Source organism: Kosakonia sp. PSU_27 (assembly GCF_039409795.1).
Taxonomy (GTDB): domain Bacteria; phylum Pseudomonadota; class Gammaproteobacteria; order Enterobacterales; family Enterobacteriaceae; genus Kosakonia.
In genome coordinates this window covers 343,920-457,139 of the sequence record NZ_JBCIVK010000006.1, presented here as the reverse complement: position 1 = coordinate 457,139, position 113,220 = coordinate 343,920, and the positions used below count along the sequence as shown (strand labels likewise).

The 113,220-nt window shown below is 53.5% G+C and carries 111 protein-coding genes and 1 other annotated feature (1 of these 112 cut by a window edge); of the genes, 71 read left to right on the top strand and 40 right to left on the bottom strand.

Going from position 1 to position 113,220, the window contains the following annotated elements; all coding sequences use genetic code 11:
• Window positions 1-230 precede the first annotated feature (230 nt).
• Window positions 231-920 (top strand): FadR/GntR family transcriptional regulator, encoded by a 690-nt coding sequence (locus AAIG26_RS17870; RefSeq protein WP_020455877.1) that lies wholly within the window; start codon window positions 231-233, stop codon window positions 918-920.
• A gap of 11 nt (window positions 921-931) precedes the next feature.
• Window positions 932-2,335: a multidrug transporter subunit MdtD gene (mdtD, locus tag AAIG26_RS17865; RefSeq protein WP_020455876.1), complete on the top strand. Its 1,404-nt coding sequence runs from the start codon at window positions 932-934 to the stop codon at window positions 2,333-2,335.
• On the opposite strand, the gene rbsR is transcribed toward mdtD, so the two are convergent.
• The 7 genes from rbsR to kup form a co-directional block, all read right to left on the bottom strand.
• Window positions 2,327-3,319, bottom strand: a complete 993-nt coding sequence (gene rbsR / locus AAIG26_RS17860) for a ribose operon transcriptional repressor RbsR (protein WP_097407231.1) — start codon at window positions 3,317-3,319, stop codon at window positions 2,327-2,329. The two genes, mdtD and rbsR, sit on opposite strands and share 9 nt — an antisense overlap.
• Before the next feature lie 3 nt (window positions 3,320-3,322).
• Window positions 3,323-4,252, bottom strand: coding sequence for a ribokinase (gene rbsK, locus AAIG26_RS17855; RefSeq protein ID WP_343181137.1), 930 nt, complete (start codon window positions 4,250-4,252; stop codon window positions 3,323-3,325).
• A gap of 108 nt (window positions 4,253-4,360) precedes the next feature.
• A complete protein-coding gene (gene rbsB, locus AAIG26_RS17850) occupies window positions 4,361-5,251 on the bottom strand; it encodes a ribose ABC transporter substrate-binding protein RbsB (protein ID WP_025263782.1) in 891 nt (296 codons plus the stop codon).
• A 26-nt stretch (window positions 5,252-5,277) separates the two neighbouring features.
• Complete coding sequence (gene rbsC, locus AAIG26_RS17845; protein ID WP_020455873.1) at window positions 5,278-6,243, bottom strand: ribose ABC transporter permease; 966 nt, start codon at window positions 6,241-6,243, stop codon at window positions 5,278-5,280.
• 5 nt (window positions 6,244-6,248) lie between these two features.
• On the bottom strand, window positions 6,249-7,754 hold the full coding sequence (gene rbsA, locus AAIG26_RS17840) for a ribose ABC transporter ATP-binding protein RbsA (RefSeq protein WP_343181136.1): 1,506 nt from the start codon (window positions 7,752-7,754) through the stop codon (window positions 6,249-6,251).
• 7 nt (window positions 7,755-7,761) lie between these two features.
• Complete coding sequence (rbsD, locus tag AAIG26_RS17835) at window positions 7,762-8,181, bottom strand: D-ribose pyranase (RefSeq protein ID WP_160271446.1); 420 nt, start codon at window positions 8,179-8,181, stop codon at window positions 7,762-7,764.
• A 204-nt stretch (window positions 8,182-8,385) separates the two neighbouring features.
• Window positions 8,386-10,254 carry a low affinity potassium transporter Kup gene (kup, locus tag AAIG26_RS17830; RefSeq protein WP_020455870.1) on the bottom strand — a complete coding sequence of 623 codons (1,869 nt, stop codon included), beginning with the start codon at window positions 10,252-10,254 and terminating at the stop codon, window positions 8,386-8,388.
• 223 nt (window positions 10,255-10,477) lie between these two features.
• On the opposite strand from kup, the gene ravA reads away from it, so the two are divergent.
• Entirely contained in the window at window positions 10,478-11,977 is a 1,500-nt protein-coding gene (ravA, locus tag AAIG26_RS17825; RefSeq protein WP_045514638.1) for an ATPase RavA, read from the top strand.
• A complete protein-coding gene (gene viaA / locus AAIG26_RS17820) occupies window positions 11,971-13,422 on the top strand; it encodes an ATPase RavA stimulator ViaA (protein WP_343181135.1) in 1,452 nt (483 codons plus the stop codon). The genes ravA and viaA overlap by 7 nt, the downstream gene beginning before the upstream one ends.
• Here the strand turns inward: viaA and asnA are convergent.
• The gene (gene asnA / locus AAIG26_RS17815; RefSeq protein ID WP_343181134.1) at window positions 13,419-14,411 is read right to left on the bottom strand and encodes an aspartate--ammonia ligase; all 993 of its coding nucleotides are present in this window, start codon (window positions 14,409-14,411) and stop codon (window positions 13,419-13,421) included. The genes viaA and asnA overlap by 4 nt on opposite strands.
• Window positions 14,412-14,561: 150 nt before the next feature.
• On the opposite strand from asnA, the gene asnC reads away from it, so the two are divergent.
• The 13 genes from asnC to AAIG26_RS17750 all read left to right on the top strand — a co-directional run bounded on the left by asnC (window position 14,562) and on the right by AAIG26_RS17750 (window position 26,033).
• Entirely contained in the window at window positions 14,562-15,020 is a 459-nt protein-coding gene (gene asnC / locus AAIG26_RS17810) for a transcriptional regulator AsnC (RefSeq protein ID WP_007369362.1), read from the top strand.
• A gap of 118 nt (window positions 15,021-15,138) precedes the next feature.
• The gene (gene mioC, locus AAIG26_RS17805) at window positions 15,139-15,588 is read left to right on the top strand and encodes an FMN-binding protein MioC (protein ID WP_045514644.1); all 450 of its coding nucleotides are present in this window, start codon (window positions 15,139-15,141) and stop codon (window positions 15,586-15,588) included.
• Window positions 15,589-15,960: 372 nt separating this feature from the next.
• Entirely contained in the window at window positions 15,961-17,850 is a 1,890-nt protein-coding gene (gene mnmG / locus AAIG26_RS17800) for a tRNA uridine-5-carboxymethylaminomethyl(34) synthesis enzyme MnmG (RefSeq protein WP_045514646.1), read from the top strand.
• Between the two features lie 53 nt (window positions 17,851-17,903).
• Window positions 17,904-18,527 carry a 16S rRNA (guanine(527)-N(7))-methyltransferase RsmG gene (rsmG, locus tag AAIG26_RS17795; protein ID WP_045514648.1) on the top strand — a complete coding sequence of 208 codons (624 nt, stop codon included), beginning with the start codon at window positions 17,904-17,906 and terminating at the stop codon, window positions 18,525-18,527.
• Between the two features lie 617 nt (window positions 18,528-19,144).
• A complete protein-coding gene (gene atpI / locus AAIG26_RS17790) occupies window positions 19,145-19,525 on the top strand; it encodes a F0F1 ATP synthase subunit I (protein WP_343181133.1) in 381 nt (126 codons plus the stop codon).
• 8 nt (window positions 19,526-19,533) lie between these two features.
• Window positions 19,534-20,352, top strand: a complete 819-nt coding sequence (gene atpB, locus AAIG26_RS17785) for a F0F1 ATP synthase subunit A (protein ID WP_020455863.1) — start codon at window positions 19,534-19,536, stop codon at window positions 20,350-20,352.
• 48 nt (window positions 20,353-20,400) lie between these two features.
• Window positions 20,401-20,640 carry a F0F1 ATP synthase subunit C gene (atpE, locus tag AAIG26_RS17780; RefSeq protein ID WP_007369368.1) on the top strand — a complete coding sequence of 80 codons (240 nt, stop codon included), beginning with the start codon at window positions 20,401-20,403 and terminating at the stop codon, window positions 20,638-20,640.
• Between the two features lie 58 nt (window positions 20,641-20,698).
• On the top strand, window positions 20,699-21,169 hold the full coding sequence (gene atpF, locus AAIG26_RS17775; RefSeq protein ID WP_017458044.1) for a F0F1 ATP synthase subunit B: 471 nt from the start codon (window positions 20,699-20,701) through the stop codon (window positions 21,167-21,169).
• A 13-nt stretch (window positions 21,170-21,182) separates the two neighbouring features.
• Complete coding sequence (gene atpH, locus AAIG26_RS17770; RefSeq protein ID WP_017458045.1) at window positions 21,183-21,716, top strand: F0F1 ATP synthase subunit delta; 534 nt, start codon at window positions 21,183-21,185, stop codon at window positions 21,714-21,716.
• Window positions 21,717-21,728: 12 nt separating this feature from the next.
• Window positions 21,729-23,270 carry a F0F1 ATP synthase subunit alpha gene (gene atpA / locus AAIG26_RS17765; RefSeq protein ID WP_017458046.1) on the top strand — a complete coding sequence of 514 codons (1,542 nt, stop codon included), beginning with the start codon at window positions 21,729-21,731 and terminating at the stop codon, window positions 23,268-23,270.
• A 50-nt stretch (window positions 23,271-23,320) separates the two neighbouring features.
• A complete protein-coding gene (atpG, locus tag AAIG26_RS17760; RefSeq protein WP_017458047.1) occupies window positions 23,321-24,184 on the top strand; it encodes a F0F1 ATP synthase subunit gamma in 864 nt (287 codons plus the stop codon).
• Window positions 24,185-24,210: 26 nt separating this feature from the next.
• The gene (gene atpD, locus AAIG26_RS17755) at window positions 24,211-25,593 is read left to right on the top strand and encodes a F0F1 ATP synthase subunit beta (RefSeq protein WP_017458048.1); all 1,383 of its coding nucleotides are present in this window, start codon (window positions 24,211-24,213) and stop codon (window positions 25,591-25,593) included.
• 20 nt (window positions 25,594-25,613) lie between these two features.
• Entirely contained in the window at window positions 25,614-26,033 is a 420-nt protein-coding gene (locus tag AAIG26_RS17750; RefSeq protein WP_017458049.1) for a F0F1 ATP synthase subunit epsilon, read from the top strand.
• A gap of 336 nt (window positions 26,034-26,369) precedes the next feature.
• Here AAIG26_RS17750 and AAIG26_RS17745 read toward each other — a convergent pair whose 3' ends face one another.
• On the bottom strand, window positions 26,370-28,487 hold the full coding sequence (locus AAIG26_RS17745) for a right-handed parallel beta-helix repeat-containing protein (protein WP_343181132.1): 2,118 nt from the start codon (window positions 28,485-28,487) through the stop codon (window positions 26,370-26,372).
• A 343-nt stretch (window positions 28,488-28,830) separates the two neighbouring features.
• Between AAIG26_RS17745 and glmU the strand changes: the two genes are divergently transcribed.
• The 8 genes from glmU (at window position 28,831) to phoU (ending at window position 37,783) form a co-directional block, all read left to right on the top strand.
• Window positions 28,831-30,201 (top strand): bifunctional UDP-N-acetylglucosamine diphosphorylase/glucosamine-1-phosphate N-acetyltransferase GlmU, encoded by a 1,371-nt coding sequence (gene glmU / locus AAIG26_RS17740; RefSeq protein WP_343181130.1) that lies wholly within the window; start codon window positions 28,831-28,833, stop codon window positions 30,199-30,201.
• A 207-nt stretch (window positions 30,202-30,408) separates the two neighbouring features.
• Window positions 30,409-32,238: a glutamine--fructose-6-phosphate transaminase (isomerizing) gene (gene glmS / locus AAIG26_RS17735; protein ID WP_343181128.1), complete on the top strand. Its 1,830-nt coding sequence runs from the start codon at window positions 30,409-30,411 to the stop codon at window positions 32,236-32,238.
• A gap of 66 nt (window positions 32,239-32,304) precedes the next feature.
• A complete protein-coding gene (locus AAIG26_RS17730; RefSeq protein ID WP_343181126.1) occupies window positions 32,305-32,883 on the top strand; it encodes a hypothetical protein in 579 nt (192 codons plus the stop codon).
• A 272-nt stretch (window positions 32,884-33,155) separates the two neighbouring features.
• On the top strand, window positions 33,156-34,196 hold the full coding sequence (gene pstS / locus AAIG26_RS17725) for a phosphate ABC transporter substrate-binding protein PstS (RefSeq protein ID WP_343181124.1): 1,041 nt from the start codon (window positions 33,156-33,158) through the stop codon (window positions 34,194-34,196).
• A 122-nt stretch (window positions 34,197-34,318) separates the two neighbouring features.
• Complete coding sequence (gene pstC / locus AAIG26_RS17720; protein WP_017458058.1) at window positions 34,319-35,278, top strand: phosphate ABC transporter permease PstC; 960 nt, start codon at window positions 34,319-34,321, stop codon at window positions 35,276-35,278.
• Window positions 35,278-36,168, top strand: coding sequence for a phosphate ABC transporter permease PstA (gene pstA, locus AAIG26_RS17715; RefSeq protein ID WP_017458059.1), 891 nt, complete (start codon window positions 35,278-35,280; stop codon window positions 36,166-36,168). Before pstC ends, pstA begins: the two co-directional genes overlap by 1 nt.
• Window positions 36,169-36,214: 46 nt before the next feature.
• A complete protein-coding gene (gene pstB / locus AAIG26_RS17710) occupies window positions 36,215-36,988 on the top strand; it encodes a phosphate ABC transporter ATP-binding protein PstB (protein WP_017458060.1) in 774 nt (257 codons plus the stop codon).
• A gap of 69 nt (window positions 36,989-37,057) precedes the next feature.
• On the top strand, window positions 37,058-37,783 hold the full coding sequence (gene phoU / locus AAIG26_RS17705; RefSeq protein ID WP_017458061.1) for a phosphate signaling complex protein PhoU: 726 nt from the start codon (window positions 37,058-37,060) through the stop codon (window positions 37,781-37,783).
• Window positions 37,784-37,817: 34 nt separating this feature from the next.
• Here phoU and AAIG26_RS17700 read toward each other — a convergent pair whose 3' ends face one another.
• From AAIG26_RS17700 to yieH, 3 genes are read right to left on the bottom strand one after another with little or no spacing between them, the layout of a single operon-like run.
• Window positions 37,818-38,720, bottom strand: coding sequence for an ADP-ribosylglycohydrolase family protein (locus tag AAIG26_RS17700; protein WP_313628226.1), 903 nt, complete (start codon window positions 38,718-38,720; stop codon window positions 37,818-37,820).
• A gap of 24 nt (window positions 38,721-38,744) precedes the next feature.
• Window positions 38,745-39,332, bottom strand: coding sequence for a PF03691 family colicin E2 tolerance protein CbrC (gene cbrC, locus AAIG26_RS17695; protein ID WP_020455854.1), 588 nt, complete (start codon window positions 39,330-39,332; stop codon window positions 38,745-38,747).
• Window positions 39,333-39,358: 26 nt separating this feature from the next.
• Complete coding sequence (yieH, locus tag AAIG26_RS17690) at window positions 39,359-40,024, bottom strand: 6-phosphogluconate phosphatase (protein WP_045507322.1); 666 nt, start codon at window positions 40,022-40,024, stop codon at window positions 39,359-39,361.
• A 169-nt stretch (window positions 40,025-40,193) separates the two neighbouring features.
• Here yieH and AAIG26_RS17685 point away from each other — a divergent pair, with 169 nt between their 5' ends.
• The gene (locus AAIG26_RS17685) at window positions 40,194-41,531 is read left to right on the top strand and encodes an NCS2 family permease (RefSeq protein ID WP_020455852.1); all 1,338 of its coding nucleotides are present in this window, start codon (window positions 40,194-40,196) and stop codon (window positions 41,529-41,531) included.
• A gap of 37 nt (window positions 41,532-41,568) precedes the next feature.
• Here the strand turns inward: AAIG26_RS17685 and AAIG26_RS17680 are convergent, their stop codons facing one another.
• From AAIG26_RS17680 to rpmH, 7 genes are all read right to left on the bottom strand, one after another.
• A complete protein-coding gene (locus AAIG26_RS17680) occupies window positions 41,569-42,135 on the bottom strand; it encodes an NADPH-dependent FMN reductase (RefSeq protein ID WP_343181123.1) in 567 nt (188 codons plus the stop codon).
• 19 nt (window positions 42,136-42,154) lie between these two features.
• On the bottom strand, window positions 42,155-42,898 hold the full coding sequence (locus AAIG26_RS17675) for a hypothetical protein (RefSeq protein ID WP_343181122.1): 744 nt from the start codon (window positions 42,896-42,898) through the stop codon (window positions 42,155-42,157).
• A 197-nt stretch (window positions 42,899-43,095) separates the two neighbouring features.
• Entirely contained in the window at window positions 43,096-44,460 is a 1,365-nt protein-coding gene (gene mnmE / locus AAIG26_RS17670) for a tRNA uridine-5-carboxymethylaminomethyl(34) synthesis GTPase MnmE (protein ID WP_045507326.1), read from the bottom strand.
• A 72-nt stretch (window positions 44,461-44,532) separates the two neighbouring features.
• A complete protein-coding gene (gene yidC / locus AAIG26_RS17665; protein ID WP_020455848.1) occupies window positions 44,533-46,179 on the bottom strand; it encodes a membrane protein insertase YidC in 1,647 nt (548 codons plus the stop codon).
• A 2-nt stretch (window positions 46,180-46,181) separates the two neighbouring features.
• Window positions 46,182-46,439, bottom strand: a complete 258-nt coding sequence (gene yidD, locus AAIG26_RS17660) for a membrane protein insertion efficiency factor YidD (protein ID WP_017458070.1) — start codon at window positions 46,437-46,439, stop codon at window positions 46,182-46,184.
• Window positions 46,403-46,762 (bottom strand): ribonuclease P protein component, encoded by a 360-nt coding sequence (rnpA, locus tag AAIG26_RS17655; protein ID WP_017458071.1) that lies wholly within the window; start codon window positions 46,760-46,762, stop codon window positions 46,403-46,405. The genes yidD and rnpA overlap by 37 nt, the downstream gene beginning before the upstream one ends.
• A gap of 16 nt (window positions 46,763-46,778) precedes the next feature.
• Window positions 46,779-46,919: a 50S ribosomal protein L34 gene (gene rpmH / locus AAIG26_RS17650; protein ID WP_000831330.1), complete on the bottom strand. Its 141-nt coding sequence runs from the start codon at window positions 46,917-46,919 to the stop codon at window positions 46,779-46,781.
• A gap of 605 nt (window positions 46,920-47,524) precedes the next feature.
• Here rpmH and dnaA point away from each other — a divergent pair.
• The 5 genes from dnaA to yidA all read left to right on the top strand — a co-directional run bounded on the left by dnaA (window position 47,525) and on the right by yidA (window position 54,654).
• The gene (dnaA, locus tag AAIG26_RS17645) at window positions 47,525-48,922 is read left to right on the top strand and encodes a chromosomal replication initiator protein DnaA (RefSeq protein WP_343181121.1); all 1,398 of its coding nucleotides are present in this window, start codon (window positions 47,525-47,527) and stop codon (window positions 48,920-48,922) included.
• Window positions 48,923-48,926: 4 nt separating this feature from the next.
• The gene (dnaN, locus tag AAIG26_RS17640; protein ID WP_343181120.1) at window positions 48,927-50,027 is read left to right on the top strand and encodes a DNA polymerase III subunit beta; all 1,101 of its coding nucleotides are present in this window, start codon (window positions 48,927-48,929) and stop codon (window positions 50,025-50,027) included.
• 146 nt (window positions 50,028-50,173) lie between these two features.
• Entirely contained in the window at window positions 50,174-51,247 is a 1,074-nt protein-coding gene (recF, locus tag AAIG26_RS17635; RefSeq protein WP_017458074.1) for a DNA replication/repair protein RecF, read from the top strand.
• Window positions 51,248-51,275: 28 nt separating this feature from the next.
• Window positions 51,276-53,690 carry a DNA topoisomerase (ATP-hydrolyzing) subunit B gene (gene gyrB / locus AAIG26_RS17630; RefSeq protein WP_020455844.1) on the top strand — a complete coding sequence of 805 codons (2,415 nt, stop codon included), beginning with the start codon at window positions 51,276-51,278 and terminating at the stop codon, window positions 53,688-53,690.
• 151 nt (window positions 53,691-53,841) lie between these two features.
• Entirely contained in the window at window positions 53,842-54,654 is an 813-nt protein-coding gene (yidA, locus tag AAIG26_RS17625) for a sugar-phosphatase (protein ID WP_343181119.1), read from the top strand.
• Between the two features lie 21 nt (window positions 54,655-54,675).
• Here the strand turns inward: yidA and AAIG26_RS17620 are convergent, their stop codons facing one another.
• On the bottom strand, window positions 54,676-55,764 hold the full coding sequence (locus tag AAIG26_RS17620; protein WP_343181140.1) for an FAD-binding protein: 1,089 nt from the start codon (window positions 55,762-55,764) through the stop codon (window positions 54,676-54,678).
• Between the two features lie 124 nt (window positions 55,765-55,888).
• On the opposite strand from AAIG26_RS17620, the gene AAIG26_RS17615 reads away from it, so the two are divergent.
• Window positions 55,889-57,115: a DUF3748 domain-containing protein gene (locus AAIG26_RS17615; protein ID WP_343181117.1), complete on the top strand. Its 1,227-nt coding sequence runs from the start codon at window positions 55,889-55,891 to the stop codon at window positions 57,113-57,115.
• 1 nt (window position 57,116) lies between these two features.
• Here AAIG26_RS17615 and AAIG26_RS17610 read toward each other — a convergent pair whose 3' ends face one another.
• A complete protein-coding gene (locus tag AAIG26_RS17610; protein ID WP_044489763.1) occupies window positions 57,117-57,443 on the bottom strand; it encodes a YceK/YidQ family lipoprotein in 327 nt (108 codons plus the stop codon).
• Between the two features lie 242 nt (window positions 57,444-57,685).
• Window positions 57,686-57,761: a sequence feature (ROSE (Repression Of Heat Shock gene Expression) occurs in the 5'-region of heat shock genes and acts as an RNA thermometer to modulate expression.), on the top strand.
• Here AAIG26_RS17610 and ibpA point away from each other — a divergent pair.
• Both ibpA and ibpB read left to right on the top strand, forming a co-directional pair.
• Complete coding sequence (gene ibpA, locus AAIG26_RS17605; protein WP_020455839.1) at window positions 57,755-58,168, top strand: small heat shock chaperone IbpA; 414 nt, start codon at window positions 57,755-57,757, stop codon at window positions 58,166-58,168. (Overlaps the previous feature by 7 nt.)
• A 110-nt stretch (window positions 58,169-58,278) precedes the next feature.
• Complete coding sequence (ibpB, locus tag AAIG26_RS17600) at window positions 58,279-58,707, top strand: small heat shock chaperone IbpB (protein ID WP_017458081.1); 429 nt, start codon at window positions 58,279-58,281, stop codon at window positions 58,705-58,707.
• A gap of 42 nt (window positions 58,708-58,749) precedes the next feature.
• Here ibpB and oxlT read toward each other — a convergent pair whose 3' ends face one another.
• The gene (gene oxlT, locus AAIG26_RS17595; protein WP_097407250.1) at window positions 58,750-60,012 is read right to left on the bottom strand and encodes an oxalate/formate MFS antiporter; all 1,263 of its coding nucleotides are present in this window, start codon (window positions 60,010-60,012) and stop codon (window positions 58,750-58,752) included.
• Between the two features lie 288 nt (window positions 60,013-60,300).
• Here oxlT and AAIG26_RS17590 point away from each other — a divergent pair, with 288 nt between their 5' ends.
• Window positions 60,301-61,962, top strand: coding sequence for a putative transporter (locus AAIG26_RS17590; protein WP_343181115.1), 1,662 nt, complete (start codon window positions 60,301-60,303; stop codon window positions 61,960-61,962).
• Here AAIG26_RS17590 and AAIG26_RS17585 read toward each other — a convergent pair.
• Complete coding sequence (locus tag AAIG26_RS17585) at window positions 61,930-62,676, bottom strand: GntR family transcriptional regulator (protein ID WP_020455836.1); 747 nt, start codon at window positions 62,674-62,676, stop codon at window positions 61,930-61,932. The genes AAIG26_RS17590 and AAIG26_RS17585 overlap by 33 nt on opposite strands.
• A gap of 219 nt (window positions 62,677-62,895) precedes the next feature.
• Between AAIG26_RS17585 and AAIG26_RS17580 the strand changes: the two genes are divergently transcribed.
• From AAIG26_RS17580 to AAIG26_RS17560, 5 genes are all read left to right on the top strand, one after another.
• A complete protein-coding gene (locus AAIG26_RS17580; RefSeq protein WP_045507343.1) occupies window positions 62,896-64,515 on the top strand; it encodes an alpha-glucoside-specific PTS transporter subunit IIBC in 1,620 nt (539 codons plus the stop codon).
• Window positions 64,512-65,834 carry a 6-phospho-alpha-glucosidase gene (locus AAIG26_RS17575; RefSeq protein ID WP_020455834.1) on the top strand — a complete coding sequence of 441 codons (1,323 nt, stop codon included), beginning with the start codon at window positions 64,512-64,514 and terminating at the stop codon, window positions 65,832-65,834. Before AAIG26_RS17580 ends, AAIG26_RS17575 begins: the two co-directional genes overlap by 4 nt.
• 105 nt (window positions 65,835-65,939) lie before the next feature.
• Window positions 65,940-66,287 (top strand): DUF202 domain-containing protein, encoded by a 348-nt coding sequence (locus AAIG26_RS17570; protein ID WP_020455833.1) that lies wholly within the window; start codon window positions 65,940-65,942, stop codon window positions 66,285-66,287.
• The gene (locus AAIG26_RS17565) at window positions 66,277-66,627 is read left to right on the top strand and encodes a DUF202 domain-containing protein (RefSeq protein WP_160268346.1); all 351 of its coding nucleotides are present in this window, start codon (window positions 66,277-66,279) and stop codon (window positions 66,625-66,627) included. The genes AAIG26_RS17570 and AAIG26_RS17565 overlap by 11 nt, the downstream gene beginning before the upstream one ends.
• 88 nt (window positions 66,628-66,715) lie before the next feature.
• Window positions 66,716-67,696 carry a radical SAM protein gene (locus tag AAIG26_RS17560; protein ID WP_343181114.1) on the top strand — a complete coding sequence of 327 codons (981 nt, stop codon included), beginning with the start codon at window positions 66,716-66,718 and terminating at the stop codon, window positions 67,694-67,696.
• Between the two features lies 1 nt (window position 67,697).
• Here AAIG26_RS17560 and dsdA read toward each other — a convergent pair whose 3' ends face one another.
• On the bottom strand, window positions 67,698-69,014 hold the full coding sequence (gene dsdA / locus AAIG26_RS17555; RefSeq protein WP_343181112.1) for a D-serine ammonia-lyase: 1,317 nt from the start codon (window positions 69,012-69,014) through the stop codon (window positions 67,698-67,700).
• 161 nt (window positions 69,015-69,175) lie between these two features.
• Between dsdA and AAIG26_RS17550 the strand changes: the two genes are divergently transcribed.
• Window positions 69,176-70,264 (top strand): cellulase family glycosylhydrolase, encoded by a 1,089-nt coding sequence (locus AAIG26_RS17550; RefSeq protein ID WP_343181110.1) that lies wholly within the window; start codon window positions 69,176-69,178, stop codon window positions 70,262-70,264.
• Here the strand turns inward: AAIG26_RS17550 and emrD are convergent.
• Entirely contained in the window at window positions 70,167-71,351 is a 1,185-nt protein-coding gene (gene emrD, locus AAIG26_RS17545; protein ID WP_343181108.1) for a multidrug efflux MFS transporter EmrD, read from the bottom strand. The genes AAIG26_RS17550 and emrD overlap by 98 nt on opposite strands.
• 177 nt (window positions 71,352-71,528) lie before the next feature.
• Entirely contained in the window at window positions 71,529-72,362 is an 834-nt protein-coding gene (locus AAIG26_RS17540) for a DMT family transporter (protein WP_020455827.1), read from the bottom strand.
• Between the two features lie 211 nt (window positions 72,363-72,573).
• On the opposite strand from AAIG26_RS17540, the gene AAIG26_RS17535 reads away from it, so the two are divergent.
• The 5 genes from AAIG26_RS17535 to AAIG26_RS17515 are packed head-to-tail and all read left to right on the top strand — an operon-like array spanning window position 72,574 to window position 75,323.
• Complete coding sequence (locus AAIG26_RS17535; protein WP_197539469.1) at window positions 72,574-72,762, top strand: ATP-dependent helicase HrpA; 189 nt, start codon at window positions 72,574-72,576, stop codon at window positions 72,760-72,762.
• Window positions 72,763-72,804: 42 nt separating this feature from the next.
• Entirely contained in the window at window positions 72,805-73,377 is a 573-nt protein-coding gene (locus AAIG26_RS17530) for an EscI/YscI/HrpB family type III secretion system inner rod protein (protein WP_020455825.1), read from the top strand.
• A 15-nt stretch (window positions 73,378-73,392) separates the two neighbouring features.
• On the top strand, window positions 73,393-74,097 hold the full coding sequence (gene sctJ / locus AAIG26_RS17525) for a type III secretion inner membrane ring lipoprotein SctJ (protein WP_343181106.1): 705 nt from the start codon (window positions 73,393-73,395) through the stop codon (window positions 74,095-74,097).
• Window positions 74,063-74,704 carry a hypothetical protein gene (locus AAIG26_RS17520; protein ID WP_343181104.1) on the top strand — a complete coding sequence of 214 codons (642 nt, stop codon included), beginning with the start codon at window positions 74,063-74,065 and terminating at the stop codon, window positions 74,702-74,704. The genes sctJ and AAIG26_RS17520 overlap by 35 nt, the downstream gene beginning before the upstream one ends.
• Window positions 74,688-75,323, top strand: a complete 636-nt coding sequence (locus AAIG26_RS17515; RefSeq protein ID WP_343181102.1) for an HrpE/YscL family type III secretion apparatus protein — start codon at window positions 74,688-74,690, stop codon at window positions 75,321-75,323. Before AAIG26_RS17520 ends, AAIG26_RS17515 begins: the two co-directional genes overlap by 17 nt.
• Before the next feature lie 52 nt (window positions 75,324-75,375).
• Here the strand turns inward: AAIG26_RS17515 and AAIG26_RS17510 are convergent, their stop codons facing one another.
• Genes AAIG26_RS17510 through AAIG26_RS17485 form a run of 6 tightly spaced genes read right to left on the bottom strand, consistent with a single transcriptional unit; the run spans window position 75,376 to window position 83,197 of the window.
• Window positions 75,376-77,697 carry a hypothetical protein gene (locus AAIG26_RS17510; protein ID WP_343181100.1) on the bottom strand — a complete coding sequence of 774 codons (2,322 nt, stop codon included), beginning with the start codon at window positions 77,695-77,697 and terminating at the stop codon, window positions 75,376-75,378.
• A 51-nt stretch (window positions 77,698-77,748) separates the two neighbouring features.
• Entirely contained in the window at window positions 77,749-79,860 is a 2,112-nt protein-coding gene (locus AAIG26_RS17505; RefSeq protein WP_343181099.1) for a hypothetical protein, read from the bottom strand.
• Window positions 79,861-79,891: 31 nt separating this feature from the next.
• Window positions 79,892-81,841: a secretin N-terminal domain-containing protein gene (locus AAIG26_RS17500; protein WP_343181097.1), complete on the bottom strand. Its 1,950-nt coding sequence runs from the start codon at window positions 81,839-81,841 to the stop codon at window positions 79,892-79,894.
• A gap of 17 nt (window positions 81,842-81,858) precedes the next feature.
• On the bottom strand, window positions 81,859-82,080 hold the full coding sequence (locus AAIG26_RS17495; protein ID WP_020455818.1) for a hypothetical protein: 222 nt from the start codon (window positions 82,078-82,080) through the stop codon (window positions 81,859-81,861).
• A gap of 16 nt (window positions 82,081-82,096) precedes the next feature.
• Window positions 82,097-82,648 (bottom strand): GNAT family N-acetyltransferase, encoded by a 552-nt coding sequence (locus AAIG26_RS17490; protein WP_020455817.1) that lies wholly within the window; start codon window positions 82,646-82,648, stop codon window positions 82,097-82,099.
• A gap of 3 nt (window positions 82,649-82,651) precedes the next feature.
• Window positions 82,652-83,197, bottom strand: a complete 546-nt coding sequence (locus AAIG26_RS17485) for an RNA polymerase sigma factor (protein ID WP_045507376.1) — start codon at window positions 83,195-83,197, stop codon at window positions 82,652-82,654.
• 375 nt (window positions 83,198-83,572) lie between these two features.
• Here AAIG26_RS17485 and sctV point away from each other — a divergent pair, with 375 nt between their 5' ends.
• The 9 genes from sctV (at window position 83,573) to AAIG26_RS17440 (ending at window position 92,240) form a co-directional block, all read left to right on the top strand.
• On the top strand, window positions 83,573-85,648 hold the full coding sequence (gene sctV / locus AAIG26_RS17480) for a type III secretion system export apparatus subunit SctV (RefSeq protein ID WP_343181096.1): 2,076 nt from the start codon (window positions 83,573-83,575) through the stop codon (window positions 85,646-85,648).
• An 11-nt stretch (window positions 85,649-85,659) separates the two neighbouring features.
• Window positions 85,660-86,562, top strand: coding sequence for an FHA domain-containing protein (locus AAIG26_RS17475; protein WP_343181094.1), 903 nt, complete (start codon window positions 85,660-85,662; stop codon window positions 86,560-86,562).
• Window positions 86,559-87,932, top strand: a complete 1,374-nt coding sequence (locus AAIG26_RS17470) for a FliI/YscN family ATPase (protein WP_343181093.1) — start codon at window positions 86,559-86,561, stop codon at window positions 87,930-87,932. Before AAIG26_RS17475 ends, AAIG26_RS17470 begins: the two co-directional genes overlap by 4 nt.
• Window positions 87,922-88,374, top strand: coding sequence for a hypothetical protein (locus AAIG26_RS17465; protein WP_343181092.1), 453 nt, complete (start codon window positions 87,922-87,924; stop codon window positions 88,372-88,374). Before AAIG26_RS17470 ends, AAIG26_RS17465 begins: the two co-directional genes overlap by 11 nt.
• A 239-nt stretch (window positions 88,375-88,613) precedes the next feature.
• On the top strand, window positions 88,614-89,432 hold the full coding sequence (locus AAIG26_RS17460) for a FliM/FliN family flagellar motor switch protein (protein WP_343181091.1): 819 nt from the start codon (window positions 88,614-88,616) through the stop codon (window positions 89,430-89,432).
• Complete coding sequence (sctR, locus tag AAIG26_RS17455; protein WP_343181089.1) at window positions 89,432-90,085, top strand: type III secretion system export apparatus subunit SctR; 654 nt, start codon at window positions 89,432-89,434, stop codon at window positions 90,083-90,085. The genes AAIG26_RS17460 and sctR overlap by 1 nt, the downstream gene beginning before the upstream one ends.
• A 14-nt stretch (window positions 90,086-90,099) precedes the next feature.
• The gene (locus tag AAIG26_RS17450; RefSeq protein ID WP_045507393.1) at window positions 90,100-90,366 is read left to right on the top strand and encodes a flagellar biosynthetic protein FliQ; all 267 of its coding nucleotides are present in this window, start codon (window positions 90,100-90,102) and stop codon (window positions 90,364-90,366) included.
• Window positions 90,363-91,166, top strand: a complete 804-nt coding sequence (locus tag AAIG26_RS17445; protein ID WP_343181088.1) for a flagellar biosynthetic protein FliR — start codon at window positions 90,363-90,365, stop codon at window positions 91,164-91,166. Before AAIG26_RS17450 ends, AAIG26_RS17445 begins: the two co-directional genes overlap by 4 nt.
• 3 nt (window positions 91,167-91,169) lie before the next feature.
• Entirely contained in the window at window positions 91,170-92,240 is a 1,071-nt protein-coding gene (locus AAIG26_RS17440) for an EscU/YscU/HrcU family type III secretion system export apparatus switch protein (RefSeq protein WP_343181086.1), read from the top strand.
• 55 nt (window positions 92,241-92,295) lie between these two features.
• Here AAIG26_RS17440 and tisB read toward each other — a convergent pair whose 3' ends face one another.
• Window positions 92,296-92,370: a type I toxin-antitoxin system toxin TisB gene (gene tisB / locus AAIG26_RS17435; protein WP_231943035.1), complete on the bottom strand. Its 75-nt coding sequence runs from the start codon at window positions 92,368-92,370 to the stop codon at window positions 92,296-92,298.
• Between the two features lie 525 nt (window positions 92,371-92,895).
• Here tisB and ivbL point away from each other — a divergent pair.
• From ivbL to ilvN, 3 genes are all read left to right on the top strand, one after another.
• Window positions 92,896-92,994, top strand: a complete 99-nt coding sequence (gene ivbL, locus AAIG26_RS17430) for an ilvB operon leader peptide IvbL (RefSeq protein ID WP_110093690.1) — start codon at window positions 92,896-92,898, stop codon at window positions 92,992-92,994.
• Window positions 92,995-93,099: 105 nt separating this feature from the next.
• Entirely contained in the window at window positions 93,100-94,788 is a 1,689-nt protein-coding gene (gene ilvB / locus AAIG26_RS17425) for an acetolactate synthase large subunit (RefSeq protein ID WP_045507399.1), read from the top strand.
• Window positions 94,789-94,791: 3 nt separating this feature from the next.
• On the top strand, window positions 94,792-95,076 hold the full coding sequence (ilvN, locus tag AAIG26_RS17420; RefSeq protein WP_017458118.1) for an acetolactate synthase small subunit: 285 nt from the start codon (window positions 94,792-94,794) through the stop codon (window positions 95,074-95,076).
• A gap of 9 nt (window positions 95,077-95,085) precedes the next feature.
• On the opposite strand, the gene AAIG26_RS17415 is transcribed toward ilvN, so the two are convergent.
• A complete protein-coding gene (locus AAIG26_RS17415; protein WP_020455804.1) occupies window positions 95,086-95,988 on the bottom strand; it encodes a LysR family transcriptional regulator in 903 nt (300 codons plus the stop codon).
• 104 nt (window positions 95,989-96,092) lie between these two features.
• Here AAIG26_RS17415 and AAIG26_RS17410 point away from each other — a divergent pair, with 104 nt between their 5' ends.
• From AAIG26_RS17410 to nepI, 3 genes are all read left to right on the top strand, one after another.
• Window positions 96,093-96,545 (top strand): DUF1198 domain-containing protein, encoded by a 453-nt coding sequence (locus AAIG26_RS17410; protein WP_045507402.1) that lies wholly within the window; start codon window positions 96,093-96,095, stop codon window positions 96,543-96,545.
• A gap of 96 nt (window positions 96,546-96,641) precedes the next feature.
• On the top strand, window positions 96,642-97,178 hold the full coding sequence (locus tag AAIG26_RS17405) for an SRPBCC domain-containing protein (RefSeq protein ID WP_174240553.1): 537 nt from the start codon (window positions 96,642-96,644) through the stop codon (window positions 97,176-97,178).
• Window positions 97,179-97,367: 189 nt separating this feature from the next.
• Window positions 97,368-98,552: a purine ribonucleoside efflux pump NepI gene (gene nepI, locus AAIG26_RS17400; RefSeq protein WP_045507408.1), complete on the top strand. Its 1,185-nt coding sequence runs from the start codon at window positions 97,368-97,370 to the stop codon at window positions 98,550-98,552.
• A gap of 10 nt (window positions 98,553-98,562) precedes the next feature.
• On the opposite strand, the gene AAIG26_RS17395 is transcribed toward nepI, so the two are convergent.
• The 6 genes from AAIG26_RS17395 to AAIG26_RS17370 form a co-directional block, all read right to left on the bottom strand.
• Complete coding sequence (locus tag AAIG26_RS17395; RefSeq protein ID WP_044489528.1) at window positions 98,563-99,465, bottom strand: EamA family transporter; 903 nt, start codon at window positions 99,463-99,465, stop codon at window positions 98,563-98,565.
• A gap of 114 nt (window positions 99,466-99,579) precedes the next feature.
• A complete protein-coding gene (locus tag AAIG26_RS17390; protein ID WP_020455799.1) occupies window positions 99,580-100,959 on the bottom strand; it encodes a carbohydrate porin in 1,380 nt (459 codons plus the stop codon).
• Window positions 100,960-101,106: 147 nt separating this feature from the next.
• Window positions 101,107-101,418, bottom strand: a complete 312-nt coding sequence (locus AAIG26_RS17385; RefSeq protein ID WP_044489757.1) for a PTS lactose/cellobiose transporter subunit IIA — start codon at window positions 101,416-101,418, stop codon at window positions 101,107-101,109.
• 6 nt (window positions 101,419-101,424) lie between these two features.
• A complete protein-coding gene (locus AAIG26_RS17380) occupies window positions 101,425-102,813 on the bottom strand; it encodes a glycoside hydrolase family 1 protein (RefSeq protein ID WP_269232045.1) in 1,389 nt (462 codons plus the stop codon).
• Window positions 102,814-102,850: 37 nt separating this feature from the next.
• The gene (locus AAIG26_RS17375) at window positions 102,851-104,179 is read right to left on the bottom strand and encodes a PTS cellobiose transporter subunit IIC (protein ID WP_020455796.1); all 1,329 of its coding nucleotides are present in this window, start codon (window positions 104,177-104,179) and stop codon (window positions 102,851-102,853) included.
• Window positions 104,180-104,191: 12 nt separating this feature from the next.
• The gene (locus tag AAIG26_RS17370; protein WP_017458127.1) at window positions 104,192-104,506 is read right to left on the bottom strand and encodes a PTS sugar transporter subunit IIB; all 315 of its coding nucleotides are present in this window, start codon (window positions 104,504-104,506) and stop codon (window positions 104,192-104,194) included.
• A gap of 293 nt (window positions 104,507-104,799) precedes the next feature.
• On the opposite strand from AAIG26_RS17370, the gene AAIG26_RS17365 reads away from it, so the two are divergent.
• From AAIG26_RS17365 to AAIG26_RS17320, 10 genes are all read left to right on the top strand, one after another.
• A complete protein-coding gene (locus AAIG26_RS17365) occupies window positions 104,800-105,756 on the top strand; it encodes a LacI family DNA-binding transcriptional regulator (RefSeq protein ID WP_020455794.1) in 957 nt (318 codons plus the stop codon).
• A gap of 190 nt (window positions 105,757-105,946) precedes the next feature.
• Window positions 105,947-106,351, top strand: coding sequence for a hypothetical protein (locus tag AAIG26_RS17360; protein WP_343181085.1), 405 nt, complete (start codon window positions 105,947-105,949; stop codon window positions 106,349-106,351).
• A 3-nt stretch (window positions 106,352-106,354) separates the two neighbouring features.
• Window positions 106,355-106,963 carry a hypothetical protein gene (locus AAIG26_RS17355; protein ID WP_343181084.1) on the top strand — a complete coding sequence of 203 codons (609 nt, stop codon included), beginning with the start codon at window positions 106,355-106,357 and terminating at the stop codon, window positions 106,961-106,963.
• 25 nt (window positions 106,964-106,988) lie between these two features.
• Window positions 106,989-107,369 (top strand): hypothetical protein, encoded by a 381-nt coding sequence (locus AAIG26_RS17350; protein ID WP_249880279.1) that lies wholly within the window; start codon window positions 106,989-106,991, stop codon window positions 107,367-107,369.
• Between the two features lie 28 nt (window positions 107,370-107,397).
• Entirely contained in the window at window positions 107,398-107,724 is a 327-nt protein-coding gene (locus AAIG26_RS17345) for a zinc ABC transporter substrate-binding protein (protein WP_343181083.1), read from the top strand.
• A gap of 274 nt (window positions 107,725-107,998) precedes the next feature.
• Window positions 107,999-109,702 carry an ABC transporter substrate-binding protein gene (locus AAIG26_RS17340; protein WP_097407278.1) on the top strand — a complete coding sequence of 568 codons (1,704 nt, stop codon included), beginning with the start codon at window positions 107,999-108,001 and terminating at the stop codon, window positions 109,700-109,702.
• A gap of 47 nt (window positions 109,703-109,749) precedes the next feature.
• Complete coding sequence (locus AAIG26_RS17335; protein WP_017458132.1) at window positions 109,750-110,709, top strand: ABC transporter permease; 960 nt, start codon at window positions 109,750-109,752, stop codon at window positions 110,707-110,709.
• Window positions 110,709-111,656, top strand: a complete 948-nt coding sequence (gene opp4C, locus AAIG26_RS17330; RefSeq protein WP_065369687.1) for an oligopeptide ABC transporter permease — start codon at window positions 110,709-110,711, stop codon at window positions 111,654-111,656. Before AAIG26_RS17335 ends, opp4C begins: the two co-directional genes overlap by 1 nt.
• Entirely contained in the window at window positions 111,653-112,633 is a 981-nt protein-coding gene (locus AAIG26_RS17325; RefSeq protein WP_097407280.1) for an ABC transporter ATP-binding protein, read from the top strand. The genes opp4C and AAIG26_RS17325 overlap by 4 nt, the downstream gene beginning before the upstream one ends.
• Window positions 112,630-113,220: the 5' portion of an oligopeptide/dipeptide ABC transporter ATP-binding protein gene (locus tag AAIG26_RS17320; protein WP_313626997.1), read on the top strand. 387 nt of this gene lie beyond the right edge of the window; 591 of the gene's 978 nt are visible here — the first part of the coding sequence; the start codon lies at window positions 112,630-112,632; its stop codon lies beyond the right edge, outside the window. The genes AAIG26_RS17325 and AAIG26_RS17320 overlap by 4 nt, the downstream gene beginning before the upstream one ends.

Genomic DNA, 113,220 nt, shown 5'->3' with positions numbered 1-113,220 from the left:
CTTCACCTGACAGGCCGGTGTGTTTGCCGGTGTGCCGTGTCAGTGGAGGCGCATTATAGGGAGTTAATTCCCGCTGACAACCCCTAATTTCAAAAAACTTTTCAACCGTCTCTTTTTTCAACAAAGCGTGGTAAAAAGCGGCATAAATTGCCGATTTCGCTGTTTTTACCACCACTGAAAGGTATCGAATGGCATACTAGCCAGTGAAATAAAGAAATAAGGAAGTAAAAATGCCGCTAAACGCACAACAACTTGCCGCGCAGAAAAACATCTCCTGGGTTCTGGCTGAGAAACTGGCGCAACAAATCCTGAAGGGAGAATATGCTCCAGGAAGTATTCTGCCAGGTGAGATGGAGCTGGGTGAGAAGTTTGGCGTAAGCCGCACCGCGGTCAGAGAAGCGGTAAAGACATTAACCGCAAAAGGGATGGTGCTTCCCCGCCCGCGTATTGGTACTCGCGTCATGCCGCGCGGAAACTGGAACTTCCTTGATAAGGAACTGCTCTCCTGGTGGATGCATGAGGATAACTTCCAGGACGTTGTTCAACACTTTCTCATTATGCGCAGCAGTCTTGAGCCTCAGGCGTGTCTGCTCGCCGCCACGCTGGGTAGCGCGGAACAAAAAGCGTATCTCAATACATTAATGGAAGAGATGGTGTTGTTGAAAAAGAACTTCAACCGCGAACGCTGGGTAGAAGTCGATATGGCATGGCATGAACATATCTATGCGATGAGCGATAATCCGTTTCTTATTTCATTCTCCACACTGTTTCATTCTATCTATCACACCTACTTTACCTCTATTACACAAAATGAAGTGGTCAAGCTCGACCTTCACCAGGCGATTGTGGACGCCATCCAGGAAAGCGATGGCGACAGCGCGTTCCGGGCGTGCCAGCTATTATTGAATACGCCGAATTAACAGGACCAGGTATGACAGAGAAGAAAGCGCGCAGTATGGCCGGCCTGCCGTGGATTGCGGCAATGGCTTTTTTTATGCAGGCACTCGATGCCACGATCCTTAACACCGCACTCCCCGCAATAGCACAAAGCCTTGGGCGTTCCCCTTTAGCAATGCAATCGGCGATTATCAGCTACACACTGACCGTCGCCATGCTTATCCCCATGAGCGGCTGGCTGGCCGATCGCTTCGGCACACGGCGCGTCTTTATGCTGGCAGTTAGCCTGTTTACCCTTGGCTCGCTGGCCTGCGCACTTTCTAATTCATTACCGATGCTGGTCGTGTTCCGCGTGATTCAGGGGATCGGCGGCGCGATGATGATGCCGGTTGCACGCCTGGCTTTGCTTCGGGCTTATCCGCGTAGCGAATTGCTGCCGGTACTGAACTTCGTCACCATGCCAGGGCTGGTCGGGCCGATTCTGGGACCGGTAATGGGCGGCGTGTTAGTTACCTGGGCAAGCTGGCATTGGATCTTCTTAATTAATATTCCGATTGGCCTCGCCGGTCTGTTTTATGCCCGCAAATACATGCCGAACTTCACCACGCCACGACGCAGTTTCGATATGGGCGGTTTTTTCCTGTTCGGTTTGAGCCTGGTGCTGTTCTCAAGCGGAATGGAGTTGTTTGGTGAGAAGCTGGTCGCCAGTTGGATCGCTTTTACTATCATTCTGAGCGGCATTTTGCTGCTACTGGCCTACGTTCGCCACGCGCGCCGCCATCCAACGCCGCTGATCTCACTCAACCTGTTTAACACCCGCACCTTCTCCGTCGGGATCGCCGGGAACATAGCTTCGCGGTTGGGTACCGGCTGCGTTCCTTTCCTGATGCCGCTGATGTTACAGGTGGGGTTCGGGTATCCGGCATTGATCGCCGGTTGCATGATGGCCCCCACCGCGCTGGGTTCTATCCTCGCAAAATCGATGGTAACCCAGATATTGCGCTGGCTTGGTTACCGTAAAACACTGGTGGGAATCACGCTGTTTATTGGTTTGATGATTGCCCAGTTCGCCTTACAAACACCAGCAATGGCAATATGGATGCTGGTATTGCCGCTGTTCATCCTGGGGATGGCAATGTCCACGCAGTTCACCTCAATGAACACTATTACGCTTGCAGACTTAACTGACGAGAACGCCAGCAGCGGTAATAGTGTGCTGGCGGTAACACAGCAACTGTCGATTAGCCTCGGCGTGGCGGTTAGCGCAGCGGTGCTGCGTTTCTATGAAGGGTTTGACAGCACAAACACAGTGGAGCAATTCCACTACACCTTTATCACTATGGGCGCGATCACGCTGATTTCCGCGTTAGTGTTTATGTTGTTGAAAGCAAAAGATGGTCGCAACCTGATTAAAGAACGGCACAAAAAGTCAGGCTGAGCCGCGCTCCATCAATATTGGCGTGAGCTGCAAACGCTGCTGTTGCAGGCCAGGCTCCGCAATGCGGTGAATAAGCACATCAATCGCCAGCTCACCCAGTTCATCTTTCGGCTGATGAATAGTGGTGAGCGGCGGTGTCATGTAGCGCGCCAGTTCAATGTCGTCATAACCGACGATCGCCATATCCTGCGGGATTTTCAGCCCCGCCTGGTACAGCGCCTGATAGGCGCCAACGGCCATCGCATCATTACCAATAAATACCGCCTGCGGGCGTTCGTGCATTGCCAGCAATGCCTGCATCGCGTCGAAACCGCCGCCAAACTCAAAATCGCTCTCGATCTCATCCCCTTCACGGATCACCAACCCGGCGCGGGCCATCGCTTCGCGATACCCTTCCAGCCGCAGACGTGCAGGAGTTTTATCCAGCGGACCGGTAATGCAGGCAATACGCGTATGGCCTTTGTTGATCAAATACTGGGTCGCCATATCGCCGCCGAGCAACGAGTTATCCTGAATCAAATCGCTGTCGCCGTCGAAGGGCGCCCAGTCCATCATTACTGTGGGAATTGAAGGGTAGCGCTGCATAATCTCTTGCGAAGGCTGGTGCGTTTCGGTACACAGCAACAACAACCCATCGACGCGTTTTTGCATCAATGTTTCCAGGTTGCGGTTCATCCGCTGCTCGTCACCCTCGGTGTTGCACAGCACCAGACTGTAACCCCGCTCGAAGCAGCTACGCTCCACGCCGCGTACCAGCTCCGAGTAAAAGGGGTTGGTACTGGCGGTGATCAGCATGCCAATCGTACGCGTCTGGTTGATCTTCAGGCTACGCGCGATAGCAGAAGGCGCGTAGTTCAGCGTCTTGATCGCCGTTTCCACTTTTTCGCGGATAGCCTCACTGACAAAGCGATCTTTGTTAATTACGTGGGAAACGGTTGAAGTGGAAACGCCCGCCAGGCGGGCAACATCCTTCATGGTTGCCAAGCGTCACCTCTGCGAAGAGAGAAAATCGTCAATCTCGTTGCGCCACGGCACAGACGGTTGCGCACCCTTACGCGTGACGGCAATCGCCGCCGCCGCATGAGCAAAACGAATCGCCTCATCCAGAGGTTTATCTTCCAGTAGCGCGGTCAGCAACGCGCCGTTAAACGTATCACCCGCCGCAATGGTATCGATGGCTTTCACTTTAAAGCCCGGTACGCGTTTGCCTTCGCCATTAACGCTGGCCCAGACACCACGGCTACCGAGAGTAATGATCACCGTTTTAATACCTTTGGCGTGCAGCGCCTGTGCAGCCCGCGCGGCGTCTTCGTCGCTGGACACCTTAATTCCGGTAAGTTTTTCCGCTTCGGTCTCATTTGGCGTGATGATATCCACCAGCGCCAGCAGTTCATCGGAAAGCTCGCGCGCCGGTGCCGGGTTCAGCGCCACGGTGGTATTGTTCTGATGCGCAATACGCGCCGCAGCCAGTACGCTTTCAACCGGTGATTCCAGTTGCATTAACAGCGCAGAAGCCTGCGCAATCAGGTCATGCTGCGCGTTGACGCGATCAATTGAGAGCGCCGCATTCGCTCCCGCATGAATACCGATAACATTCTCACCTTCACCGTTGACGAAAATCAGCGCAACACCTGTGGATTCGCCCGCGACAACGCTCACCGGCGCAACATCAATATTGTCGCTCTCAAGCTGTTTACGCACGCGCGCACCGGTATCGTCATCGCCGGTACAGGCGATAAACGCAATATCCGCACCGCTACGCCCGGCAGCTACCGCCTGGTTTGCCCCTTTACCGCCAAAAGCCACCTGATACTGGTTGCCTGTCACGGTTTCGCCCGGAGTAGGGAAAGATTCAAGGTTAAGAATGTGATCGGCATTGATACTGCCAAGGACAACGAGTTTGCCTGCGGTTTTCATGATGAGCTTGTCCGTAAAATGCGCCACCTCTCGGTGGCGCGTGCCATGCTTTTCTTTTTTGTATTGTCCCTCCAGCGGCGGGATTGCGCCCTCCACCAGAATGACGAATTACTGCTTAACCACCAGCTTCAGATCAACCGGGTTTTTGGCGTAGACTTTTTCACCTTTCAGCACTTTGTCTGCGGTATCCACGCCTTTCGCGCCGATCTGCTCCGGCAACTGAGCGATAGTCGCCGCCAGTTTACCGTCGTTAACCGCTTTCACGCCGTCTGGCGTACCGTCAAAGCCGACCACCATCACATCAGTTTTACCGGCAGTTTGCAGTGCGCGCAGCGCACCCAGCGCCATTTCATCGTTCTGTGCGAAAACAGCCTGCACGTCCGGATGCGCGGTCAGCAGGTTCTGCATCACGTTCAGGCCTTTAGTGCGGTCGAAGTCAGCCGGCTGGCTGGCCAGCACGTTGAATTTGTGCGCAGCAACTGCCTGCTGGAAGCCTTCACCACGTTCACGTGCAGCGGACGTCCCGGCAATACCCGCCAGTTCGATCACTTTCGCGCCTTCGCCCGCTTTCTTAGCAATGTAATCACCGGCGATTTTGCCGCCCAGTACGTTATCAGAAGCGATATGGCTTACCACTTCGCCGCTGGAAGCCACACGGTCAAGGGTGATTACCGGGATTTTCGCCTGGTTTGCCATTTTCACAGCGTTACCTACAGCGTCGGAATCGGTCGGGTTGATCAGCAGCAATTTGGTGCCGCGCACGGTCAGGTCCTGCACGTTCGCCAGCTCTTTCGCCGGGTTGTTTTGCGAGTCCAGTACCACCAGGTCATAACCCAGTTTGTCCGCTTCTTTCTGCGCGCCATCCTTCAGGGAAACGAAGAACGGGTTGTTTAGCGTGGAAATCACCAGAGCAATAGAGTCTTTCGCCATCGCGTTTGCGCTTACGGTGGCGCTCAGTGCAACAGCAGAAACCAGAGTGGCCAGTTTTTTCATGTTCATTTTCATGAGTCCTGTTGTGTAGGTAATTACTGCTTTTTGTTGTCTACCAGCACCGCAAGCAGAATCACCACTGCTTTAACGATCATCTGGTAATAGGAGGAAACGCTCAGCAAATTCAATCCATTATTGAGGAAGCCAAGGATCAATGCGCCGATTAGTGTACCGACAATACGTCCTTTGCCACCTGCGAGACTGGTCCCACCCAAAACAACCGCAGCGATAGCATCCAGCTCATAACCTGCTCCCGCAGTAGGTTGCGCCGAGGAAAGACGCGCCACTTCAATAATGCCCGCCAGCGAGGCCAGAAGGCCGCACAGGGAGTAAACGATAACTTTGACTTTATCAACGCTGATACCGGACAAGCGCGTCGCCGCCTCGTTACCGCCTAATGCATAGATATAGCGGCCCAAACGGGTGTGATGCAACAGATACCATGCCGCGATAAAGACGATAGCCATCAACCATACCGGTGTCGGAATACCGAACGGGCGACCAATACCGAACCAGCCAAACACATCCGCGTTATCAGTAAAACCGGTATTCACCGGGCTACCGTTGGTATAAACCAGCGTCACACCACGCAGCAGCAACATCATCACCAGCGTGGCGATAAACGCCTGCACGCGGCCTTTCGCGACAATCGTACCGGTCAGTGCGCCAACAGCCGCACCGAGCGCCAGCGCGCCGACAACCGCCACCAGCGCGTTAACTTCCATTCCCACCAGCGAGGCGGCGACCGCGCCGGTGAGCGCTAACAGGGAACCGACGGACAGATCGATCCCCGAGGTTAAAATAACCAGCGTCATACCGACCGCCATAATGGCGTTGACCGAGGTCTGTTGCAGAATGTTTAACAGGTTATTGACGGTAAAAAAGTTGGGGCTCATGGTCGAGACAATCGCAATCAGCACCAGCAGGGCAATCAACGATTTTTGTTCCATCAACCATGCTTTGGTGAAATAACGGCGACCAGAAACAGCCTGGGTAGTCATCTTTTTTACTCCTGATTCACACGATTAAGCTTGCCCACAGCGGCAGCCATCAACACTTCCTGAGTGGCCTGCTCGCGCGTGAATTCACCGCCGAGATGCCCTTCATGCATCACCATTATGCGATCGCTCATGCCCAGCACTTCCGGCATTTCGGAGGAGACAAGAATGATGCTCAGGCCATCGGCCTTAAACTGGTTAATTAACTGATAAATCTCTTTTTTCGCCCCAACGTCGACACCACGCGTCGGCTCGTCGAGGATCAGCACTTTCGGTCGGGTCATCAGACCGCGAGCAATCGCCACTTTTTGCTGATTCCCGCCGGAGAGCAAACCAATGGCCTGCTCCATAGAAGGCGTTTTCACATTAAACATACGAATAAAATCATTTACCGCCTGCTGCTCATCTTTGTGTTTCAGCGTACCGCCCGCATGACTGAAATAACGCAGCGCAGTCAGCGACATATTCTCTTTCACGGACATGCCGAGCACTAAGCCATCGCGCTTGCGGTCTTCCGAAATATAAACAATACCGTTTGCCAGCCCGTCCTGCGGTGAGCGGGTGATCACTTCATGGCCGTCGAGCGTGACATAACCGCTGGTGCGCGGCAGCGCGCCATACAGCACTTTCATCAGCTCGGTGCGCCCCGCGCCCATCAATCCGGCCACGCCAAGAATTTCGCCTTTACGCAGTGTAAAACTGACGTTTTCCACGCCCGGCCCACAGAGCTTATCAACGGTAAGGCGAATTTCGCCCGGCGCTTTATCCAGCCGCGGATATTGATCTTCCAGTTTGCGGCCTACCATCATTTCAATCAGCGTATCTTCGGTCAGCGTGGCTACTTCGCGTTCGGCAATAAATTGCCCGTCACGAAAGACGGTCACGTCATCGCAAATCTCGAAGATCTCTTTCATGCGGTGAGAAATATAGACGATGCCGCGCCCCTGCGATTTCAGCTCGCGAATGACGCGAAACAGCGATTCGGTTTCGGTATCGGTCAGGGCATCGGTTGGCTCATCCATAATGATGACCTGCGATTCGTAGCTCATCACTTTGGCGATTTCGACCATCTGCTGATCGCCAATCGACAGTTCGCCGACCAGCCGCTCGCTTTTAAAACGCAAATTCAGCTTCGCCAGCAGTTTGTCAGCTTCGGCAAACATCTTTTTCCAGTCGATTTTGCCAAAGCGATTCACAAACTCGCGGCCGAGAAAGATGTTCTCGGCAATGGTGAGTTGCGGGATCAGGTTCAGTTCCTGGTGGATGATGCCAATACCGGCTTCCTGGGAGGATTTCGGCCCGGTGAAGGTGGTTTCTTTGCCTAACCACAGCAGCGAACCAGCGTCACGGGTGTAGATACCCGTCAGCACTTTCATCATCGTTGATTTGCCGGCGCCGTTTTCACCCACCAGCGCCATTACACGGCCTGGGTAAACATTCAGCGCCGCGCCGGAGAGGGCTTTTACGCCGGGAAAGGCTTTGTCGATGCCTTTGAGTTGTAGTAACGCGTCCATGATGGCCTCAGAAGGTCACGCCAGCACAGAGAATGATATTCGCAAACGGGGAACACTCCCCGCTGCGAATCACCGCATGACTGTCCGCGGTGTGTTTTTTAAATTGCTCGTGCGTAACGTACCGCACTTCTATGTTATTTCCCTGGTGTTGCTGCAGCTGCTCAATATGCTTGAGCAACGTTTCATGGAGCTGCGGATTATGCTGCTTAATCTCCGAGGCGATAATCGCGGACTCAACCTGCATTTCCGCCGTCACCACTTCCAGTACTTGCATAAAGGAAGGCACGCCCTGCGTTAATGCCAAATCAATACGTTGCGTGTTACGCGGCACCGGCAACCCGGCATCACACACCACCAGCGAATCGGTATGACCAAGACGAGAGATGACTGACGAGATATCAGCGTTAAGCACACGACCTTTTTTCATTTTTTATGCTCCATCAGCGAAACGTTTCGCTGGATGCAGTGTAGTACGAAGAATGTGCAGAAAACCATCTTGCCGTTACAGAAGTGTGATCGATATCGAAACGTTTCGCTTGTCGAAATGATGAAAAAAACAGCTTTCCTGTTTTAAGTGAAATAGACAGTAATTAATAGCAAAAACCCCTCATGGAGAGGGGTTTTATTAGCATTAAATTTCGACCTGCGTTCCCAGTTCTATCACCCTATTTGGCGGGATCTCAAACTGGTCTGGCGCGCGTAGCGCGTTGCGCTGCAGCACCAGATAGAGCTTACCGCGCAGACGCAAATACCAGGGACGTTTGCCCAGAATCAACGACTCATGCGACATAAAGAACGAGGTTTCCATCATGCGACAGTTCAGCCCTTCCAGCCCGCAACGGTGGAACACCTCTTCCACATTTGGCGTTTCGCGCCAGCCGTAGCTCGCCACCACACGCCAGAAAGTCGGCGACAATTGCTCAATCTGCACCCGGCGTACATTGTGCACATACGGCGCATCTTCAGTACGCAGGGTCAGCAGGATCACACGCTCATGCAGCACCTTGTTGTGCTTCAGGTTATGCATCATCGCGAACGGAATAACGTTCAATGCCCGCGACATATACACCGCTGTGCCCGGTACGCGCACCGGCGGTGATTTCTCCAGCGAGGCAATCATCGCCTCCAGAGAGTTACCGTGTTCATGCATACGGCGCAGCAGGCGGAAACGCTCGCTCTTCCAGGTCGTCATGACCATGAACATCACCAGCCCCAGGGTTAATGGCAACCAACCGCCGGAGACGATTTTATCGAGGTTCGCCGAGAACAGCGGCACATCGATAGAGAGGAATAAAAGCAGAAGCAGCCCCACCAGCACTTTGTTCCAGTGCCAGTTTTTGCGCGCCACCGTGGTGGAGAGAATGGAGGTCAGCACCATCGTACCGGTTACGGCGATACCGTACGCCGCCGCCAGGTTACTGGAGTGCTCAAAGCTGACAATAACCAGCACCACTGCAAAGTAGAGCAGCCAGTTAATGAACGGGATATAGATCTGCCCGGATTCCATCTCCGAGGTATGGATGATGCGCATCGGTGCCAGATACCCCAGACGCACGGCCTGGCGCGTCAGCGAGAACACGCCGGAAATCACCGCCTGCGAGGCAATCACCGTCGCCAGCGTGGCGATAATCAGCATTGGGATCAGCGCCCATTCCGGCGCAAGCAGGAAGAAGGGGTTTTTAATCGCTTCCGGCGTTTTCAGTAGCAGCGCGCCCTGGCCAAAGTAGTTCAGCACCAGCGACGGCAGCACAACGATAAACCACGCCACGCGGATCGGCAGCTTACCGAAGTGGCCCATATCCGCATACAGCGCTTCCACCCCGGTGATCGACAACACCACCGCGCCCAGCGCCACAAAGGAGATAGCTTTATATTGCAGGAAGAAGTTCACCGCCCAAACGGGGTTCAGCGCCTGCAACACCTCAGGATTATCAATAATGCTGCGTGCACCGAGCACCGCGAGAATCAAAAACCACGCCAGCATAATGGGCGCAAACAGCTTACCCACAAGACCAGTACCGTGTTTCTGGATCGCGAACAGCAGGGTTAACACCACAATCGACAGCGGAACAATCCAGGCGTCGAGCGAAGGCGCGATAATTTCCAGCCCCTCTATCGCCGACATCACCGAGATGGCGGGCGTGATGACCACTTCGCCATAGAAGAAGCTGCCGCCAATCAGTCCCATGATCACCAGCACCGAGGTCATCCTTGCGGATGTATTGCGCCCGGCCAGCGACATCAGGGTTAAGATCCCGCCTTCACCGGCGTTATCTGCCCGCATGACAAAGGTCAGGTACTTAATGGAGACAACGAAAATTAGCAGCCAGAAGATGAGCGACAGAAAGCCGAACACAGCATCCCGTTCAACACCAAAGCCGAACTGACCGGACAAACATTCACGAAGTGTATAAAGCGGGCTGGTACCGATATCACCGTAGACAACCCCAATCGCCGCAAGCGTAACCGCGGGCAATGATTGCTTATTATCAGTGCTCATAGACTAATCTTTTAATTGAATGCCACAATGTGTGCTTAGTCCCTTGGCCCACAAAAAGCGCACAGTATGCACGATTATTTGCGAAATCGTACCCCTAAATGCGGCCACATTAATCTGGCGCAAAGAAAATAAAGCCGTTCTTCAGTCTATTACAAGCCCTTTCAGGAACGTCTATACTCGCTTTTGCAAGCCGGATAACACGGCGAAAGGACGCAAATCTATTATGGCTCACTCACATTTATTAGCAGAAAGAATTTCCCGCTTAAGCAGCGCACTGGAAAAAGGACTCTTCGAGCGCAGCCACGCCATTCGCCTGTGTTTGCTGGCGGCACTAAGCGGTGAGAGTGTGTTTCTTCTTGGCCCGCCGGGCATAGCCAAAAGCCTGATTGCTCGCCGTCTGAAGTTTGCCTTCAAACATGCCCGCGCTTTCGAATATTTGATGACCCGTTTCTCCACACCGGAAGAGGTGTTTGGCCCGCTTTCCATTCAGGCGCTGAAAGATGAAGGCCGCTATGAGCGTTTAACCAGCGGCTATTTACCGGAAGCTGAAATTGTCTTTCTGGATGAGATCTGGAAAGCCGGTCCGGCCATTCTCAACACCCTGCTGACCGCAATTAACGAACGGCGTTTTCGCAATGGTGCCAGCGAAGAGAAAATCCCCATGCGCCTGCTGGTGGCCGCCTCAAACGAACTGCCCGAAGCGGACAGCAGCCTTGAAGCGCTGTATGACCGCATGTTGATTCGCCTGTGGCTCGACAAAGTACAGGAGAAGGGCAATTTCCGCTCGATGCTGATTAGCCAGCAGGATGAGAACGACAATCCGGTGCCAGCTGAGTTGCAAATCACCGATGAAGAGTACGCCAGCTGGCAACAGGAGATTGGCAAGGTCAAACTGCCGGATAATGTCTTTGAGCTTATTTATACGTTGCGCCAGCAGCTGGATGCGTTGCCGAGCGCGCCGTATGTTTCCGATCGTCGCTGGAAAAAGGCTATCCGCCTGTTACAGGCCAGCGCCTTTTTCAGCGGTCGCGATGCAGTCGCGCCGATTGATTTAATCCTGCTGAAAGATTGCCTGTGGCACGATGCGGAAGGCATGCGTCTGCTGGAACAGCAACTGGAAGTATTGATGACCGGGCACGCCTGGCAGCAGCAATCGATGATTGCGCAGCTCACCACAATTTCGCAGCGCCACCTGCAACTTCAGCAACAACAAAGCGACAAAACAGCACTCAAAGTGAGCCGTCAGGGCGGGATGTTCAGCCGTAAGCCGCATTATGAGTTACCCGCCGGTTTAACCGAACCGGTGTTGACCCTCCTTCTGCAACAGCCGTTAAAACTGCATGATTTGCAGGTTATCCACGTCACTATTGAACGCGGTGCGCTGGAGCAGTGGCTGGCGAAAGGCGGTGAGATCCGCGGCAAACTCAACGGCATTGGTTTTGCGCAAGTGCTGAATCTGGAAGTGGATACCAGCCTGCATCTGTTGATCCGCGACGTCAGCCTGCAAGGATCGCGTCTTGCCCTGCCCGGTGGCAGTACCACTGAAAATGTGCCGGAAGAGATCAAGCAACAACTGGAAGCACTGGACAATACCTGGCACCAGCAGCACACCCGCTTTAGCGAACAGCAAAAATGCCTGTTTATTGCCGCCGACTGGTTAGGTCGCATTGAAGCCAGCCTGCAGGATGTCAGAGCACAGATCCAACAGGCGCGGCAATGCTAACGCTGGAAACTCTGAATGTAATACTCACCATCAGTGAGGAGGCGTTAGTTGAAGAACTAATTGTCCTCCTGCTGGCTTCACCGCAACTGGCGCTGTTTTTCGAAAAATTTCCCAAACTCAAACATGCGATAACAGAAGATGTGCCGCGCTGGCGCGAGGCACTGAAAAAGCATCTGAAAGAGGCGGAAGTACCGCCGGAGCTGGCGCAAGAGGTGCTTAGCTACCAGCAAAATCAGTTGCTTTCGACTTCGCAATTTACCATTCAGTTGCCACAAATTCTGGCATTGCTGGATAAGCTGCACTCCCCTTTTGCCACCCAGGCGCGACAAATGGTCGCCGATAACCCGGTCTTCACGCCCGCGCTGCATACCCTGTTTTTGCAACGCTGGCGGCTGAACCTGGTGGTGCAAACTACCGCTTTCAACCAGCAGTTACTGGAAGAGGAGCGTGAGCAGCTGCTCAGTGAAGTGCAGGAACGCATGACGCTCAGCGGCCAGCTAGAACCGGTCCTGATCGAAAATGAAAATGCCGCAGGCAGGCTATGGGATATGAGCGCCGGGCAGCTCAAACGCGGTGATTATCAATTGATCGTGAAGTACGGTGATTTTCTCAAAGAGCAACCGGAACTACAGCAACTGGCGGAACAGCTTGGCCGCTCACGGGAAGCCAGGTCGGTGCCGCGTAAAGATGCGCCGATGGAAACCTTCCGCACCATGGTGCGCGAACCGGCAATCGTACCGGAGCAGGTTGACGGACTGCACCAGAGCGACGATATCCTGCGCTTATTGCCGCCGGAGCTGGCAACGCTGGGTATCACCGAACTGGAGTATGAGTTTTACCGGCGGCTGGTGGAAAAACAGTTGCTGACTTATCGCCTGCATGGCGATGCCTGGCGGGAAAAAGTGACGGAACGCCCGGTCGTTCACCAGGATTTTGACCAGCAACCGCGCGGCCCCTTCATTGTCTGTGTCGATACCTCCGGCTCCATGGGCGGTTTCAACGAACAGTGCGCCAAAGCGTTCTGCCTGGCGTTAATGCGCGTGGCGCTGGCGGACAAACGGCGCTGTTTTATTATGCTGTTTTCCAGCGAAGTGGTGCGCTATGAACTTACCAGTGCGCAGGGGCTGGAGCAGGCGATCCGTTTTCTCAGCCAGCGCTTTCGCGGTGGTACCGATCTGGCGAGTTGTTTTCGCGCGATCATCGAACGGATGCAGGGCGGAGAGTGGTATGACGCGGATGCAGTGGTGATTTCGGATTTCATCGCCCAGCGCCTGCCGGACGATGTCGTCAGTAAGGTAAAGGAACTCCAGCATATTCATCAACATCGCTTTCACGCGGTGGCGATGTCGTCCCACGGCAAGCCCGGCATCATGCGTATCTTCGACCATATCTGGCGCTTCGACACCGGGATGCGCAGCCGCCTGTTACGGCGCTGGCGGCGTTAAAGCAGGCCGGAAACCTGCTCGCGGACGTGCGCAGGCCACACGCCGCACTGCACTTGCCCGATGTGCGGTAATTGCAGCAGCAGCATGGTAAGGCGCGATTGACCGATGCCGCCACCGATGGTTTGTGGCATCTCACCGCGCAACAGCGCCTGGTGCCACTCCAGTTGTAAGCGATCTTCATCGCCGGTCAGCTTTAACTGGCGTTTTAAGGTGTCGGCATCGACGCGAATGCCCATCGACGACAGTTCCAGCGCGTCTTCCAGCACCGGGTTCCACACCAGAATATCGCCATTCAAACCGCTGAAACCCGCTTCCGCCGCCGTGCTCCAGTCATCATAATCCGGCGCACGCACATCATGACGCTTGCCGTCGCTAAGTTTGCCGCCAATGCCCATCAGGAACACCGCGCCCAGCTCTTTCGCGATCGCTCTCTCGCGACCTTTGGCGTCGAGATGCGGAAAGCGGCTGAGCAGCGCTTCGCTGTGTACAAAGTGGATCTGCTCTGGCAGGAACGGTGCCAGACCAAATCGCTCGCTGACGGCAGCTTCAGTCTCTTTGATCCCTGACCAGATCGCCTCTACAGTGCTTTTTAACGTGGCCAGCTTGCGTTGATCATCACCGAGTACGCGTTCCCAATCCCACTGATCCACATAGATGGAGTGAATAGAAGAAAGGCGATCTTCATCCGGGCGCAGGGCTTTCATATGCGTGTATAGCCCTTCACCGGCGCTGAAGTCGTGCTGGCCCAGCGTCTGACGTTTCCATTTAGCCAGTGAATGCACCACTTCGAAACGGGCGTCCGGTAACGTTTTCACATTGACCTGTACCGCTTTTTCGCACCCCGACAGGTTATCTTGCGTGCCATCACCCACGCGGCTAAGGATCGGCGCCTGAACTTCAATCAGCCCCAGTTTCTCCTCAAGCTGGCGAGAGAAAAAAGATTTCACGAAAGCAATCTGACGTTGTCTGGCGATGTAAGCGGTTTTCATTATGTTACTCCTGTGTCCTGTTGCTATGCATTAAGCAATAAAACATCGCAATAACTCAATAATGCACAATTAAAAAGCCGGTAACGCTTTTGATTCGTTAATACAGCAAGCTAAAATAGAAAGAATCATTATTCTTCATAAGAAAATTCTATGGAAAATTATCAGATCGATAATCTGGACCGCGGCATCCTGGATGCCTTAATGGCAAATGCGCGTACCGCCTATGCCGAGCTTGCCAAACAGTTCGGCGTCAGCCCCGGCACTATTCACGTACGCGTAGAGAAAATGAAGCAGGCAGGGATCATTACCGGTGCGCGCATTGATGTAAGCCCGAAACAACTGGGATATGACGTCTGCTGTTTTATCGGCATTATTTTGAAAAGCGCCAAAGATTACCCCTCCGCGCTGGCGAAGCTGGAAAGTCTGGAAGAGGTGACCGAGGCTTATTACACCACCGGGCACTACAGCATCTTTATTAAGGTAATGTGTCGATCCATTGACGCCCTGCAGCAGGTACTTATCAACAAGATCCAAACAATTGATGAAATTCAATCCACGGAGACGCTGATCTCCCTGCAAAACCCGATCATGCGCACGATCCGCCCTTAACCGGGCGTTTTCATCCTCAAATAATACCCGTATTGTCCACAGGTAGATCCCAGCCCATTCACAGCGTACAATGCCCCCCTATTTATCGCCGAATGGCGGGTAAAACGGAGCGGGCTTCATGGCAGACATCACTCTTATTAGCGGCAGCACCCTTGGCGGCGCGGAATATGTGGCGGAACATCTGGCGGAAAAGCTGGAAGACGCGGGTTTCAGTACCGAGACGCTGCACGGCCCGCTTTTAGAGGATCTTGCTTTGCAGGGCACCTGGCTGGTGGTGAGTTCGACCCATGGTGCGGGCGATCTGCCCGAAAACCTGCAGCCGCTTTTAGACGATTTGAACGCGCAAAAACCGGATCTCTCCCAGGTACGCTTTGGCGCTATCGGTATCGGTAGCCGCGAATATGACACGTTCTGTCAGGCGATCGAAAAACTGGAAGCTTCATTAACAGCGTGCGGAGCAAAACAGATCGGCGAAACGCTGAAGATCAACATCCTTGATCACGATATTCCGGAAGATCCAGCGGAAGAATGGCTGGGATCCTGGAAAAATTTACTCAATAACGATTAAAGATCGTGCGATCAGATGTGGATAACTATGCTTAAAAGCACTGATCAACCGGTAGTTATCCCATTAGCAACTGCAGTTCAGTTTTTGACTTGTGTATAACTAGCCATTCTGATCCCAGCTTATACGGTTCAGGATCACCGATCATTCACAGCTAATGATCCTGACTAATGACTTGATCTTAAAGTGATGATCAGGGTTATCCACAGCACCTGTCGATCCTAATAAGAGATCACAATAGAACAGATCTCTACATATAAAAGATCTTCTTTTTAATAGCCGGGATCCGATCCTTTCTCACTGGACTAAAGTTGAGTAGAATCCACGGCCCAGGCTTCAATCCAATTTCTAACCGCTCAGGCGAGGCATACCACCATGTTTTATCCGGATCCTTTTGACGTCATTATCATTGGCGGGGGTCATGCAGGCACTGAGGCCGCGATGGCCGCAGCGCGTATGGGTCAGCAGACCCTGCTGTTGACACACAATATCGACACGCTGGGGCAGATGAGCTGCAACCCGGCGATCGGCGGTATTGGGAAAGGACACCTGGTAAAAGAAGTGGATGCGCTCGGCGGGCTGATGGCGAAAGCGATCGATCAGGCGGGTATTCAGTTTAGGATACTAAACGCCAGCAAAGGCCCGGCAGTCCGTGCGACACGAGCGCAGGCAGACCGCGTGCTTTACCGTCAGGCAGTGCGCACAGCGCTTGAAAACCAACCGAACCTGATGATCTTCCAGCAGGCGGTTGAAGATCTGATCGTCGAAAACGATCGCGTTGTGGGTGCCGTGACCCAGATGGGGCTCAAATTCCGTGCGAAAGCGGTGGTGCTGACCGTAGGGACCTTCCTCGACGGTAAAATCCATATTGGTCTTGATAACTACAGCGGTGGTCGTGCGGGCGATCCGCCATCGATTCCGCTGTCGCGCCGTCTGCGCGAACTGCCGCTGCGCGTCAGCCGCTTGAAAACCGGTACACCGCCGCGTATTGACGCGCGCACTATCGATTTCAGCGTTCTGGCCCAGCAGCATGGCGATAACCCGATGCCGGTGTTCTCGTTTATGGGCAACGTCGCGCAGCATCCGCGTCAGGTGCCGTGCTATGTCACGCATACCAATGAAAAAACCCACGATGTGATCCGCAATAACCTCGATCGCAGCCCGATGTATGCCGGTGTTATCGAAGGGATCGGCCCGCGTTACTGCCCGTCGATCGAAGATAAAGTCATGCGCTTTGCCGATCGCAATCAGCACCAGATCTTCCTTGAGCCGGAAGGACTAACCTCCAACGAAATTTACCCGAACGGTATCTCCACCAGCCTGCCGTTTGATGTGCAGATGCAAATTGTGCGTTCCATGCAGGGGATGGAAAACGCGAAGATTGTTCGCCCTGGCTACGCCATTGAGTACGACTTCTTCGATCCGCGCGATCTGAAACCTACGCTTGAAAGTAAATTTATTCAGGGTCTGTTCTTTGCCGGCCAGATTAACGGCACCACCGGGTACGAAGAAGCTGCGGCCCAGGGGCTGCTGGCGGGGCTTAATGCCGCGCGCTTCTCTGCCGAAAAAGAGGGCTGGGCGCCGCGTCGCGATCAGGCTTATCTCGGTGTACTGGTGGACGATCTCTGCACCCTGGGGACAAAAGAGCCGTACCGTATGTTTACCTCCCGCGCGGAGTACCGCCTGATGCTGCGTGAAGACAATGCCGATCTGCGCCTGACGGAAGCGGGTCGTGAGCTGGGTCTGGTGGATGACGAGCGCTGGGCGCGTTTCAACGAAAAACTGGAGACTATCGAGCGTGAACGTCAGCGCCTGAAATCTCAGTGGGTATCGCCAGCCTCTGAACATGCGCCTGCGGTCAACGAACATCTGACTGCACCGTTATCGCGCGAAGCCAGCGGCGAAGATCTGCTGCGTCGTCCTGAGATGACCTACGAGCAACTGGTTCAGTTGGCGCCGTTCGCTCCGGGCCTGGACGATCAACAAGCTGCCGAGCAGGTGGAAATCCAGGTGAAATACGAGGGTTATATTGCGCGTCAGCAGGATGAGATCGAAAAACAGCAGCGCAATGAGAATACGCTGTTACCCGCAACGCTGGATTACCGCCAGGTTAACGGGCTTTCCAACGAAGTGATCGCCAAGCTTAACGATCATAAGCCGTCGTCCATTGGCCAGGCATCACGCATTTCCGGCATTACCCCGGCGGCGATCTCCATTCTGCTGGTGTGGCTGAAAAAACAAGGTATGCTGCGCCGTAGCGCCTAATCTTACTTATCTGCCCGGTTTTACCGGGCATTTTAATTCCACAGGTAACAACCGTGCTTAACAAACTCTCTCGTCTGCTCGATGAAGCAGGTATTTCGTTGTCCGATCACCAGCAACAACAACTGGTGGCTTACGTCGAACTGCTGCACAAATGGAACAAAGCGTACAACCTGACTTCCGTACGCGATCCCAACGAGATGCTGATCCGCCATATCCTCGACAGCGTTGTGGTTGCGCCTTACCTGCAAGGTTCACGCTTTATTGACGTCGGGACCGGCCCCGGATTGCCTGGCATTCCGTTGTCTATCGTATGCCCTGAATCGCATTTCACGTTGCTCGACAGCCTTGGCAAACGGGTACGGTTTTTACGCCAGGTTCAGCATGAATTGAAACTGAGCAATATCGAACCGGTGCAGAGTCGTGTCGAAGATTTCCCGGCAGAACCGCCATTTGACGGCGTTATCAGCCGCGCTTTTGCTTCGCTGAATGACATGGTGAACTGGTGCCGGCATTTGCCTGGCGAAGAAGGGCGTTTCTACGCGCTTAAAGGTTTAGTGCCGGAAGAGGAAATTGCGCTGTTACCCGCTGATTTGTGTGTAGAAACAATTGTTAAACTGCATGTTCCGCACCTGGATGGCGAGCGTCATTTAGTCGTCGTTAAAGCAAATAAAGTTTAATTTTTATCAAAAAATGTATCATTCGTGCGGTTGCCGCGATGTTAAAAAACGACATTAAAAACGGTGATACGTTCAGTTACATTTAACCGTATTTTTACCAGGATTTTTCTGACATTTAACGCTGGGAATTTTATTCACGCTTAAAATAATCAACTGTGAAAATATCAGCCCGCTAAAAATCGGCCTCGATAACCAAATATCGTTGTTAAATAATTATTAAAAATGTCAATAAATCGTTTTCATAGTAGATGTGAGTGTTTTAAAAAGAGTTGTGATAAATCGGCTTAAATATCAGAAAGATGAAAAGTATCAAATTCCTGCTGCGATAAATAAGGCGAGTGCATAAATGTTTATTTTGTGACCGAGTGCACGCTTTACCAGCAGGAATTTCGCGTTATTTGCACTTTTGCTCGAAGGTTCACAGTTTCTGCAAAAGTTTAAAAATAGCGCTTGGGAAAAATATTTAAACATTTATTCACCTTTTCGCTACTTATTGTTTGAAATCACGAGGCCGCACCGTATAATTTGACCGCTTTTTGATGCTTGACTCCGGGCCCCAAAGAACGTTTTATACGACACGCGGCATACCTCAAAGGGAGCAGGAGTTAAGAAACGCAATGTCTGTGTCGCTCTATAGTCGAAACGTTGCTCGCAGGCTTCTGCTTATTCAGTTTCTGGCAGTAATGGCAAGTGGATTGCTGTTTAGCCTCAAAGACCCCTTCTGGGGCATTTCCGCCGTGTGCGGAGGTATGGCAGTCTTACTGCCGAATATGTTGTTTATGATTTTTGCCTGGCGTCATCAGGCGCATACACCCGCTAAAGGCCGCGTGGCCTGGATCTTCGCCTTCGGTGAAGCGCTCAAGGTGTTGATGACATTCGTGTTACTGGTGGTGGCGCTGGCGGTTTTCAAGGTGGCTTTTTTGCCGCTGATAGTCACGTGGGTTTCGGTGCTGGTAGTTCAGATACTGGCACCTGCTGTAATTAACAACAAAGGGTAAGAGGCATCATGTCTGCAGGAGAATACTCAACACCGCAGGAGTACATCGGTCACCATCTGAATAACCTTCAGATTGACCTGCGTACCTTCTCACTGGTGGATCCGCATAACCCCCCGGCCACTTTCTGGACGCTGAATATCGACTCCATGTTTTTCTCAGTGGTTCTGGGTCTGTTGTTCCTGGTGATGTTCCGTAGCGTAGCGAAAAAAGCCACCAGCGGTGTCCCGGGGAAATTCCAGACGGCGATTGAGCTGGTGATTGGTTTTGTTCATGGTAGCGTCAAAGACATGTACCACGGCAAAAGCAAGCTTATCGCACCACTGGCCCTGACGATCTTCGTCTGGGTATTCCTGATGAACCTGATGGATCTTTTGCCTATCGACTTCCTTCCGTGGATTGGCGAGCACGTCCTGGGTCTGCCTGCACTGCGCGTGGTGCCGTCTGCTGACGTCAACATCACCCTGTCGATGGCGCTGGGCGTATTTATCCTGATTCTGTTCTACAGCATCAAAATGAAGGGTATTGGCGGTTTCGCTAAAGAGCTGACTCTCCAGCCGTTCAACCATCCGGTATTTATTCCGGTAAACCTTATCCTTGAGGGCGTGAGCCTGCTGTCCAAACCGGTTTCACTCGGTCTGCGACTGTTCGGCAACATGTACGCGGGTGAGTTGATTTTCATTCTGATCGCGGGTCTTCTGCCGTGGTGGTCACAGTGGGTTCTGAATGTGCCGTGGGCCATTTTCCACATCCTGATTATTACGCTGCAAGCCTTTATCTTCATGGTTCTGACGATTGTCTATCTGTCGATGGCATCCGAAGAGCATTGATTTTTAACAACACTACTACGTTTTAACTGAAACAAACTGGAGACTGTCATGGAAAACCTGAATATGGATCTGCTGTACTTGGCTGCCGCTGTGATGATGGGTCTGGCGGCAATCGGTGCTGCGATCGGTATCGGCATCCTCGGGGGTAAATTCCTGGAAGGCGCTGCGCGTCAGCCGGATCTGATTCCTCTGCTGCGTACTCAGTTCTTTATCGTTATGGGTCTGGTGGATGCTATCCCGATGATCGCTGTGGGTCTGGGTCTGTACGTGATGTTTGCTGTCGCGTAGTAAGGGTTGCTTTTCAAGCAATTGTTTAGAACGTTAACCAGATAAGAGGCATTGTGCTGTGAATCTAAACGCAACAATCCTCGGCCAGGCCATCGCGTTTGTCCTGTTCGTTCTGTTCTGCATGAAGTACGTATGGCCGCCGTTAATGGCTGCCATCGAAAAACGTCAGAAAGAAATTGCTGACGGTCTTGCTTCCGCAGAACGAGCTAAAAAGGACCTTGACCTTGCACAGGCCAATGCGACCGACCAGCTGAAAAAAGCGAAAGCTGAAGCTCAGGTAATCATTGAACAGGCGAACAAACGTCGTTCTCAGATCCTGGACGAAGCGAAAGCAGAAGCCGAGCAGGAACGTACCAAAATCGTGGCGCAGGCGCAGGCGGAAATTGACGCCGAACGCAAACGCGCCCGCGAAGAGCTGCGTAAGCAAGTGGCTCTGCTGGCAGTAGCCGGCGCCGAGAAAATCATCGAGCGTTCCGTGGATGAAGCTGCTAACAGCGACATCGTGAATAAACTGGTCGCTGAACTGTAAGGAGGAGGGGCTGATGTCTGAATTTGTAACGGTAGCTCGCCCCTACGCCAAAGCAGCTTTTGACTTTGCCGTCGAAACTCAGAGCGTTGACCGCTGGCAGGATATGCTGGCGTTCGCCGCCGAGGTGACGAAAAATGAAGACATGGCAGAGCTTATCTCCGGCGCGTTAGCACCGGAAACGCTCGCTAAGTCGTTTATCGCAGTTTGTGGGGAGCAACTTGACGACAAAGGTCAGAACCTGATCCGGGTAATGGCTGAAAATGGTCGAATCAAAGTGCTTCCTGATGTTCTTGAGCAGTTTATTCAGTTACGCGCAGCCAGCGAGGCTATCGCAGAAGTCGAAGTGACTTCCGCGTCCGCACTGAGTGAAGAACAGCTTTCGAAGATCCGCGCCGCGATGGAAAAACGTCTGTCACGCAAAGTGAAGCTGAATTGCAATATCGATAAGTCTGTAATGGCAGGCGTAATCATCCGTGCGGGTGATATGGTCATTGATGGCAGCGTACGCGGCCGTCTTGAACGCCTTGCAGACGTCTTGCAGTCTTAAGGGGACTGGAGCATGCAACTGAATTCCACCGAAATCAGCGAACTGATCAAGCAGCGCATTGCTCAGTTCAGTGTTGTGAGCGAAGCTCACAACGAAGGTACTATTGTTTCTGTAAGTGACGGTGTTATCCGCATCCACGGCCTGGCCGACTGTATGCAGGGCGAGATGATTTCTCTGCCGGGTAACCGTTACGCTATCGCACTGAACCTGGAGCGCGACTCCGTAGGTGCAGTTGTGATGGGTCCGTACGCTGACCTCGCCGAAGGCATGAAGGTGAAGTGTACTGGCCGTATTCTGGAAGTTCCGGTTGGCCGTGGCCTGCTTGGCCGTGTGGTCAACACCCTGGGCGCGCCGATCGACGGGAAAGGTCCGGTTGATAACGATGGCTTCTCGCCAATCGAAGTTATCGCCCCGGGCGTTATCGATCGTCAGTCCGTCGATCAGCCGGTTCAGACGGGTTATAAATCCGTTGACGCCATGATCCCTATCGGTCGTGGTCAGCGTGAATTGATCATCGGTGACCGTCAGACCGGTAAAACCGCGATGGCAATCGATGCGATCATCAACCAGCGCGATTCCGGCATCAAATGCGTATACGTCGCTATCGGCCAGAAAGCCTCTACCATTGCTAACGTGGTACGTAAGCTGGAAGAGCACGGCGCACTGTCCAACACCATCGTTGTTGTGGCAACCGCTTCTGAATCTGCTGCACTGCAATACCTGGCGCCGTATGCCGGTTGCGCAATGGGCGAATACTTCCGCGACCGCGGCGAAGATGCGCTGATCGTATACGATGACCTGTCCAAACAGGCAGTCGCTTACCGCCAGGTTTCCCTGCTGCTCCGTCGTCCGCCAGGACGTGAAGCATTCCCGGGCGACGTATTCTATCTCCACTCTCGTCTGCTGGAGCGCGCATCCCGCGTTAATGCTGAATACGTTGAAAACTTCACCAAAGGTGAAGTGAAAGGTAAAACCGGTTCTCTGACCGCACTGCCGATCATTGAAACCCAGGCGGGTGACGTTTCTGCGTTCGTTCCGACCAACGTAATTTCTATTACCGATGGTCAGATCTTCCTGGAAACCAACCTGTTTAACTCCGGTATTCGTCCGGCGGTTAACCCGGGTATCTCCGTATCTCGTGTGGGTGGTGCAGCTCAGACCAAGATCATCAAGAAACTGTCCGGTGGTATTCGTACCGCACTGGCGCAGTATCGTGAACTGGCGGCGTTCTCGCAGTTTGCGTCCGATCTGGATGAAGCGACCCGTAAACAGCTGAGCCACGGTCAGAAAGTGACCGAGCTGCTGAAACAGAAACAGTATGCCCCTATGTCTGTTGCACAACAGGGCCTGGTGCTGTTCGCAGCTGAGCGCGGTTACCTCGAAGATGTGGAACTGGCGAAAATCGGTAGCTTCGAAGCCGCTCTGTTGGCTTTCGCTGACCGTGATCACGCTCCGCTGATGCAAGAGATCAACCAGTCCGGTGGCTATAACGACGAAATCGAAGGCAAGCTGAAAGGCCTCCTCGATTCCTTCAAAGCAACCCAATCCTGGTAACGTCTGGCGGCTTGTCTTAGGGCAGGCCGCAAGGCATTGAGGAGAAGCTCATGGCCGGCGCAAAAGAGATACGTAGTAAGATCGCAAGCGTCCAGAACACGCAGAAGATCACTAAAGCGATGGAGATGGTCGCCGCTTCCAAAATGCGTAAATCGCAGGATCGCATGGCGTCCAGCCGTCCTTATGCAGATACCATGCGCAAAGTGATTGGTCACCTTGCAAACGGTAATCTGGAATATAAGCACCCCTATCTGGAAGAACGCGACGTTAAACGCGTGGGCTACCTGGTGGTGTCGACCGACCGTGGTCTGTGCGGTGGTTTGAACATTAACCTGTTCAAAAAACTGCTGGCGGATATGAAAGCGTGGTCCGATAAAGGCGTTCAGAGCGAACTCGCGATGATCGGCTCTAAAGGCGTCTCTTTCTTTAATTCCGTAGGTGGCAACGTTGTCGCTCAGGTGACTGGTATGGGTGATAACCCATCCTTGTCAGAGCTGATCGGCCCGGTAAAAGTAATGTTGCAAGCCTACGACGAAGGTCGTCTCGACAAGCTTTATATTGTTAGCAACAAATTTATCAACACCATGTCTCAGGTACCGACCATCACTCAGCTGCTGCCGTTACCGGCTGCAGAAGATGAAGAGTTGAAGCGTAAATCCTGGGATTATCTGTATGAACCTGATCCAAAAGCGCTGCTGGATACTCTCCTGCGTCGTTATGTTGAATCTCAGGTTTACCAGGGTGTTGTGGAAAACCTGGCCAGCGAGCAGGCCGCACGTATGGTGGCGATGAAAGCCGCGACCGACAATGGCGGCAGCCTGATTAAAGAGCTGCAGTTGGTATACAACAAAGCTCGTCAGGCCAGCATTACTCAGGAACTCACCGAAATCGTCGGTGGTGCATCCGCGGTATAACCAGGTTAATTCGTAGAGGATTCATGATGGCTACTGGAAAAATTGTCCAGGTAATCGGCGCCGTAGTTGACGTCGAATTCCCTCAGGATGCCGTACCGCGCGTGTACGATGCTCTTGAGGTTAAAAATGGTAACGAGACGCTGGTGCTGGAAGTTCAGCAGCAGCTCGGCGGCGGTATCGTACGTACCATCGCCATGGGTTCTTCTGACGGTCTGCGTCGTGGTCTGGAAGTTAATGACCTTGCGCACCCGATCGAAGTCCCGGTAGGTAAAGCTACACTGGGTCGTATCATGAACGTGCTCGGTCAGCCGATCGACATGAAAGGCGACATCGGTGAAGAAGAGCGTTGGGCGATTCACCGCGCGGCACCTTCCTATGAAGAGCTCTCCAGCTCTCAGGAACTGCTGGAAACCGGCATCAAAGTTATCGACCTGATGTGTCCGTTCGCCAAGGGCGGTAAAGTCGGTCTGTTTGGTGGTGCGGGCGTAGGTAAAACCGTAAACATGATGGAGCTGATCCGTAACATCGCGATCGAGCACTCCGGTTACTCTGTTTTTGCGGGCGTGGGTGAACGTACTCGTGAGGGTAACGACTTCTACCATGAAATGACCGACTCCAACGTTCTGGATAAAGTATCCCTGGTTTACGGCCAGATGAACGAGCCGCCGGGAAACCGTCTGCGCGTTGCGCTGACCGGCCTGACCATGGCTGAGAAGTTCCGTGACGAAGGTCGTGACGTTCTGTTGTTCGTCGACAACATCTACCGTTATACCCTTGCCGGTACTGAAGTATCCGCACTGCTGGGCCGTATGCCGTCAGCGGTAGGTTACCAGCCGACGCTGGCGGAAGAGATGGGTGTTCTGCAGGAACGTATCACCTCTACCAAAACCGGTTCTATCACCTCCGTTCAGGCGGTATACGTACCTGCGGATGACTTGACTGACCCGTCACCAGCCACGACCTTTGCGCACCTTGACGCAACCGTGGTACTGAGCCGTCAGATCGCGTCTCTGGGTATCTACCCGGCCGTTGACCCGCTGGATTCCACCAGCCGTCAGCTGGATCCGCTGGTTGTTGGTCAGGAACACTACGACACCGCGCGTGGCGTACAGTCTCTGCTGCAACGTTATCAGGAACTGAAAGACATCATCGCCATCCTCGGTATGGATGAGCTGTCTGAAGAAGACAAACTGGTGGTAGCTCGCGCACGTAAGATCCAGCGCTTCCTGTCCCAGCCGTTCTTCGTAGCGGAAGTATTTACCGGTTCTCCGGGCAAATACGTCTCCCTGAAAGACACCATCCGTGGCTTTAAAGGCATTATGGAAGGCGAATACGATCACCTGCCGGAGCAGGCGTTCTACATGGTTGGTTCCATCGAAGAAGCAGTGGAAAAAGCCAAAAAACTTTAACGCCTTAATCGGAGGGTGATATGGCAATGACTTACCACCTGGACGTCGTCAGCGCAGAGCAACAAATGTTCTCTGGTCTGGTCGAAAAAATCCAGGTAACGGGGAGTGAAGGTGAACTGGGTATTTTCCCGGGTCACGCACCGCTGCTCACCGCCATTAAGCCTGGTATGATCCGCATCGTAAAACAGTTCGGTCATGAAGAGTTTATCTATCTGTCCGGCGGCATTCTTGAAGTGCAACCGAGCAGCGTGACCGTTCTGGCTGATACCGCTATTCGTGGCCAGGATCTCGACGAAGCGCGAGCCCTGGAATCGAAGCGTAAAGCAGAAGAGCACATTAATAGCTCTCACGGTGACGTGGATTACGCTCAGGCGTCTGCGGAGCTGGCGAAAGCCATCGCGAAACTGCGTGTTATCGAGTTGACCAAAAAAGCGATGTAACACCGGCTTGAACGTTAAAAAGCCAGTCTGGTTTCCAGGCTGGCTTTTTTTATGGCTGCGTTCCAGTAAATATGAAACTGAAAATGTGTTTTATTATTTTGTGATGCATATCACAAAAATGTTGAACGGTTAAAAAATGAGGCGTAGACTCTTTTTTGTGAAGTTCATCACAGAAAATAACCTTCAGTCAAAGCAGGAAACCATTATGAAACTGATCAACAAAATCATCGCTCTCTTCAGCAACATGAACATCTCTTTCGGTACGTTCAATCATTAATTGCTGATATGCCGAGTGGCGCCACGCTTACCGTTGTGTGATAAGCGAGCGCCATCTGGCTACATCTTCAGTTCCGCCAGCACCGCCCCACTATCCAGCACTTTCCCCTTGTTGTTCACGCTCTGCCCTTTCTCAATAAAATAATTCGTCTCATCAATATTTCCGACCACCGCATCGTCATAGCGGCCCGGCGCACTGCGCACTGATTTGTTGTGGGTAAATTTCCCCTGAGTGGAAGTATCACCATAGGGGCTTGGGCGAAAAATAAAGTTAAAGCGTTGATTATCCGCAGCGATATTGTTCTCTACCACCAGCGCACCAGGATTAAAATTGTCGGTGAAACCGTCCAGATGGTTAGCAATCGCTTTACTGTTCCGCACCTGATGCGCCACTGGCTGCCCTTCTCCCCCCAGTTTGAAACCGTTGCTGGTATTGTTGCTGGCAATAGAATTCTCTATCACCACAACACCGTTGCCGCCGTCCTCAATCTTATTAAACAAATCAAAGCCGTCATCAATATTGTCATGGGAGTAGCATCTCTCCAGGCGGTTACCGTCACCGACGCGCATCTTCACCGCGAAGCCGTCAGCGTTGATTTTACCCGGATCTTCATTCCCCCAGGATTCAGCATCGATCACGCGGTTATGGCTCGCCCACAGTGCGCGGCCAATGTTTTCCGGTGAGGAGATCTGAATGCCGGTATCGTCATTACGCCAGGCTACCACTTTTTCGATCACGTTATGGCTACCCTGCACGCGCAGGCTCTTGTCGGTAACGCCAATACCTTTGATATGCCAGTAACTGGCATCAACCAGTAAACCGTGGATCACCGCTTTGCCATCGGCTTGCAGCGTTTTTGGTTTATCACGCGAGCCGCTGGCGGTGAGCGGGATCTCTGCCCGGGCATAATCTCCGGCTTTCAGGTTAATTGTCCCGCCTGGCGGCAACAGAGATATAGCGGTTGGCAAATCCAGTGGTGATGCAGCGGTACCTTCACCATCCACTTTACCATCGGCTGCGGCATACAGAGTAGAAGCCATGGTTCCGGCAACCCTTTCGACAGCGAACGTCTGCGAAATGGGCGTTATCTCTTTACCGCTTGTTGGTGTAAAGGTCAGTGCAAAGGTGTTTTCTGCCGCCAGGTGAGTTGGCAGGGTATACATTTCACCCGCTTTCACCGGTTTTTCATTACCGATCACCACTTCGTTCTGCCGCACGCTAAACAAGCCATCATAATTAGCGCGTGCCTGCACCGTGTAGGCTTCGCCAATGCTCTGGGCGGGAGAGGCTATTTGTACGACAACCGGCAACGGCTTAGCCTGCCAGGGCTTAGAATCAATAGTCTGGGCTTTGCTGGTGGTTAATGTGGCATCGCTGACCACAATTTTGGCGTTACGCGAGGCAAAAAACCCCACGTAATAGTGGTCTTTATTTTGCACCGAAATCAAATCGGCGCGCGGTACGCTGCGGCTGACCCATTTATCACTCCCCTGCGGCGCCCATGCGCTGATAAAACCGTCGTTGGTACGTTCTAGTTTCAGGCGAAAGGTTGGCGTCTGGCGAAGATCAATCTCTTCCTGATAACTCTGTTTCGAGATAGTGGCACCGGCATTCCCCCACGGCTGGCTAATCCCCTCGCGGGTAATCGCTTGCATCTTCACGCGGAAATTATCTTTTTTATCCTGCGTCATAATGGCGTTCATCACCATATTTGATGCCGCCGGAAACTCTTCATAACCCTCTTTCAGCGGCTGCTGGCGCGGAGTACCAATCATATCTCGTACCAGCAAACCTGCACCTTCCTGCGCGGCGGGTTTTGCTCCGTTTTCAGGACCGAACTGTTCAACGGTAATGGTTGCCTGTAAGACAAAATTTTCGTTACCAGGAAGTCGGGTATAAAAAAACGTCAGGCCGTCGTGAGAATTGGCAATTTTGCCGCCACGGCTTTCAATAGTGATCGGATTTGTTAACGTTGCTTCATCCGCAACAGAGAGCTTTTTACCGGCGATGGTGACATCATTGACGCCTATTTTTTCCGGTAACACATTCGATGAGAAATTCATGTCGGTAGATTGCCCAAAAGCAATTGCTTTCCAGACAGGGGCTGTTGCAGCCAACGCAGGAACGGAAATAAGTGAACTGCAAATCGTGAGGGCCAGAGGTATTTTATAATTCATTTTATTCTCCTGATTGATAATTGCCTGCCATTATCATCAAGATGAAACGGTGTTTCTTTTTTGTACGTCACACTCTTTGATAATTAAAACGCCGTTTTGTTTCTGTGCGATCTTTATTCAGGATGAGAATAATGGCTAACTCATTGTATGAATTAGCACCAGCGGGAAATGGCGCTATTTTTCAGCGGCAAACTGATTTACTCTGCGCACCAAATAGTCTTCAAATGGCCTGAAATAGCGGAACTTGAGCGTTTCGTCGGCAATCCATTTCATGCTACAAAATATGTAGAATTTTCAACACGAAAGAGGTTTACTTCTTTCCCAAAATAGAGTCAGGACGCAAATGTTGAACACAAAAATGAGTGTGGTGATCCTTGCTGCGGGCAAAGGTACACGCATGTATTCCGATCTTCCCAAAGTGCTGCATCCGCTTGCAGGGAAAGCGATGGTTCAGCATGTCATTGATACCGCAACTGTTCTTGGCGCGAACCACGTCCATCTGGTCTATGGTCACGGTGGCGATCTGCTCAAACAACGCCTTTCTGACGATAAACTCAATTGGGTTCTGCAAGCTGAACAGCTGGGTACTGGCCATGCGATGCAACAGGCTGCACCGTTCTTTGCGGATGACGAAGATATTCTCATGCTCTATGGTGATGTGCCGCTGATTTCGGTGGAAACACTGGAACGTCTGCGTGCTGCAAAACCGCAAGGTGGGATCGGTTTGTTAACTGTGGTTCTGGATGACCCTACTGGATATGGCCGCATCACGCGCGAAAACGGCGTTGTGACTGGTATTGTTGAGCAGAAAGATGCCAGTGAAGAGCAGCGTAAGATTAACGAAATCAATACCGGTATTTTGATCGCCAATGGCAGCGATATGAAACGCTGGCTTGGTAAACTCACCAACAATAATGCCCAGGGTGAATACTACATCACCGATATCATTGCTCTGGCTTATCAGGAAGGGCGTGAAATCGTCGCTGTGCACCCGCAGCGTCTGAGCGAAGTGGAAGGCGTTAACAATCGTCTTCAGTTGTCACGCCTGGAACGCGCTTATCAGTCTGAGCAAGCCGAAAAATTGCTGCTGGCAGGTGTTATGCTGCGCGATCCTGCGCGTTTCGATCTGCGCGGTACGCTGGAGCACGGGCGGGATGTCGAGATCGATGCTAACGTCATCATTGAAGGTCACGTTAAGCTTGGCGATCGCGTGAAAATTGGCGCCGGTTGCGTTCTGAAAAACAGCGAAATTGGCGACGATTGTGAAATCAGCCCGTATAGCGTTGTGGAAGATGCTCGTCTGGAAGCGGAATGTACCATCGGGCCTTTTGCGCGTTTGCGCCCGGGCGCTGAACTGTTGGCTGGCGCGCATGTCGGCAACTTTGTGGAAATGAAAAAAGCGCGTCTGGGGAAAGGTTCGAAAGCGGGCCATCTGACTTATCTGGGCGATGCAGAAATTGGCGACAACGTAAATGTCGGTGCAGGCGTTATTACCTGTAACTATGATGGCGCGAACAAGCATAAAACTATTATTGGTGATGATGTCTTCGTTGGTTCTGACACGCAACTGGTGGCACCTGTCACAATCGGTAAAGGTGCGACGATTGCCGCCGGTACCACGGTGACGCGCAACGTTAACGAAAATGAACTGGTTTTAAGCCGCGTGCCGCAGGTCCAAAAACAGGGCTGGCAGCGTCCGGTGAAGAAGAAGTAATGATTTCAGGGATGAGGGGAAAGATAATTCCCCCGCCCGCATGCAGTACCTATAAAAATAACCCCACTCTCTACAAGGCTCGGGGAGTCCGATAATCGGACACTTACACTCAATAATTCGCGTTGTACAAAGGCAGCGTCGAAGAATGACGTGTAAACAGGTTGACCGACAACAAAAGGCACAATGCCAAAATCGGAATCAAAAAATATGTGTGGAATTGTTGGCGCAGTCGCGCAACGTGATGTAGCTGAAATCCTTCTCGAAGGCCTTCGTCGTCTGGAATACCGTGGTTATGACTCTGCTGGTCTGGCGGTGGTTGATGCACAAGGTCATATGACCCGTCTGCGCCGTCTTGGTAAAGTGCAGATGCTCTCTCAGGCGGCGGAAGAACACCCGCTGCATGGTGGCACCGGTATTGCTCATACGCGTTGGGCAACGCATGGTGAACCGTCAGAAGGCAACGCGCATCCGCATGTTTCTGACCATATTGTGGTGGTGCATAACGGTATTATCGAAAACCACGAGCCGCTGCGTGAAGAGTTAAAAGCACGCGGTTATGTGTTTGTTTCTGAAACGGATACCGAAGTTATCGCGCACTTGGTGCACTGGGAACTGGAGCAGGGCGGCACGCTGCGTGAAGCTGTACTGCGTACTATTCCTCAGTTACGCGGGGCATATGGCACTGTCATCATGGATACGCGCGATCCGGGTACGTTGCTGGCAGCGCGCTCTGGCAGTCCGCTGGTTATTGGCCTGGGCATGGGTGAAAACTTTATTGCATCCGATCAGCTGGCCTTGCTGCCGGTTACCCGCCGCTTTATCTTCCTTGAAGAGGGCGATATTGCTGAAGTGACTCGCCGTAGCGTGACTGTTTTCGATAAATCTGGCGCGCAGGTTAAACGCCCTGATATCGAATCTAATCTGCAATACGACGCTGGCGATAAAGGTATTTACCGCCACTACATGCAAAAAGAGATCTACGAGCAGCCGAACGCCATCAAAAACACCCTGACTGGCCGTATCAGCCATGGTGAAGTTGATCTGAGCGAACTGGGGCCGAATGCTAACGAACTGCTGTCGAAAGTTGAACATATTCAGATCGTTGCCTGCGGTACGTCTTATAACTCCGGTATGGTTTCCCGCTACTGGTTTGAAGCGCTGGCGGGTGTTCCGTGCAATGTCGAAATCGCTTCTGAGTTCCGCTATCGCAAATCTGCGGTGCGTCGTAATAGCCTGATGATCACCCTGTCGCAGTCTGGCGAAACGGCGGATACGCTGGCGGCACTGCGCTTGTCAAAAGAGCTGGGTTATCTGGGTTCGCTGGCTATTTGTAACGTTCCGGGTTCCTCGCTGGTGCGCGAATCCGACCTGGCGATGATGACCAAAGCCGGTACGGAAATCGGCGTTGCATCAACCAAAGCGTTTACCACTCAGCTCACTGTGTTGCTGATGCTGGTGGCGAAACTGAGCCGCCTGAAAGGGCTGGATGCGGCTATTGAGCACGATATCGTTCATGGTTTGCAGGCGCTGCCGAGCCGCATTGAGCAGATGCTGTCGCAGGATAAACGCATTGAAGCACTGGCAGAAGATTTCTCCGATAAGCATCATGCGCTGTTCCTTGGCCGCGGCGATCAGTATCCGATCGCACTGGAAGGTGCGCTGAAGCTGAAAGAGATCTCCTATATTCATGCCGAAGCCTATGCCGCAGGTGAACTGAAACATGGCCCATTGGCGCTGATTGATGCCGATATGCCAGTGATTGTTGTTGCGCCAAACAACGAACTGCTGGAAAAACTTAAATCCAACATCGAAGAAGTTCGCGCCCGTGGCGGCGTGCTGTATGTCTTTGCCGATCAGGATGCCGGTTTCACCAGCAACGACAATATGCACATTATCGATATGCCGCATGTAGAAGAGGTGATCGCGCCAATCTTCTATACCGTGCCGCTGCAACTGCTGGCTTACCATGTTGCGTTGATCAAAGGCACCGACGTGGATCAGCCGCGTAACCTGGCGAAATCGGTTACTGTGGAATAAGGTCTTAAGCTTGTCATAGTGTAGAGAGAGGTTGCCTGATGGCAGCCTCTTTTTTTAAGGATAGCCATGAGTTTGTTGGAAAAAATGGCAGGCGCAAGATTGCTTGCACTCATCAATTATTGCCGGAGTGTTGATGCGGGAATAGCGGGTCGCAAGCTGGCACAGTTGAAGCTGGCGGCGGAGGCATTTAAAGGGATGCCAAAGGCTTATCCTGCAGGCAGAGGCGGGATGACATTTTATGGCAGCGTAACGGTGGTGTTTTATGCCTTGTTACTAAGCTATGTTTGCCTTGCGCTGACGGTGAAAACCGCCATTGGTGGCCTGGGTTTCATCGCAGGTGTAGCGGTATTTTTAGTCCTGGTCGTGGCGCTCATCGGCGTAGAAAAAGGGCGCACGCTCTCCTTAAAATTATTCCTGGCTGTCTGGTTGCTGTTATGTGTTTGCAACGTGCCAGTGGCAGGATGGCTTCTCATTGCTCCGTTTTCCGCACTGTCTCTGGTTTTTTGGGGGAGTAGTATGGTTCTTTTATGGCTGACGCGGAAAGTGATGAATGGGCCGGAACTCACGAAATTAGTGCAGTGGCGTGTATCGCTAAAAATAGCCCAATTCCGGCGTCAGGCGCTGACGCAATCCAGGCGTAAATAAAGTGATAAGCGGTGGCTTTTTCTCGCGTTTTGTTAGGACTTCTTGTCAGATTCAGCTACGTTTTTAATGTCATAAAACTAAAATCTTGCTGACATTTTATCGTCATCAACTTTTTTATCTCGCTGATAAATCATCCTGAATTCGTTAAATGTGGCCGTAATCCGTTGCTGTCATCAAACAGTAACAATCTTTGCATATAACTGTCATCAAAGTGTCCTATTTTGCTCATCGTAGCCACTAAACAACGATTTACGATTCTTGCAGGAGACATTATGAACGTTATGCGTACCACTGTCGCAACTGTTGTCGCCGCGACCTTTTCTCTGAGTGCATATGCTGTAAACGCAGCTGCCAGCCTGACAGGCGCGGGCGCAACTTTCCCGGCGCCGGTGTATGCCAAGTGGGCTGATACCTACCAGAAAGAAACAGGTAACAAGATTAACTACCAGGGTATCGGTTCGTCTGGTGGCGTTAAACAAATTACTGCTAAAACTGTTGATTTCGGTGCGTCCGATGCCCCGCTGGCTGACGACAAACTGGCTCAGGAAGGCCTGTTCCAGTTCCCGACTGTGATCGGCGGTATCGTGCTGGCAATCAACGTCCCGGGTGTTAAATCCGGTGAACTGGTGCTGGACGGCAAGACCCTGGGTGATATCTACCTGGGTAATATCAAAAAATGGGATGACGCGGCTATTGCCAAACTCAATCCAGGCCTGAAACTGCCTTCACAGAACATCGCTGTGGTTCGCCGCGCTGATGGTTCCGGTACCTCCTTCGTTTTCACCAGCTACCTGGCGAAAGTGAACGAAGAGTGGAAATCTAAAGTCGGTTCTGGCTCTACCGTTAACTGGCCGACCGGTCTGGGCGGTAAAGGTAACGACGGTATCGCCGCGTTCGTTCAGCGTCTGCCGGGCTCTATCGGTTACGTTGAATATGCTTACGCTAAGCAGAACAACCTGACCTACACCAAGCTGCTCTCTGCCGATGGTAAAGCGGTTAGCCCGACGGAAACCAGTTTTTCCAACGCGGCTAAAGATATCGACTGGAGCAAGTCTTTCGCCCAGGACCTGACTAACCAGAAAGGTGCGGACGTGTGGCCAATCACTTCCACCACGTTCATTCTGGTACATAAAGAGCAGGCTAAACCTGAGCAAGGCGCGGAAGTGCTGAAATTCTTTGACTGGGCCTACAAAAAAGGCGGCAAACAAGCTAACGACCTCGACTACGCAACCCTGCCGGATAGCGTTGTTGAACAAGTTCGCGCTGCCTGGAAAGCCAACGTGAAAGACAGCAGCGGTAAAGCACTGTATTAAGCACACGTTTTGAAGAACATGGCGGATGGCGCTTACACCATCCGCCTTACAGATCTTCTGTAGGCCGGCAAGCGCAAGTGCCTGCGGGCAAATTCGTAAGACGTTAAACTGAAGAGTAATTTATGGCTGCAACCAAGCCGGCATTTAATCCCCCGGGTAAAAAAGGCGACATGTTATTCAGCGCACTGGTAAGACTGGCTGCGCTGATTGTGTTATTGCTGCTCAGCGGCATTATCGTGTCCCTGATTTTCTCCTCATGGCCAAGCATTCAGAAGTTTGGTTTTTCTTTCCTGTGGACCAAAGAGTGGGATGCGCCGAATGACGTCTACGGGGCGCTGGTACCGATTTACGGCACCATTGTTACCTCGGTCATCGCGCTACTTATCGCGGTTCCGGTGAGTTTTGGTATCGCGCTGTTTCTGACGGAGCTGTCGCCAAACTGGCTGAAACGCCCGCTGGGTATTGCTATTGAACTGCTGGCGGCGATCCCGAGTATTGTGTACGGCATGTGGGGGCTGTTTATTTTTGCTCCGCTGTTCGCGACTTACTTTCAGGAGCCGGTGGGCAATGTCCTTTCTAATATTCCATTTGTCGGCGCGCTGTTTTCCGGCCCCGCATTTGGTATCGGCATTCTGGCCGCCGGGGTGATCCTCGCCATTATGATCATTCCGTACATTGCGGCGGTAATGCGCGATGTATTCGAACAAACACCGGTGATGATGAAAGAGTCGGCCTACGGCATTGGCTGCACCACCTGGGAGGTTATCTGGCGTATCGTGTTGCCATTTACCAAAAACGGGGTGATTGGCGGCGTAATGCTGGGGCTGGGGCGCGCACTGGGTGAAACCATGGCGGTGACCTTTATCATCGGTAACACCTACCAGCTCGACAGTGCTTCACTGTTTATGCCTGGTAACAGTATTACCTCTGCGCTGGCGAATGAGTTTGCCGAAGCCGAATCGGGCTTGCATGTCGCGGCATTGATGGAATTAGGGCTTATCCTGTTCGTGATCACCTTTATCGTATTGGCCATTTCTAAATTTATGATCATGCGCCTGGCGAAAAACGAGGGGGCACGCTAATGGCTACGCTTGAAATGCAAAGTACAGCGCAACTGGCTGAATCGCGTCGCAAAATGCAGGCGCGCCGCCGTCTGAAAAACCGCATTGCCCTGACATTGTCGATGGCGACGATGGCCTTTGGTCTGTTCTGGTTGATTTGGATCCTGCTGTCGACGGTTACCCGCGGTTTTGATGGTATGTCGCTGGCGATGTTTACCGAAATGACGCCGCCGCCAAATACGGCGGGCGGTGGTCTGGCTAACGCTCTGGCGGGCAGCGGTCTGTTAATTCTCTGGGCGACGGTTGTCGGTACACCACTGGGCATTATGGCCGGGATTTATCTGGCGGAGTATGGCCGTAAATCACTGTTGGCTGAAATTATTCGGTTTATCAACGACATCCTGCTTTCAGCGCCTTCTATCGTGGTTGGCCTGTTCGTTTACACCATCGTTGTCGCGCAGATGCAGCACTTCTCCGGTTGGGCCGGTGTGATTGCGCTGGCGCTGTTACAGGTGCCGATTGTCATCCGTACTACGGAAAACATGCTGAAACTGGTGCCGGACAGCCTGCGCGAAGCGGCTTACGCGTTGGGAACGCCGAAATGGAAGATGATTTCCGCCATTACCCTGAAAGCCTCGGTTTCCGGGATTATGACCGGCGTGCTGCTGGCTGTTGCGCGTATTGCGGGTGAAACGGCACCGCTGCTGTTTACCGCGCTCTCCAACCAGTTCTGGAGCACCGATATGATGCAGCCTATCGCTAACTTGCCGGTGACGATTTTCAAATTCGCTATGAGCCCGTTTGCCGAGTGGCAGCAGCTGGCCTGGGCCGGGGTGCTGATCATCACTCTCTGCGTACTGTTGTTAAATATTCTGGCGCGCGTCATTTTCGCGAAGAGTAAACACGGTTAATTTTTGCGACGCGGCGAAAGCGGCGTCGAGTTGAGGAAAGAGATAAATGAGTATGGTTGAAACGACGCCGGGCAAGATTCAGGTTCGCGATTTGAACTTCTATTACGGCAAATTCCATGCACTGAAAAACATCAGCCTGGATATTGCCAAAAATCAGGTGACGGCGTTTATCGGGCCGTCGGGCTGCGGTAAGTCCACGCTGCTGCGTACGTTTAATAAAATGTTTGAACTCTATCCTGAGCAGCGCGCGGAAGGCGAGATCCTGCTGGATGGCGACAATATTCTGACTAACACGCAGGATATTGCGCTGCTGCGCGCGAAAGTAGGGATGGTGTTTCAAAAGCCAACGCCGTTCCCGATGTCGATTTACGACAATATCGCTTTCGGTGTGCGCCTGTTTGAGAAGCTTTCACGCCCGGATATGGACGAGCGTGTGCAGTGGGCTTTGACTAAGGCCGCATTATGGAACGAAACCAAGGATAAACTGCACCAGAGCGGGTACTCTCTCTCCGGTGGCCAGCAACAGCGTCTGTGCATTGCCCGCGGGATCGCGATCCGCCCGGAAGTGCTGTTGCTTGATGAACCCTGTTCAGCGCTCGACCCGATCTCAACCGGTCGTATCGAAGAGCTGATTACGGAACTGAAACAGGATTACACCGTTGTTATCGTAACGCACAACATGCAGCAGGCGGCGCGCTGTTCCGATCACACGGCATTTATGTACCTCGGTGAGTTGATTGAGTTCAGCAATACAGATGATCTGTTCACGAAGCCGAAGAAGAAGCAAACGGAAGACTACATTACCGGGCGCTATGGTTGATTTGCCGAGCCGTAAAGGTCTCAGCAACCCTGTTACAACGTGAAATCTGTCGGGCATTTGGAGTGCACCATGGACAATCTCAACCTTAACAAACACATTTCCGGGCAGTTCAACGCTGAGCTGGAAAGCATTCGCACTCAGGTAATGACCATGGGTGGAATGGTGGAGCAGCAGCTTTCTGATGCGATCACCGCCATGCACAACCAGGACAGCGAGCTGGCTAAGCGCGTTGTTGAGGGTGACAAGCAGGTCAATATGATGGAAGTTGCCATCGATGAAGCCTGTGTGCGCATTATTGCTAAGCGTCAGCCGACGGCGAGCGATTTACGCCTGGTGATGGCGATCATCAAAACCATCGCTGAGCTGGAACGTATTGGCGACGTGGCGGATAAAATCTGCCGTACCGCGCTGGAAAAGTTCTCCCAGCAACATCAGCCGCTGCTGGTAAGCCTTGAATCGCTGGGCCGCCACACCGTGCAGATGCTGCATGACGTGCTGGACGCTTTCGCCCGTATGGATCTGGACGAAGCGGTGCGTATCTACCGCGAAGATAAAAAAGTGGATCAGGAATATGAAGGCATTGTGCGTCAGTTAATGACCTACATGATGGAAGATTCCCGCACCATTCCGAGTGTGCTGACCGCGCTGTTCTGCGCCCGTTCCATCGAGCGTATCGGCGACCGTTGCCAGAATATCTGTGAATACATCTTCTACTTCGTGAAGGGGCAGGATTTCCGTCACGTTGGCGGCGATGAACTGGATAAGCTGCTGGCGGGAAAAGATCCCAAAGAGTGATGCGAAAACCCCCTCAGCCACGAGGGGGTTTTTTTCAGGCCGATTTTGCCAGCAGCTTTCTTGCCAGCCTATCGATATCCTCATACTGCCAGAGTTTGTCACGCCACGTTTGCGGAATGCCGTTTACCCCGTAGAACGCGCCAGCCAGTTGTCCGGCAATGGCGGCGGTAGTATCCGCATCATCGCCGAGGTTGGTGGCCAGCAGGATGGTTTCTTCAAAGTCGTTACCTTTGGCGAAACACCACAGCGCCGCTTCCAGGCTCTGCACGCAGTAACCGGTACCAAAAATCTCCGCCCGGTTTTTTTGCAGATAGCAACCCTCAGCGATGTGGCGCAGGTTTTCCTGCTCCGGCAACTGCGCGATATCGGTCAGCGTTTCCTGCTTACTTTTGCCCTGTAAGGCATTCATAAGCTGTTGCGCGAACAGACGGCAGCTGGCGAGTGCTTCCGGCGCTGCGTGCGTCGTGCGTGAAGAGGCTTGTGCATATTCCAGCACTTGCGCTTGATCCGGAAAGAACCACAGCACCACAGGCGCCAGACGCATCAGTGAGCCGTTGCCGGCCGTTCGCGGGTTGCTGGAACCGGCAAACGGCTCGCCATCATTGGCGAACTTCTGCAGCGCGCTGGCAACGGTCATGCCGATATCAAAACAGTGACCTGTAGAGCTTAAATAGCCCCACTTCCACCAGTTCAGATAACGGTTCATCTGATCCTTTGCGTCAAACCCGTTACAGGTGACCAGGCTTTCTGCAAGGCACAGCGCCATTGAGGTATCGTCAGTCCACTGCCCGGCCTGTAAATGAAACGGGCCGCCGCCTTCCATCCCTTTCACGGGTGGAAAGGAGTCCTTCGCGCTGAACTCCACCGTGGTACCAACTGCATCACCTGCGGCCAGTCCGAGCAGGCAACCCTGGTAACGTGCAAGTAATTCAGGCATCTGTTGTGCTCCTGTCGTTTTCCATCAGGATAAATCGGCCCACAAGCGAAGTTTCCCGCAATGCAGGCAACGGAAGAGATAACCCTGGCAATCACCGCCGTCGAGCAGGTATTCGGGGAGCTTCTCGTAATCAATGCCGAAAGCATCGCAGTCGGCCCGCAGATCGGCAAATTGGTCCAGCTTGTCGGCAATCTCTTTCCAGCCAACGTAACCCTCGAAGGCGCAAAAATCATTACAGTGCGCCAGCCAGAACTCCTGCTGCCAGCCACAATATCCCGGCGTTCTTTCGGTTAATTCAATCACGCTGGCTTCCGGCCAGGGATTTTTAAAGCCGGTAAATTCGCCTTCGTCGTCGAACTCGCTTTCTATACCCTCCAGGGAGGATTCATCCTGAAAGCTGCCGCCAAATTTCTCTGCGGCCGCACCGTCTGCAATACACCATGGGCAGAGATAATCGACATCTTGCTGGGTATAGAACGGATTGGTGTAGTAGACATTGGTCGGCTGCTGACAGCAGGCGCAGGTGACCGTTTTGTCTTCAGAGAACACCCCGGTTTCCAGAGGCTGCGGGTGATATTTAAATACCGGTAGAGGGCGATGTGTCTGGGCCATAAAAACATCCTGTTTAGTGGTTTAGATTAACGCGTAACATGCCACCCGCGAGCGCGCCACAGCTCTGGCAATTGCGCCAGGTCAGTGAACATAGTCACTTTTGGGTGGTCGATGGGTTTGTTATGCGGATCGGCGCAGAAGTAAAATACTTCCATCCCTGCCGCGATACCAGATTGCGCCCCGGCGGTGGAATCATCCACCAGAATACAGTTTGCCGGATCGACATTAAGCGCTTTAGCTGCATGGTACATTATCGCCGGATCGGGCTTCCAGCGTTGGATGTCATAGCCGCTAAACAGTTTTTCAGGAAAGTGATGTAGCATTCCAAGTTTGCCCAAAGAGTGTTGCATTTTGCTGACGGGGCCATTAGACACGACGCACATCGGAATCGCTACCGCGTCCAGCAATGCATTCGCTCCGGCAATCACTTCCAGCTCGCTGTCAAACAGACGCGCTACTTCCGCGCGATACACCGGCTCCAGCGCGCTTTTATCCAGCGGTTTACCGTACTCCTCGCCGATAACATCGATGATTTCATACAGTTTCATGCCTTTAAATCGTTTAAAAACCTCGTTCAGATCGAGCGAAATACCAAACGCTTCAAACATATGCACGTAGGCGCGGGAACAAATTACTTCACTGTCGACCAGGGTGCCGTCACAGTCGAAAAATACCGCTTCAATGTGGGACATGCCGTTTCCTGTTTTATTGCAAGTTTAACGTTTACTTAACGCAGATTACGGGACGCAATCGTTGCCGTATAAGCAAATTCAATGAAAAAAAGTGTGTGATAACCGTCAACATTGTCTCATTTTGGTATAGGATAGCGACGAATTTTCCCTCCTATTCCGGAAATTGATAATGAGCCAACAACACACTACCCAGGCTTCAGGCCAGGGGTTGCTTGACCGCGTGTTTAAACTGCGCGAGCACGGCACTTCGGCACGCACTGAGGTGATCGCCGGTTTCACGACGTTTTTGACGATGGTGTATATCGTTTTTGTTAACCCCCAGATTCTGGGCGTCGCCGGAATGGATACCAGCGCAGTATTTGTGACAACCTGCCTGATTGCTGCTTTTGGCAGCATTCTGATGGGGCTGGTGGCGAATTTGCCGGTCGCACTGGCGCCGGCCATGGGCCTGAATGCTTTCTTTGCGTTCGTGGTCGTTGGCGCGATGGGCCTCTCCTGGCAGATTGGCATGGGCGCAATTTTCTGGGGCGCGGTCGGTTTGCTGCTGCTGACTATTTTCCGCGTTCGTTACTGGATGATTGCCAATATCCCGGTGAGCCTGCGTGTTGGTATTACCAGCGGTATCGGTTTGTTTATTGGCATGATGGGGCTGAAAAACGCCGGTGTTATCGTCGCCAACAAAGAGACGCTGGTGAGCATTGGCAACCTGACGTCTCACAGTGTTCTGCTGGGTGTGCTCGGTTTCTTTATCATCGCGATTCTGGCGTCGCGCAACATTCACGCCGCGGTGCTGATCTCTATCGTTGTGACAACGCTGCTGGGCTGGCTGATGGGTGATGTGCAGTACCACGGCATCGTTTCCGCGCCGCCGAGCGTGGCGTCCGTTGTCGGCAACGTTGATCTGGCCGGTTCGTTTAATATCGGTCTGGCGGGTGTGATTTTCTCGTTTATGCTGGTTAACCTGTTCGACTCTTCCGGTACGCTGATTGGCGTGACGGATAAAGCCGGGCTGGTGGATGAGAGCGGCAAATTCCCGCGCATGAAGCAGGCGCTGTTCGTTGACAGTATCTCTTCAGTGACAGGTTCGTTTATCGGCACCTCTTCCGTGACGGCTTATATCGAATCGTCTTCGGGTGTCTCTGTCGGTGGGCGTACCGGCCTGACCGCAGTGGTGGTTGGTCTGCTGTTCTTGCTGGTTATCTTCCTGTCGCCGCTGGCGGGCATGGTTCCGGCTTATGCCGCTGCGGGTGCGCTGATTTACGTTGGTGTGCTGATGACATCCAGCCTGGCGCGCGTGAAATGGGAAGATATGACAGAAGCCGTGCCTGCATTCATCACTGCCGTGATGATGCCGTTTAGCTTCTCAATTACTGAAGGTATTGCGCTCGGCTTTATCTCTTACTGTGTGATGAAGATCGGCACTGGTCGTCTGCGCGATCTGAGCCCGTGTGTTCTGGTGGTTGCGGTGTTGTTCCTGCTGAAAATCATCTTTATTGACGCGCATTAATCTTTCTCCCTCTCCCGCAAGGGAGAGGGATTTACCATTACCGCTTAACGCGCTGAATATAATCACCAAACGCCGTTAGCTGCCCGGTCAAATGGTCGAGCGTACTTTGATCAACCACTTCTCCTGTTTGCTGATCCACCTTGTTCTGGATCACGCCGCCCATAAACTCCGGCTTGTTCATTACCATCGCATCCAGGAATACCAGGATCTGGCGTAAGTGATACTGGCAGCGAGCACCACCAATCGCGCCCATTGAACTGGTCTGGATCAACACTGGTTTTCCTGCCAGCGGTTGCTCAGGCAGACGCGATAACCAGTCGATGGCGTTCTTCAGGCCGCCAGGAACGGAGTAGTTATACTCAGGCGTCACAATGACCACGCCGTCCGCAGCGCGGATTTGTGCCGCGATCGCTTCCACACTTTGCGGGAAACCTTCTTCTTGCTGAATATCAGCGACATACAGCGGAATATCAGCAATAGAAGGCAGCGGCGTTACTTCCATTCCTGCCGGAGCGAGTTTCGGTAACGTGCGTGCAACCATGGCATTGAATGAGCCTCTGCGCAGGCTTCCGAGAAGTGTCACAACCTTAAGTTCAGCAGACATAATGACTCCTGTGTAGGGATCAATTAAGGATCAGCGCTTTTTCCGCAGGCAGGCTGGTGAATCGCATTAAGCGGGATGCGGGATCGTTAGCGCGCGTTTGCACATCAGAAAGATAACGCCACCCTTTTTGACTGTCGAATTCCCAGATCTTCAGGCTTTCGATTGCCGGGCTCACGGCGACCGACCAAATCAATACATCTTCCGCGTCACACATCACTTCCACCTGCGACAGTTGCGCAGTGCGAAGACGCCCGGAGCCTGGCAACAACTGTAGCTGGCCCGGCTCATCCTGCATCTGGTGCAGCAATTTCATTACGCTCTGGCGAATGGTCAAAAGCTGGGTTTGCGCTTCGTTAGCATCGTTTTGGTTGTTGATCCACAACTGTTCATTATTGGTGAACGTGTGTTTATGGCCGTGCGGGCTATGAAAACTCCGCGTTGCGCGCTGTAACTCCATATCCAGCCCGCATTCGCCTTCGGTGGTGATAGCCACACCGACCATGTTCCCGGCATATGCCAGTGAGAAATGCGGCAGGCTGCTGTCGACAAACCTCGGTCTTCCGCTTGGCTCAACATCTATTTCCGGCAGTTCACTCGCGCCGTACAGCATAAACAGCATTTCGGCGAGTAACGCGCGGGAAGCGAGAAAGCGTGAGCGGCGGTGTTCAGGAAGCTGGCGCGCCGTATCGTGGCAGGTTAGTGGTAATCGGGTAGAGATGAGATGCCCTTCTGACAGAATCCCTCTAGCAAAGTGCGTCGCCATTTTTCTCTCCGTGATAATGGTCTGAGTTGATCGAATCGATAATCAATATTATCGCCCATACTGCATAGGTTTTAATGCGGAAATTCGCATCTGAAAAGTCCTAACGGGGATATTTACACTTTCTTTCGCTGATCCGAAACACTTTAGGAAAATCCACCGTAGTAACACAAACGGCCGTTAAAACGGCCGCCATGTCATTACTTACCAATACAGAAACTTGAGAAAATGCGCCCCAGCAAGTCGTCCGAGGTAAACTCGCCGGTGATTTCACTTAAGTTCTGCTGTGCCAGGCGTAGCTCTTCGGCAAGTAATTCACCTGCCCATGCACCTAACAGCTGTGCTTTGCCCTGTTGCAGATGCTCTGCGGCCGTTTCCAGCGCTTGTAAATGACGACGACGCGCCAGGAAGCCGCCCTCCATGTTGGTGTCAAAACCCATGCTCTGTTTAAGATGCTGGCGTAACACCTCCACACCTTCACTGGTTCGCGCTGAAAGGCGAACCAGTGAGTGATTATTCACTTCACTGATGCCAGGCTGTTCTCCGGTCACGTCCGCTTTATTGCGTACCACGGTAATCGGTAGTTTTGCTGGCAAACGGGCAATAAAATCGGGCCAGATCGCCGCCGGGTCAACGGCATCGGTAGTGGTGCCATCCACCATAAACAGCACTCGGTCGGCTTGTTCGATCTCCTGCCAGGCGCGTTCGATGCCAATGCGTTCCACTTCGTCGCTGGCTTCGCGCAATCCGGCGGTATCGATAATATGCAGCGGCATACCATCGATATGAATATGTTCGCGCAGTACGTCGCGAGTGGTGCCGGCGATATCGGTGACGATTGCCGCTTCGCGCCCGGCCAGTGCATTCAGCAGGCTCGATTTTCCGGCATTTGGGCGTCCGGCAATAACGACCTTCATCCCTTCGCGCAGCAGGCTGCCCTGGCGCGCTTCGGCGCGTACGGCGTCCAGATCGGCGATAACGTTATTCAGTTGCGCTTCGATTTTGCCGTCGGAGAGGAAATCGATCTCCTCATCCGGAAAGTCAATTGCCGCTTCGACGTAGATGCGCAGGTGAGTAAGTGCTTCCACCAGGTGATTCACGCGGGCGGAAAACGCGCCCTGCAATGAGTTAACCGCCGAACGTGCCGCCTGCTCAGAACTGGCATCAATCAGGTCGGCAATTGCCTCAGCTTGCGCCAGGTCGAGCTTGTCGTTAAGGAATGCGCGCTCAGAGAACTCGCCAGGATTGGCGATACGCAGTCCTGGCAGCGTCAGGATGCGTTTTAACAGCAGATCGAGGATCACCGGGCCGCCGTGGCCTTGCAGCTCCAGCACGTCTTCACCGGTGAAAGAATTCGGGCCGGGGAACCACAGCGCAATGCCCTGGTCCAGTGCGGTGCCGTCGACATCCATAAACGGCAGATAGTCGGCATAACGCGGTTTCGGTAGCTTGCCCAGCACCGCCTGCGCTACATCGCGTGCTTTGCTGCCTGAAATACGCAGGATGCCCACGCCACCGCGTCCCGGTGGGGTTGCCTGGGCGACAATCGTGTCGTTGTGGTTCATGGTTTATTTTCCGAAATCTCAAAATAAGAAAGGCGGTCAGTTGACCGCCTTCCGTAGAGCTATGACTTACTGTCAGGAGCTTTTCTTCTCGCGGCTATGCAAACCACGTTTCTCCAGACCACGGTAAATCAGCTGCTGCTGAATAATGGTCACCAGGTTGCTGACGATATAGTACAGCACCAGACCTGACGGGAACCACAGGAAGAACACCGTGAAGATGACCGGCATAAAGGTCATGATCTTCTGCTGCATCGGGTCGGTCACGGTGGTCGGCGACATCTTCTGAATGAAGAACATCGTTACGCCCATCAGGATCGGCAGGATGTAGTACGGGTCTTGCGCGGACAAGTCGTGGATCCACAGGGCGAACGGCGCGTGGCGCAGCTCAACGGAACCCATCAGCATGTAGTACAGCGCGAGGAAGATTGGCATCTGAATCAGCAGCGGGAAACAGCCACCCAGTGGGTTCACTTTCTCCGCTTTGTACATCGCCATCATTTCCTGGCTCATACGCTGTTTGTCATCGCCTAAACGCTCACGCATCGCCTGAATTTTCGGCTGCAGCATGCGCATTTTCGCCATGGAGGTGTACTGCGCTTTCGTCAGCGGGTACATGATGCCACGTACGATAAAGGTGATGGCGATGATGGCGAAGCCCCAGTTGCCGAGGAAGCTATGGATCCATTTCAGCAGTTTGAACAGCGGCTGAGAGATGAACCATAACCAGCCGTAATCCACGGTCAGATCCAGGTGCGGTGCCGCAGCAGCCATTTTGTCCTGAATCTCCGGGCCAACCCACAGGGTGCTGTTTAGCGCGGTAGTCTGACCAGGCTGAACAATAACCGGCTGGGATTTATAGCCGATAGCGGCCACGCCATTACCCAGATTGCTGGTGTAGAAGTTATTGGCACTGTTGCTGCTCGGGATCCACGCCGTAGCGAAATACTGTTGCAGCATCGCAACCCAGCCGCCATTGGAGCTGACGTTCAGGTTTTCGTTATCGGCGATGGTGTCGAATTTGTATTTCTCATACTTCGCGTCTGGCGTCGAGTAAGCCGCACCGCGGAAAGTATGCAACGCAAAGTTGCTGCTGCCGGTATCACGGTGAGTCGGTAAATTGATGGATTGCTTCAACTGACCGAAGGCGGCCACTTCCAGCGGTTTTTCGCTGGCGTTCTGCACGTTATAGCCGACGTTCACCGTGTATTCACCGCGTTTCAGGGTGAAGACTTTGGTGAAGGTGTTGCCAGCCGCATCGGTATAGGTCAGCGGGATAGCCAGCTCGTTCTGGCCATCAGCCAGCACAAACGCATCTTTTTCCACGTTATACAGCGGACGTGGGCCGTTCGCCGGGTTATCCGGGCCATCACGACCTGTCAGTCCACTCTGCGCCTGATAGATAAACTGCGGGGTGGTTTCCAACAGCTGGAACGGCTCGCTGGAACCCAGCTCTTTCGGGTAAGCCGGAAGCAGTGCCTGCTCAACATCACCACCACGGGTGTTGATGGTCAGCTCGAGCACATCGGTTTTAACCGTAATCAGTTTCCCCTGGCCACTGGCCGGAACGCCCTGGTCGGCTGCGTTACCCGCTGCGGTGGTCGTAGTCTGCGTGGTCTGCTGCTGCGCCGGAGGAGGATTTTTATCCTTCTCCCACGTTTGCCAGATCATGAAAGACACGAACAACAAAGCGATGATAAAAAGATTGCGTTGCGAATCCATCGTTAGTGTTCTCTGGTTTTAGAAGGTCCTGGCGGGACGGGATCGTCTCCACCCGGGTGTAAAGGGTGGCATTTTAATACGCGTTTCACTGTCAACCAACTGCCTTTTATCACTCCAAACCTGCGCAATGCCTCAATTCCATAGTGAGAGCAGGTTGGGGTGAAACGGCAGTGCGGCCCGAGTAGCGGACTAATCAGGCGTTGATAGACCCGAATGAGGGCTATCAGGACCCTTGAGCCAGGCGACAATGGCGGCGCCATAATTTTTCCAACGCTTCCGAGAGAGCACGGTTATCGAGGTCGGCAACCCCTTTCTTGGCCACCACCACAAAATCCATTGCCGGCAGTTCATGCTGGCGTAAACGGAAACTTTCACGCGTCAGACGTTTAATCCGATTGCGTTCATGGGCGCGTTTGACGTTTTTTTTGGCGACGGTAAGACCGATACGGGGATGCCCCAGCGAATTCAGGCGGCCGAGGATGGTGATTTGCGGCGTGCCAGCCCGTTGTGGCTGCTGGAAGACGAAAGTGAAATGAGTGGGAGTTAACAAACGTAACTCCCTGGGAAAAGCGAGCTTAACCACTCAGGGGTTAGCTTTATTACTTGGAAACGGTCAGACGTGCGCGGCCTTTAGCGCGACGACGAGCCAGAACCTGGCGACCATTTTTAGTAGCCATACGAGCACGGAAGCCGTGAGAACGGTTGCGCTTCAGTACAGACGGTTGAAAAGTGCGTTTCATGGCGGTTTCTACCTAAACTTGAATAAATTCACTGACTTTTGCGTATGCCTGAACGGATATCGAACGACTGGCGCGCAAGCCATGGGTAATTAAAGAGGCCGGATTGTAATAATTGTACACTCCGGAGTCAATTCTCTTTCCTTATTGCGCTCCTATTTTTGCACAGATCCGCACAAAAAATAAGCAGCATTCGACGCCCAACAAGAGCAACACGCGCCGGGGGCAGAATTATACGGAGCCAACAGCAAAGCGCAAGGATCCTCCAGGATCTTCATTAGATCGTTTAAGCAATAAATCGGCGTTACTCATTAAATTTTCCAATATGCGGCGTAAATCGTCTCGCACGTCTGGTTGGATCGTTTACACTTACCCGATTCCGAATCGCCCTGTGGATAAATAGTGAAGAATCTGTGAGAAACACAAGATCTCTGCCGCGGTTTACGCTATGATCCGCGGTCCCGATCGCGATCCAGGATCGTGAGCAGGGCAAAAAACCGTAAATAGCGGTTCGCACGTCACCCGGTTGGGTCTTATCGACGTGTGTCAAAAAACATTAATGTTTCTGTCTTTACTATTTATCGATTTTCGTTCGAGTGGAGTCCGCCGTGTCACTTTCGCTTTGGCAGCAGTGTCTTGCCCGATTGCAGGATGAGTTACCAGCCACAGAATTTAGTATGTGGATACGCCCATTGCAGGCGGAACTGAGCGATAACACGCTGGCTTTGTATGCGCCAAACCGTTTTGTCCTCGACTGGGTTAGGGACAAATACCTTAATAATATCAACGGGCTGCTGAATGACTTCTGCGGCACGGATGTTCCGCAGCTGCGTTTTGAAGTGGGCACCCGCCCGGTTAGCCAGACCCTGAAAGAACCTGCTATTGTCGCTGCGCCCGCGCAGGCGGCGCAAGTAGTTGTGCAGCGTGCGGCACCGGCAGCTCGCCCTGGCTGGGATAATGTCCCGGCACCTGCGGAACCGACCTACCGCTCAAACGTTAACGTGAAACATACCTTTGATAACTTCGTTGAAGGTAAGTCTAACCAGCTTGCTCGTGCGGCGGCTCGTCAGGTAGCGGACAACCCCGGCGGTGCGTATAACCCATTGTTTTTATATGGTGGAACCGGTCTCGGTAAAACGCATTTGTTGCATGCGGTGGGTAACGGCATTGTGGCGCGAAAGCCCAACGCTAAAGTGGTGTATATGCACTCCGAGCGTTTTGTCCAGGACATGGTAAAAGCCCTGCAAAACAATGCGATCGAAGAGTTTAAACGCTACTACCGCTCCGTTGACGCCCTGCTGATCGACGATATTCAATTCTTTGCCAATAAAGAACGATCCCAGGAAGAGTTTTTCCACACCTTTAACGCCTTACTTGAAGGCAATCAGCAGATCATTTTGACGTCGGATCGTTATCCAAAAGAGATCAACGGCGTTGAGGATCGTCTGAAATCCCGCTTCGGCTGGGGGTTAACGGTGGCGATCGAGCCGCCGGAGCTGGAAACTCGCGTCGCGATCCTGATGAAAAAGGCCGACGAAAACGATATTCGTCTGCCGGGTGAAGTGGCCTTCTTTATTGCTAAGCGCCTGCGCTCTAACGTGCGTGAGCTGGAAGGGGCGCTGAACCGCGTTATCGCCAACGCCAACTTTACTGGCCGCGCGATTACTATCGATTTTGTCCGTGAGGCGCTGCGCGATTTGCTGGCGTTGCAGGAAAAACTGGTCACCATCGACAATATTCAGAAGACGGTGGCGGAGTATTACAAGATCAAGGTAGCGGATCTGCTGTCGAAGCGTCGATCCCGTTCGGTAGCCCGCCCGCGTCAGATGGCGATGGCGCTGGCAAAGGAGCTGACCAACCACAGTCTGCCGGAAATCGGCGATGCATTTGGTGGTCGCGACCATACTACCGTGCTGCACGCCTGCCGTAAGATTGAGCAGTTGCGTGAAGAAAGCCATGATATCAAAGAAGATTTTTCCAATTTAATCAGAACATTATCTTCGTGACGCTATGAAATTTACCGTTGAACGTGAACACTTATTAAAGCCGCTGCAACAGGTTAGCGGCCCGCTGGGCGGACGTCCGACGTTGCCTATTCTCGGTAATCTGCTGCTTCAGGTTACTGAAGGCGCGTTGTCGCTGACCGGCACCGATCTCGAAATGGAGATGGTGGCGCGTCTTGCATTAGTCCAGCCGCATGAACAGGGAGCGACCACCGTACCGGCGCGTAAATTCTTCGACATCTGTCGCGGTCTGCCGGAAGGCGCTGAAATCGCTGTGCAGCTGGAAGGCGAGCGTATGTTGATCCGTTCCGGGCGCAGCCGTTTCTCTCTTTCCACTCTGCCTGCTGCTGATTTCCCGAATCTGGACGACTGGCAAAGCGAAGTGGAGTTCACGCTTCCGCAGGCCACCATGAAACGCCTGATCGAAGCGACGCAGTTTTCGATGGCGCATCAGGATGTGCGTTACTACTTAAACGGCATGCTGTTTGAAACCGAAGGCGAAGAGCTGCGTACGGTTGCGACTGATGGTCACCGTCTGGCAGTCTGCTCAATGCCGATTGGTCAGGTGCTGCCGAATCATTCGGTGATCGTGCCGCGTAAAGGGGTGATTGAGCTGATGCGTATGCTCGACGGCGGTGATACGCCGCTGCGCGTGCAGATTGGCAGCAATAACATCCGTGCGCACGTTGGCGATTTCATTTTTACCTCCAAGCTGGTTGATGGCCGTTTCCCGGATTATCGCCGCGTATTGCCGAAAAACCCGGACAAGACCCTCGAAGCGGGTTGCGATTCGCTGAAACAAGCATTTGCCCGCGCGGCGATCCTCTCTAACGAGAAATTCCGCGGCGTGCGTCTGTATGTCAGTGAGAATCAGATCAAAATCACCGCCAACAACCCGGAGCAGGAAGAAGCGGAAGAGTTTCTCGACGTCACCTACGGCGGGAGCGAAATGGAAATCGGCTTTAACGTCAGCTACGTGCTGGACGTACTGAATGCGCTGAAATGCGAAAATGTGCGCATTCTGCTGACCGATTCGGTTTCGAGTGTGCAGATTGAGGATGCGGCGAGTCAAAGCGCAGCCTATGTTGTCATGCCCATGCGTTTGTAGTGATTAAAAGGGGCTGGTTTACTTGCCATTTCGCCTTCCGGCAGTGCTCGAAATGCTCACGTACTTCGTGTACGCTCCGCTTTCTGTGCGCTGACGGTAGACGAACTGGCTGCGACACTCACGCCCTTGGACTGATGCTCTGAACTATGTCACTGACCCGCCTTCTTATTAAAGACTTCCGTAACATCGAGAATGCGGATCTCGCGCTCTCCCCTGGCTTTAATTTCCTGGTCGGTGCGAACGGCAGCGGCAAAACCAGCGTGCTGGAAGCGATCTATACGCTCGGTCATGGGCGGGCGTTTCGCAGTTTGCAAATCGGCCGTGTGATCCGTCATGAGCAGGAATCTTTTGTTCTGCACGGGCGTTTACAGGGCGAAGAGCGGGAAACGGCGATTGGCCTGACCAAAGACAAGCTCGGCGACAGCAAAGTGCGCATTGACGGCACCGACGGGCATAAAGTCGCGGAGCTGGCGCTGCTGATGCCGATGCAGCTGATCACGCCGGAGGGGTTTACTTTACTCAACGGCGGCCCCAAATACCGAAGAGCGTTCCTCGACTGGGGATGCTTTCACAACGAAACCGGTTTTTTCACCGCCTGGAGCAATCTCAAACGTCTGCTGAAACAGCGTAACGCCGCGTTGCGCCAGGTGAGCCACTACGCGCAGCTTCGTCCGTGGGACAAAGAACTTATCCCGCTGGCTGAGCAAATCAGTCGCTGGCGTGCGGAGTACAGCACCGCTATCGCTGAAGATATGGCGGATACCTGCCAACAATTTTTGCCGGAGTTTTCCCTGACGTTCTCTTTTCAGCGCGGCTGGGAGAAAGAGACGGACTACGGCGACGTGCTGGAGCGCAATTTTGAGCGCGACCGCATGCTGACCTACACCGCGCACGGCCCGCACAAGGCGGATTTCCGCATTCGTGCGGACGGCGCGCCGGTAGAAGACACGCTGTCGCGCGGGCAGCTAAAACTCCTGATGTGCGCGCTGCGTCTGGCGCAGGGCGAGTTTTTAACGCGCGAGAGCGGACGACGCTGTTTATACCTGATAGATGATTTTGCCTCAGAACTTGATGACGCGAAGCGCGGGCTGTTAGCCAGCCGCTTAAAAGCTACGCAGTCGCAGGTTTTCGTCAGCGCTATCAGCGCTGATCACGTGATGGACATGTCGGACAAAAATTCGAAGATGTTCACCGTGGAAAAGGGTAAAATAACGGATTAACCCAAGATTAAATGAGCGAGAAACGTTGATGTCGAATTCTTATGACTCCTCCAGTATCAAAGTCCTGAAAGGGCTGGATGCGGTGCGTAAGCGCCCGGGTATGTATATCGGCGATACGGATGACGGCACCGGTCTGCACCACATGGTATTCGAGGTGGTAGATAACGCTATCGACGAAGCGCTCGCAGGGTACTGTAAAGACATTATCGTCACGATTCATAGCGATAACTCTGTCTCCGTACAGGATGATGGCCGTGGTATTCCGACCGGTATTCACCCGGAAGAGGGGGTTTCCGCGGCGGAAGTGATCATGACCGTTCTGCACGCAGGCGGTAAGTTTGACGATAACTCCTATAAAGTTTCCGGCGGCCTGCACGGCGTGGGTGTTTCCGTGGTTAACGCCCTGTCGCAGAAACTAGAGCTGGTTATCCAGCGCGATAACAAAGTTCACCGCCAGATTTATGAGCACGGCGTTCCGCAGGCACCGCTGGCGGTTACCGGTGACACCGAAAAAACCGGGACGATGGTGCGTTTCTGGCCGAGCTATGAAACTTTCACCAACGTTACCGAATTCGAATATGAGATTCTGGCGAAGCGCCTGCGTGAGCTGTCATTCCTGAACTCTGGTGTGTCTATCCGCCTGCGTGACAAGCGCGATGGCAAAGAAGATCACTTCCACTATGAAGGCGGCATTAAGGCGTTTGTTGAATACCTCAACAAGAACAAAACGCCGATCCACCCGAATATCTTCTATTTCTCCACCGAAAAAGACGGTATCGGCGTCGAAGTTGCGCTGCAGTGGAACGATGGTTTCCAGGAAAACATCTACTGCTTTACTAACAACATTCCGCAACGCGATGGCGGTACTCACCTTGCAGGTTTCCGTGCGGCGATGACCCGTACGCTGAACGCCTACATGGATAAAGAGGGCTACAGCAAGAAAGCCAAAGTCAGCGCTACCGGCGATGATGCCCGTGAAGGCCTGATTGCGGTCGTCTCTGTAAAAGTGCCGGACCCGAAATTCTCCTCGCAGACCAAAGATAAACTGGTCTCTTCTGAGGTGAAATCGGCGGTAGAACAGCAGATGAACGAACTACTCAGTGAATATCTGCTGGAAAACCCGTCCGACGCGAAAATCGTGGTCGGTAAAATTATCGATGCGGCGCGTGCGCGTGAAGCGGCGCGTAAAGCGCGTGAAATGACCCGCCGTAAAGGCGCGCTGGATCTTGCCGGTCTGCCGGGCAAACTGGCGGATTGCCAGGAGCGTGACCCGGCGCTGTCCGAACTCTACCTGGTGGAAGGGGACTCCGCGGGCGGTTCTGCGAAGCAGGGCCGTAACCGTAAAAACCAGGCGATTCTGCCGCTGAAAGGCAAAATCCTGAACGTTGAGAAAGCGCGTTTCGACAAGATGCTCTCTTCGCAGGAAGTGGCGACGCTTATCACGGCGCTGGGCTGTGGCATCGGCCGCGATGAGTACAATCCGGATAAATTGCGTTATCACAGCATCATTATCATGACCGATGCGGACGTCGATGGTTCGCACATCCGTACCCTGCTGCTGACCTTCTTCTACCGTCAGATGCCGGAAATCGTTGAGCGCGGCCATGTCTACATTGCGCAGCCGCCGCTGTACAAAGTGAAAAAAGGCAAGCAGGAGCAGTACATCAAAGATGATGAAGCGATGGATCAGTACCAGATCGCAATCGCCCTTGATGGTGCCACCCTGCACACCAACGCCAGCGCACCTGCGTTAGCCGGTGAGCCGCTGGAAAAACTGGTCGCTGAATACAACGCGGTGCAGAAAATGATTGGTCGCATGGAGCGCCGTTTCCCGCGCGCGCTGCTGAAAGAGCTGGTGTATCAGCCGACGCTGGCCGAAGCCGACCTTTCCGACGAACAGAAAGTGACTCGCTGGGTTAATGCCCTGGTCACTGAGCTGAACGAAAAAGAGCAGCACGGTAGCCAGTGGAAGTACGATGTGCGTGTTAATAGCGAGCTGAACCACTTCGAGCCGATTATTCGCGTGCGTACTCACGGCGTCGACACGGATTATCCGCTGGATAATGAGTTTATTATCGGTGGCGAATACCGTCGTCTCTGCGCGTTGGGCGAAAAGCTTCGTGGTCTGATTGAAGAAGACGCCTTTATCGAACGTGGCGAGCGCCGTCAGCCGGTTGCCAGCTTCGAGCAGGCGCTGGACTGGCTGGTGAAAGAGTCCCGCCGTGGTCTCGCTATCCAGCGTTATAAAGGTCTGGGTGAAATGAACCCGGATCAGCTGTGGGAAACCACTATGGATCCGGACAGCCGCCGTATGCTGCGCGTGACCGTCAAAGATGCGATTGCCGCAGACCAGCTGTTCACCACGTTGATGGGCGATGCGGTTGAACCGCGCCGCGCCTTTATCGAAGAAAACGCCCTGAAAGCGGCGAATATCGATATCTGATCCGCTGTTTCCCCTCTCCATCCGGAGAGGGGAAAATCTAAAAGAGGCACTTCCCGCCCCGTTTCCATCCCCCTTTTCCCTTTTTATCCGTGCTGTTTTTTGAGCGGAATCGCGTTAGCATGAGCCTGGAAATATCTCATCAGGGGATCTCATGGCTATCAAACTTATTGCAATCGATATGGACGGCACGCTGCTGCTGCCGGACCACACCATCTCTCCCGCGGTTAAAAACGCGATCGCCGCTGCGCGCGAACACGGTATTAACGTGGTGCTGACCACTGGCCGGCCATATGCGGGCGTACACAGCTACATGAAAGAGCTGCATATGGAACGGGAAGGCGATTATTGCATTACCTATAACGGCGCACTGGTACAGAATGCCAGCGATGGCAGCACCGTCGCGCAAACTGCGCTGAGCTATGATGATTATCGCTATCTGGAAAAACTCTCCCGTGAAGTGGGTTCCCACTTTCACGCGCTGGATCGCAATACGCTCTACACCGCTAACCGTGACATCAGCTACTACACCGTGCATGAATCTTACGTCGCCACCATTCCGCTGGTGTTCTGCGAAGCCGAGAAAATGGATCCGACAATCCAGTTGCTGAAAGTGATGATGATTGATGAGCCAACCATTCTTGATCAGGCCATTGCCCGTATTCCGCAGGAAGTGAAAGAGAAATATACCGTGCTGAAGAGCGCACCGTATTTCCTTGAAATCCTTGATAAACGCGTCAACAAAGGCACCGGCGTCAAATCGCTGGCCGATGCGCTGAATATCAAACAAGAGGAGATCATGGCGATTGGCGATCAGGAAAATGACATCGCGATGATTGAATATGCCGGCGTGGGCGTGGCGATGGATAACGCCATCCCGGCGGTGAAAGAGGCGGCGAATTTCGTCACTAAATCGAACCTGGAAGACGGCGTTGCCTACGCGATCGAGAAATTTGCGCTGAACTAAGCCGTAACATGCGCAAGGGCGCTACGCCCTTGCCGCTGTTGTTGGTTTTTCTGCGGTCAGCGGGATATGCGCAACGCCGCTTTTCATGATCCATTTGCGTAACCACGGTGTGGTAAGAATGCGATTTTTAATGATTTTTCCCAGCAGTTTTATGCGTAATCGCCGCGTTTTTTGACGATAGACGTTATTCGCATTATCCGGCGCATTGCAAAGCACGCCGCTGAGTATTTCGGCGCTATCCAGCGCGTAACTGATGCCTTCGAGCGAGCTGGCGCTGATAAAACCGGCCGCTTCACCAATCAAAAATGCATTATCTTCCCCACAAACAAAATCGCCCCAGCGCGACGGGCACAGAACGGTACATTTTTCGCTTTTCACCACCTCGCCGAAGCGAAAATTGAACGTCTCAAGCCGCGTTTTCAGCGCCTCAAAATTTTCACGGCTGTTTTTCAACACAAACGCACCGCCAAAAATAAAGTAGCCCTCTTTACTGATGCTCCATGCATAACAATCGGTGGTCGCGTTATCGAAAACGCAGGAATAGAACGGCTGCGGGTGCTGGTCTTTAAACCATTGTTGCAGCGCGACATATTTACGAATGTCATGCGCAGGGTAAATAACCCGCCGCACCATTGAGTTTGCGCCGTCTGCGCCCACCAGATAACGGCATGTCACAGTGGATTCCGCGCCTTCGGCGTAAAATGTCAGATGCCAGAGATCGTTTTCGCGCCAGATTTTTCGGCACAGCGCATCGTGGTAAACATTGACCGAGGGGGGAATCAACGATTTCATCCACAAATCAAACGCATGGCGATCGATATTCAGGTAACTGCGCTGGTAGTTGCGCGTAAGGCCACTTTGCACATCGACCGTACGCACGCTAAAAATCTGCGGATCGGCCATCACCTGCACCGGAAGCGTAATACCTGCACGGATAAACGCCCGCTGCGCATCGGGTGCCAGCAGCCCACCGCACGGTTTTTTAAAGCCGCTATTGCCCTGCTGCTGCTTTTTATCCAGCGCGATAACGCTCAGGTTCCCGGCTAACTGCCGCGCCAGTGCCGCACCTGCTGGCCCCAGCCCGATTATTGCCACGTCAAAATGCTGCATCATTTCCTCCTGTGTTAAGGGAGGAAGGCTATACCGAGTCTGTGAAGTGACCGTGAAGTGCAGAGTAGGCGAATCCCGCCCATTGCTATACCCTGAAGCGACATTATGGCTTCAGGGTCTTTTCATGAAACAGCTCACCTTTGCTCCGCACAATCATCAACTTACCAATATCAACACCTGGACAGCGGACAGCCAGTGGCTGGTATTTGATGTTCGGCCCTCTGGCGCATCGTTTACTGGTAAAACCATTGAACGGGTCAATGTGCGCAACGGTGACGTTGAGGTGCTGTATACCGCAACACACGGTGCGCATGTCGGGGTGGTGACGGTGAACCCTCGGGCGCAAGAGTATGTCTTTATCCACGGTCCGGAAAACCCGGACGCCAGCTGGCAGTATGATTTTCACCATCGGCGCGGCGTGGCGTTGGCAAATGGTATCGTCCGTAACCTTGATGCGCTGGACATTACCGCGCCTTACACGCCCGGTGCATTACGCGGCGGCACACATGTGCATGTGTTCAGCCCGAATGGTGAGTTTGTGAGCTTCACGTATAACGACCATGTATTGCACGAGCGCGATCCGGCTCTGGATTTACGCAATGTCGGTGTCGCGGTGCCGTTTGGCCCGGTTACGCCGCCTTGCACGCATCCACGCGAATATGGTGGAAGCCACTGGAGTGTTTTGGTTAGCCGCACGACGCCCGTGCCACAGCCGGGTAGCGATGAGATCAACCGCGCGTATGAAGAGGGGTGGGTGGGCAATCAGCGGCTGGCGTTTATCGGCGATACCTTGTCGCACAGCGGTGAAAAAGTGCCGGAGTTGTTTATTGTTGCGCTTCCCGGCAATGAACAGGGCTGGAAAACGCCGGGCGATGCGCCATTAGCGGGCAGCGAACAAACCCTGCCCGCGCCGCCAAAAGGTGTGATGCAAAAACGCCTGACGTTTACCCATCACCGCCGCTACCCAGGATTAGTGAATGTGCCGCGTCACTGGGTGCGCAGCAATCCGCAAGCCACGGCAATCGCGTTTCTGATGCGCGACGACGATGGCATTGTGCAATTGTGGCTGATAAGCCCGGACGGCGGCGAACCGCGCCAGTTAACGCATACAACTCACGGAATTCAGTCAGCTTTTAACTGGCATCCTTCCGGCAAAGCGCTGGGATTTGTGCTGGAAAACCGTATTGCGATGTGCGACGCACAGCATGGCGATATCACCTTTTTGAGCACCGATCATGCAAACCCGCCGTCGGCAGATGCGGTCGTGTTTTCACCGGATGGTAAGCAGATTGCCTGGATGGAAGAGGTGGACGGTTTCCGCCAGCTATGGATGACGGAAACCGGCAGGTAATTTAATGTGCCGGCATGGGCGCGGGGGGGATCACCGAATCGGTCGCCAGCGAGGCTTTCTCGCTTTGTTCCACCCGCGATTTGAGAGAACTATCGCGGCGGAAAAGATCCCACGGCAGCAATAGCGTATCCAGGATGGCGGTAAAGGGCATATCCAGCACCACCAGTGATTTCGTGCCTATGCCGGTGTCATCATCAGACAGCATCGCCGAACTGGCGCGTGTGCCGGGGTACGTCCCCTCTTTGCCGCCAGTATGCGACATCACGCTTGAACACCCCGACAACACCATCCCGCTGAGCAATGCAGAAACTATAAGAATCGTTTTCATTTTCGATTTGTCATCGTTGTTTATCGTTTGAATGCTATCCAGGGGGTTATAGCCTCCCGAACGAGAAAGCGACAGCATTCGAGCTCCGCTCTGTGGCGGCATTCGCACTTTAACTTTTTGTGCTGCTACCCCAGTCTATGCGTTGTGCCAGAAAGTGCAAAAAAAAGTCCGAATTGCGGGCTTGAAAACCTCTCCTTCAACCACATTTTAGGAATGTAGCCCGGGAACATGCCGGAAGGGTGTTCGGCTACGTTAGTTGCCTGTCCATGGTGGAAGGCATAAAAATCTCGCTGATTTCAGGAGCTTTAACTATGCGTAACTTCGATCTTTCCCCGCTTTATCGTTCAGCCATTGGTTTTGACCGTCTGTTTAACCTGCTGGAAAACAATCAGAACCAGAGCAATGGCGGTTACCCTCCGTACAACGTCGAGTTAGTGGATGAAAACCACTATCGCATCGCTATTGCTGTGGCCGGTTTCGCGGAAAGCGAGCTGGAAATCACCGCGCAGGACAACCTGCTGGTGGTGAAAGGTGCCCATACCGACGAACAAAAAGAGCGCACTTACCTCTATCAGGGCATCGCCGAACGTAACTTCGAGCGTAAATTCCAGCTGGCGGAAAATATCCACGTGAAGGGCGCCAATCTGGTCAACGGCCTGCTGTATGTCGATTTAGAACGCGTGATCCCGGAAGAGAAAAAACCGCGTCGTATCGAAATTAACTAATTATCCAGGGTCGCGGCTGGCGGCCCGTCCCAGACATGCTCGCCGACAGGGAGCATATGTGAGCTTACGCGCTCGCAGGTATTCACTCGCTTCTTAGAAGGAGAAACACAATGCGTAACTACGATTTATCCCCGCTGCTGCGTCAATGGATCGGTTTTGACAAACTGGCCAACGCCCTGCAAAGCACCAGTGAGCAACAGGCGTTTCCGCCCTACAACATTGAGAAGGGCGACGACAATCACTACCGCATTACTCTCGCGCTGGCTGGTTTCCGCCAGGAAGAGCTGGATATCCAGCTGGAAAACGGGCGCTTAACCGTTAAAGGTACGCCGGAAAAACCGGCCAACGAGCCGAAATGGCTGCATCAGGGGCTGGTGATCCAGCCGTTTAGCCTGAGCTTTACGCTGGCCGACTATATGGAGGTCTCCGGTGCGACCTTCACCAACGGCCTGCTGCATATCGATCTGCTGCGTAACGTGCCGGAAAGCGCCGCGCCTCAGCGCATTGCCATCAGCAATCGCCCGGCGTTAAACAGCTAACGGTCAGTAACGAAAAGGCTCCGCATGCGGGGCCTTTTTTGTTTATGCCCGCACGCCCTGCAAGAAGCGGTGGCGCCAGGGTTTCAGCACAAAAAATGCCAACAGCGCACAGAGAATATCCAGCGTAATGGCGCAGCCAAATACCAGATCCCAGCTACCGGTTTGCTGATACAGCAGCGCCGCCAGCGGGCCGCCGAAAATCGAACCAATCCCCTGAGAAATATAGAGCCAGCCGTAATTCGCGGTGGCATGCTGCGTACCGAAGGTGTCGGTGAGCGTGGCGGGAAACAGGGAGAAAATCTCGCCCCAGCCGAAAAATACCACCCCGGAAAGCAGAACAAACAGCAGCGGATCGTCTTTGCATAACAGCCACAGCGCCATTGCGCAGCCTTCCAGGCCAAAAGCGATAAACATCATGTTTTCCCGGCCAATCCGGTCAGAAATATAACCGCACACCGGGCGCGTCAGCCCATTCATAAAACGGTCAATGGTCATTGCCAGCGGCAGCGCCGCCATCCCCATTACCGTTACGGCAGTGATGCCGAAATCCTCAGCGAAAATGGCCATCTGCGACGTCACCATCAGCCCTGAGGTAGACATCATGGTCATCATCGCAAACATCAACCAGAACAGCGGTTTTCGCAGCATCTCTTTCGGCGCGACGCTTTTATCGCTCATCTTCAGGTTGCTGGTAATTTCTTCTGTTCGAATGCTGTGCGGCGCCCGTAGCCCCTGGCTGGCGATAAACCCGATGACCGCCATCAGCAGGCCAAATTGCCACAGCGTATTCTCCAGCCCTTTGGCAGCCAGCGATTGTGTCACCGGGAAAGTTGTCAGGATCGCGCCCATACCGTAGCCCGCCGCCACCATCCCTGTGGCAAATCCGCGTTTTTCCGGGAACCATCGCACCATCAGGCCAACCACGCCGATATAAACAATGCCGGTGCCAAGACCGCCCAGTACGCCGTAATAGAGATAGAGTTCAGTCAGGCTGCTGATGGTGGCGGTCAGCATCCAGCTTACGCCGCTCAACACCGTGCCGATGGCAATCAGCCGCCGCGGGCCAAACTTATCAATTAACCGCCCCTGAAAGGGGGAGAAGAAGGTTTGCAGAATAATCAGCAGCGAAAAAGTGAGCTGGATTTCCGCCAGGGGCACGTGCAATTTTTCCATAAACGGTCGCGTCAGTAGCGCCCAGACATACTGCGGGCTGGAAATAGAAACCATGCACACCAGGCCCAGCGCCAGTTGCATCCACTTTTTCGGGCTTGCTACCACCACGTTGGTCAATGTTGTATTTGTCATTCTGCCACCCTGTTGTTAACAAAAGTGGTCTTTTGCATTAACTATGCCATAACCTATTGTTGCGGCTGGGATTGCATCGATGCTTAGCAGGCATAGGGTTTGAATCAATCCTGAAGCGGTCAGACAGGCGAACAGCACTGCTTTGATTCGGGGCAACCGTCGTTTGCTGGTGCACTTTTCGCCACATCACGAAGCAGAGAAAATCCCTGCACTTTGTGCAGCATCACCCATACAGTTATTACAGCTTCTGCCAATATTCCTGTAGTCATCATGTACAGGGAAACGATCATGAGTGATATCGCATTAACCGTAAGCGTTCTGGCACTCGTTGCTGTCGTCGGGTTATGGATAGGCAACCTGAAGATTCGTGGCGTCGGGTTTGGCATTGGTGGTGTGCTGTTCGGTGGGATAATCGTCGGCCACTTTGTTGATCAACTGGGCATTCCATTGAGTAGCCCAATGTTGTTATTCGTGCAGGAGTTCGGCCTGATCCTGTTTGTGTATACCATCGGCATTCAGGTCGGTCCCGGGTTCTTCGCCTCGTTACGCGTCTCCGGCCTGCGGCTGAATCTGTTCGCTATTCTGATAGTGCTTCTCGGCGGCCTTGTCACCGCCATTCTGTATAAGCTGTTCGCCATTCCGTTGCCGGTGGTGCTGGGGATTTTCTCCGGCGCGGTAACCAACACGCCAGCACTTGGCGCGGGGCAACAAATCCTGCGTGATTTGGGTATTGCAGGCCCGGTGCTGGATCAGATGGGCATGAGCTACGCGATGGCCTATCCGTTCGGTATCTGCGGTATTTTGCTCAGCATGTGGTTATTGCGTGTGCTGTTTCGCGTCAATGTGGATGAGGAAGCGCGTAAGCACGACGCCACGCTCAGTAACGGCACATCGCTGATTCGCACCATCAATATTCGCGTCGAAAACCCGAATCTCAACAAGATGGCGATTCAGGACGTGCCGATCCTCAACAGCGATAAAATCATCTGCTCGCGCTTAAAACGCGGTGAGTTGTTGATGGTGCCCGCGCCCGGTACGCTGATTGAAGCCGGCGATTTGTTGCATCTGGTGGGATTACCTAAAGATCTGCACAACGCTCAACTGGTTATCGGCCAGGAAGTTGATGTCTCGTTATCCACGCGCGGTACGGATTTGCGAGTGGAGCGCGTGGTGGTGACCAACGAAAAAGTGCTGGGGAAAAAGATTCGCGACCTGCACTTTAAAGAGCGCTATGACGTGGTGATTTCACGGCTTAACCGCGCCGGGGTTGAACTGGTGGCGAGCAACGACGCCAGCCTGCAATTCGGCGATATTCTTAATCTGGTCGGGCGACCATCGGCGATTGAAGCCGTCGCCAATGAAGTGGGGAATGCGCAACATAAACTGCAACAGGTGCAGATGCTGCCAGTGTTTATCGGTATTGGTCTCGGCGTATTGTTAGGGTCGATCCCGCTGTTTATTCCCGGTTTTCCTGCGGCGCTAAAATTAGGTCTGGCCGGTGGGCCGCTGATTATGGCGCTGATCCTTGGGCGCATTGGTACCATTGGCAAGTTGTACTGGTTTATGCCGCCCAGCGCCAACCTGGCGCTGCGGGAACTGGGTATCGTGCTGTTTCTGGCGGTGGTCGGGCTGAAATCCGGCGGGGATTTTATCGCCACGCTGACTCACGGCGATGGGGTGAAATGGATGTGTTACGGCATTTTCATTACTGCCGTTCCGCTGATAACCGTCGGCTTGCTGGCGCGGATGGTGGCGAAGATGAACTATCTGACCTTATGCGGCATGTTAGCCGGGTCGATGACCGATCCGCCCGCGCTGGCCTTTGCTAACGCGTTGCACCCCACCAGCGGCGCGGCGGCGCTCGCCTATGCCACCGTCTATCCGCTGGTGATGTTTTTGCGCATTATCACGCCGCAATTACTGGCGGTGATCTTCTGGGGAATGGGCTAATGGCGTTTCCGGGTGGATACGCCGCAAATGGTAATCCACCTGGTAATCGCGGGTGTTACGGAACATCACCGAGTAGTTAAGGAACTCGCCGCTGTCGCTGTAGGAAAGGGAGGTGATGCGCAGCAGCGGCGTTTGCTCCTGGATGTTCAATATTTGCGCCAGTTGCTTATCTGCCAGCACCGGCGTCAGGCTTTCGTAGTTGCCGCTAATTGTTATTCCGCACTCCTTTTCGATGTAATCGAACTTTGACCCTTCAAGGTGCGCCAGCGAGAGCGTACGGAACAGTTTCACCGGCATATAGCTATCTTCCAGCATCAGCGGTTTGCCTTCGACATAACGCACGCGGCGCGAGAAGTAGATGCGCTCATTGATTTGGATGCGCAACTGGCTGGCTATCGCCGGTGGCGCAGGCATCACTTCAAACAGCAGCACTTTGCTGTGTACCTCTTTCCCTTGCTGGCGCAGCACTTCTACCAGCCCCGTCAGGTTGGTAGTTTCATGATGTACATCTTTGCGCGCCACAAAGGTTCCGCTGCCGTGACGGCGCACCACCAGCCCCCACACCACCAGCAGATCAACCGCTTTGCGAATGGTCATTCGCGCCACGCCAAACTCCTGCGCCAGCGTTTTTTCACCCGGTAAGGGACTACCGACGTTGTAATCCGAGGAATTCAGCCGCAGACGTAGCCGCTCGGCTATCGATTTGTAGATCACCTGTATACCTCTTTACACCCCATGTCAGGAATATACGCACCCTACATGTCTATTTTTAACTCAAAAAGTAGACCTGAAGGAGTGAAATAAAACCATGAAAGGGATCACGGAACGCAGCGGCGCGTCCTGCCGGCAGGAAGGTGAATTCTTATGCTCATTTCAGGCCACTAAAACAAAACAAGGCCTCTCCCCTACAGGTTGTTTCATGAGGATTTAACTATGCTCAGTCAAATACAACGTTTCGGCGGCGCAATGTTTACCCCAGTGCTGCTTTTTCCCTTCGCGGGCATGGTGGTGGGTATCGCCATTATGCTGCGCAATCCGCTTTTCGTCGGTGAAGCATTAACCGCACCCGATAACCTTTTCGCGCAGATTGTGCACATTATCGAAGAAGGCGGCTGGACCGTGTTTCGTAATATGCCGCTGCTGTTTGCCGTTGGTTTACCGATTGGCCTGGCAAAACAAGCGCAGGGACGTGCCTGCCTCGCGGTACTGATCAGCTTTTTAACCTGGAACTACTTTATTAACGCGATGGGAATGACCTGGGGTCACTTCTTTGGCGTGGATTTCTCCGCAGAGCCGACGGCCGGTAGCGGTCTGACACTGATCGCCGGGATTAAAACGCTCGATACCAGCATTATTGGCGCGATCGTGATTTCCGGCATTGTGACCGCCATCCATAACCGTTTTTTTGAAAAGCCGTTACCGGTCTTTCTGGGGATTTTTCAGGGCACGTCGTTTGTGGTGATTATCGCCTTTCTGGTGATGATCCCCTGCGCGTGGTTAACCCTGCTCGGCTGGCCGAAAGTGCAGTTGGGCATTGAATCCTTACAGGCTTTTTTACGCTCTGCCGGTGCGCTGGGCGTATGGGTGTATACCTTCCTCGAACGCATTCTGATCCCGACCGGGTTGCACCATTTTGTCTATGGTCCGTTTATCTTCGGCCCGGCGGCAGTGGAAGGTGGCATCCAGGTTTACTGGGCGCAGCACTTACAAGAATTCAGCCAGAGCACCGAGCCGCTGAAAGCTCTGTTCCCGGAAGGCGGATTTGCGCTGCACGGTAACTCGAAAGTCTTCGGTTCTGTCGGTATCGCGCTGGCATTGTGGTACACCGCCGCGCCGGAAAACCGCGTCAAAGTTGCCGGTCTGCTGATCCCCGCCACGCTCACTGCTGTACTGGTAGGGATCACCGAACCGCTGGAATTTACCTTCCTGTTTATCTCGCCGCTGCTGTTCGCTATTCACGCGGTACTCGCCGCCTCCATGGCGACGGTGATGTACAGCTTTGGCGTAGTCGGCAATATGGGGGGCGGGCTGCTTGACCAGTTCCTGCCGCAAAACTGGATCCCGATGTTCCATAACCATGCGGCGATGGTATTCACCCAAATCGCTATTGGCCTGTGCTTTACCGCGCTCTACTTCGTGGTTTTCCGCACATTGATTGTGCGCTTTAACCTGAAAACCCCAGGCCGGGAAGAGAGCGAAATCAAACTCTACAGCAAAGCCGATTACAAAGCCGCGCGCGGGCAAACCACGGCAGCGGCAGCGAATACCCAGCTCGGCCAGGCAGCTGGTTTCCTGCAGGCACTGGGTGGCAGCGCAAATATTGAAAGCGTGAATAACTGTGCCACCCGGCTGCGTATCGCGCTGGTCGATATGGCGAAAACACAAAGCGATGACGTCTTTAAAGCGCTTGGCGCGCACGGCGTGGTCCGGCGCGGCAACGCCATCCAGGTGATTGTCGGGCTGCATGTCCCGCAAGTACGCGACCAAATCGAATCGTTAATGAAAACCCCTTTATCCCCTGAACCATCTACCATGACAGAGGCTGTATCATGAAAAAATTCTCCGTTGTTATTGCCGGTGGCGGCAGCACCTTTACGCCGGGTATCGTTTTAATGCTGCTGGCTAATCGCGATCGCTTTCCGCTGCGGGCGCTGAAGTTTTATGACAACGATGGCGCGCGCCAGGAAACCATCGCCGAGGCCTGCAAAATCATCCTGCGGGAGCAGGCACCGGATATTGAATTCAGTTACACCACCGATCCAAAAACCGCCTTTAGCGATGTCGATTTTGTGATGGCGCATATCCGCGTAGGCAAATATCCGATGCGTGAACAGGATGAAAAAATCCCGTTGCGCCACGGCGTTGTCGGCCAGGAAACCTGTGGCCCAGGCGGTATTGCCTACGGTATGCGCTCGATTGGTGGCGTACTGGAGCTGGTGGACTATATGGAAAAATACTCCCCGAATGCCTGGATGCTGAACTACTCCAACCCGGCGGCAATCGTGGCGGAAGCGACGCGCCGCCTGCGTCCGCAGGCAAAAATCCTTAATATCTGCGATATGCCCATCGGCATTGAAGGGCGCATGGCGCAGATTGTGGGCCTGCAAGATCGTAAACAGATGCGGGTGCGCTATTACGGGCTGAACCACTTTGGCTGGTGGACATCGATTGAAGATTTGGACGGCAACGATTTAATGCCGAAATTACGCGAATATGTGGCGAAAAATGGCTATGTTCCTCCGGCGAAAGATGAGCACACCGAAGCAAGCTGGAACGATACCTTCGCCAAAGCGAAAGATGTGCAGGCGCTTGACCCGGATACGATGCCGAACACCTATCTGAAGTATTACTTGTTCCCGGATTATGTGGTGGCGCACTCCAATCCTGAGCGTACCCGCGCTAATGAAGTGATGGATCACCGTGAAAAACAGGTGTTTGGTTCCTGTCGCGCCATTATCGAAGCGGGAAAATCATCGGCAGGTGAGCTGGAAATCGACGAACATGCGTCGTACATCGTCGATCTGGCAACCGCCATCGCCTTTAACACCCAGGAACGGATGCTGCTGATTGTGCCGAACAACGGCGCGATCCATAACTTTGATGCTGACGCGATGGTGGAGATCCCTTGCCTGGTGGGTAAAAACGGCCCGCAACCGCTCACGGTTGGCGATATCCCCCATTTCCAGAAGGGGCTGATGAGCCAGCAGGTTGCCGTGGAAAAACTGGTAGTCGATGCCTGGGAACAGCGCTCTTATCAGAAGTTGTGGCAGGCGATAACCTTGTCCAAAACAGTTCCGAGCGCTTCTGTCGCCAAAGCCATTCTGGATGATTTAGTCGAAGCCAATAAAGCGTTCTGGCCTGAGTTGCATTAATCCCCGCGACCGGCATCGTCAGGATGCCGGTCCAAATATGAAACGTGTCGAAAAAATTCACCGTATCCGCTACTTTGTTGACCAGTACACCAACAAGGAGCCCTGATGAAAATTTCCCGCGTTGGCCAGGCGCCGGACTATCGTTTCTCGCTGGCGAACGAACGTACTTTTCTTGCGTGGATCCGCACGGCGCTTGGTTTTCTGGCGGCCGGTGTGGGTCTGGATCAGTTAGCGCCGGAATTTGCCACGCCGCTGATTCGCGAAGTGCTGGCGTTGCTGCTGTGTCTCTTCGCAGGCGGGCTGGCGTTGTATGGCTATCTGCGCTGGCTGGGCAATGAAAAAGCGATGCGCCTGAAAGAGGATTTGCCTTACACCCGTGCCCTGCTGGTGATAAGCGTTATTCTGCTGGCGGTTGCGCTGGTGGTGATGGTGCTGGTGTTCTATGGCGGATAACCGCAAAGCGCGCCGCGAAGCGGACCCCGGCCTGCAGCCGGAACGCACGTCGCTGGCGTGGCTGCGCACATTGTTCGGCTACGGTGCGTTGATGGCGCTGGCGGTCAGGCATAACTGGCAGCATTCGGGGCTGCCGTTTTGGATCTCGCTGGGAGTGCTGCTGTGCGTGGCGCTTCTGCTCTGGCGCTACACACATAAACGTATCTTAATGGATGTGAATAAAAGTGATTTCGTCTTATCCGGCGCGGTTCGTGACAAATTGTTGATCTCCCTCGCGGTGCTTTCCCTCGCATTACTGTTTGCTGTAACGCATATCCGACAATTACTCCTGATTTTCTGAGGAACACCGCATGCCAGGCTGCCACGTTATGGCCAGGCCCGCCCGTTGTCGCCGCTGTACTGACATGGGAACACAGCCGCAAAAGAGAATGGATGATGCCGCTTTGCGGACGTTTATTCGCCAGCAGATCGCTACCCACTCCGCTGCTAGTGTGCCTTTTGCCTGGCAAGAGGGCGGTTTGGATTTTTTCCGCCGCATCGTTGCGCTGCAAAAGCGGTACGCTAAAAAACGTATCGAAAACACCTTCCATACGGACGGCAGTTCGCTTGATGATGAGTTGTGCCGTTTCTTTCACGAGCACGGCTGGCGGGTGAGTCTCTCTATGAACGTCCCTGCCGTGGCGCAAGATATCCGTCACGTTAACCGCAGCGATCAGTCCTCACACCAGCACGCGCTAAATGCTGTTCAATGGCTGGCGAAACATAGCGTGGCATTCAGTGTTAACTGTGTCGTCAACCACCGCAACAGCCAGCAGCCGCTGCATCTGTACCTTTCTCTGCGTGCTCTCGGCACGCCCTTTGTGCACTTTGTTCCGCTGGTGGAGCAAGATCCGCAGGGACATTTAACGCCGGAATCAGTGAGCGCAGCGGCGTGGGGCCATTTTCTGACCACCGTATTTGACTACTGGGTGCGTGAAGATATTGGTCGGGTTTATATCCCGCTCTTTGACGAAACACTCGATGTCTGGAGCGGCTATCCGTTACACCTGTGTTCCTGTAGCGAAACCCGCGATCGCACGTTTGCGCCGCATGCGAACGGCGATACCGCGTCGGTTTACTCCGATAACCATTTGGGCAATCCGATTATCACGGTGAATGCCAGCGATGACGCAGCGACGGGCGAGCCGCATCAAACCAGTCTGCTTAGCGAGGCGTGTCGCCGCTGCGATATGCTGCCATTTTGCCAGGGCGATTGCCCGAAACATCGCGTTGTACAGGGCAAAAGCGCGCTGTGTGACGGCTATTACCACTTCTTTAGCTATTCCGGGCCTTATATGCGGGTGATGCGTGACCTGCGCAAACAGCGGCACTCCCCGATGTCGTTATGCGCCTTTTTGCAGCATTGCTAAATTAGCGCGCTTTCGCCAGATAGCGCGCCATCTCCTCTGCGGGCACCATGCCGCCGCCTGTTGCCCACACCAGGTGGGTGGCCTGCGCCAGTTGCGTCTGGCTAAAGCCGTGAAGCTGATGGTAATCGCGCTCTTCACTGATCTGTTTCGGACCCGGCATGCCCGCCAGCGCCGACGGTTCCAGCAAAATGTTCTCTTCCTGCGCCAGTAATCCCAGCAGGTTATAAAGCGTCTGGTCATCGACGGTATAAAAACCGTCCAGCAGGCGTTCCATCGCGCGGCCAACAAAACCCGACGCGCGCCCGACGGCCAGCCCATCGGCGGCGGTCTGGTTATCAATGCCTAAATCCTGCACCGCAATGCCATCATGCAGGCCGGTGTACACGCCAAGCAGCATGCACGGTGAATGCGTCGGTTCGGCAAATATACAGTGGACATCATCGCCAAACGCCAGCTTCAGGCCGAACGCCACACCGCCAGGGCCGCCGCCAACGCCGCAAGGGAGATAGACAAACAGCGGATGGTCTTTATCGACCACTTTACCGATACGGGCGAACTGCTCTTTTAGCCGTTGCCCGGCGACCGCATACCCGAGGAACAGCGTGCGGGAGTTTTCATCATCAATAAAAAAGCAGTTCGCGTCCGCCTGCGCCGCGCGGCGGCCTTGCTCAACGGCAACACCGTAATCTTCGGCATACTCCACCACGTTCACCCCGTGGCTGCGCAGCAGCGCTTTTTTCCAGGCGCGGGCATCGGCAGACATATGTACTGTTACGCGAAAACCGAGGCGCGCACTGATAATGCCAATCGACAGCCCGAGGTTACCGGTCGAACCGACGGCGATACTGTACTGGCTAAAAAAGCGGGTGAATTCAGGCGAGAGCAGGCGGCTGTAATCGTCTTGCGGCGTCAGCAACCCGGCGGCGAAAGCCAGTTTTTCTGCGTGGGTCAGCACCTCATAAATGCCGCCGCGCGCTTTGATTGAGCCAGAAATCGGCAAGTGGCTGTCTTTTTTCAGCCACAGCTCACCGGTGATGCTTTGCCCCAGACGGCGCTGCATTGCCGGGATCGGCACTACGTCGGATTCAATGATGCCGCCGCTGGCCGCGGTTTCTGGAAACGCCCGCGCAATAAAAGGCGCAAAGCGTGTCAGGCGGGCGTGCGCATCGCTCACATCTTGCGGTGTCAGACCAACATGCGGCAAAGCCTCGGCAACCGAGGTAGTATTAGGGTTAAACCAGTGCGTTTCTTGCAAATCAATCAGGCGTTGCACTAGCGGGTCGTGCTGGATGAGCTTCTGGAGGTCGGCGTTTTTCATCGGTTCTTCATCATCGAAAGCGGATGGTTAAAGAAAACAGGAATACGCCGTCGGTGCAAGTGTGCAGACGTGGTGAGAATTTATTACGTTTTGCCGCTACACGTTGTGGCGTAAAGCATGCTAAATACATGTATTCGCCCCCAATTTTCACAAGGTTAACTGTGTTAAAGCCACTGATTGCTGTTGCTATGCTGCTGGCGGGAACCTCTGCGTTTGCCGCTGATACTCCGCTGACAGCGGCGCATTACGCGCAGCAGCTGGGTGTGGGGATGGATGTCGACTGGGCGCGTACCGACAGGGGAATCCGTGAGTTTGACCCGCTGGTAGTGCGTGATTTCTACGAGGCGGGCATCCGCCATGTGCGTATTCGCGTTGCTGATAATATGACCGAAGCACGCCTGATCCATCTGCGAAAACTGGTGGAAGCCTGTGAAGCGTATGGCGTCATTCCGATTATTGCTTATCAGGCCGATAGCTTTAAAGCCGATCCCGACGCAAAAAACGAAGCGCAACTGGTGGTGTGGTGGAAAACCGTCGGCACCTTTTTTGGCACTGACCACCCGACGCTCGGTTTTGATGTAATTTATGAACCGGCCGATAAACTTAACCACGATCTTTCTGCGCTAAATCGCGCCTATGAAAATGTCGTCAGAACGCTGCATGATATCGATCCGCAGCGCATGATTTTTATCGCGCCGCGGATGCGTGCCGCACCTGAAGATCTGCCCTCGCTGAAGCTGCCGCCGCATAGTCAGAACTTCCTGCTCGCCGAATGGCACATCTTTCCCTGGGGGCCGCTAAAAGCGAATGGCAAATACCCGTGGACATCCGGCACGGCGGCGGAGAAAGCCGTCATTCGCGCCCGCATCAACACCGCTGTGCGCTGGCAGCAGAAAACGGGCCATGCCAGTTGGGTTGGCGGTTGGGCAGTCGGCGAGTCAATGAAAAGCGCGCCAACCGAGTCGCAGCTGGCGTTTGCCCGTTTTATGGCTTGCGAACTGAACAAGGTGAAAATCCCGTACGCCATTAACACCGATACGCAATTTTATGACGGTGAAGAGGGCGCATGGCGACCCGCGCCGGAGCCGTTACTGAAGGTGATGATCGCGCCAGATTGTTGCAAGCCCGACGCGAAGTCGGGCCATCATGAGATTAAATCGCCGGTTCGTGGCGAGCAAAACGCGACGCCAACGGCAGCCAGCACAGCAGGATCAAAAGCCCGGCCAGCGTCATCAGCATCCCAAGGCTAAACTGGCTGTTCTGCGGTAGTTGTGACGAAAGCCACGCCAGCCCGCCGGAACCGATATTCTGCAAGCCACCGACCAGCGCCCCCGCCGTTCCGGCGAGAAACGGGAACGGCTCCATCGCACCGCTGGTTGCCAGCGGGAACAACATCCCGGCACCAAAGAAGAACAGCGCAGCGGGAACCACCAGCGTCCAGATGTTCATCACGCCCAGCAAACCGGGGATCCACATCAGAATACCGGCCGCCAGGCAGCTAATCACCGACTGCCACATTAACGTGGTGAAGCGCTTATTCTGCCGTCCGGCAAACCATGCGCCGAAAAACGCTGCCGGAATTGGCAGGATAAACAGCACACTGACCGTCATGCTGTTGAGGCCAAGCACGCCACCCATCAATACGCCGGAACAGGCTTCAAACACCGCAATTCCCGCCAGACCGCCAATCAACATCAGCAGATAGCAGTTAAACGCGCCGCTGCCGAACAGCGTTTTATAGCTGGCGATAAGCCGGATGCGCGGCGCGTCCGTTGGGCGGGTTTCCGGCATCCAGCGCGCCATGCTGTAGGTGACGAAGGCACACAGCGCCAGCAGGAAAATAAAGCAGGCGCGCCAGTTCACCAGCGTGTTCAGCACGCCGCCAATCAGCGGAGCCAGTAACGGGCTGACCAGAATCCCCATGTTCAGCAGGCTGTTGGCGTGGCGCAGCTCTGTACCCGCGTAAAGATCACGCGGCAGGGTTCGCGCCATCACGCCGCCGACGCCGGTACCAATGCCCTGCAAGGCGCTGGCCAGAATTAACACCGCCAGGCTGTGTGTGGAGATAGCAATCAGCGTCGCCAGCATAAAAATGCTCATCCCGGCGAGGATCACCGGCCGACGTCCAATTCTGTCCGCCAGTGGGCCATAAAAAAGCTGCGAGACGCCATAGGTCAGCAAATAGGCGGCCATGACGCTCTGCACCGCGCCTTCACGCACATTAAGATCTCGCGCCATATCAGCGATGGCTGGTATGTAGATTGTCTGTGCCATCTGCCCGACAGCGACCAGCAGTACCAGCATCAACAACAAATTGACGTTTCTTTGCCTTTTCATCTCGATGATTACTTTAAGAAAATGAGGAAATAAAGAATATATGGCTGCAATTCAGCCTTTATGCGGGAGAAATCTAGCACAGTCAGATGACAGAACCACTATGCGGCACAGCAATGGCAATGCTGCGCCAGGCAGGTTTTGTAAACGATTTTCGGCAACTTTTGTTGCCAGTTTGTCTTATGAAAGACGCAGTAAAATTGCCCCGACGGCGATACCGCAGGCCGCGACGATTCGCAGTCCGGCGACCTTCTCATTCAGCAACAAAAAAGCCAGCAGGGCGCCGAAGAGAATCGAGGTTTCACGCAGTGCCGCCACCACCGCCAGCGGCGCTTGTGTCATGGCCCACAGCGCCAGCCCATAGGAACCCATCGTGCCGATACCGCCGGGCAATCCCTTTTTCCAGTTTACCGCCAGATAACGTGTCACCTCTTGTCGGCGCGCCAGCATCGCCCACAGCAGCAGGCAGAAGCCATTCATAAAGAATGTCCACAGTGTGTAGCCGAGCGCCGAACCGGCGAGGCGCACACCGGTGCCATCCACCAGCGTGTAACCGGCGATAAAGCAGGAGTTGAGTAACGCCAGCCAGATACCTTTACGCGACTGACTGCGGCCATTGAACGCCATGCCGAGAATCGACAGACAGATCACCGCAATCCCACCCCAAGCCACACTGGAGAGCGAATCGCCAAGCCACAGCACGCTGATTATCGCCACCAGCAGCGGCGCGGTGCCGCGCATCAGCGGGTAGGTCTGGCTCATATCCGCCACCTGATAGGTTTTGGCGACCAGCACCGTGTAGATCACCTGTAAGGCGCAACTGGCAATGAGATAAGGCGCGCTGGCGAGAGTCGGCTGCGGAGAAAAAGGTAGTAAAACCAGCGCGATTAATGCGGCGGAACCGCTGACGGCAATGGCCGAATAGAGCTTGTCGCTGCCCGCTTTCACTATCGCGTTCCAGCTGGCATGCAGCAGCGCGGCGAACAGCAGGATGCAAAACACAGAGAGGGTCATAGCGGCACACGTGGGTGGAATGTCACCAAAATGTAACACGATGAGCGCAATGGAAGCCAGCTAGCCAGACCTTCGCAAATGGCGCGTTATGCCCATAAAACGTCCCGCGAAAAGTGAACAGTTTTATTAAAAAGCGCCACCAATAAATCGTAGCAACCCCAAAGTCACTACTCATCAATAAGGAGAAAACGTTATGGCCGGAGGAGCTTCAATGGGAGCGTCTTTAGCTTCCATGGGACAACTGGATATGGTTTCCGCTGCAACAACCATGATGAACGCCCAGGCGCAGTCAGCCAAAATGATCACCGATACCATTAACGGTATTACCAGTTCGTTGATCGATTCATCAACGAAAGCGCAAAACTCAATGCAGCAGGCGGGTAAAGCCATTCAATATTAAATGGCATCTCTACAATAGCGCTGTGCGATAAAGGAGTATTCTATGTGTTTTATTACCAGAGCAGCTTTAAATATGGTGAGCAACCCACAGGTTGTTTTTCAGCAAAACAACAACGTGTTAACGCGCTGTGGTTCTGCCCCTAAACCGCCTGAAAATAATAATACCTGCTGTAAACCTGACGATGGCAAAAACTGTAATAAACCCAATAACGACTGGAATCACTGCAATAAACCCAACAACAACTGGAATAATTGTCATAAGCCAAATAATAACTGGGATGGTGGCCACCGCCCTGATAATAACTGGAATAGTTGCAATCGACCTGGCAATAATGGGAATAACTGCTCCGGTGCAAATAATCACCATCGGCCGGGCAATGACCGAAATGATTGCATTACCGATACGAAATCTATCCTGCGTCAGTTATCTGATATGTTAGAAAAGCTCTCCAGACAGGCGGGACGGGATTTAAAAGCGGCTTCCGGTAGCAATAATCCTTATGATCTGCTGAAAGCCAACCGTTCGATGTCAAACTATTATTTAAATAATCAGTTTGTCTCGAAAATGATCAGCAAAATGACCAACAGCGTGGAGCGAATGACAAACCTCCAGTAACGATAAAAACCCATTATGTTAATAAGAGCAATTAACGCCATCGCCCTGTTACTCATGGTTACCTTCCTCTGCGGGTGCCAGGGTGAACTGGCGTTATATCAGGGGCTTGCTGAGCCAGCGGCTAACGCCATCGTTGCCGAACTCAAGGACAAAGGTATTGACGCCGCGAAGCAGTCGGATAAAACGGGTTATTCCGTTTCGATAGCCATGTCCGATCTTCCTGAAGCTGTGAAAATATTACATTCCGCAGGATTGCCCTCCCAGAGCTATGTTAGCCTGGGAGATGTTTTTCGAAAGGAAGGGATGATTTCTTCACCGCTTGAAGAACGCGTTCGTTATATTTATGCCCTGTCTCAGGAACTCGAGTTTACGTTATCACAAATAGATGGCGTCATTATGGCCAGAGTGCATATTGTCCTGCCGGAACGTATCTCAGCGGGTGAGCCAATACAACCCGCCTCAGCAGCGGTGTTTATTAAATATAATCGGGATATTGATGTGGAAAAATTACAGCCTGTTATTAGGCGGATGGCGCTGAGCAGTATTCCGGGAATGGTTGATGCCGATGATAAAAAATTGTCTATTTCTTTTATTCCTACCACAGAATATAAAACGCAAGATGTTGCGCCGGAAAATAAAAAACCAAACACCATGATATTATATCTTCTGGGTTGCCTCTGTTTACTTGCGTCGTTTTATTTCTTTATACAGAAAAAATAAAACCAATTTTATTAAAGGGATTTTCATGCTGCGATGGATTCACTGGTGGCGCGATGGCTGGCGTCATAAACGTCATCACAGTTGGCCGTTGCCGGAAGAGTTGCACCTTATTCATGCGGTTATCGCTCATGCTGAAGCACATCAAAGACACTGGATTGATAGCCTTTTTGGCGTCAAACCTGCGGCCATTCCTGAGCCAACAGAGGCGGTTATTAACGTCATTGAGCTATTACAACACCAGCGCGTTTTATTATTTGAAGCCCTTTTTTGTGTCTGCGTGGATCATCCACAATCGGTCTATCGTGTTATGTCTTCAGGTGCTTTGCAATGGTGTCGCCGGTTGGCTATGGGGTTAAAACCGGGGCTGTGGACGCCGCCTCTCTCTCCCGATCCGGACATTACCGGAATCATCCTGCTTCGCAGTTGGGTGGGTGAGCCTGTCTGGTCGCGAATGCGTTTTTCTCTGCCGAAAGAAAAAGTCGAAGAGGTCGAGCGCCAGCCAGTCATCCCTGTCACAGCGCATAAACTCTCCATGCTGTGGATGGCGGTTATCGCCTGGATACAGCGCGAACGCCCACGGGAAAACGGCCATGTTAACGGTGCATAAAATTAATCTGCTCGCCGGGGCTTCTGTTGTGCAACAACCGGTGCTGCGTAGGGAAGAGATAGCGAACTTTTTTGTCGCGCAGCAGGCGTGCGACATTGCCAATCTGCGCGCCAGAGAGACGATAAAACATGCGCAATTAGCGGCAGAGCGGATTCGCCATCAGGCGTATGAAGAGGTGTCGAAGACGCTATGGAAACAGGCACAGGTGTTACTGAATGACTGGCAAAAAGAGCGGGAAGAGATGCGTAAACAGACGGTCGGGTGTGCAAAACAGTTGCTTACCCAGGCGCTGCGCCTCGCATTTGACAAAGAGCCCGCAAAGGCACGTATACAAGCACTTCTCAAACAGTTGCAAAAGCATCCTGAAGTTAATCGCGCGGCAATGTTAATGGTTAATCCACGGCAATATGAGCAGGCCGAACAATTTTTAAATGCGCACGGCGATACGCCCTGGACGCTGGTAAGTGATCCCCGGCAGGCCAAAGACGAATTGTGCCTGAAAAGCCCTCACGGGAAATATACGATCGGTTGGCAGACCTTCACCGACAGTTTCCTTTCTGCCATAACGGAAAGCGCGGCGACCACCAGGGGAGCAAATGAAACCGAACGGGGAGAGTAAAGTCATTGCGGCGCCATGACGTGGCGGTAATGGCGCCGTTTCTTTGCGGGGGTTAATAGATTTTGGTTATTTTATCCGGCGTGACCTGGTCGTTGGCCAGATGCACCTCATCGAATGACCAGGCGTAATCGCCAAACCTTTCCAGCTGATTGACGCTGCGCAGACCAGCGACATATCCTGGCTGCATGGTGTTTGCTAGCTCCATATATTGTTCATTGTGTTCAATATTTTCCCGAAGTGAGACACCGGGTATGCCCTGCGCATCAATTTCATACAGATGAAAACCATTGTTCAGCTCGCCCCGACCAAAACGTTCTGCTCCCTCCCGGGTTCGTGCAACGAATACCACCGGGCCGGACATCATCTTCTCAACACCGGCAAAGTAATTTCCGTCCCTGAAACCAACATTCTGCGGATCGCCACGCCGGTCGACCCGATCTGCCTGCTCAACACGGTACAATTTATTAAAATCCCTTCTCTCAATGTAGCCGCGATCGTTCAGATAGCTTCCTGGTGGCAGTTGAACGTTATCTGCCCAGGGGTTGAAATTAATCGCATCGTCGGCGTAAGGCGTGTACCCGGCGCCGGAGGTTGCGACGGATGATGGGGTGCTCCTCCCTGAACTGTTTCCTGATCGCATTTCGGTGGCCGATAACTCACTTTCCGCGCCTGGTGTTAACGGCCTGGAAAGGGGTGAACTTCGGTTTTCTGAGCCAAACAGGGAAGCGCCTGGCGTGCGCGGGAGGCCTGTTGCGGAATAACCTTCTGACATGGCTGGTGAGAAGGGGGTAACAGGTGTTGGCGCACGGCTGCTCGCCGGTGTGAATATGGGCGTGCCGGGCGTGGGTGGCAGGCTGTTTTCCGGCGATCGGCCATCCGGTAAGCGGCGGGGCAGGCTCAGATCAAGAGGGTGTTCCGTTTCTGCTGTGTCGAGTGCTGTCGAAGGGCCTGGCTGTGAATCAACGTCCATCGGCGCTGGACGCGATAGTGATGCTGGCCGGGAGATACTGAGGTCGAGCGGCTGTTCGGGAAGATCCGCACGAGGATTACTATACATTTTGCCTGCTGGCGCATTCAATGGCTGGCCGGCTTGCGGCTGTACCCCGCCGGGTAACGCGCTGCGCTGCCACTCGCCGTTGCCCGACTGCACCGTCAGCACCGGCTGTCGGGTCTGCGGGTCGATAATGCGCGCCCGCCCTTCGCCTGGGCGGAAATCCTGCCCGACTTCGTACACCCTGCTGTCACCTGTTCCATCGCGGTAGCGCAGCAGCCAGCGGTCATTTCCGGCCGCGTCCTTCACCTGATGAATGCCACCGGCGCTGGCGCGGCTCCCGTTGAGCAACGCCTCGCCATCCTTCACCGCGTACTGGCTGATATCACCCGCCAGCGAAGGACGCAGCCGGTTCACCGCCGCCGTTCCGGTTTCTCCGGCCGCTGCCGCCGTGGTTTCCCCTGCCAGTGCTCCCTTAGCGGCTCCGGCGGCGGCTGCCCTGGCTTCACCGGCCACTGCCATCTCTGTACCGGTTGCGCCAGCCATTGCCGCACCGGCTTCCCCGGCAGCCGCCTGCTCAGGGGCGTTGCGCAGCGTGGCCAGCGCGCTCCGGCCTTCCGTGGTCACCGCTTTTTCAGTGAAAAACTCCGCCATGGCGCCCGCTTCTGCGACAATGCCGTCGAGCATCAGCAGCGCGCCGATATCTTTCATCACCAGTTCAGTGTTAGTGGGTTCATTCTGTTCGGTGCGCAGCGGCTGCCCGGCAAAATGGCGCAGCGACTGCACTTTATCGCGGTCGCTGTACTGCGCCAGCGGTTTGCCTTCCAGACCCGGAACGTCGTCGTGGGTGTTGGTTTTGTACTGTGCGCCGGTATTGATCTGCTGGTCGAAAAAATCCCGCGCCGCCGCCGCCAGCAGGGACGGTGTACGCGTGTTGCCCTGCGCGTCATAGTGCGTCTGCGGGAAGGCGGCATACTGTTCGCGCACTTTGTCCAGCAGCGCTGTCGTCTGGGTATGCCCGTTATCGGGCAGGCTGGCCGGATCGTGAATGCCCGCCGCCGACAGGCCGTAAGCGAGGAGGGATTTTCTTGCCTCGTAGGGCGCGCCGTAGGAGGCGGTAAAGCCGGATTCGCCAGTCTGCCCTTCGCGCTGGCGGATCATCTGCCCGGCAATCTGTTTCTCAATGGAGGGATACCCTTTGCCGCGCGGGTCGGGAGTAAAGATCAGCGAGCGGGCATCGGGGCGGACAGGGCGGTCATCATTGTTGTTTTGCGGGCCGGTATATAACGAGCCGGTGGGGATTTCACGTTTGTTTTTGGCGGAGGTTTCCTCGCGGATAAACGGCTGGGGAAAAACAGGAACGGATACAGAATCGATTTTCATAACCACCTCTTTTGCACAAATAAAAAAGATGTCGTACTTCAGGCCGTCAAATTAATGACGGAGACCTACTTTTTTCAGGAATGGTACTTCGACGGCGGGTAATTCAATATTTCCGGAAAAAATATTCTTAATATCATGCCTGAAAGGGTGTTCTGCATCTTTCAATCTGACAATAGTGATGGGATCGCGTGATGCATTTCCTTCGATGGCGTGAATCTCTTTAACTTTTAACGGCGTGTTAGGGTTAACTAAAATATGGTCCGGGAGCATTCCTCCGGCAGCCATTTTTTTCGGCGTGGTATGATCTAAAATAAAAAGCACCTTGTCAGTAGATTGCTTTTCAAATTGTCCAGTCCAGGTCTCAAGCCAGTTTATTGAGTTCTGCGGTAATGCGGATGCGGACATAAATCCGGCGTCGGTCACCACATCGTTGACTTTTATTTTATTACCGTACGTCCCCGCGGGCACTGTCGCCGCCCGATATGCCGGTGCATTATAATCCGTCAGTTTAGCTACGGCTGCTTTTAATTCTGTTGCCAGTGTTTCCCCTTCGGCTGAAGGGCTAATATGCCGCAGATGATTATTTATTGTGCGGTAAGTGCCATCTCCCCCTTCTATATATTCCGCAAGAATAGCTGATTCCTGCCTGTTTTTTACCGAATTCAAATCCAGCAGGATTTTTTCATCGGTTGCTTTCTCTTTTGCTGTTCTGGCCCGATATTGCCCCTCATCAGGCCTCATATAAAGTTCGCGAAGCTCTTCGCTGACCGGGGAAAATTTTTCCTGGCGGGCAGAGGAAAGCGTACTGCTGCCGGATGTTCCGGCGGTCGCAGCAAGGCTGGTTTGCGGTTCGGTGTTGGTGCGCGGCTGGACCCCGCCGGGCAATGCGCTGCGCTGCCACTCGCCGTTGCCCGACTGCACTGTCAGCACCGGCTGGCGGGTCTGCGGGTCGATAATGCGCGCCCGCCCTTCGCCTGGGCGGAAATCCTGCCCGACTTCGTACACCCTGCTGTCACCTGTTCCATCGCGGTAGCGCAGCAGCCAGCGGTCATTTCCTGCCGCATCCTTCACCTGATGAATGCCCCCGGCGCTGGCGCGGCTCCCGTTGAGCAGCGCCTCGCCATCCTTCACCGCATACTGGCTGATATCACCCGCCAGCGAAGGACGCAGCCGGTTTACTGCCGCCGTTCCGGTTTCTCCGGCCGCTGCGCTCTCTGCCGCCGTGGTTTCCCCTGCCAGTGCTCCCTTAGCGGCTCCGGCGGCGGCTGCCCTGGCTTCACCGGCCACTGCCATCTCTGTACCGGTTGCGCCGGCCATTGCCGCACCGGCTTCCCCGGCAGCCGCCTGCTCAGGGGCGTTGCGCAGCGTGGCCAGCGCGCTCCGGCCTTCCGTGGTCATCGCTTTTTCAGTGAAAAACTCCGCCATGGCGCCCGCTTCTGCAGCAATGCCGTCGAGCATCAGCAGCGCGCCGATATCTTTCATCACCAGCTCAGTGTTAGTGGGTTCATTCTGTTCGGTGCGCAGCGGCTGTCCGGCAAAATGGCGCAGCGACTGCACTTTATCGCGGTCGCTGTACTGCGCCAGCGGTTTGCCTTCCAGGCCCGGAACATCGTCGTGGGTGTTGGTTTTGTACTGTGCGCCGGTATTGATCTGCTGGTCGAAAAAATCCCGCGCCGCCGCCACCAGCAGGGAAGGCGTGCGTGTGTGGCCCTGCGCGTCATAATGCGCCAGCGGAGAGGCGGCATACTGCCCGCGCACTTCGTCCAGCAGCGCTGTCGTCTGGGTATGCCCGCTATCGGGCAGGCTGGCCGGATCGTGAACGCCCGCCGCCGACAGGCCGTAAGCGAGGAGGGATTTTCTTGCCTCGTAGGGCGCGCCGTAGGAGGCGGTAAAGCCGGATTCGCCGGTCTGCCCTTCGCGCTGGCGGATCATCTGCCCGGCAATCTGTTTCTCAATGGAGGGATATCCTTCGCCGCGCGGGTCGGGAGTAAAGATCAGCGAGCGGGCATCGGGGCGGACAGGGCGGTCGTCGTTATTGTTTTGCGGGCCGGTATATAACGAGCCGGTGGGAATATCCCGGCGGTCCCGTTTCGCAATACCAGGATCTTGTCTGTTTTCCAGCGGCGTATTAATAATGGCAGGGGTTAATGGGTTAATTTTCATTGTAGGGCTCCTTCACGATCTTTGAGCGAGGTTATTTCTGTGCTTCGTTCTTTCTGGCGATATAAACTTCGATATAAGCACCAGGTGATATAGGTGCGTTGGGGTAAGGGACGATCATGAGATTTTCATCGTTATCACAATCGGTATCATGAAATACAATCGACTGCTGACCTGCGTTTTTTATTAATGATGAAGAGATAGTATATTCCTGCGTTGCCAGCGATTTAACGTTTCCAGCCAGCACGGTCAGTGGCCAGTGAATATCGCACACATCTTCGATGGTTATATCATCGATAGCTGGCGATGTAGCGGGTGAAATAGTGCCACTGGATAACCTGGTAATATCATCGAAGATCTGCTTATACATTTTTTTGGAAAACGAACCGCCATATTCTGATGTGGTTTTCTTTGCGCTGGCTTTTCCTTTACTCGCATCTTTTTGAATTATCTTCGGCGTAATGATAATAAACCGTTGCCGATTTTCACTTTCCCGTAAGTTGAAGGTGGTGTTCTTTTTTTCATGGACCGATAAACCGCCAATAATTAACGAATCACCCTCATCGACTGTTACCAGCGTGCTGAGATTGCCCGTCTTGTTATTATCTTCAGGCGCTGGCGTTGTCCCTTTGTTATACATATTGACTTTAATCTGCAACGCTTGCTGTTTGTCACTGGCGATAACACGGGGCGTGATTTGCAACACCGTACCGTTGGACGCAGTAGAGAGCGGATCATCTTTTGTTGCTGGTCGGTTTTGATTACTAAAATTAAAGACTGCGGGAAAATTCTCCATTGTTATCAGTGAAGGGCGAGCGGTTAACGACGCGCCGCCTTGTTCGACAATCCTTTGAATTTCAGCCTGAAATTTTTTCATCTCCTGGGCGTTAAGAACAGATTTGTTGCCGTTAATAACCTCATCGTAAACGCTGCCTCGGCGGCTTAAACGTTTTTCCTGCATGCCGGTGTTAAGAACCTGGCGGTTATCCACGTCGATAACGAGGGTATCGATGGCGACCGATCTCAGCGGAACATCGAGCTTTTCAATGAGCTGCGCATACTCACTCCTTTTGGCGGGGTTGTCCTGAATGAGGATGGCATTGCTGCGTGTACTGACCACGATTTTCGGTTTGTCATCGCTGGATGCAGGCAGTGCAGGTGCCAGTGAAATGCGGTCAGTCAGCGCTGAAAACGAAGCGCCTAAGCGGTTATTAAATGGATTTTTGCTTTCACCCGCCTCAAGCGCAGCCGGGTAATTGTAGCGCTGAAGCTGGGGCGAGGATTTGTTTGCATCTAATAGCTCCGATAATATTGTGCCAACCCCCGGAATGGTGATCAGTTCATTTTGATATTCAACCCGGATATCGGCCGCTTCAGCGAAACGCAAAGGAAAGAACATGGTTTCAAATGCGCCCCCTTTGTTTTTACTGGCATCAGGCTGTTCGGCAAACATTTTTATGAGGTTCACATATTCGGTTGGGCCACTTACCAATATTTCAGCGCTCTCCGGCAGTTCTCCCCAGCCAAATCGCTTATCCAGCAGACCTATATCCGTTAACGCCTTTTTAAGACTATCAATCGACTCGCCAGACACTTTAATCTTTAGCGAGTGCTGATCTGTTTTACTGCTAACGTATAATTTATCCTCGAAAATAAACCACTGTAAATTATATTCAAGCGCCAGGCGTTCAATAAACTGCTGAGCCGTATTAGCGCGTAGTTTATTCTTTACCGCTGCCGAAATTTTTGGATCTATAACCAGGCGTAGCGAAAATGCATGAGCAAAATCCTCCAGCACTTTATTTAACGGCGCTGGGGTGTTTTGATACGAGAATTCACTACTGTTTAATATGGCGGGCACAGCCGCCACGGCGTGTTGATGTATAAAAGCTGTTAATAATATCAGGGTTAGTGTTGCGCAGCGTTTAAATAATCTGGCGCAATGCGAAAGAGGTGAATAAAAAATACGCCAGTAGCATTTCATACATGTCACCTGTTAGCTTATCGACCATCGTTAATAATTGAGCGAGCCAGGTTGTGATTGAGCGTCACTTCCTGGTTTGCAGCCCAGGTGGCAGAAGAATATTGTTTCATATGTTGATGAAACGTGAGCCAGTCGCCCATCGACATACCGTTCATATTTTTGGCAGAGGTCTGAAAATCACTGCTGGCTTGTTTTAATTTACTATCTAACTGGCTACGCACAGAATCCATTTTTAGCATATCGATTATCCCTGTTTTATTTATAAAGACGCAGATCCGGCCGGAAACCAAACAGCATGACGCTGGCGCGTTGTTCACCGAAACGGGCAATTCTGGGTAAGAAAGCCCATTGTTCTCCGCCGAGATATTTGGCAATTCGTTGGCTGGCAAGGTTAGACGCCATAATCCAGGCGACCATGGTTTCAAACCCATATTCACGGCCAAGCAGCAGCGCCGCCAGCCCAAGATGCACGCCAAGCCCGCTGCCGCAGCGATCCGCGCGCACATATAAGGCAATTTCCCCGGTTTGCCGGCAAGCTAACGTTCCCCAGCTAAAGCGGTTGATTGACAGCCAGGCGATGATTTCCCCTTCGCGCTCCAGTACGTACACCGGCAATTTATCTTGTTGATAAAGCTCGATATAAAACCCCAGTTCTTTCTCGGTGATCGGCCTTGTTACGGGAGAATTCGCACCGGTATTCGCTGTCTCATTAAAAATCATGGTCATGGCTTCAATATCGCTTTTTTGCGCCACCCTGAGCCCGCGGGGCAGCCGTTTTAAGATTCGCTCATCTAATTTCATTTCCATTAATTACCCTTCTTCCTGATTATTTTTCAGTATTTTTCGAACTCTGGAGAGCCTGGAACGTATTGTTCCAATCGGAATACCTAATTGCTCGGCGGCGTCGTTATAACTGGTGTCTGAATCCATAATATGGTAGATGACGCTTTGCATTTTGAGCGGCAATTTATCGACCATGGCAATGGTTTCAGAAAGTTGTATTTTATGTTCGTTAATATAGTCAGGATTGAATATCTGATCGGAAATTAAAAAATTAACATCATCCAGCGCCACCATCTCAGGTTTATTAAATGTCTTTTTAAAATGATTTCGCACCAGGTTAGACGCAATGCCAAATAACCAGGTTTCTTTACTGGACGCACCAATAAACTTATGTTGATTGCGAAATGCTTCAAGGTAAGTCATTTGTACCAGATCATCTACATCACTTTGATTGTAAACCCGACGGCTGATGAATTTCCTGAGTCTGGTGGTAGTGTTTGCGACTAACTCATCTATATCGAATGCGTTTTTATCCGCTGATTCATTATTAACATTGATGGGTAACTTCCCCATAAAAATTCCCTTTGTATTATCCAGTTATTCCTTGCTCACTTATGAGTGGCAATGAAGTGAAAATCTGCCTGGTTAATTTGCAGAATATTTCAGGTACGTCTTCAGAGTGGTGGTCTGCTTTTATGTGCGCGGGTGGAGGGAAAATGCACGCTCTACAACACGTGATACGCTTTTAGGTATTTTCTTTTGCGCGCATTACTGTGTTGAGAACACTAATGTAAAGGTGTTGTCTTTTGATTGATTTGAAAAATGTCGATTGTCGACGCGTTAGCTAATACAGAGATGATTATCGATGGTTAATAAAACTTACTTATTCGATCAATGCGAAAATATGTGGCGTTCATGAGACTTTTTTTTACGAAACTGGCCGTTCGAATGGTTAACCAGACTGAACTCATTGGTGCGGTTATTGTCATGACGATTGTCTTTATGATGGTTTTGCCGCTGCCGGTTTTTATTATTGATACCGCACTCTCATTGAATATCTGTATTGCCACCTTACTGGCCATCCAGGCGTTATTTATGCAGCACCCGCTGGCATTTTCTACGTTTCCGGCAGTTTTACTGCTGACAACCATGTTCCGCCTCGCGTTATCCGTTGCCACGACGCGCATGATTTTATTGCAGCATGATGCGGGTCATGTTGTTGAAACTTTTGGTAACTTTGTCGCGGGCGGTAACCTGGCTGTAGGGTTGGTTATCTTTTTGATCCTGACGCTGGTTAACTTTCTGGTCATTACAAAGGGGGCTGAACGCGTCGCGGAGGTTTCCGCCCGTTTTAATCTGGATGCGATGCCGGGTAAACAGATGGCCATTGATAGCGATTTACGCTCGGGCCTGATTGATACGGCAGACGCGAGGGTGCGCCGCGAGCAACTGACCAAAGAGAGCCAGCTTTTTGGCGCCATGGACGGGGCGATGAAATTCGTCAAAGGTGACGCCATTTCCGGAATTATCATCGTTTTTATTAACTTAATCGGCGGTTTTTCCGTCGGCATTTTGCAGCACGGCATGCCCGCCGCCGACGCCATGCATATCTACTCGATTCTCAGCATTGGTGATGGCCTGGTGGCGCAGATCCCGGCGCTGCTGATCTCGCTTGCGGCGGGCATTATTATTACGCGTGTTAATTCCGATAACGCGGCTTCCAGCGTCAATATTGGCGGTGAGATCATCTGGCAATTAACGCGCCACCCCAAAGCCTGGATCTATTGCGGCATCATTATGGCACTGTTTGCGGTGGTGCCTGGCATGCCAGCAATGCTTTTCTCTACCCTCAGTTTGCTCTGCCTGACGTTAGCCTTCCTGCTTACCCGACAGGAAAAGCCCAGGCTGGAAATGGCGGGGCAACCTACTCCATCGATTGTCGGCGCTGAGCCTGATAATTCAACAGAATTAATGGGTTATGAAAATGTTCGCCGCTTTTTCCCGCTGCGCGCCTACCTGCTGCAATTTCATCCACAGCATCAGCAACAACCGGGGTTTGAACAACTACTCCAGCGCATCTATGCCCTACGCAACGACACTGTTTTTGAATATGGCCTCACGCTGCCCTCTTTCGAGCTTGAGGGTAATGCGCAACTGGCGCCCGATGAGTTTCGTTTCTGCGTGTATGAAGTGCCGGTTATTCGCGCAACGTATGATCCTGGTAAGTGTGCCGTCAACGCCAGACTGGTCGCAGAAGATGATGGTACGCCCGGGCTTGAAGAGCGCGAAGAGCAAGGCTTGCGATGGTTTGACGTTGACGATCACCGCTTATCACAGTACGAGACCGAAAAACGCACTTCTGGCGATCTGATCCTCGCCAGAATGCGGCGGGCCATTCTGTCAACGGGGTGGAAATTTGTCGGCTTACAAGAGAGCAAAGCGCTGATTGACTGGCTACGAAGCGAACAGCCTGAGCTGGCCGATGAACTCGAAAGGTGCTTGCCCATCGCGTGGTTTTCGGCGGTTTTGCAGCGGCTGGCCGCAGAACGTATCACCCTGCGACCGCTGCGCCTGATTGCCGAAACATTGATTAAACATAGCCGCCATGAATCCAACCTGATGGTGTTAACCGAGCTGGTTCGCCACGCGCTGAGAGAGCAGATTTGTTACCAGTACAGCCAACATGAAACGCTGAATAGCTGGTTACTGGCACCCGCCACGGAAGCGGTGTTCCGCCAGGCATTAAAAGCGGCGGGCGCGCAGCCGATGACGCTCTCTTCGGTGATGCATGAAGCGTTACTTGCCCGTTTAGCGCAGTGCTTTCCCACTGATGAAGGCACCCCCAGTGTGCTGCTTGTCGAGCCTGAATTGCGCGGCCCGCTTTCTGGTCTGCTACGGGAGTCGTTCACGCTTGTTCCGGTACTCGCCTTTTCGGAGCTTATTCCATCGATAAAAGTCCAGATCCAAGGGCGGATCGATCTTGAAGCAGAAACCCACGAACCCGCAGAACATGCAGCAGATTGAGGAAAAACATCGTGCTCTATGAACTGAGAGTGCTTAGCGGCCTGAATAGCGGCGCACTGTTACCCTTGACCGGTACGCAGTGGTTGATTGGATCATCGCCCGATGCGGACATGGTGTTATACGACGCGGCGATTGCGCAAAACCATTGCCGGCTGCATGCGACGGATAACGGCTGGCAAGTGGAAGCCCTGCAAGGCGCGGTGCTGACGAATGAAGGTCGTCGCGTTGAACACATCGATAACCTCGAACCCGGTACGCCCTTCTCGCTGGCGGGGATTTGGTTATGTGTGGCGCAGTCAGACACGCCGTGGGAAACGGAAAGCGCTCCCGCTGCGCAAGCCGACAGCCAGCCGGGTTCGCATGCGCCGGTGGCTGAAAGACCGCGTGGTCGACTGAATAAAGCCGTGGCTGCGGTTTGTTTAATCCTCGCGATAGCCGCGTTCGGGCTGGGCGGTTTTTCTGGCAAAGACGCGCGGCCGACGGCGATTTCTGCGCCGGTGCCGAAGCCGCAGAAAACGTTTCTTGAAACTGCCGCGCAAACCCGCGAAATGTTGGCTTCACTGCTTCAGCAGGCCGGTTTAGGGCAACGCGTCGATCTGGAGATAACCGGCAATGACGACATTGTTTTGCATCTGGTCGGCGATGATAAGTTACAGGCTGAAACGCAGGCGCTACTGCAACATTTTGCCCAGCGTTACCAGAGTGCTGCGCAAATCTCAGTGGATATTGTCCAGCCGCCGCCACCGCTGCCTTTTCGCATTGCCCTTGTGGTAAAGGGTGAATCCCCGTATATCGTGACCGACAACGGGCTGCGGGTGTTTATCAATGATGAGATTAGTGGCATCAAACTTCTCGCCATTAACGAAGAAAAGCTGATCTTTCAGGGTAAAACGCGGTTTGAGGTGCCCTGGTGAGCGACGGCTGGCAAGAGGAACTTGCCCGCTGGCAGCAGGCCACACAACGCCAGCTTGAGCAGACAGAGCCGGTAAACGTTATCGGCTCGGTAACCGGGATTAGCGGCATCGTTTTACAGTGTTATCTTCCGGGCGCGCGCTTAGGAGACTTATGCCTTTTGCCGCGCACGTCGGGCGACCCGATTATGGCTGAAGTAATTGGCTTTGATTCGCAAGAGGTTTCACTTGCCGCCCTGGATACGCTGGAAGGCATTAAGCCCGGTTCAGAGATCCATCCTTTAGGTTTGCCCCACAGCATACAGGTCTCGCCAGCGCTGAAAGGGTGCGTATTCGATGGGTTTGGTCGTGCTCTTGGCGGGCAGGGTCAGGCCGCTTTTGTCGACACCTTAACCGCGCGATCTGTACCGGTGATGCATAACGCCACGCCGGCGACCGATCGCCTGTGTATTGAGACGCCGCTCTACACCGGGCTCAGCAGTATCGACGGTTTGCTGACGCTGGGTGCAGGCCAGCGGGCGGGGATTTTTGCCGGGGCGGGATGCGGTAAAACAACGCTGCTGGCGGAGCTGGTGCGAAATATACCGTGCGACACCATCGTGTTTTGCCTGACGGGTGAGCGCGGGCGCGAGCTGCGTGAGTTTATGGACAGGGAGCTGGATGAAGCGCTACGTCAGCGCACCGTGCTCGTGTGCGCCACCTCGGATCGCAGCAGCATGGAGCGTGTGCGCGCTGCGTTTACGGCCACCGCCATCGCCGAAGGGTTTCGCCAGCAAGGGGAATCGACTTTGCTCATTGTTGATTCGCTGACCCGTCTTGCCCGCGCACAGCGCGAAATCGGGCTTGCCAACGGCGAACCGCCGGGGCGCAATGGCTTTCCTCCTTCGGTTTACAACCTGCTCTCGCGGCTGGTTGAACGCAGCGGACGTACCCGGCAGGGCACTATCACCGCGCTGTATTCGGTACTGGTAGAACAAGATTCGATGCACGACCCGATTGCTGACGAAGTGCGCTCTTTAGTAGACGGGCATATTATCCTTTCGCGCAAACTGGCCGATCAGGGACATTATCCCGCCATTGATGTGGCAGCCAGCCTGAGTCGGGTGATGAATAATATTACGGGAACTGAACAGCAAACTATTGCCACACATATAAGGCAATTAATGACGGCCTATGCCGATATTGAAATGTTAATTCGTCTGGGAGAATACCAGACCGGCAGCGATCCCTTTACCGATTACGCGGTCGCGGTTAAACCGGCACTGGATAATGTTCTCAAACAATCATTACGCGCGCCGCGAGCGCCTGAAATAACCTTAAATCAATTACGGGAGATCGTGGCGAATGCTCCGGGTCCGCAAGGTGTTTTATAACGCAGAGGATGAAAACACTGCAGATGAATCGCTAAGATTAACTTCGCTGCTGCGCCAGTTATTATCGCTTTATCATTACCGGACGGTAAAAACGGAACTGGCGTGGTTAAAGCAACAACGCGAAATGGTAAAAATGGCGCAACAACTTGACGCGCTTAATCGGCATTTACAACATATCGCCCACTATAATCGTGATTACTTTTCCGCGATGAGCGACCGTAATACACAGCGCGCGTTATCGTTAATGGATATGCGAAAGTGGCTTGAAAAAGAACAAGGAATGGTGCAGCAACAGCAGGACGCCATATTGCGGATTAAGCAGCAAGAAACAGATTATCTGCGCCAGTGCGATGATGTCGCTGCGCACTTTCAGCAGGTTATCGGAAAAAGAAAACGGCAGGAAAAGTTTCGTTTTATCCTTGAACAACTGCATGCCATTTAGTGTTAGGCAAAGAGCCATTATTGATGAATAAAGCTGCGTTGTTATTTCCTCCTGTCAGTAAAGATGAGGTCATCGCCCGGCAATATCTGGATCGACAACCGATATTGAATTTTCAATGTAACGGCCAGCAAGGGCAGTTACGACTCTTTCCGTTGCAGGCGGGAGAACGATTGCCGGATAAACCGATATGTTTTGCCAGTCAATACGGGAAATTACGACTTTATAATGCGGAGCCTTTGTTGAGCCTGTTATCGCTTTGTCCGTTATTAGCTGAAAATAATAATACCTCGACGCAGTGGTACTGGGATGTGTATAACGCCGCGCTCAGTCAGGAAATTAAAAATATAGTCGGTTACTTGCAGCCTGCTGAGGAAAGCCATGAACCGGAAATTTATTGTTGGATTGAAATAAAAAATAGCGAGCAATATGAAAGAGGATTAATGGCGCTGTCGCCGTTAACATTAATTCGCCTGCTTCAGCATTCGGCATGGCACTTTTCCCCGACGCGACAAAATAAGCAGTTTTTACTCTCTTTCCCGTTGATCCTGGCCTCAACGGAGCTTGCGGCAGACGCGTTACGGCATTTCCGCGTTGGCGACATTGTGCTGCCAGAAAATCGGCTTTTTAACCCGGCAGGAGCAGGGCAACTGCAAATCGGCACACAGTGTTTCTCTTTACAGCAATGCGCCCCGCTGGCGCATAGATTTACGATTGTTTCCCATAAGGAGATAGAAATGGAATTCACCCCTGTTGATACGGCACTCCCGCAGTCGGGCGCGACGCTTCCCCCGCTGCCTTTATCGCGCGAGATCCAGGCACAGCCCCATGAAATGCCGGATCTTTCCTCTGTTCCTCTGAGGATAACGCTGCGTGCGGGAACGCTCACGTTGACGCTCGACGCGCTGCAGTCGCTGCGGGCGGGTTCGATACTGACATTCACGGATTTTACCCCCGGTCAGGCGGCCATTTATTATGGCGAGCGCCCGCTGGCGCAGGGCACTTTGGTGGATGTTGAAGGTGTGCTGGGGCTGCAAATTACCCGCATGGAGCATTTCTGATGGATATTCAGCAGATCAATCCCGCGGCGCTGGCACTGTTTATCGCGGCGCTGACGTTGTTGCCTTTGCTGATGATTATCTCCACCTCGTTTCTTAAAATTTCCGTTGTTTTGCTGATTGTACGCAACGCGTTGGGCATACAGCAGGTGCCTGGCAATATGGTGATCTACAGCATTTCGCTTGCCGCAACGCTGTTTATTATGGGGCCGGTGTTTAATGATATGACCCAGCGCGTGCGACAAATCTCACCGGATAAAATCGATGTCGCCGCGATTTATGCTCACTACCCGACGGTAATTGCGCCGCTGCAAAGCTTTTTACAGCGCAATATTGATACAGATACCCATGTTCGTTTAACGGAAGCGGCAAAAAAACTGTGGAAAGATCAGGCGAACAATCCCATAACGCGCGATAACCCTGTGCTGATATTAAGCGCATTTGTCCTTTCAGAATTACAGTCCGGTTTTAAAATTGGTTTTTTAATTTATATTCCCTTTTTAGTGATAGACCTCGTTGTATCGACAGTGCTGATGGCATTGGGAATGCAAATGGTGGCACCGATGTTTATTGCAATTCCGCTTAAATTATTGCTTTTTGTTTTGATTGAGGGGTGGAGTCGTTTACTTGAAGGGTTATTTTACAGCTACATTTAGCGATGAGAATAAATATGTATATTGTCGAGTTGCTCAAGCAGGGATTAATACTGGCGATGATGATATCGGTTCCGCCAGTAGTGACCGCTGTGGTGGCGGGTATTATCATTGCGCTGCTGCAATCGGTGATGCAATTACAGGATGCAACATTACCTTTTGCGTTGAAAATGGTGGCTGTTGGCGTCATTCTGGCTTTTTTTGGCCACTGGATGCTGCAAAAAACAGTGCAATTGAGTATTAACTGTTTTGACTTAATCAGCCAGATAAGAGCCTGGCAATGACGTTTGTCTCTTTCGACTGGTTAGGTGAGGCGTTAATGGCTCTGGTGAGTGCCTGTGCGCGTATTTACCCCTGCATGGCGATTATTATTGCTTTTTCTTTCCGGGAGATCAGAGGCGCGGTGCTCTACAGTATCGCGCTGGTGTTTACTTTGCTTCCCGCTACCACCTTTTATGCGCAACCCGATTTTGGCAATATCAAAGGCATCATGTTTATTATCATGATGATAAAAGAGTCACTGCTGGGTATTTTTTTAGGCTTTCTGTTGGTTGTACCTTTCTGGTTATTCGAAAGCGTCGGGGTTCTGTTTGATAATCAGAGCGGCGGACAAATGGGTGAGCAAATTAACCCGGCGATAACTAACAGCGGATCATTTTTTGGTTATGTTTTTAAGAGCGTTTTTTTATTGATATTTATTCATTTTCACGGTTTCGCTTATCTTATTGATATTCTCTGGCGCAGCTACACCTTTTGGCCGATCGATAAACTTTTCTTCACTGACACAGCAGTAACCTTTAAACAGTGGTTATCTTTTCTCGCAGACATATTCTCTTTTATTGTTATTTACAGCGCGCCTTTTGCTGTGCTGATGCTGATGATCGAATTTAGCGTGGCGATACTGAGCCTTTACAGCCCGAAAATGCAAGTCACCAGCGTGACCATCCCGTTAAAAATTATTATCGGTTTGTCCTTCCTGGTGATGTATATCCCGAAATTACTGCATCTTGCTGAACAGCAATTATTGCAGCCTGAGCGCGTCGTCCCGATGATTTCTTCCACGCTTAATCTGACGGCGGATTAAGCGATGGCGGAAAAAAACGAGCAACCCACGCCGAAAAAAATCCGCGATGAGCGTAAGAAAGGGAATGTTTTTAAAAATGAAGGGGTGCCACTGCTGTTGCTGATCACGCTGGCGATGGAGTTTATTTTTATCATGATGGAGCGCGGTTTCGATCGTCTGCAACAGCTCTTCATTGTGGCGCTGAGCTTCATTACGCTGCCGTTTATTACAGCGGCAAAGCGGTTAACGCAGTTGCTGGCAGTCGAATTGAGTATTTTCCTGGCGCCTGTTCTGGGCGTGGCGATAGCGGCAAGGTTATTAGGAAACTGGCTGCAATTTGGCTTTCTCATCGCGCCTGAATCGGCGATGCCAAAATTTGAACGCCTAAACCCGCTACAAAAAATTCAGCAAATGTTCTCCTCCAGAGAGCTCGCAGAGTTGGTAAGCAGCCTGCTGAAATTCTTAACTATCGTCTATGCCAGCTACAGTGCGGTTTATCCGCATATCAACGAAATCGTCTTTCTGGCGGCAAGCCCGCTGATGCGCGTAGCGCAGGTGCTTCGTAACCTTGTTAGCGACATCTTTCATCACATGTTGATCCTGCTCGCTGTCTGGACGGCGCTCGATTTCGGCCTGCAAAAATATCTGTTTATCAAGACGCAAAGGATGAGCCTTGAGGAGGTGCGCCGGGAAAACAAAGATACCGAAGGCGATCCGCATATTAAATCGTACCGCAGAAGCCTGATGATGAGCCCGCCGCCGGTGCCCGTCGATGTGCCGCAGCCCGGGGAGGTGTTAAAGCTGGCGGATGTGGTGCTGAATGATGCCGCATCTCGGGTGGTTCTTCTGCGTTACGAACAGCAAAACATCGCGCTACCGCATATTCTTTTTAAACAGCAGGGCAAAGACGCGGTATCCGGGCTTCTTGATCGCGCCCGCGCGTTGAACATTCCGGTTATCGACGCGCCGCAGCTGGTTCATCTGCTGATGCAATACGAGATTGGGCAGGCTATTCCACGCCAGGCGATTGCCCACACGGCGCATATTTACAACCAGCTACAGCAAATGAAAAAGCGCGAGCCAGAGACAGCGTGAGAGGTGTAAAAGAGGGGCGGTTTCCCGCCCCTCTTTGGTGCGACTTGAACCTGAATTACCGCAAAAACTTCAGGACAGCTTCAAGCAGTTGCAACAAGGCAACAATGAGTTTCAGGATCAGTATAAACATCTCCATTCCGCCCATACGCTTCTCCTCTGGTCAAGGAGCACCGGCTGACGTACCTTTCCGCTACCTGTTGCCAGCCTTGTTGTTGGCGTAACGCAGTGTGCTCTTGAGGGGTTAAGGCACTGACGGCACCACCCGTTTCAGCCAGGAATTCTTGCGCCGTTGAACGCGGCCCCTCACGCTGGTTCGCAAGGTCATTATATATTAATACTGTTTATATATACAGTATTTATTGGCGGAATTTTCGACATTGATCCATACTCAATGCGGGAAAAAACGCCTGAAAATTGCGCATCCGCAGGATTCGTCGTATAGTTGCGTGGTTGACGTAACGCAGTGTGTTTTGCGGCCACCAACCGCGAAAATGCTGACAAAAACCTCGCTCCGGCGAGGTTTTTTGTTTTCAGACGCCAGGCAAATAAACGTGATCGGCTGCGCAGTTTTCTGCGGGTGCGTAAAAAGCAGTTGTCGGCGAATGATTCCTGTGCTTGTATAAATCTCGTTAATAACACAACACACAGGCCCCTAATGAACGCTTCCACCAATCCGATGAACCTACTAAAAACCGCGCATAACGCCGCGGTGGTCGTCGTGCGTGTGGTGGTGGTCGTCGGCAATGCGCCGTAGGGTCCGGAACAACACACGATTCCAAAACCCCGCCGGCGCAAACCGGGCGGGGTTTTTCGTTTAAGCCTCTCCTGGAAAGCCGGCTCAGAAGAAAAGGACTGGAGCATGGCAAGTTCGGGCAGCACATCGCAATCCACGCGCTATACAGGCGCGCAGCTGATTGTTCATTTACTGGAACGTCAGGGCATCACCACCGTGACCGGCATCCCCGGCGGCACCGTTTTGCCGTTATACGACGCGCTAAGCCAAAGTAAACAGATTCGCCATGTGCTGGCGCGTCACGAGCAGGGCGCGGGTTTTATCGCGCAGGGCATGGCGCGTACGCAGGGCAAACCGGCGGTTTGTCTGGCGTGTAGCGGGCCAGGGGCGACCAACCTGGTGACCGCCATTGCCGACGCGCGTCTCGATTCGATCCCGCTGATTTGCATCACCGGCCAGGTTCCGGCCTCGATGATTGGCACCGATGCGTTCCAGGAAGTGGACACTTACGGCATCTCTATCCCCATCACAAAACACAACTACCTGGTTCGCGACATCAGCGAACTGCCGCAGGTGATTTGCGATGCGTTTCGCATTGCGCAGTCCGGTCGCCCCGGCCCGGTGTGGATAGATATTCCTAAAGATGTGCAGACGGCGGAAATTACCCTCAGCGAGCTGCCGGAACCGGGTCATAAAGCGCCAGCGCCCGCCTGGAACGCTCAGGATGTTCACGCCGCCGCAGAGATGATCAATGCCGCCGAGCGCCCGGTGCTGTATCTGGGCGGTGGGGTGATTAACGCGCCGCAGCAAATTCGTCACCTGGCGGAAAAAGCCAATATGCCCACCACCATGACGTTAATGGCGCTCGGCATGTTGCCAAAACAGCACCCGCTGTCGCTCGGGATGCTGGGAATGCACGGTGCCCGCAGCACCAACTACATTTTGCAGGAAGCGGATCTGCTGGTGGTGCTTGGCGCACGTTTTGATGACCGGGCGATTGGCAAAACTGAACAGTTCTGCCCGAATGCCAAAATTATTCATGTGGATATCGATCGCGCGGAGCTGGGCAAAGTGAAGCAGGCGCATGTGGCAATCCAGGGCGACGTTGGTGACGTGCTCGATGCGCTGATCCCGCAAGTCGAAGCCCATTCCCGCCACGCCTGGCGCAACACCGTGGAACAGCTGCAAAAAGAGTTTCCCGGCGCGATCCCGCAAGCGGGCGACCCGCTTACCCATTACGGTTTGATCAATGCGGTCGCTGCCTGCGTGGATGACAGTGCGATTATCACCACCGATGTTGGTCAGCATCAGATGTGGACGGCGCAGGCTTACCCGCTGAACCGCCCGCGCCAGTGGCTGACTTCCGGCGGGCTGGGCACCATGGGCTTTGGCCTGCCTGCGGCGATTGGCGCGGCGCTGGCAAACCCGGAGCGTAAGATCATCTGCTTTTCCGGTGATGGTAGCCTGATGATGAACATCCAGGAGATGGCCACCGCCGCGGAAAATAATCTCGATGTGAAAATTATCCTGATGAATAACGAAGCGCTGGGGCTGGTGCATCAGCAACAGAGCCTGTTCTACAAGTCCGGCGTGTTTGCCGCAACGTATCCCGGCATGATCAACTTTATGCAGATTGCCGCTGGTTTTGGCCTGCATACCTGCGATTTAAACGCCGAGTCCAACCCGCAGGCTGCGTTGCAGGAGGTTATCTCTCGTCCGGGCCCGGCGCTGGTGCATGTGCGTATCGACCCGCAAGAAAAAGTTTACCCGATGGTGCCGCCGGGCGCGGCGAATACAGAAATGGTGGGGGAATAAGCCATGCAAACAACTGATAATGTCATTCTCGAACTCACCGTGCGCAACCATCCGGGCGTGATGACGCATGTCTGTGGGCTGTTTGCCCGCCGCGCGTTCAACGTGGAAGGCATTCTTTGTCTACCGCTACAAAGCGGCGAGCAGAGCCGCATCTGGCTCCAGGTGGCGAACGACCAGCGGCTGGAACAGATGATAAGCCAGATCGATAAGCTGGAAGATGTGGTGCAAATTATCCGCCACCAGACCGATCCAGGCGTATTCAACAAACTCGGTCTGTTCTTTGAGTAATCGCCGCGCTTAACGCTGGCTGATGTCGAACAGCAGGTTGCGTAGCCACTGATGCGCCGGATCGCGGTGGCTGCGTTCGTGCCAGGCCAGGGTTTTGGTAAACCCCGGTATCGGCAAGGGCGCTTCACGCATACACATGCCCGGTGTCAGGCTGGCGAGGCGCTGCGGCACCACGGCAATCATATCGCTGACGGTTAACATCTCTGGCAGGATGAGGAAGTTATTCACCGACACGCCCACGCGGCGGCTTTTACCGATTGCGGCCAGCGCGTTATCCGCCACGCCGCGAAAACGTTCGCCATCCCACGATACCAGCGCGTGCTCCAGCGCGCAGAAACGTTCAAGCGTCAGCGTGTCTTGCGCCGCATCCGGGTGGTCGGCGCGCATCATGCAGACAAAACGTTCCTCAAATAGCGCCCGGCTGTGCAGTGCTTCCGGCGTGCTGTGCGGTGTCATTAACGCTGCATCCACTTCGCCGCGCTCAAGCTGGCTTACCAGCCGCTGCGGCTCCACGGGTTCAACGCGGATGCGGATCCCCGGCGCGTGCTTTTTCAGCTCAGCAATAAACGGCACGATCACCACTTTCAGCGCGTAGTCGGTTGCCGCCAGCGTCCAGATAAATGTGGCGCTGAGCGGGTCAAAGGCGGTGGGTTTCAGCAAGCGGTCGATATCGGCAAGGATCTGTTTAACCGGTGCCGCCAGGGCCTGCGCACGCGGCGTGGGCACCATGCCATGCGGCGCGCGGATAAACAGCGGGTCGGCAAAATAATCACGCAGGCGCGTCAACATGCCGCTCACCGCCGGTTGCGTCAGAGAAAGGCGGGCGGCAGCGCGGGTGACATGGCGTTCATCAAGCAAGGCATCGAGCGTTTTCAACAGGTTAAGATCGAGGTTTCTGATATCGTTATTCATGATGATGACCAGCCAGAGCGATAATAAAGATTATCGCATTTACGGCTGTCCGTAGCGGGTAATTTCCCCGTATGATGAGCCTCTTTTGCGCTTCGGGAGCGGTTATGATTTGGTTGATGTTGGCAACGCTGGTGGTGGTTTTTGTGATTGGTTTCAGAGTATTAACTTCTGATTCTCGCCGCGCGATTCGCCGCCTCACCGACCGACTCAACATTCAGCCCGTGCCGGTGGAATCAATGATTGACCAGATGGGCAAAAGCGCCGGTAACGAATATTTAAGCTACCTGACGCGCCCGGACGAAGCGCACCTGCAAAACGCTGCCCAGGTGTTACTGATCTGGCAGGTGTCTATTGTCGATAGCAGCGAGCAGAACCTGGTTTACTGGCACCGGTTGTTGCAAAAAGCGCGGCTGGCAACACCTGTCACCGATGCGCAAATCCGCCTGGCGCAAGGGTTTCTGCGCGAACTGGAACCGGACAGAGCCGATCTCAATAATTTCCAGATGCGCTATAACGCGCTGTTTATGCCCGAAGAGGGCGTTCACTGGCTGCACTGATATCACGCAGCGTGATGATACTCATCAAAGATAGTCATTAGATTTATAACACCGCGCGGCGCAAAGTGGCCTCGTTCATCCATGACGAGGTACACCATGACGCAATCTCTGACGCAAAGCGCCATTGTCTGGCCGCAGGATTACCTGCCAGGCACCACCGATAATTTTGTCTCCAACGAAATCATTGTCGCCGGGCTAACGGCACATGAGATCTGGGCGCAACTGAACGATACTCGCCTGTGGCCGACTTACTACAGCAACGCGCAAGACATCCGTTTTCACGATGGCAGCGGCCCGTTATTAAGCGCCAGTGCCCGTTTTCGTTTCACTACCTTTGGTTTCCCGGTCGAGGCGCAGGTGTGTGAATATGTGCCGCCGGTTGAAGGCCAGGCCGCGCGTATCGCGTGGTATGGCTGGGTGGAAGGGGATGCGCAGTCGCGTCTGGATGCGATTCATGCCTGGTTGTTTGAAGATTTACCCGGCAGCCGCGTGCGCATCCTGACCCAGGAATCGCAAACCGGTGTTCCGGCGCGGCAACTGGCGAGCGCGGTGCCAAACCCGATGATCAATGCTCACCAGGAGTGGATTGTCGGCCTGGCAACGGCGGCGCGTAACGCGCGGGCTAAAGAGTAAACCATGCTGGTGTCGCGGCATAAACCTCATCGCTGTCATGCCGCGACTCCATATACGCACTGGCGGACACGCTTTGTGCCTGGCGGTTGAATTCATCGCCGCCACAGAGTTGCCAAATTGTTAATTGCGTCACACATTTTGAATGTTACACTGCGCGACTTTCACGAATAAAAACTAAGCAGGTAACCAATGAGTGAGCAATCTGTAACGCAATCTTCTACGGATACGGTAAGTCGCCCGAACTGGTCGGCGGTATTCGCCGTGGCGTTTTGCGTGGCTTGCCTGATCACCGTGGAGTTTTTGCCGGTAAGCCTGCTCACGCCCATGGCGCTGGATCTGGGGGTGTCGGAAGGTCTCGCCGGGCAAACCGTCACCGTGACGGCGTTTGTTGCGATGTTTGCCAGCCTGTTTATCACCACGGTTATCCGTGCTGCCGACCGCCGCTATGTGGTGATCGCGTTCGCGGTGCTGCTTACGCTTTCCTGCCTGCTGGTGTCGTTCGCCACCAATTTTACCCTGCTGCTGCTGGGTCGGGCCTGCCTTGGCCTGGCGTTAGGCGGTTTCTGGGCGATGTCGGCGTCGCTAACCATGCGGCTGGTGCCGATGCGCGTTGTGCCAAAAGCGCTGTCGGTGATCTTTGGCGCGGTGTCGATTGCGCTGGTGATCGCGGCCCCGCTCGGTAGTTTTCTTGGTGGCATTATTGGCTGGCGCAATGTGTTTAACGGCGCGGCGCTGATGGGCGCGGCCTGCATCATCTGGGTGTGGCAGGCATTGCCGTCGCTGCCGGGGAAAACCGAGCACCACGAGAACATGTTCGGCCTGCTCAAGCGCCCCGGTGTACTGGCCGGGATGATTGCCATTTTTATGGTCTTCGCCGGGCAGTTTTCGTTTTTCACCTATATTCGCCCGGTTTATATGAATCTCGCCGGGTTTGATGTCGACGGGCTGACATTAGTGCTGCTGAGCTTCGGTATCGCCAGCTTTGTCGGCACGTCGTTCTCCTCGGTGGTGATGAAGCGCTCGGTGAAACTGGCGCTGGCGCTGGCACCGTTAACCCTGGCCATTAGCGCCCTGGTGCTGATTCTGTGGGGCAGCGATAAGGTTGTCGCGGCGGGCATCGCCATTATCTGGGGGCTGGGTTTTGCGCTGATCCCGGTGGGCTGGTCAACATGGATCACCCGCACGCTTGCCGATCAGGCAGAAAAAGCCGGTTCTATTCAGGTGGCGGTGATCCAGCTTGCCAACACCTGCGGCGCGGCGATTGGCGGCTTTGCCCTCGATCATTACGGTTTACTTTCGCCGCTGGTCCTTTCCGGTAGCCTGATGCTGTTAACGGCGCTGCTGGTGGCCGCGAAAGTGCGGGTAAAAGCGTAAACCAGTCGGCTTATGCGGCGCGTATTTTGCGCCGCGAATCCCAGGAAATCAGCAATACCGACGAGACAATCAGCAGCGTGCCGAGCCAGTCCGGCAGCGAAAACGCCACGCCGAGGAGCGCCACTGACAGCAGGGCGCTGCTCAGCGGTTCGGCGCAACTCAGAATGCTGGCTTTCGAGCCGCCAATCATCTGCGCGCCTTTCAGATAGAGGCTAAACGTCAGCGCGGTGCCAATCACCACCAGGTAGAAGAACGCCATCAGCAGGCGGCCATTCACCACAACATCATTTCCCTGACCGCCAAAGAAGGGCGTCAGCATTAGTCCCGCCAGCAACATACTCCAGCCGACAATCGGCAGCGTGCCGTAACGGGCGATAAGCTGCGAAGGGTAGGTAGTATAAAACGCGGCGGCAAACGCCGAGACAATGCCCCACAGCAGCGCTTCAGGCGAGATAGAGAGCGACGTCAGATTGCCGTGCGTCACCAGTAAAAATGTACCGATAAGCGAAGTGACAATCGCCGACGCCACGGGGAAGGTGGGGCGCGCTTTGCGCACCAGCGCGAACCACGCCACGATAATCGTCGGCGAGAGAAATTGCAGCACCGTCGCGGTGGCGGCGTTGGATTTTTCAATCGTCAGCAGGAAAGTGAGCTGCACGGTTAGCGCGCCAAACAGCGAGAAGAACAGCAGGCTAAAGGCGTCTTTGCGGTTTTTCAGGATGGCGAAAATTTTGTCACCATGGACAAACGACAGCGTTAACAAAATCACGCCGGTGAACAGCAGTCGCGTCATCGTCAGCCACGGCGAGGAGATATGACTTTTCTGCATTATGTACTGCGCGCAAACCCCGGAACTGCCCCATAAAACGGCGGCGGCCAGGACGTAAAACATCCCTTTCTTGCTTGAACCCATGTGCTAACCCAACTCTGTAATGCTGATGACTTATCGTAAGGCCGCGCATCATAACACATGTACAGAGTTTAACCGGAGGCGGCATGAGGGGGGACCGCCTCCGGTTTTGTTACCTTACCACCAGGCTTCCCACATCGCGCCGATATTGAACGAATCGAGCGTCGAGTCGTTGGTGCCGTTCACGCGTGCGGTGCGTTTGTTATCCACTTCGCCGCCGGTCACGTAGAAGCGCAGCATCGGGCGGAACTCCGGTCCCATCGCGATAGAGATGTTCTGCGATAGGGTTGCTTTCCAGCCGTGGTTATCGCCGCCGTCATCATAATCTACGCGTTGATAACCCAGTTCCAGCCACGTGGAGTGCACATCGTTCCACCAGTGCATCGGGCGGACAATCGCGCCATAGTTGCGGCGGTTATCCGCTTTGTTGGCGCTGTTGTCGTAGTCGTGGTACGCGAGCAGGTAGTCCACCTGCGTCTGCCGGGAGAATTTGTAGCTGCCTTCGAAGCTGGCGTAAATCGCGGTCAGATCGTCGGTTTTGTTAAATACGCTGTTATCCGCGTTATCGGAGTAGCGCGCGATCAGTTTGTTAATGCCGTGGTCGTAGGTGTGGCTCAACACCGCACCACCTTGCCAGGCTTTCAGACGGGCATCGCTTTCAATCGCTTTCGAATCAAAACCGTAGTTAGCGTAGATTTCCAGATCCAGCGGGCCGACTTTCATGCCATGGATTTTGGAGGTCACCGCATAGTTACCTTTATCGCCGACGTTGGAGCCGCCAGTACAGGTGATGCGTGACGGGTTGGCTTCATCTTCCAGCACTTCCGGGCTACAGGATGCCACCGAACCAACAGCCGCGACATCAAACTGCACGCCGCCGATATCGAAGTTTTTCACCCCGGCGCCCTGGCCGTCGTGGTTCATCCAGAAGTAGTCGTTGATGCCCTGTTGTGGACGCTGGTGGAAATCACGCCCTGCCCAGAAGTAGGCGTTCGGGTTGGATGCCAGCAGGTTGGTCACCCCGGCATACGCTTTTTTCAGGTTAACTTCGTCGCCCCAGTGGTCGAACATCACGTTGACGTCCCAGATTGCGCCGTTGTCGCCTTTAAAGGCTTTGGAGAGCTGGAATTCACCGCCGTTGCCTTCGTTGCCCAGACGACCAATCGCCGACGCGCCGTTATAGGAGCCATCGACGCCAACATATTTCTGATCGCCAGACTGGAAGTGCGCGCCATAACGGGCGTAACCGCTAAATTTCAGGCCGTAAGGCACCGCCAAATCCGGGGTTTGCGCCGCGCTTTGCGGTTCCACCACCACATCCGCTTTTTTATTCACGGCGGCGTCCATTTTCGCCTGGCGTTCCGCCAGCGCTTTATCCACCGCCTTGGCGACGATGGCATCGATTTGCTCTTGCGTGAACTCTTGTGCGAAGACGGAGCCAGAGCAAAGGGTGGCCGCAACCGCCAGCGCCACTGGAAGTTTTTTATTAATTCTCATGGTTATCTCAATTTAGTAAGTTATTCTCAGACAATAACCATCCCGGGTGACCGGGCAGAGATTATTGCCATCACCATTACGAACTGCTTTTATTTTTAAATGCGGGTACAGCTTAATTAAGATTTACCGTAATCAATTCTCCGTTAATTATTGCCGATATAAAGTGTGAAGCTGAATTATCTCTTCGGATAACTCACGCGCTAATAATGATGTCATTAAATGATCCTGCGCGTGTACCATAATTAATGTCATCGGTTGCCGGGCTTCGCCCGCATCCTGTTCGATTAATTTGGTTTGCATGTGATGCGCCTGGCGCGAGTAGCCATCCGCCTCCTTCAGCAACTGGCGCGCTTCGTCAAGATTGCCTGCCCTTGCCGCGCGCAGCGCTTCAAAGCACAGGCTGCGCGACTGTCCGGCGTTGACGATAATTTCCATTACCGCTTCTTCGAGTTCAATCATTGTCATTTAATCCTGAGTAAAACCATTATTTTCAGCGGTGGCGGCAAACCACTCTCCACTTTTCTTAATGGTACGTTTTTGCGTTGCCAGATCTAATTGCACAAAGCCGTAGCGGTTTTTATAGGCATTACACCATGACCAGTTATCAATAAATGTCCACATATGGTAGCCAAGGCAATTACACCCTTCGCTAATTCCTTTATGCAGCCAGATAAGATGATCGCGAACAAACGTAATACGATAGCTATCGTTTATTTGCCCATCTTCAATAAAACGCTGTTCGTTCTCGACGCCCATACCGTTTTCGGAAATAAAACAGCGTGGGTTACCGTAATTGACGCGTAAGTTCGTGAGAATATCGTAAATACCCGGCTCATAAATTTCCCACCCGCGATACGGGTTCATTTTGCGCCCTGGCATTTCGTAATAATCAAACAACCACTCCGGCATAAACGGCGCGTCGGGATTGACCGCGCTGTCCCGGCACTTTACCCGCCGAGGCTGGTAATAGTTAATGCCGAGCAGGTCGATTTTCCCTTCTGCAATCAGCGAGATATCGTCCGGCTGGCAGGCGGGCAACTGGTCATACTCTTTGAGCAGCGCCACCAGGTCAGCGGGATACTCGCCGCGCAGTACCGGGTCGAGAAAACTGCGATTGAACAGCAAATCGGCATAGTGCGCCGCTTTCACATCCGCCGGGTGCTGCGAACGTGGATAGGACGGCGTCAGGTTCAACACAATGCCAATCTCACCGGCGTAAAACCCGGCGCGAAATGCTCTCACCGCGCTGGCATGCGCCAGTACCGTGTGGTACGCCACCGTGGCCGCACGTTTAAAATCCACCACGTTCGGGTAATGGAAATCGTACAGATAACCGCCCTCTACCGGCACAATCGGCTCGTTAAAGGTGAACCAGTGATGAACCCGATCACCAAACAGCTCGAAACAGATTTGCGCGTAGCGGCTGAAAGCCTGCACCACTTCCCGGCTTTCCCAGCCGCCTTTTTCCTGCATCACCATCGGCATATCGAAGTGAAACAGCGTGATAAACGGCGTAATACCCTGCGCCAGCAGCTCGTCGATGACCTCGTTATAGAACGCCACCGCCTGCGGATTCACTTCACCATCGCCATCCGGGATCAGCCGTGACCAGCTGATAGAGGTGCGAAAGCTGTTGTGCTTGAGCTGCTTTAACAGCGCGATGTCCTGCCGCCAGTGGCGATAAAACGTCGAGGTCTCTTGCGGCCCAATCTGCTGGTGAAAGCGCCACGGTTGGCTGGCAAACCAGGCATCCCATGTGGTTGCGCTTTTACCGCCTTGCTGGCTTTCCCCTTCGGTTTGCAGCGCAGAGCTGGCGCTGCCCCACCAGAAGTTTGCGGGAAATACGTATTTCATTACCGACTCCTTTTCGTTACTGCGAATGCGTTACGGCTTAGTTACTGCGGACGGTTTCCGTCATCGGCGCGCTGCTCTGCGCTTTTTCTTCTTCTGCTTTCATTAATGAATGCTCGTAAGCACGCAGGAACGGCAGATACATCAGGGCGGACATCACCATACAAATCAGGCACATCACCACCGGGCTAAAGGCCCAGTTCGCCGCCCAGGACGCACCGATAGGCGCAGGCGTTGTCCACGGTGTCAGGGAGACGACTTGCGCCAGCAGACCCATTTTGGTGGCGGTGTAAGCCAGCACGGCGTTCACCAACGGCACACAAACAAACGGCACAAACAGCATCGGGTTCATGATGATCGGCGCGCCGAACAGAATCGGTTCGTTGATGTTAAAGAAGCTCGGTACGACGCCCATTTTGCCGATGGTGCGCAGATGCGCGACGCGGCTACGCAGCAGCAGGAACGCCAGCGGCAGGGTGGAACCGACGCCGCCAATCAGCAAGTAGTGATCCCAGAAACCTTGCAGATAAACGTGCGGCAGCGCAGCGCCCGCAGCCAGTGCGGCCTGGTTGGCGGAGAGGTTTGCCATCCAGAACGGGTTCATGATGCCGGTGACAATCAGCGAACCGTGGATACCGGCGAACCAGAAGATCTGGCACAGCAGCACGGAAAGCAGAATGGCAGGCAGGGAATCGGACGCGGAGACCAGCGGTTCCAGCACGTGCATAATCGCCTGCGGCAAGATCATGCCGGTTTGCGCTTCAATAAACAGGTTCAGCGGGTGCAGCGTACCAATGATCACCAGCACCGGAATGAGGATTTCAAACGAACGGGCAACGCCGGTCGGCACCTCTTTGGGCAGGCGAATGGTGATGTTGTGCTGTTTAAGCCAGGCGTAAACGCGGGTGGAGTAAATTGATGTCAGCAGCGCGGTGAAGATGCCCTGCCCGGAGAGATACTGGGTAGAAATTTTGCCATCGGCATACGGTGCGGCGACCAGCAGAAACGCCATAAACGCCAGCAGACCGGTCATTACCGGGTCGAGGTTAAACTGGCGACCGAGGCTCGCGCCGATCCCGACGGAGATGAAGAAGGTCATTACCCCCATGCTGAGGTTAAACGGCAGCATCAACTGCGCGCGGTATTCGGTGGAGAAATCGAGCCACGCGCGGGCGAAACCAACGGTGGTGTCGGCGGAAAACGGCGGGAAGATAAACACCAGCATAAACGAGCCGATGATCATAAACGGCAGCGCGGCGGTAAAACCGTCGCGAATAGCGATAACGTACTTCTGTTGCCCGAGGCGACCGGCCAGCGGCGTAATGCTTTGCTCAATAACCGTAATCATTGATTGATATAAGGAACTCATAAGAACACCTTTTTAATGCGCCGCTTCTATGAGCGACAGGGCATAGTCCAGTACCTCATTGCCACGTTGCATTCCGTAGTCCATCGGGTTGATGGGTTGGACCGGAATACCCTGAGCGGCGGCCTTTTCTGACAGCGTGTTTAACATGTATTTGACTTGCGGTCCGAGAAGCACGACCTGGTAACGCGGAAATTGCGTGTCGAACTCCGCGACGCCATACGCGTCGATCTCTACCGGTATATCGCGTTCCTTCGCGGCTTCCAGCATTTTCCTCACCAGTAAGCTGGTGGACATACCGGCTGAACAGCACAACATAATCCTGAACATCGTTAACCATCCTCGAAGTGTAAAAAGTTATTGCGGGGTCGATTGGATATCATATGGAAACCGGTTTCCATTTGTTCGCCGCAGAAGTGTGATAGCTGTCAATGTCTATGAATTATCTGATGCCGTAATTGGATTTGCGTCACGGAATTTGGCACTCTGTAGAGAACAAAAAGCGCAAAATGGAAAATCGGTTTCCATCAAAAAGCGAAACCGTTATACTGCGTGTGGTTATATATTAGCCGTTGAAGTATTTAGATTTTGCGGGCGCAATGTGCGTCTGTCAGGGGAGAAAGATGTCTACAATCAACGATGTATCACGTTTAGCTGGGGTGTCGAAAGCCACAGTCTCACGGGTGTTGAGTGGTTCGCGCGGCGTTAAGGAAGCCAGTCGCCTCGCGGTGCTGAAAGCGGTCGAAGAGCTGAATTATCGGCCCAATGTTATCGCGCAGTCATTGCTCAGCCAGTCGACAGGCTGCATCGGTGTTATCTGCGCCCAGGACAATATCAACCAAACCACCGGCTACCTCTACGCGCTGGAAAAGCATTTAAGCCAGAGCCAGAAACATCTGCTGCTGCGCTTCGCCAACACCAAAGCGGAAGTGATGAGCGCGCTGGATGAGCTGACCTGCGGGCTGTGTGACGATGTGCTGATTATCGGCGCGCGTTTTCCGCTCAAAATTGACGACGAAAACGTCATTCTGGTGGATTGCGTTGAGTCTGCCGACGCCACGCCTAACTGTATTCAATTTGATCACGCCTTCGCCGCCGAAACGGCCTGTAACTACCTGATTAGCCAGAGCCGCCGACAAATTGCGCTAATCCACCCGCGCACCGCCGCGGCCGATCAAGTGCTGCACGGCTATAAGCTGGCGCTGGAGAATAATTTCCTGCCGTTTAACCGTAACCTGGTGTTTATGGATGACACTTCGTCCTCTGTTGCATTGCAGGTGCTGCTCAATAACGCAACTACCCTGAATTTCAACGCGTTGCTGGTGGCGGATGAGCAGGAAGCCCAGCGTGTAATCCCGCAATTGCAGGCGTTTAATAAATCGGTGCCGGGCGACATTATGGTCTTCAGCCTCGCCGGTTCACTGCATTTGCCGGGCATTCCTACTATTCCGGCTATTGAATATTCGATGGACGCGATGGCGGCACGTATTGTCGCCTGGCTAAATGAAAAAACGCAGAGCGTGCTGGGTGCTTACCGGGTGCGCGGGGATTTAATTATTCCCGATGTCAGCAAACGCTAATCGCTATTTTGAAAGCCTCCGGTTGGGGGCTTTTTTATTTCCCGCTTCTAATTTTCGTCCTTAAGTTAAATAAAAAACCGCTTTAAGGTAAATCGCATTTTTACTACAAACAATTCTCTCTCTGTGCTTGTTACTGCCGATAATCCATTAGAACATCGTAAAAACGCGTAATTAAAGTGGGGAGCGGAAGATGAACAGACTGCAGACCATTTCTGTCGCACTGGCACAGAAGATGGATCAGTTGCAAGCGAGAGAGAACATCCAGCTTGCCATCGCTGCCTGCCAGTATGCCTTACACGTTTCGGGCTGGAAGGATGCCAATGTGGATGAAGCGTTCTCAGGGTTGCAACGCAACGGTACCCTGACTGAACCTGAATTGGCGTTCTGCAGAAAGCGCGGCGAGGCGCTGGATAACGACTATTTCATTAAGCAAGAAAACGGCGAGACTGATTCTATCATCTCATTTAGCCGCGCCCGGGTAGTATCCGCAATACTGCTTTTGCATGCTGGCGAGTACCCCGAATCTGTATATGAGTCATTGATTTCTTTAGATGATACTGCGCAGTTACTGGCGGTACTCTATGAAAAAGGATAAGTAATGAACAGCTTAAATATCGATTGGGTGCCTGAGTTCGGTACGATCCATACCTGGTTTGCCGCCGATAAACACGGCCGTATTGCCGTGATGGTGAATAACTGTTTTGGCGATCTTCCCAGAGCGTTATTACAAATAACAGATGTTGAATCGCTGCTGGAAAATATGAATGAGTTTATATGGGAAGAGTCGCCCATTTTTGATGCGTACCCAGAGAATAAAAATGGCGCATTTTCCGTGGATTTATTTTCCCATATAAGATTCAGAAGTCACCCTGATAAAGCACATATTACGGAAGAGCTTAAACAGGACTGGCAGCGGTTAGGGTCGCAAAGTGATGTTAATCTGGCTATCAATAAAGGGATGTTTCTTTATTTTGGTGTAGAAGGTTCCAATCCCGGTGAGGATTACCCTGTCGGGTATGAAGGTACGACGCAAATGGGCGATTACTTTCGCTTCTTAGTCCCTACAGTGTTCGCATTGGTTGATGATTTTCCTCAACCGCTTCGCCGGGGTATTGCCGTTTCGACCATTATTGATTTCGAAAAAGACAGGTTACTGGATAATCGCCAAATCAATACCTGGTTTCCCGCCATGTTCGCGGGCCACTAAAATGCGCGGCGACGGTACTATCCCGATGGATGAATCACTCCTGGAATGCGATCTGGACTGGTTTGGCGTTGCGCCGGATGGTTCACTCGCCCATTTCGCTACTGCTGGCGTTGGCCCCGTTCCGGTGGAATTTAGTGGCTCTGTTGCCAACTATGAATTGGTTTACGACTATTTTGCTTCGCTGCAACCGATGTCAGATATTGAGGTGATTGAGGAAAATCTGGAGGAGTTTGCTAATGAGGAGCAGCGCCAGCGCTATCTGGCCTCATTTATTGCCATGTCGCGTAAAGGGTTGTTGAGTTATGATTTTAAAGAGAATGCGTATATATTAGTTGTGCGCCCAATAGTGCCGATGAAATATGACCTTCTGCCTGAAAATATAAAAAACACCCTCCCTTTTATTTAATATATCAATACGTGTGACGGCCTTGCCTATGAAGAAGAATGAAATCTATATTGAAATGCTATCGCTGGCTTTACCCTATATCAGAAATATGCAGTCGCAGGGTGCGGAAATAAAAGCACAGGACACATCCTGTTTTTTTGAGGCGGAATTACTGCATAATCTCATGCCGACACTGCTAATACCCGACGTTGTTGAGCATGACATTTGGTTTTTAAATCACCAGGCGAGGTATTTTGTTGTAAACTGCAACGCAGATATTTCTCCGAATTATCATCAGCATCTCAATTCTATTAAGTCTATATTCTCGCTGGTTCCGCCTGAATTGCGGGCAGCGCTACAGTGGCAAGGCCCCTAAGCGAAACCCCGTACACAATGTGCTGTTTCCCCGAGGTTTAGCTCAAGCAGAAAAAATAACCGCTGCCGGGAACGGCTTAAGGCACGCTCTTACATCGCCCGCGCAGCGCGGGTTATCAGCCATTTAGCTAAATTCCACCAATCGTTAGCCATAAGTTTGCTAAGGACGTTTAGCTATAAGCCATACGTTTTCGTTGTTAGACAGGGTGCGGTGCGGCTCTTATCGTTCGTCATTATTTGTAAATTCCACGCAATCATTTGATGAGGGAGCAATTTTGGCCAGCTTCGTGAATAGCTTAAAAACAAAACCCACGCGCTTCACCCTCGCGCTGAAAATCGCGCTACTCAGCAGTGTGGTGGCGTTCTCGTCTGCCTCGTTCGCCGATGAGATCTTGAAAGAAGGCATCACACCGGCGACAGACGCCAGCCAGATCCCGGCGGCGGCGAAGCTGCGCAAAGACACGGTGGTAGCCGGTATTTCGGAGCCGCAGGGGATTTTTAACCCCTACTTCTTCGTCAATGGTTGGGATGAAAACGTCACCAACGTCATCTTCTCGCGTCTGATCGATTGGGACAGCCACGGCAAACTGGTGCCGGGCCTTGCCGAAAGCTGGACGGTCAGCCCGGATAACAAGGTCTACACCATCAAGCTGCGCCCGAACCTGACTTTCAGCGACGGCTCGCCGCTGACCGCCGAAGACGTGGCCTTTACCCTGACGGTGCTTTACGACCCGAAATATGATGGCGACACGGATATTACGCTGGCGAATATCGCGGGCGGCGCGGAATACAAAGCCGGGAAAGCGGACAGCGTCAGCGGTCTGAAAGTGATTGACCCGTTAACGCTACAGGTCACCACCACCCAGCCTGGCGCCACGACGCTGGCGAAAATCGGCGGGCCGGTGCTGTCCAAAGCCTATTACGGCAAGGGCTATCAGCGCGGCAATCTGGATTACCTGCGCACGCTGCACGGCAAACCGCTGGGCAACGGGCCGTATGTCTATGAGAAATACATTCCAGGCCAGGAGATCCGTTTCCACGCCAACACCCATTTCTACCGTGGCACACCGCCAACGCCGCGCTTTATCTACCGCGTGACCAATCCGTCCACCAATTTCCAGCTGTTCCAGACCGGCGAGACGGACTACGATGCGTTCACCTCGCGCCCGGATGATATTGAACAGCTGAAAATGCTCGGTTTCGCCAATATCAACCTGTACGGCTCCAGCGATTACAGCAAAGTGGAATTCAACGTGCGTCGTCCGGCGTTGCAGGACGTGAAAGTACGCCAGGCGCTGATTTACGGCCTTGATCGCCAGAAGCTGATTGATGTGGTGTATCAGGGGTACGGCAAAGTGGCGATTGAGCCGATTGCGCCGATCTCCTGGGCCTATAACACGGAAGGGGTTAACCCGTACAAATTCGACCCGGCGCAAGCGAAAAAACTGCTGGATGAAGCGGGCTGGAAACCGGGGCCGGACGGCATCCGTGTGAAAGACGGCAAACGCCTGGAACTGACCTTGCTGGTGAGCAAGAAAGTGCTGAACGACGCGCTGATCCCGATTGCCAAAGAGAACTGGCAACAGATTGGCGTGCTGCTGAAACCGCAGGTTGTCGACTTCAACGCCCTGATGGCGCAGCGTAAAGCCGGCAATTATGACCTTGCTTCCTTTAGCACCAGCACGTTAAACGATCCGCATGACGGCGTGTGGGATTACTACAGCACGGAAGCGAAAGAGTCCGGCTATAACAACCCGCAGGTCGATAAGCTGATTAACGAAGGTAACGCAGTGCTGGATGTGGAAAAACGTAAACCGATTTACCACCAGCTCTATAAAGTGCTGGCGGATGATCCGCCGGCGATCCTGCTGGGCAACCGCGAAATTTTGTCGGCCAGCAGCGCCCGCGTCACCGGTTTTAAACCGGATATCTACAACGGCCTGACCGGCAGCCTGCCGGATGTGAAAATCGTTAAGTAACACCATCACAACTGCCGGGGCTTCCCGGCAGTTGCCATGAGAACGCTATGCGAAATTTTATCCTGAGGCGACTGCTGCAAACTGTACCCATGCTGCTGCTCGCTTCGCTGATTATCTTCATGCTGTTTGCCAAAACGCCGGGCGACTTTATCGACGGCAACGTCACGCTGACCGCCGCCCGCGCCGCGGAACTGAAAGCCATTTACGGCCTCGATCAACCGTTGTTCACCCGCTATCTGCACTGGCTCGGCCAGTTGTTACGTGGTGATTTAGGCTTCTCGTTGCAATACCAAATCCCGGTGAGCCAGTTGCTGAACCAGTACATCTGGAACTCGTTCCTGCTGGCAAGCGTGGCGCTGGTGTTTTACTGGGGCATTGGCCTGGCGGTAGGTATAGCCTCAGCGCTGAAACCCAACTCGTTGTTTGATCACCTGGTCAGCGTGGTGGTATTCGCCGCCATGTCTTTTCCGACCTTTTTCCTCTGCCTGCTGCTGATTAAGTGGTTTGCGGTGGATCTGCACTGGCTGCCGGTCGGCGGCATGACCAACACCGGCAGCGACGAAGGCGGCTGGGCGTGGGTGCTGCAGGTGGCGGCGCACCTGGTGCTGCCGGTGCTGGCGCTGGTGATGTTGCAGGCGGGCAGCCTGACGCGCTATTTCCGCGCCAGTATGCTTGATGTGGTGAAGATGGATTTTATCCGCACCGCGCGCGCCAAAGGGTTGCGCGAACGGACGGTGATTTTTAAACACGCGCTGCGTAATGCGCTGCTGCCCATTATTACCCTGCTCGGGTTTGAACTGCCGGGGCTGTTTTCGGGCGCGATCATCACCGAAAAAGTGTTTAACTGGCCGGGCGCGGGACATATTCATATCGATTCGCTGGCGGCGCGCGATTACCCGGTGCTGATGGGCTTTACCCTGTTTCTGGCGGTGCTAACCATTCTCGGCAACCTGATTGCCGATGTGCTTTACGCGTGGGCTGATCCGCGTATTCGGGTGAGGTCGTGATGTTCGGTTCGCTTTTTTCAACCAATCGCCGCCTTCGTAAAGCGGAAATCCCGGCGCTGGCGCAGGCCACGCCTTCACCGTGGCGGCAAGCCTGGAAAGCGCTGCGCCATAATCATTTAGCCATGTTGTGCCTGTTTTTGCTGGTGGTGATGACAATCTGGTGCGTGATTGGGCCGCTCTGGTCGCCGTGGAAAAATGACGCCACCGACGCGCTGATGATCAACAAACCACCCGGTGCGGAGCACTGGCTGGGCACCGATTTTCTCGGCCGCGATGTCTATACCCGCCTGCTGCTGGCGGGGCGCATTTCATTGATTATCGGTCTGCTGACCATGCTGCTCTCCGTGGCACTCGGTTATCTGCTGGGCGCGGTCTCCGGTTATGCGGGCGGCTGGACAGACAAACTGATTATGCGGCTGGCGGATCTGGTGATGACCATCCCGAGCTTACCGCTGCTGATTGTCGCCGGTGCGATGCTGTCAGAACTCGATTTCTCCGCAGAATCACGCATCTACATGGTGGTGATCATGCTCAGTTTGCTGGAGTGGCCAAAGCTGGCGCGGCTGGTGCGCGGGCAAATTCTCTCCCTGCGCGAGCGCGATTTTATGCTGGCGACGCAGGTGCTGGGGTTGTCGTCGCGTCGCCGTCTGTTTGGTCACTTATTGCCGAATACCATCCCGATTCTGGTGGTGATGGCGACGATGGCGGTGGCGAACGCCATTCTGATGGAGTCCGCGCTAAGCTATCTCGGGCTTGGCGTGGTGCCGCCCACGCCATCGTGGGGCAACATGATGGACGCCGCCAACAGCCTGATCGATTTTCAGCGCCGCCCGTGGCTGTGGATGCCGCCGGGTATCGCCATTTTTATTACCGTGATTGCGATTAACGTGTTGGGTGACGGCCTGCGCGATGCGCTGGATCCGAAGATGAAACGGAGCGTGAAATGAGCGAACCGCTGGTCACCTTTAATCAATTGTCCCTCTCTTTTGCCGGCGAACAGGGGCGCGTGCGCGCCGTGCAGGACGTGTCGTTCACCATCAACGCAGGGCAAACTATCGGCGTGGTGGGCGAGTCCGGCTGCGGCAAAAGCGTCACCGCCATGTCGCTGATGGGGTTGTTACCACCGCAAGCGGCACGCATCGACAGCGGGCAAATCCTGTTTCAGGGCACCGATCTGCTGCGCCTGAAGCCGTCAAAAATGGCGGATCTGCGCGGCAACCAACTGGCGATGATTTTCCAGGAGCCGATGACCGCGCTTAACCCGGTTCTGACCATTGGTGAGCAGCTTTGCGAACCGTTGATTCGTCATCGCGGTGAAACACCCAAAGCGGCGTGGGCGCATGCCACGCAGTTAATCACCGAAGTGGGGCTGGCGCGGGCGGAGAGCCTGATGAGCAGCTACCCGCATCAACTTTCCGGCGGCATGTTGCAACGCATCATGATTGCCATGGCGCTGAGCTGCCAGCCAAAACTGCTGATCGCCGACGAACCGACCACCGCGCTGGATGTTACCGTGCAGGCGCAAATCTTGCGGCTGCTGCGCGACCAGGCGCGGGCGCATGAGATGGCGCTGATGCTCATTACCCACGATTTAGGCGTGATCGCGCAAATGGCGGAACATGTGGTGGTGATGTACGCCGGGCGCATCGTTGAACAAGGCCCGACGGCCGATGTACTGCGTAACCCGCTGCATCCGTACACCAAAGGGCTGATCGCTGCACGTCCCATTCCGGGCGAGCGCAGGCGTCGGCTCTACTCCATTCCCGGCCAGGTGCCGGATCTCGCTGCGCTGCCGCCATACTGCGCCTTTTACGATCGCTGCGAGCGGGCGACTGACGCATGCCGGGCGGGGATCCCGCCGCTTATCGGCCAGACGCGGCAAGCCGCGTGTATTCACAGTACGCTTCTGGAGCCAACCGCATGAGCGAGCAATATGTCATTGAAGTGGAAGGGCTGAAAAAGCACTTCCCGCTGCGTGACGGGCTGTTTGGCCAGCAAACCGGAGAGCTACGCGCCGTGGACGGCGTCAGCTTTAAGATTCGCCAGGGGACGATTTTCGGGCTGGTGGGCGAGTCCGGCAGCGGTAAAACCACCGTTGGCCGCACTTTGCTTGGGCTGTACGACAAAACCGCAGGCAGCGTGAAGTATCGCGGCCAGGAGCTGCAGGATCTGAGCGCGAAACAGATGCGCGCGTTGCGCCCGAAAATCCAGCTGGTGTTTCAGGACCCGTACAGTTCGCTGAACCCGCGTATTCGCGTGGGCGATGCGATTGGCGAAGCGATGCTTGAGCATAAGCTGTGCAGCCGGGCGGAGCTGCGCGACAAAGTGCTGGACGTGATGAAGATTTGCGGGCTGGCGCCGCAGCACTACAACCGTTTCCCGCACGAGTTTTCCGGTGGGCAGCGCCAGCGTATTGGCATTGCGCGCGCGTTGATCCTCAACCCGGATTTCATCATCGCCGATGAGCCGATTTCGGCGCTGGATGTCTCCATTCAGGCGCAAATCATTAAT

Coding starts and splice junctions, on each gene's coding strand:
- AAIG26_RS17870 (WP_020455877.1), top strand. CDS start 231: ATGCCGCTAAACGCACAACAACTTGCCGCGCAGAAAAACATCTCCTGG.
- mdtD (WP_020455876.1), top strand. CDS start 932: ATGACAGAGAAGAAAGCGCGCAGTATGGCCGGCCTGCCGTGGATTGCG.
- rbsK (WP_343181137.1), bottom strand. CDS start 4,252: ATGAAAACCGCAGGCAAACTCGTTGTCCTTGGCAGTATCAATGCCGAT.
- rbsB (WP_025263782.1), bottom strand. CDS start 5,251: ATGAACATGAAAAAACTGGCCACTCTGGTTTCTGCTGTTGCACTGAGC.
- rbsC (WP_020455873.1), bottom strand. CDS start 6,243: ATGACTACCCAGGCTGTTTCTGGTCGCCGTTATTTCACCAAAGCATGG.
- rbsA (WP_343181136.1), bottom strand. CDS start 7,754: ATGGACGCGTTACTACAACTCAAAGGCATCGACAAAGCCTTTCCCGGC.
- rbsD (WP_160271446.1), bottom strand. CDS start 8,181: ATGAAAAAAGGTCGTGTGCTTAACGCTGATATCTCGTCAGTCATCTCT.
- kup (WP_020455870.1), bottom strand. CDS start 10,254: ATGAGCACTGATAATAAGCAATCATTGCCCGCGGTTACGCTTGCGGCG.
- ravA (WP_045514638.1), top strand. CDS start 10,478: ATGGCTCACTCACATTTATTAGCAGAAAGAATTTCCCGCTTAAGCAGC.
- viaA (WP_343181135.1), top strand. CDS start 11,971: ATGCTAACGCTGGAAACTCTGAATGTAATACTCACCATCAGTGAGGAG.
- asnA (WP_343181134.1), bottom strand. CDS start 14,411: ATGAAAACCGCTTACATCGCCAGACAACGTCAGATTGCTTTCGTGAAA.
- asnC (WP_007369362.1), top strand. CDS start 14,562: ATGGAAAATTATCAGATCGATAATCTGGACCGCGGCATCCTGGATGCC.
- mioC (WP_045514644.1), top strand. CDS start 15,139: ATGGCAGACATCACTCTTATTAGCGGCAGCACCCTTGGCGGCGCGGAA.
- mnmG (WP_045514646.1), top strand. CDS start 15,961: ATGTTTTATCCGGATCCTTTTGACGTCATTATCATTGGCGGGGGTCAT.
- atpI (WP_343181133.1), top strand. CDS start 19,145: ATGTCTGTGTCGCTCTATAGTCGAAACGTTGCTCGCAGGCTTCTGCTT.
- atpB (WP_020455863.1), top strand. CDS start 19,534: ATGTCTGCAGGAGAATACTCAACACCGCAGGAGTACATCGGTCACCAT.
- atpE (WP_007369368.1), top strand. CDS start 20,401: ATGGAAAACCTGAATATGGATCTGCTGTACTTGGCTGCCGCTGTGATG.
- atpH (WP_017458045.1), top strand. CDS start 21,183: ATGTCTGAATTTGTAACGGTAGCTCGCCCCTACGCCAAAGCAGCTTTT.
- atpA (WP_017458046.1), top strand. CDS start 21,729: ATGCAACTGAATTCCACCGAAATCAGCGAACTGATCAAGCAGCGCATT.
- atpG (WP_017458047.1), top strand. CDS start 23,321: ATGGCCGGCGCAAAAGAGATACGTAGTAAGATCGCAAGCGTCCAGAAC.
- atpD (WP_017458048.1), top strand. CDS start 24,211: ATGGCTACTGGAAAAATTGTCCAGGTAATCGGCGCCGTAGTTGACGTC.
- AAIG26_RS17750 (WP_017458049.1), top strand. CDS start 25,614: ATGGCAATGACTTACCACCTGGACGTCGTCAGCGCAGAGCAACAAATG.
- AAIG26_RS17745 (WP_343181132.1), bottom strand. CDS start 28,487: ATGAATTATAAAATACCTCTGGCCCTCACGATTTGCAGTTCACTTATT.
- glmU (WP_343181130.1), top strand. CDS start 28,831: ATGTTGAACACAAAAATGAGTGTGGTGATCCTTGCTGCGGGCAAAGGT.
- glmS (WP_343181128.1), top strand. CDS start 30,409: ATGTGTGGAATTGTTGGCGCAGTCGCGCAACGTGATGTAGCTGAAATC.
- AAIG26_RS17730 (WP_343181126.1), top strand. CDS start 32,305: ATGAGTTTGTTGGAAAAAATGGCAGGCGCAAGATTGCTTGCACTCATC.
- pstS (WP_343181124.1), top strand. CDS start 33,156: ATGAACGTTATGCGTACCACTGTCGCAACTGTTGTCGCCGCGACCTTT.
- pstC (WP_017458058.1), top strand. CDS start 34,319: ATGGCTGCAACCAAGCCGGCATTTAATCCCCCGGGTAAAAAAGGCGAC.
- pstA (WP_017458059.1), top strand. CDS start 35,278: ATGGCTACGCTTGAAATGCAAAGTACAGCGCAACTGGCTGAATCGCGT.
- pstB (WP_017458060.1), top strand. CDS start 36,215: ATGAGTATGGTTGAAACGACGCCGGGCAAGATTCAGGTTCGCGATTTG.
- phoU (WP_017458061.1), top strand. CDS start 37,058: ATGGACAATCTCAACCTTAACAAACACATTTCCGGGCAGTTCAACGCT.
- AAIG26_RS17700 (WP_313628226.1), bottom strand. CDS start 38,720: ATGCCTGAATTACTTGCACGTTACCAGGGTTGCCTGCTCGGACTGGCC.
- cbrC (WP_020455854.1), bottom strand. CDS start 39,332: ATGGCCCAGACACATCGCCCTCTACCGGTATTTAAATATCACCCGCAG.
- yieH (WP_045507322.1), bottom strand. CDS start 40,024: ATGTCCCACATTGAAGCGGTATTTTTCGACTGTGACGGCACCCTGGTC.
- AAIG26_RS17685 (WP_020455852.1), top strand. CDS start 40,194: ATGAGCCAACAACACACTACCCAGGCTTCAGGCCAGGGGTTGCTTGAC.
- AAIG26_RS17680 (WP_343181123.1), bottom strand. CDS start 42,135: ATGTCTGCTGAACTTAAGGTTGTGACACTTCTCGGAAGCCTGCGCAGA.
- AAIG26_RS17675 (WP_343181122.1), bottom strand. CDS start 42,898: ATGGCGACGCACTTTGCTAGAGGGATTCTGTCAGAAGGGCATCTCATC.
- mnmE (WP_045507326.1), bottom strand. CDS start 44,460: ATGAACCACAACGACACGATTGTCGCCCAGGCAACCCCACCGGGACGC.
- yidC (WP_020455848.1), bottom strand. CDS start 46,179: ATGGATTCGCAACGCAATCTTTTTATCATCGCTTTGTTGTTCGTGTCT.
- yidD (WP_017458070.1), bottom strand. CDS start 46,439: ATGGCGCCGCCATTGTCGCCTGGCTCAAGGGTCCTGATAGCCCTCATT.
- rpmH (WP_000831330.1), bottom strand. CDS start 46,919: ATGAAACGCACTTTTCAACCGTCTGTACTGAAGCGCAACCGTTCTCAC.
- dnaN (WP_343181120.1), top strand. CDS start 48,927: ATGAAATTTACCGTTGAACGTGAACACTTATTAAAGCCGCTGCAACAG.
- recF (WP_017458074.1), top strand. CDS start 50,174: ATGTCACTGACCCGCCTTCTTATTAAAGACTTCCGTAACATCGAGAAT.
- gyrB (WP_020455844.1), top strand. CDS start 51,276: ATGTCGAATTCTTATGACTCCTCCAGTATCAAAGTCCTGAAAGGGCTG.
- yidA (WP_343181119.1), top strand. CDS start 53,842: ATGGCTATCAAACTTATTGCAATCGATATGGACGGCACGCTGCTGCTG.
- AAIG26_RS17620 (WP_343181140.1), bottom strand. CDS start 55,764: ATGCAGCATTTTGACGTGGCAATAATCGGGCTGGGGCCAGCAGGTGCG.
- AAIG26_RS17615 (WP_343181117.1), top strand. CDS start 55,889: ATGAAACAGCTCACCTTTGCTCCGCACAATCATCAACTTACCAATATC.
- AAIG26_RS17610 (WP_044489763.1), bottom strand. CDS start 57,443: ATGAAAACGATTCTTATAGTTTCTGCATTGCTCAGCGGGATGGTGTTG.
- ibpA (WP_020455839.1), top strand. CDS start 57,755: ATGCGTAACTTCGATCTTTCCCCGCTTTATCGTTCAGCCATTGGTTTT.
- ibpB (WP_017458081.1), top strand. CDS start 58,279: ATGCGTAACTACGATTTATCCCCGCTGCTGCGTCAATGGATCGGTTTT.
- oxlT (WP_097407250.1), bottom strand. CDS start 60,012: ATGACAAATACAACATTGACCAACGTGGTGGTAGCAAGCCCGAAAAAG.
- AAIG26_RS17590 (WP_343181115.1), top strand. CDS start 60,301: ATGAGTGATATCGCATTAACCGTAAGCGTTCTGGCACTCGTTGCTGTC.
- AAIG26_RS17580 (WP_045507343.1), top strand. CDS start 62,896: ATGCTCAGTCAAATACAACGTTTCGGCGGCGCAATGTTTACCCCAGTG.
- AAIG26_RS17575 (WP_020455834.1), top strand. CDS start 64,512: ATGAAAAAATTCTCCGTTGTTATTGCCGGTGGCGGCAGCACCTTTACG.
- AAIG26_RS17570 (WP_020455833.1), top strand. CDS start 65,940: ATGAAAATTTCCCGCGTTGGCCAGGCGCCGGACTATCGTTTCTCGCTG.
- AAIG26_RS17565 (WP_160268346.1), top strand. CDS start 66,277: ATGGCGGATAACCGCAAAGCGCGCCGCGAAGCGGACCCCGGCCTGCAG.
- AAIG26_RS17560 (WP_343181114.1), top strand. CDS start 66,716: ATGGATGATGCCGCTTTGCGGACGTTTATTCGCCAGCAGATCGCTACC.
- dsdA (WP_343181112.1), bottom strand. CDS start 69,014: ATGAAAAACGCCGACCTCCAGAAGCTCATCCAGCACGACCCGCTAGTG.
- emrD (WP_343181108.1), bottom strand. CDS start 71,351: ATGAAAAGGCAAAGAAACGTCAATTTGTTGTTGATGCTGGTACTGCTG.
- AAIG26_RS17540 (WP_020455827.1), bottom strand. CDS start 72,362: ATGACCCTCTCTGTGTTTTGCATCCTGCTGTTCGCCGCGCTGCTGCAT.
- AAIG26_RS17535 (WP_197539469.1), top strand. CDS start 72,574: ATGGGAGCGTCTTTAGCTTCCATGGGACAACTGGATATGGTTTCCGCT.
- AAIG26_RS17530 (WP_020455825.1), top strand. CDS start 72,805: ATGTGTTTTATTACCAGAGCAGCTTTAAATATGGTGAGCAACCCACAG.
- sctJ (WP_343181106.1), top strand. CDS start 73,393: ATGTTAATAAGAGCAATTAACGCCATCGCCCTGTTACTCATGGTTACC.
- AAIG26_RS17515 (WP_343181102.1), top strand. CDS start 74,688: ATGTTAACGGTGCATAAAATTAATCTGCTCGCCGGGGCTTCTGTTGTG.
- AAIG26_RS17510 (WP_343181100.1), bottom strand. CDS start 77,697: ATGAAAATCGATTCTGTATCCGTTCCTGTTTTTCCCCAGCCGTTTATC.
- AAIG26_RS17505 (WP_343181099.1), bottom strand. CDS start 79,860: ATGAAAATTAACCCATTAACCCCTGCCATTATTAATACGCCGCTGGAA.
- AAIG26_RS17500 (WP_343181097.1), bottom strand. CDS start 81,841: ATGAAATGCTACTGGCGTATTTTTTATTCACCTCTTTCGCATTGCGCC.
- AAIG26_RS17495 (WP_020455818.1), bottom strand. CDS start 82,080: ATGCTAAAAATGGATTCTGTGCGTAGCCAGTTAGATAGTAAATTAAAA.
- AAIG26_RS17490 (WP_020455817.1), bottom strand. CDS start 82,648: ATGGAAATGAAATTAGATGAGCGAATCTTAAAACGGCTGCCCCGCGGG.
- AAIG26_RS17485 (WP_045507376.1), bottom strand. CDS start 83,197: ATGGGGAAGTTACCCATCAATGTTAATAATGAATCAGCGGATAAAAAC.
- sctV (WP_343181096.1), top strand. CDS start 83,573: ATGGTTAACCAGACTGAACTCATTGGTGCGGTTATTGTCATGACGATT.
- sctR (WP_343181089.1), top strand. CDS start 89,432: ATGGATATTCAGCAGATCAATCCCGCGGCGCTGGCACTGTTTATCGCG.
- AAIG26_RS17450 (WP_045507393.1), top strand. CDS start 90,100: ATGTATATTGTCGAGTTGCTCAAGCAGGGATTAATACTGGCGATGATG.
- AAIG26_RS17445 (WP_343181088.1), top strand. CDS start 90,363: ATGACGTTTGTCTCTTTCGACTGGTTAGGTGAGGCGTTAATGGCTCTG.
- AAIG26_RS17440 (WP_343181086.1), top strand. CDS start 91,170: ATGGCGGAAAAAAACGAGCAACCCACGCCGAAAAAAATCCGCGATGAG.
- ivbL (WP_110093690.1), top strand. CDS start 92,896: ATGAACGCTTCCACCAATCCGATGAACCTACTAAAAACCGCGCATAAC.
- ilvB (WP_045507399.1), top strand. CDS start 93,100: ATGGCAAGTTCGGGCAGCACATCGCAATCCACGCGCTATACAGGCGCG.
- ilvN (WP_017458118.1), top strand. CDS start 94,792: ATGCAAACAACTGATAATGTCATTCTCGAACTCACCGTGCGCAACCAT.
- AAIG26_RS17415 (WP_020455804.1), bottom strand. CDS start 95,988: ATGAATAACGATATCAGAAACCTCGATCTTAACCTGTTGAAAACGCTC.
- AAIG26_RS17410 (WP_045507402.1), top strand. CDS start 96,093: ATGATTTGGTTGATGTTGGCAACGCTGGTGGTGGTTTTTGTGATTGGT.
- AAIG26_RS17405 (WP_174240553.1), top strand. CDS start 96,642: ATGACGCAATCTCTGACGCAAAGCGCCATTGTCTGGCCGCAGGATTAC.
- nepI (WP_045507408.1), top strand. CDS start 97,368: ATGAGTGAGCAATCTGTAACGCAATCTTCTACGGATACGGTAAGTCGC.
- AAIG26_RS17395 (WP_044489528.1), bottom strand. CDS start 99,465: ATGGGTTCAAGCAAGAAAGGGATGTTTTACGTCCTGGCCGCCGCCGTT.
- AAIG26_RS17390 (WP_020455799.1), bottom strand. CDS start 100,959: ATGAGAATTAATAAAAAACTTCCAGTGGCGCTGGCGGTTGCGGCCACC.
- AAIG26_RS17385 (WP_044489757.1), bottom strand. CDS start 101,418: ATGATTGAACTCGAAGAAGCGGTAATGGAAATTATCGTCAACGCCGGA.
- AAIG26_RS17380 (WP_269232045.1), bottom strand. CDS start 102,813: ATGAAATACGTATTTCCCGCAAACTTCTGGTGGGGCAGCGCCAGCTCT.
- AAIG26_RS17375 (WP_020455796.1), bottom strand. CDS start 104,179: ATGAGTTCCTTATATCAATCAATGATTACGGTTATTGAGCAAAGCATT.
- AAIG26_RS17370 (WP_017458127.1), bottom strand. CDS start 104,506: ATGTTCAGGATTATGTTGTGCTGTTCAGCCGGTATGTCCACCAGCTTA.
- AAIG26_RS17365 (WP_020455794.1), top strand. CDS start 104,800: ATGTCTACAATCAACGATGTATCACGTTTAGCTGGGGTGTCGAAAGCC.
- AAIG26_RS17360 (WP_343181085.1), top strand. CDS start 105,947: ATGAACAGACTGCAGACCATTTCTGTCGCACTGGCACAGAAGATGGAT.
- AAIG26_RS17355 (WP_343181084.1), top strand. CDS start 106,355: ATGAACAGCTTAAATATCGATTGGGTGCCTGAGTTCGGTACGATCCAT.
- AAIG26_RS17350 (WP_249880279.1), top strand. CDS start 106,989: ATGGATGAATCACTCCTGGAATGCGATCTGGACTGGTTTGGCGTTGCG.
- AAIG26_RS17345 (WP_343181083.1), top strand. CDS start 107,398: ATGAAGAAGAATGAAATCTATATTGAAATGCTATCGCTGGCTTTACCC.
- AAIG26_RS17335 (WP_017458132.1), top strand. CDS start 109,750: ATGCGAAATTTTATCCTGAGGCGACTGCTGCAAACTGTACCCATGCTG.
- opp4C (WP_065369687.1), top strand. CDS start 110,709: ATGTTCGGTTCGCTTTTTTCAACCAATCGCCGCCTTCGTAAAGCGGAA.
- AAIG26_RS17325 (WP_097407280.1), top strand. CDS start 111,653: ATGAGCGAACCGCTGGTCACCTTTAATCAATTGTCCCTCTCTTTTGCC.